Origin of the sequence: Xanthomonas sp. WHRI 10204, assembly GCF_040202875.1 — a bacterium.
In the GTDB taxonomy this organism is placed as follows: Bacteria; Pseudomonadota; Gammaproteobacteria; order Xanthomonadales; family Xanthomonadaceae; genus Xanthomonas.
Genome location: NZ_JBEGDW010000001.1, coordinates 203,386 through 316,101 on the forward strand (window position 1 = coordinate 203,386; position 112,716 = coordinate 316,101).

Sequence of the window (112,716 nt, forward strand, 5' to 3'; positions counted from 1 at the left end):
CGATCCATCGTCTGAAAGCGCCGTTCGCTGCCATCGCGCAATTGGGTGAAGCTGTCGCTCAGCGCCGACACCCGGCTGTCGGTGTAGCTGTTGGCCGAACTCAGCGTGCGGCTGTTGCCGGCGTTGAGCTGGGCCACGTTGGCGGCGTCGGTGTCGCTTTGTCCGGCAGCGACGTTGGTGATCTGGCGCGCGTTGCCGGCGCTGCCGACCGAGACGCTGTTGGCGCGATCGGCCACCGCGCCACGTCCCAGCGCGACTGCGTTATCGGCGTCGACGCGCGCGCCCTGGCCGAGCGCGGTACCCGAGGCTGCGGTGACGCTGGCGCTTTCGCCCACGGCGACCGCGTTGGTGGCGGCGGTGGCGATGGTCGTATTGGCGCCGACTGCGGTGCTGCCGTCGGCGTTGACCCTGGCATTGGCACCGAGCGCGGTGTCCTGCGGGCCGTAGGCCAGCGCGTCGGCGCCGACCGCCAGGCCGTTCTCGCCATTGGCGGTGGCGGACGAGCCGATCGCCACGGCGTTGGTGCCGCTGCCGACCACCGGCGCCAAGCTGCCGCCGCCGACCGCCACATTGCCCGCAGTGACATTCTGCAAGGCACCGATGCGGCCATCGAAACCGGTCAAAGCCGCATCGATGGCGCCCATCGCCTCGCCGATGTTGCCGTAGCTCGCGCCCTGCACCAGGTAGCTGCCGCTGATCAGATTGCCGGTAGGGTCGAAGACGCTGCCGGCGCCCAGGGCGGTGGCCACGCTGCGCAGCTGTGCCAGGTTGACCGCGTCGGTGGCCTCGCTGCCGGCGGCCACGCTGGTGATCTGCCGGGTCAACCCGGACGCGACATCGCCCACCGACACGCTATTGCTGCGGGTGGCATGCGAATACGCGCCCAATGCGACTGCGCTGCTGGCCGAGCGGTTCCAGGCATCGTCGACCCAGTCGCCGACCTTTGCGCCATAGCCGATGGCGGTTGCATCGACGCCGTTGACCTCAGTGTCGGCACCGATCGCGGTGCTGTTGGGGTTGAACCAGGAGGTTTCGGCATTGGCGCCGAGTGCCACGCTGTTGGCGGTGTAGGTCACTGCACGGTGGCCGATCGCCACCGACTCGGCATCCTGGGTCAACGCGAACCCGCCGATCGACACGGTGTTGGCCGCGAACGAGCCGGCACTGTGGCCGATCGCCACCGAATCGGTGTTGCCCGGCAGGTTGGGGAAGATGTTGGCGTTGTAGCCAATGGCGATGGCGTAGTCGGACTGGGTCTGCGCACCCGCGCCCAGGGCGATCGCGCCGGTGCCGGTGGCTGCCGTGATCCCGATGCTGTTGCCTGCGCTCTCCGCAGCGGTGCTGATGCCGCCGATCGCCATGCTGTCGGTGCCGCTGGCCAAGGAATTGAAACCGATGGACACGGTACTGTCGGCGACCGCGCGTGCGCCGTTGCCGAGCGCACTGCTGCCCAGCCCGATCGCCTGCGAGCGGGTACCGATGGCGGTGGCGCCCTGCTCCAGTGCGCGTGCGCGATGTCCCAGTGCAGTGGCCTCGAAGACGCTGGCTTCGGCACCGCTGCCCACGGCGGTGGTCATCGCATCCAGCGCCTTGGCGCCGCCGCCGAGCGCGGTGGAGACGAAGCCGGTGGCTTCGGTGGACTCGGCGTGCACGGCGAGAATATTGCCGCCGTCGTCGTAATCGAACACGTCGGTGGTGCCACCCACCGCAACCGCCGATTCGCCGGTGGCCGCTGCCGCGTAGCCGGCGGCAATGGCGAACTTTTCGGTGACCGTGGCACCGGCGCCCAGTGCGATGCCTCCCTCACCGAGCGCATTGCTTGCTTCGCCGATCGCCACTGCATACGGCTCAGCGGCGAACGCGCCCACATCGGTGGTGGCGTCGGCGCCGCCGACGATATGGAAATGCTTGCCGGTGTCGGCAGCATCGTCCTGGTCGGCATCGGCTTGCGCCGTGGTGTCCTGGTCGGCCGCGATGGCGGATGCATCGGTACCGGTCTGACCATCGGTGGCGGCAGCGGCGGCAGCGGCGGCAGCGCCGACCTGCGGGGTGGCGACCTGCGCCATCACCGCGCTACTGCTGAGCAGCAGCGCGGTCAGGACCGCAGCATGCAGCAGCACGCGCTGCGGACGTGTGCCGGCATGGGGGTGCGGCGCGGTGGTGGTCGCGTGCCGGGCGCAGGCCCGGTTCGAGAAGCGATCAATCTGGCTCATGGAGATTCCCTGGCGCGTGGATGGAGTGGTCGACCGCTGCACATCGGCTCCCAGACATCCCCACGTGTCTTGGAATTCCGTACATTTCATGTTGCGGGACAACGCAACATAGTCATGCGCTCCGCCACGTGTCACCAAGCCACGATTGCATCCACTCACCACGAATGTGAGGATGCAAAAACACTCAAAGACGTCCTGTCGTGATGCTGTCTGCCGCAAAATCCAGGTTCGTGTCGCGTTGGTTGGCCACGCGCTGGCGCGAGGAGCCGATCGACCGACGGCAGGTGGCCTTCCTGCAGCTGCTGCTGATCGCCATCGCGCTGTACAACCTGGGCGATGTCGGATTTTTTCTCTACGTCGCGGGATTGAGCCGCTTGCAGGCCAGGCCAGATCTGGCCTGCGCGTTGGCCGGGACTGTGCTCACCGCGTTCGGCGCGCTGGCGGGCGTGCCGATGATCCGGCGCGGCCGCAGTGCCGCAGGCGTCAAGGTCTTCATTGCCGCCGCGTTGCTCGGCACCTTCGTCACTTACGTGCGGGTCGACATCTTCGACCTGCTGACCAATCCGATGCCGGTGATTGCGTTGGTGCTCGCCGGCATGGTGCTCGGTCGGCGCAATCTATGGCGCGTGTTTGCGCTGCTGGCGACGGTGTGTGCAATGGCGCTGGCCGCACAATTGCTGTGGTTCCCGCCATCGCGTTCGACCTGGGGCAATGTCGGGCTGGGACTGCTGACGGTTGTGGTGTATCTGCTGATCACCTTGATGCTCGATCGCACCATCGCCGCGCTGCGCGACAGCCTGGTGGAATCGGAACGCCGCCGCCGCGAACTCGAAGCGGTGAACCGCAAGCTGGTGCGCGAAATGGCAGAGCGCGAGCGGGTGCAGGAGCAGCTGCTGCACACGCAGAAGATGGAAGCGCTGGGACGCCTGGCCTCCGGCGTTGCGCACGATTTCGATAATCTGATCAACGTCATCATCGGCTTTGCGCAGCGTCGCGATGCGCTGGAAGGCCGTGGCGAGGCGCCGTTGCTCAAGACGCTGGAAAACATCGAAGCCGCATCGCGACGCGCGCTGACTGTCAGTCGCAGGATTCTCAATTTCGGCCGTGCCGAACCCGGCATTGCGCGCCTGTTCGATGCGCGCCACGCGCTGCTGGAGATCGAACCCACACTTAGGCAACTGTTCGGCCACGAGATCCGCCTGCAAGGCATCGTGCCGGGGCCGCCGCTGTGGATCGCGATGGATCTGGACGAACTGGAACTGGCATTGCTCAACATCGCCGCCAATGCGCGCGATGCGATGGACGGGCAGGGGCTGTTCCGCATCGACGGCGAGCAGCAGGCCGGCATGGTGGTGCTGCAGTTTTCGGACACCGGCCCGGGGATTCCCGAGCAGCTGCTGGCGCGCATTCTTGAGCCGTTCTACACCACCAAACCGGCCGGCAAGGGCACCGGTCTGGGGCTGTCGGTGGTGAACGAAATCGTCATCGCCGCCGGCGGGCGTGTGGAGGTCGGCAACTCGGGCGATGGTGCCTGTATCCGCCTGTTGTTACCGGCTGCGGCGGCGCCGGAGCGAGCGAATCGTGCCGATCAGCTAGCCAACAGGTAACCCATTCCGCGCGAGGACAGCAGCGGAAACGCCGGCGCATCCGCTGCGGTGATGCGCGCGGCCTTGCGCCGCAGGCGATGGATCAGCATCTCCAACCGATGCAGATCGAAATCGCCGACGCACGCTTCCAATGCCGACACCAGCGCATCGCGCTCCACCGCCTGGTCGCGCTGTGCATCCAGGCAAGCCATCAGGCAGCGTTCGAGCGAGGTCAGGACGACAATCCGCGCATCCGGCGCGACCAGGCACCAGCCATCCGATTCCAGGCGCCACGCCGGTTTTTCCGCGCTGCTGGCACCGGCCGGGCGCAAGCGACGCGACAGATTGCGCAGCGTCAGCGCCAGGATCTCCGGGTCGGCGGGTTTGCGCAGGAACGCGTCGGCGCCACTGCTTAGCGCATGCACGTGGTCCGAGCGGCCGCGGTTGCCGGTGAGCACCACGATGCCCAGGCCAGTGAACAGCGAACGCAGATGCGCGACCACGCTCAGGCCGCTCTCGTCCGGAAGCCCAAGGTCCAGCACCACCATGTCGAAGGTCTGCTCCAGCATCAGCCGGTACAGCGCCCCGGCCGTGCCGGCGCCACTGACCGCGAATCCGAACTCCTGCAGGCCGGGAATCAGGATTTCTTCGCGCAGAACATCGTCGTCTTCAAGAACGGCGACGCGCAACATGGACGGCAGCTCGGAGGGCGGGACGCGAACAGACAATGCAACGGCTCCGGAAGATGGGTCGCTTCGATAGTGACAGGCTTGTGCGTGGGCACGGAAGCGGCTTCGCCGGTCACACGGGTGTGTGCGCCACAGGCGTCATCGGGTTGCAAAGATGCATGCGTTGTATGCGCAAGCATGATGCGCAGTTGCAGCGCCATGCGTGTTTCGCCTGCGCGCGACTCGCGTTGGTTGCGTCATCGTGCTGATCTGCGCTGCTGTCTGCGGCGTTAGGTGTGCGGCTTGCGGTTTGATGTGGCGCTGCAACACCTGGAGACGCCGGCGTGCTGCTGCCAGCCAACGCACAACATTGCCGGTCTCGCGCGATGGCTGCGGCCATGCGCATTCGGCGGTGCCCGTCCCTGTCGCGTAACTGGCGCGATCGCTGGATCGGCGCTACGGCACCTCACCGCGCGCCTGCGCACGTGCATTGGCAATCAGCGCCTTGAGCAGTGCGCGATCGGTATGGCGGGAGATGGGGATGGTGCCCAGGGCGATGGCCTCCAGGCGTAGCGATGCGGGCACGTCGTAGTGCGCACCACTGAGTTTGTTCTGGAAGGCGCGGCGGGGAATACCCAACCGCGCCGCCATGGCATGCAGCTCGTCCAGCGTATCGCCGAGCAGGTGCGCCCAGCGCTGGTTGCGCCACAGATGCACCGCATCGTCGATGTAGACAGCCATCGGCCGGGTCAGGCCTTCTTGGATTTCTTCGGCTTTTTAGCGGCGTTCTCGCCGTCGGCGTCGTCCGTTGCGGCATCGGAGCTGGCGTCTGCGTCTGCCGCGCTGTCGTCGTCGCTGGCAGCGTCGTCGCCAGCCGCCTCTTCTGCAACGGCGTCGGTGCCGGCATCGTCGGCTGCGTCTTCGGCCTCGCCGTCTTCATCGGCATCGGCGTTCTGGAATTCGGCCACCAGCGTGGTCAGATATTCCTCGGCGGTCTGGCCTTCTTCGGCGGCCAGGTCGTCGATCATCTGCTGCAGCTGGGTCGAATATTCCAGCGAGATGGTCTTGCCTTCGGCTTCCTGCAGGTTGGCCAGGTGCTTGAGCATGGCCAGCATCGGAACCGGGTTGTCGGCGCTGCCCATGGTCTGGCCGCCGATCGACAGCATCCACTCGCTGCCACCCTGCAGACCGATCGCTGCCACGACACGGCCGTCGGCGTCCTGCAGCACGGCGTGGTTGGTGACCTGGGGCGCCTGGCCCAGACGGACGATGGGGCGCTTGGGGAGCTGCTTCTTGCGCTTGTCGCGCTTGGCCTTGGAATTGCGGGACACGGTGTTCTCGACGCTGGGAATGGCCGGCCATTCTAGAACGTGCGCCGCACGATGCGATGAGTCGCGGGAATCGGCAGGGTCACGGGCCAGGCGGAGTCCACGCCCCAGGTGCGATTGCCTGGCAAATTCTGGAGCTCAAATCCCGAATCCCGCAGATCTGGTCAATCCCGAATCCCCAGCGCCAATCACTGCCCCTCCACCGCCACCCGCGGCGCGGCCACCGCCGCTTCGGCCGCCTTGGCGAGCGCAGCGGCCGAAGCCACCTGTGCGCTGGACGACATCCGCGGTGCGGCCGGGCGTGCAGCGGCCGTGCTGGCCGGCACCGGAGTCGCCTCCGCGGCGCCCTTTGCTGCAGCCGGCGGCGTCGTGGCCGACGCAGCCGGCGCAGCACCGGCTGCTGGCGCGCCCACCGTGGCCGTGCCGGTAGTAGCAGCGGCGCTGAGGTCCGGCACCTGGGTGTCGGCATCGTGCACCGACTTGCCCAGCGCCACGCCCTGTCCGGCGCCGGCCAGCGCCGCCTGTTCGGCGTCCTGGGTCATCACCACGATGCTGATGCGGCGGTTGATCGGGTTTTGCGGGTCGGTCTTGTCGAACAGCACCGATGACGACAACCCGACAACGCGGGTCACCTTGGCATCGGACATGCCACCAACCACCAGCGCACGCCGCGCGGCGTTGGCACGGTCGGCGCTGAGTTCCCAATTGGTGTAGCCGGCATCGCTGCTGTAGGCGGTGGTGTCGGTGTGGCCGGTGATGCTGATGTGGTTGGGCACCTGATTGATGAAGCTGGACAGCTCACGCAGGATGTCCACCGTGTACGGCTTGAGCTGGTCGCGGCCGATGTCGAACATCGGGCGGTTCTGCTTGTCCACGATCTGGATGCGCAGGCCATCGGGCGTGAGGTCCAGCAGCAACTGGTCCTTGAACGGCTCCAGCGCCTGGCTCTTGTCGATGGCTTCCTTGAGGTCCTGCATCAGCGCTTCCAGGCGCTTCTTGTCCTTGGCGCGGCTGTCCACGTCGGTATCGGCCGCGTTGTCGCGCTTGCGGCCCATCTCGTCCTTTTGCCCCTTGGCCATGTCGGCGGTACCGCCGAGCTTGATCATCGAGGTGCTGGCGCCACCGGGGCCGTTCATGCCGGGCGACGGCGCTGGCGATTTGCCGGACAACGGGCTGGGGTTGCGGAAATATTCGGAGATCGCCGCGCGCTGTTCCTTGGTGGTGGCGGCCATCAGCCACAACACCAGGAAGAAGGCCATCATCGCGGTCACGAAGTCGGCAAACGCCACTTTCCAGGCGCCGCCATGATGGCCGCCGCCCTGCACCTTCTTGACCCGTCGGATGACGACGGTGGATTTGCCCTCGGCCATGACCGCGGTCCTACTTGATCGTCTTCAGGTGCATTTCGAAATCGCCGAAACTCGGGCGCACGTTGGACGGCAGGGTCTTGCGCGCAAATTCCAGTGCAATTTTCGGGTTGTAGCCACGCAGGCAGGCCAGCAGCGCGGTCTTGACCGCTTCGTACATGCGCCCGTCCTGATCGGCGCGCGCTTCCATCGCCGCCGACAGCGGCGCCACGAAGCCATAGGCCAGCAGGATGCCCAGGAAGGTGCCGACCAGCGCGGCGCCGACGTGGTGGCCGATCTCTTCGATCGGGCCGCCGATCGACCCCATGGTGATCACGATGCCGAGCACCGCCGCCACGATGCCGAAGCCAGGCAGGCCGTCGGACACCTTGCTCAGCGCATGCGATGGCGCCATCGCTTCATGGTGGTGCTTTTCCAGCTCCAGTTCGAGCAGCGGTTCCAGTTCGTGCGGCTCGATGTTGCTGCCGATCATCAGGCGCAGGCAGTCGGTGATGAAATCCAGCAGGTGATGGTCGGCCACCACCTTGGGGTAGTTGCCGAAGATGGTGCTGTCCTGCGGTTTTTCGACATGGTCTTCCAACGCCATGAACCCATCGCGCCGCGCCTTGTTCAACAGCTCGTAGATCAGGCTCAGGGTGTCCTTGTAGTCGTCGGACTTGTAGCGCGGACCCTTGAACACGCCCAGCACGTCGGCGACGGTCTCCTTGACGATCTTGGCCGGCGTACTAACGAGGAACGCGCCCAACGCCGCGCCGCCGATGATCATCAGTTCGTACGGCTGCCACAACGCGCCCAGCTTTCCGTGCGACAGCACGTAGCCGCCGAGGACGCTGACGATGACAACAATGAAGCCAACGATGATGAGCATGGCGAAGCCGGAAGCAAGCTGGGAGTGCTAGTTGTTTCGGCTTGCGCGGCGGATTCTTGAAGTGCACGGCGTGAAGATGTGCGCTGTAACTGAACGCTCAGCCGATTGTCGTGGCGGCCTCATGCACGCATTTCAGCGCATCGCCGCCCCTCAGCGACAGCGGCGCGTCGCCGGCATATTCGCGGAATCGATTGCCCTGGGCGTCGGCAAACCGCATGCCGGAGGCGGCCTGGGTACCGGGCAGGGCCAGCATGCGGCCGGCGAAGATCAGCCGCACCGCCCGGTGGCCGGATCGAAACGGCCGGCGATCGCCCGCTCGCCGCAGCGCCAGCCCACTGCGTCTGCGAGGTGGGCGGCATCAGAGGCCGGCGTGGTGCTAGCTGCGGTCGGCACCAGCCGGGATGCGGCATTGCCTCAGCCACGCTCCCGGACCGGTCGCTTCCATCAGGCCGGCTGTGCCTCGGCGCCGTCACGATGCAGCGGGTTGGGCAGCGCCTGGCCGTTTTCGGTAAAGCCCAGCGACACCGAGTTGAGGCAATGCCGCTCGCCGGTCGGCGGCGGGCCGTCGGGGAACACATGCCCCAGGTGGCTATCGCAGCGTGCGCAGACGATTTCGGTGCGGATCATGCCGTAGCTGATATCGCGGATTTCGCGCACATGGGCGACATCGTAGGGTGCGAAGAAGCTCGGCCAGCCGGTGCCGGATTCGAACTTGGCGCTGGAGCGGAACAGCGGCAACCCGCACAGCCGGCAGGTGTAGACCCCGTCGAGCTTGTTGTCCAGGAAGACCCCGCAGAACGGCGCCTCGGTGCCATGGTGCAGCAGCACGCGCTGTTCCTCGTCGCTGAGCCCGGCGATCAGGGCATCGCGCTGGGCGGGGGAGGGAGGGGTCAGGTCGAACTGGCTCATAGGGCTCTCGCATGCGCGCGCTGGCGACGTACCGGCGTCTGCACAGGTGATATGGGCACGGCGGGCCCGGTTCAACCGTGTTGGCTGGCGACGGCCGGCGACGGCCGGCGACCAGCGACCAGCGACCAGCGACCTGCGACCAGCGACCGGTGAACGGTGAACGGTGAACGGGGAGCCGGGAGCGGGGAGCGGGGAGCGGGGGCGCAACGCTGGCCGACCCGTTCACCGGTCGCTGCTGCCCGCAGGCGCTCCCAGGCGAGGGCACACGCTCGCCGAGTTTTCGCGCAGACGTGCGGGGATCGGCGTGGTTGCATCGGTCGTTCTGCCGAACTGTCGTGGCGGCAATGCGCACCTGCGGAGCGCTTGCGGGGCAGGGGAGCATTGCCGAAGAGGGATGGAACAGTGAGCACCGGGGGTCTGCCAACGGTGGTTCCCATGCCTGATCGGGATCCGCTGCCGCAGACACCTCTGTTTCGCGCCCGGATAGGTCCGTTTCCCGGCACCTGGATGGTTCGTCGAGCACCGACGTTCATGTGCCGGCCGGGCACATCCATTGCCACGCAACGGTGGCGCCCCCATTCCGTAAGTGTCCCTACTCACTGCGGCGGCTGACATGGCGATCCATCCTTCCACGCGCGCCCTGATCACCTGCGCCCTGCTCGGGATTGCCGGTGCTGCCCTGGCGCAGTCCGCCACCAGCACGCGCTCGTCGAACACGCTGCAGCCCATCGCGACGCCGGCCCACGCGCAGCCCAAAGTGGCGCCGCCGCGCGCGCTGCAGCCATCCAATGCGTTGAGCCCGGTGCCGTCACAGCTGAGCCAGCGCCCGGCCGCTCCCAGCATCCCCACGCGTGGCCCGGCCGCAACGCCGGTTGCGCCAGCGGGCAGTCAGGTACCGACCGCCACGCCGATGGTCTACGACCGCAACGGGCGTCTGCTGCAAGGCATGCAGCCGGCCGGCCCCAACCGGGTGCTGGATACCAAGACCGGGCGCTACTACGACGCCGTCCCGGCCGGCGACGGCATGCGCGTGGTGCGCTGACGGCAGCAGTAGTGCCTGCCGACTGTCAGCCAGTGGCAACGCCGGCATGCAGTGGCAACGTGGTCAGCGCCGCAGGGTGACTGTGCTTATCCCATCAGCGGCCATCCAGCAGGCAGATGCTCAGCCGACACACTCCCCGCACATCTGCCGCCAGCCGCCAGCCGCCAGCCGCTAGCCGCCAAACACCAAACACCAAACACCAAACACGAAGCGCCAAACACAAAGCGCCAAACACAAAGCGCCAAACACAAAGCGCCAAACACAAAGCGCCAAGCCGAGCCGGCCACCGCCGCAGCGGCATTGCCACCGGCCCTCGCGAGCCGCACTTTCGAATCCCCAATCCCCAATCTCACCCCTCAATCGGCAACGCCAGCGTCTCCTTGACCTCTTCCATCACGATGTAGCTCTTGGATTCACGCACATGCGGCAAGGTGAGCAGGGTGCTGCCTAGCAACTTGCGATAGGACGCCATTTCGCTGATACGGGCCTTGAGCAGGTAATCGAAATCGCCGGACACCAGATGGCACTCCAGCACGTTGGGCAGCTTCAACGCGGCGCGGCGAAACTCTTCGAAGATGTCGCCGGATTTGTAAGCCAGGCTGATCTCCACAAACACCAGCAGGCTGGCCTTGAGGTAGTGCGGGTCCAACCGCGCGTAGTAGCCGGTGATGGCGCCGTCGCGCTCCAGCCGGCGCACGCGCTCGGTGCACGGCGTGGTCGACAGGCCGACCCGTTCGCCCAGTTCGGTAAATGAAATCCGCCCTTCCTGCTGCAGGATGCGCAGGATCTTGCGGTCGATCTTGTCCAGCTCGCGCGCGCGGGTGGCCATGGGGTTTGTCTCCACAAGCTTTGACAGGAAGTTTCACTGCAAAGGCGAGTCGATTCCAGAAATCGCACTGCCTGGATCGCAATATACTGCGTCTAACTGTCTCCCCCAGCGCATGCTTGTGGGGGAATACCCTTTTCAGGAGAGCGACATGCGGGTGCTCATTCTCGGTAGCGGCGTTATCGGCACCACCACCGCGTGGTATCTGGCCCAGGCGGGCTGCGAGGTCACCGTGGTCGACCGCCAGCCGGCGTCTGCGCTGGAAACCAGCTATGCCAACGCCGGCCAGCTCTCGTTTGGCTACACCTCCCCGTGGGCCGCGCCGGGTGTGCCGGGCAAGGCGATGAAGTGGCTGTTCGAGCAGCATGCGCCGCTGTCGATCCGCCCCACCCGCGACCTGCGCCAGCTGACGTGGCTGAGCCAGATGCTGCGCAACTGCACCGCCGAGCGCTACGCGGTGAACAAGGCGCGGATGGTGCGCATGTCCGACTACAGCCGCGACTGCTTGAACGCGCTGCGGGCCAGCACCGGCATCGAATTCGAAGGCCGCCAGCTCGGCACCACCCAGTTATTCCGTACCCAGCAGCAACTGGACGCCGCCGCACAGGACATCGAGATCCTGGCCCAATACGGAGTGCCCTATGAGCTGCTGAGCCCGGCGCAGATCGCGCAGTTCGAGCCCGGCCTGGCCGGCGGTGGCGCACAGATGGCCGGCGCGCTGCGCCTGCCCGAAGACCAGACCGGCGACTGCCGCCTGTTTACCCAGCGCCTGGCCGAGCTGGCTGCGCAGGCGGGGGTGCAGTTCCGTTATGGGCAGCAGATCGAGCGCCTGGAACACAGCGGCGGCCGCGTCACCGGCGTGCAGATCGATGGCCGTCTCGACACCGCCGACCGCTACGTGCTGGCGCTGGGCAGCTATTCGGCCGACCTGCTGCTCTCGCTCGGCCTGCATCTGCCGGTCTACCCGCTCAAGGGCTATTCGCTGACGATCCCGATCGTCGATGCCGCGCGCGCGCCGACCTCCACGGTGCTGGACGAAAGCTACAAGATCGCGCTCACCCGCTTCGACGACCGTATCCGCGTCGGCGGCATGGCCGAGGTGGCCGGCTTCGACCTGTCGCTGAACCCGCGCCGTCGCGCCACCCTGGAAATGGTGGTCAACGACCTGTATCCCGGCGGCGGCGATCTGGCCCGGGCCGAGTTCTGGACCGGCCTGCGCCCGGCCACCCCGGACGGCACGCCGGTGGTGGGCGCCACCCCGTACGCCAACCTGTTCCTCAATACCGGCCATGGCACGCTGGGTTGGACCATGGCCTGTGGCTCCGGCCGTTACCTGGCCGACCTGATGCAGGGCCGCACGCCCGAGATCGATACCGAGGGCCTGGACGTATTCCGTTACCTGTCCACGCGCAGCCAGCGCCCGCAGCGGGAGGCCGCGTAGTGCGTCCTGCGCAAGCGTCGATCGATCTGGATGCAGTGCGTCACAACTACCGCCTGGCCAAGCAGCTGGGCGGCGGCAAGGCGCTGGCGGTAGTCAAGGCCGATGCCTACGGGCACGGCGCGGTGCGCTGCGCGCAGGCGCTGGAGCCGGAGGCCGACGGCTTTGCGGTGGCATGCATCGAAGAAGCGTTGGAACTGCGCCAGGCCGGCATCCGCGCACCGATCCTGCTGCTGGAAGGTTTTTTCGAGCAGGACGAGCTGCGCCTGATCGCCGAGCATGATCTGTGGACGGTGGTAGCCACGCCGCAACAGGTACGCGCGCTGGCCGAGTTCCAAAGCCCGCGCCCGTTGCGTATCTGGCTGAAGCTGGACAGCGGCATGCACCGGCTGGGGCTGTCGCCGGAGGATTTTCGCGCCGCCTGGCTGCGTCTGCGCGGGCTGCCGCAGATCGCCTCGCTGGTGTTGATGACGCATCTGGCGCGCGCCGACGAGCTGGAATGCAGCCGTACCGACGAACAGGCGGTGGCGTTCGCGCTCACCGCTGGCGGCATGCGTGCGGAAACCAGCATTCGCAATTCGCCTGGTCTGCTGGGCTGGCCGGCACTGCGCAACGATTGGTCGCGCCCGGGCCTGATGCTGTACGGCGCAAACCCGTTCCCGCAGGACACCGAGATCACCGCGCAACTGCGCCCGGTGATGACGCTGCGCTCGCGCATTATCTCGGTACGTGACCTGCCGGCCGGCGAGCCGGTGGGCTATGGCGCGCGCTTCGTAGCCGAGCGGCCGACGCGCGTGGGCGTGGTGGCGATGGGCTATGCCGACGGGTACCCGCAGTTCGCGCCCAACGGCACCCCGGTGCTGGTGGATGGCCAGGTGTGCCCGCTGATCGGGCGCGTGTCGATGGACATGCTCACCGTGGACCTCACCGATCACCCGCAGGCCGACATCGGTGCCAGTGTCCAGCTCTGGGGCGATGCGCCACGCGTCAGCCCGCTGGCGACGCAGTGCAACGTCAGCGCGTATCAGTTGCTATGCGGACTCAAACGCGTGCCCCGGGTGTATGTGGGCGAGGCTGCAGCAGTGTGAACGACACGAGTGCTTTGCCCCTCATCCCAACCCCTGTCCCGAGAGGAGAGGAGAAGAGAGGAGGGGGGCTTCAAGCAGCAGCTCGCCCGCTTGCCCTTCTCCCGCCGGGCGGGAGAAGGTGGCGCGCAGCGCCGGATGAGGGGATAGGCGAAGCCTCGTGCAGGCTGGGCGCTACGAGTGCTTCGCTCTCCCGCGGGGAGAGGGGCCTGAGCGGCAGCTCGACTGCTTGTCCTTCTCCCGCCGGGCGGGAGAAGGTGGCGCGCAGCGCCGGATTAGGGGACGGCCGGAGCCTCGTGCAGGCTGGGCGCTACGAGTACTTCGCTCGTCCCTCACCCCAACTCCTCTCCCGCGGGGAGAGGTGCTGAGCAGCAGCTCGACTGCTTGTCCTTCTCCCGCCGGGCGGGAGAAGGTGGCGCGCAGCGCCGGATGAGGGGACGGGCGAAGCCTCGTGCAGGCTGGGCGCTACGAGTGCTTCGCTCACTCCAACCCCTCTACCGAAGTGAGAGGGGTTCGAAGCGTCAGCTCACAACCCAGCCGTACTGCGATCGCCGCGGAACTGCTTGCGTACCCAGTCGTCGATCATCGCTTTCTCGAAGCGCAGCGGGTCGCTATCGGTCAGGCGTGGGCCGCTCATCAAAAACGCCGAGTCCACCAGCTTGCGTTCGCCTTGGTCGATCACCTGGCCGTCGGGACCGGTCAGCGTGTAGGTAAAGCTCAGGCGCGGCGGATAGATGTCCTTGACCACGCGCACGTCCTGCATGCGCGGCCCGTGCCAGGGCTCGTACTGGCCGGCGCGGCGGATGTCGGTGATGGTCACGCTCAGGTGCTGGCCATCAGGGAGCTTGCGGGCGGCACTCTGCTGGAAATGGGTCGCCAGCTGGGTCACCCAATCGCCGCGCTGCGCTTCCCAGCGGTTGCCGCTGAAGCGCACTTCGGAGAAGTCGGCCGGGTCGGTCCAGCGCACGTCCACCTTGCCATCGCTGCTCAGCGCACGTGGCGCCTGCGGATCGGTGACGTTGCGTACGCGGGCCTGCACACCGGTCGCCGCGAGCAGTCCTGCCAGCAACAGGCCGGCGCCGGAAACACTGGAAAGTTTCATGGAAAGCCTCCAAGCGGAAGGTACGTTGCGTACCAGGTGTCAATGCAGTGTGGGGCTGCACCAGGCCGCCCGCAACGCACGCTGCGCGCGGGGGCGTCTTGCGTTGCCGCCCGGTTAATCCGCACCGCAGCGACCATGACGGCGAGTTCACTGCGCCTGCGCCCGCGCTTCACGGCACAGGCCGGAAGATCGTTCGCATGGACACCCACTCTTTTCGCACAAAGTCAGTTTCTTCGGCGCCGGCGCATATGCCGGCGGACGTGCGCCTGCAGTTCATCGACTGGGCAAAACAGCACGGCCACAATCCCGCCACCGGGGCCGCCGCCTTCGTCGCCTTGCAAAGCGAGGTGGACCTGGACCTGGCCACGCGCGCCCTGCACATGGAACCCGGTACCGACCCACGCGATGCGTTGCGCGAGCACCTGGCCGGGCTTGCACGTCAGGTCGATGTGGCAGTGCAGTTTCCGCCGGTGTACGCCTACACCGCCGCGACGGGTCTGGCCTATCGCTACTCGCTGATGCTGGTGATCGCCGAGGACTGTGTCGAGTGGACCGCGCGGATCTGGCAGGACCTGGATTACCAGGGAATGCTCACCGGCCGTGGACAAGGGCCGCGTGCCAATTACACCCAGCTGGCGCGCATGGCGCTGGAAAACGAGCTTGATCAGGAGCGCCCGCGTTATGTCCAGGCATGAATTGGAACTGGAACTGCCGCTCGGGGCGCAGGTGGCAACCGGCGACGACGGCTTCAGCCAGCGCTGCCGTGGCGAGTGCGCAGAACTGGGGTTGTCGCGGGTGAGGCTGCTACTGCTGGATGCCGACTACGCACGCTCCACCGCCTGGCGCGAAGAAGCGCAGCGCTGGATGGACGAGCAGTTGCGCCGTGAGGGCGAGTGGGTATTTCGCGGGGTGATCGCCGGCATCGTGGTGCTGGCGACCTGCATCGCCCTGGCCGCAGCCACGCTGTGGTGAGCCCGCGACACAGGGGCGGAATGGCGCCCTGCAATGGCGGCGTGAACCAGCCCGGCCCCCTGTGCACCCGCTGACGACATCGGCCGTGGTTTCATCTGCCCGTCATCCGCTCCGGCAGCATCCGTGGTTTCCGATTTGAGCACCTCATCTTCCAGCCCCGATCTGGCTGCCGCCTTGCCGGCCGTCATCGCCGAGCCGTTTCTCGATCCGGCGATGTATCACGAGATCTTCCACAACATCGATGCCGGTTTCTGCGTCATCGACATGGTGTTCGAGGGCGAGCAGGCGGTCGATTATGTGATCCGCACGACCAATGGCGCGTTCGAGCGCTATACCGGTCTGTCCAATGCGCTCAATGTGTCCATTCGCGACATGCTCCCCGAGCATGAGCAGGAATGGTTCGACCGTTACGGCCAGGTCGCCCGCACCGGCAACCGCATTCACTTCGAAATGCAGGCCAAAGCGCTGCGGCGCTGGTACTCGGTGGACGCGTTCCGGGTTGGTCAGCCGGAGCAGGCGCGGGTCGCGGTGCTGTTCATGGACATTACCGAGCGCAAACGCGTGGAGCGCGAGCTGGCCGAAAGCGAGGCGCGTTTTTCCGCGCTGGCGGACGGCCTGCCGATGCCGGTCTGGGTGTTGGACGCCCAGGGCGTGGTGCGCTTCGTCAATAGTGCGTACGGCGAATTCTTCGGCCTGGATATTTCCAGCGGCACCGTGTCGGCATGGAGCGAATTGCTGCACCCGGACGATCTACCTGTCTTCCAGTTCGAGCTCTCCGCCGCGCTGGAAGAGCAACGCGGCTTGCGTGCGCTGGTGCGTGCGCGCCGCCACGACGGGCAGTGGCGCTGGATCGAAATGACCGCCACACCGCGCTATTCGGCCGATGGGCGTTTCATCGGCCTGGCCGGCAGCAGCCCGGACGTGACCGAGCAGCGCGAAATCGAACTGGCCCGCGAGCAACTGCTGGAATCGGAGCGCAGTGCGCGTAACGAAGCCGAAAGCATGGCGCGGCTGAAGGACGAGTTCCTTGCCACGCTGTCGCATGAGTTGCGCACGCCGCTGACCACCATCCTGGGCTGGAGCGAGTTGTTGTTGCAGCGGGTCGAAGAAGGACATCCCAATTACAAGGGCCTGTCGGTGATTGCCAGCAGCGCACGTGCGCAGAAGCGGCTGATCTCGGACATGCTCGACCTCAGCAGCATGTTGCTGGGCAAGGTGCAGCTGGAAGTCGAATCGCTGGACCTGGCCGAGCAGGTGCGCGAGGCGCTGAGCACGCAGGAACTGGCCGCCGACGGCAAAGATCAGGTCATGGAACTGCATGTGCCGCCGACACCGTGTCTGGTGCTTGGCGATGCCACCCGCTTGCAGCAGGTGTTGTGGAATCTGCTCTCCAACGCCATCAAATTCACCCCGGCGCACGGCCGCATCGATGTCACCATCGAACGCGACGACGGGCACCTGCTGGTCTCTGTGCGTGATTCCGGCGACGGCATCGCGGCCGAGTTCCTGCCGCACCTGTTCGGCCGCTTCCGTCAGGCCGATGGCACCACCACGCGCCAGCACGGCGGCCTGGGGCTGGGTCTGGCGATCGTGCAGCAGCTGGTGGAAATGCACGGTGGGCAGGTCGGCGCCACCAGTGGCGGGCGTGGCAAGGGCGCCACCTTTACGGTGCGTCTGCCCGAGCATATTCCCGATCAGGCCAAGCGCCCGCGCCGCGAGTTGCGTCGGCGCCTGATGTCCGAACAGATCGTCGAAGCGCGTGCGCTCAACGGCCTGCGCTTGCTGGCGGTGGAAGATCAACCGGACATGCTCGATTACCTGCGTCGCCTGCTTGAAGAGCAGGGCGCCGAAGTGGTTACCGCCGGCAGCGCCACCGATGCATTGGCATTGATCGATCACCGCGGCCACGCACGCTTCGACGTGATGCTGACCGACATCGGCATGCCCGGCATGGACGGTTACGGATTGATCCGCACCGTGCGCGATAACCTGGGTCTGGATGCCCATGCACTGCCGGCGGTCGCGGTGACCGCACTGGCCCGCGACGACGATCGCAAGCGCGCGCTGGACTCCGGGTTTCAGGAACACTTGGCCAAGCCGTATAGCGTGGCGCAGTTGGTCACTGCGGTCCGTGCGGCGCGCGAAGCGGTGGAGTGATACCGGCGCGGCGGCAACGTCGCGCAGCTGAAGGTGTCGCCACAGGCACGGGGCGCTCGGTTTAGGCGTGGACTGCGTGAGATCGCCGCCCATGCATGCGCGGTGCACACATCAGGCAAACACAGGTGCAGCGTTGTTTGCTGCATTGTTCACGCACGATGGCCTAGCGTGATGCGCTCCGCTCTGGGAGACATCGCGATGTCCAAATACGCCCCGCACGTGTATTGCGAACACGTGCAAATCGCCACGCTCGAACATTGGGTCTCATTGCTCAACGGACAGGAGCGTGTGCGGATCGAGCTCGACGACGGCAGCATGCTCAGCGGCACCGTCGCAGTGCGCCCGACCATCCAGACCTATCTCGATGACAACGGCAACGAAGGCGTCAACGGGCAGTTGCGGCTGGATCAGCTGGATGCCTCGCAGGAGCCGCACTGGATCTGGATGGATCGCATCGTGGCCGTGCACCCGCTGCCACTGGGCGACGATCCACAGGTCATGCCGTGACGCGGGCGTGTTGACGATGTATTTACTTCTTCCTGGGCGGTTGCCGGCATGATGGCCGACTGTCGCAACTGTTCAGGATTGGCTCGCAATGCATGCACCCCTGCTCCCGCTCATTCGCTGGCCGCTGTCGTTGCTGGCGGTTGCCGTTCTCGCCGGATGCGGCGACACCGCCACGCTGGCCATCGAACAGGGGACCGGGCCTGACCCGCAATTGCCCGAGCCGGTCAAACGCCTGATTCCCACGGTGAAGGTAGCCCCGGTCAAGCGCTGGGCCGCCAACGCCAAACCCATGGCGGCCGACGATCTGCAGGTCAATGCCTTTGCGCGTGATCTCGATCACCCGCGTTGGGTGTACGTGCTGCCCAATGGCGATGTGCTGGTGGCCGAAACCGCCGAACCGCCCAAGCCTGAGGATGCCGAAAGTGGCGGCGGTCTGCGCAAGAAAGTGCAGGGCGCGGTGATGAAGAAAGCCGGCGCCGTGGTGCCCAGCGCCAACCGCATCACCTTGCTGCGCGATGTTGACGGCGACGGCGTGGCGGAGGTGCGCACGCAGTTCATCAGTGGGCTGTTCTCGCCGTTCGGCATGGCGCTGGTCGGTGACCGCTTCTACGTGGCCAATGCCGATGCGCTGGTGAGCTTTCCGTACAAGCCGGGCGACACGCACATCAGCGCCAAGCCCACGTTCGTGGCCAATCTGCCTGGCGGGCTCAACCACCATTGGACCAAGTCGCTGCTGGCCAACGCCGATGGCAGCAAGCTCTACGTGGGCGTCGGGTCCAACAGCAATGTGGCCGAAAACGGCATGGAGGCCGAGCTCAACCGCGCGGCGATCCTGGAGATCGATCCGGCCACCGGCAGCAGCCGCGTGTTCGCCAGCGGGCTGCGCAATCCGGTGGGCACCGCGTGGGAACCGCAGAGCAAATCGCTGTGGGTGGTGGTCAACGAACGCGACGAAATCGGCAGCGATCTGGTCCCGGACTACCTGACCTCGGTGCGCGATGGCGGCTTTTACGGCTGGCCATACAGCTACTACGGTCAGCACGTGGATGAGCGGGTGGAACCGCAAAATGCCGAATTGGTGGCCAAGGCGATCAAACCGGACTACGCGCTGGGCCCGCATACCGCTTCGCTTGGCCTGACCTTCGCCAGCGGCAGTTTGCTGCCGGAGCGTTTTCGCCAGGGCGCCTTTATCGGGCAGCACGGCTCGTGGAATCGCGACCCGCCCAGTGGTTACAAGGTGCTGTTCGTGCCGTTTGTCGATGGCAAGCCCAGCGGGACGCCGATCACCGTGTTGGATGGATTTCTGGACGCCGAAGGCAATGCGCAGGGACGCCCGGTTGGCGTTGCACCCGACAACAGCGGTGCCTTGCTGGTGGCCGATGACGTGGGCAACGTGATCTGGCGTGTGACGCCGAAAGCGCGGTAAGCGAGGGCGTTCGCAGGCTTTATTCCTTCTCCCGCCGGGAGAAGGTGCCCCGCAGGGGCGGATGAGGGTACGCGCGCAGCCTCATGGACATGCCGCATAGCATGGCTTCGCCCCGTACCCTCACCCCAACCCCTCTCCCAAGGGGAGAGGGGCTTTGTTCCTTCTCCCGGCGGGAGAAGGTGCCCGAAGGGCGGATGAGGGTACGCGCGAAGCCTCGTGGGCATGCTGCATAGCGTGGCTTCGCCCCCGTACCCTCACCCCAACCCCTCTCCCGAGGGGAGAGGGGCTTTGTACCTTCTCCCGTCGGGAGAAGGTGCCCGAAGGGCGGATGAGGGTACGCGCGAAGCCTCGTAGACGTGTGCGTATTGGGCTTCGCCTCACACTCTCATCTCAACTCCTCTCTCGAGGGGTGAGGACCTTTGATTTGTCGCCGCTTTCCTGTTGGTGAGCAGGATTCTCCGAGGTGACGGTTCTCTCCGGGCAGCCGTGCTTGGCGACCAGGAGCCATTGGTGGTCGCAACAATGGCGGCCTTAAAAAACCGGGCATTTGCCCGGTTCTTGGTGGACATGCGGTGCGGGCACCATGGCCATGCAGCGTAGATGCCGTGGCATTCAACGTGGGCACCACATCGTCAATGGAAGCAGGACAGCCAACGCATCCGTGCCTGCCTAGCCAATCTCTTATGCGCGTATCGACGAGCAGCCACTAGCCAGATTTCAACAAGATGCTGCTAGCCGAACCGTTAACCGATACCACACACACGTGCCGCACGCAGTTCAATTCATCTACACAAAGAACCATGCTCAGCGTGGCGCCTCTGGCGATGCACTGAAGCGGCGTGCGTAGCCGCGCTCTTCGGTGATGCGGATGACGTCGGCGTCGGCCATTTCTGGCGCGCCGTAGACCGCGTAGGCCACGCTGCCGTCGTCGCGCTCACCGACCTGATGCAGGCGGTAACGGGGGCGACCGGCGCCGGTGTTTTCGGGGTAATGCATCGGTGGCGGCGTGTCGTCCAGGTCCATTTCGCTGTTGTCGACGACTCCACCTACGAACAGGGCTCGCATCGCGTATCTCCGGTGTGGGCTTGGCTTCCAGCCTAGGCCGGCAGATGTTGCGTGCGCATCAACGGTCCGTATAAACAGCGCAAGGCAATCCGTTCGCAGGTCACGCAATGGACGACCCGCGTCAGCGCATGGCAAGCACGGATCGCGTGGCGAGCACGGGCGGCAGGCAGGGCTCCCTTACAATGTTGGCCTGTTCCCGACCTGATGATCCGATGGCTGGCCCGCACGATGCCCCGCTTCAAGCCCTGTTCCTGCCCTTCGCCCAAGGCGCGCTGCCGTGGCCGACAGGCCCTGTGCTGTTTCTGCGTGCACGCGACGGCTTCCCGCTGCGCGAGCACGCGTCCGCCGACGCGCTGACCTGCGAGCAGAGTTTCCGCCCGTTTGCGCAGGCGCTGGAGGGCAGTGGCTGGAGCGTGCGCGAAGAGAGCGAGATCGAGGCCGACAGCACCCGCTACGCGCTGGTACTGGTGCTGCCACCGCGGCAGCGCGAAGAAGCGCGCGCGTTGTTTGCGCGCGCGCTGGCGCTGACCGCGCCCGGTGGCCGGGTCGTGGCGTGTCAGTCCAACAACGAGGGCGCGCGCTCGGGCGAGGCCGATCTGCGCCAGCTCGCCGGTCTGGCCGGCAGCCTGACCAAGCACCATTGCCGCACCTACTGGACCGCGCCGCTGCCCGCCGACACCGATGCCGCGCTGCAGGCGCGCTGGGCGGCGCTGGATGCGCCGCGCAAGATTCTGGATGGACGCTTCGTGAGCCGACCGGGTGTGTTTGCTTGGGATCGCATCGATCCTGCGTCGGCGTTGCTGGTCGAGCACCTGCCCGCCACCCTGGCCGGGCACGGTGCCGATCTGGGTGCGGGGTTCGGGTATCTCTCGGCCGAAGTACTGGCGCGCTGCGCCAAGGTCACTGCGCTGGATCTGTACGAAGCCGAAGCGCGTGCGCTCGCGCTGGCGCGACGCAATCTGCAGGACATCGCGCATCCTGCGCAGCTGCAGTACCTCTGGCAGGACGTCACCGCCGGGCTGGCGGCGCAGTACGACTTCATCGTCAGCAACCCGCCATTCCACACGCCCTCGCGCGCCGATCGCCCGGACATTGGCCAGCGTTTCATCGCCGTGGCCGCGCAGGCATTGCGCCCGGGCGGGCAGCTGCTGCTGGTGGCCAACCGGCATCTGCCTTACGAGCAGGTGCTCAACGAAAGCTTCGGCCAGGTACGCGTCGCCGCCGAGCGCGGCGGCTTCAAGTTGATCGCTGCCGTGCGCGGCAAGGCGGCACGCGCATGAAGCTGGTCAAACACATCGCCAATCTCGGCTATGGCAGCCGCAAGCAGGTGACTCAGCTGTTTCGCCAGGGCGCCGTGACCGATATGCAGGGCGAGGTGCTGTATGCCGACGACCAGGTGGAGCACGACGCCATCCGTATCGACGGCGAGCCGTTGGACCCGCCGCCGGGTTTCAGCCTGTTGCTGCACAAGCCCAGCGGTTACACCTGCTCGACCAAGGACACCGGCCGGTTGATCTACGAGCTGCTGCCACCGCGTTTTCGCTCGCGTGCGCCAGTATTGGCGCCGGTGGGGCGGCTGGATCGCGAGACCAGCGGCATGCTGCTGATGACCGACGATGGCGCGTTGCTGCATCGGATCATTTCGCCCAAATCCGCACTGGACAAGGTCTACGAGGTCAGCCTGGCCGAAGACCTGCGCGGCGACGAAGCGGCGCTGTTCGCCAGCGGCGAGCTGCTGCTGGAAGGCGAAACCAAGCCATTGCTTCCCGCCGAGCTTGAGGTACTTGGCGCGCGCCAGGCACGGCTGACCTTGCACGAGGGCCGCTATCACCAGGTGCGCCGCATGTTCGCCGCCGCCGGCAATCACGTGGCGGCATTGCATCGCAGCCGCATCGGCGGCTTGTCGCTGGACGCGCTGCCATCGGGCCAATGGCGTGCCTTGGAGGCAAGCGATCTGGAGGTGCTGTTCGGGCGCGGAGCGACTGCATGACGGCGGCCACGCCGCTGCCGTTTCGCCCGCAGGCGGTGATCTTCGATATGGATGGTTTGATGCTCGATAGCGAGCGCGCCATCACTGCCTGTCTGGCGCAGGCGGCCGATGCGCAAGGGCTGACAATCGAACCGACGTTCTGGTTGCAGATGGTCGGTACCGGCGATGTCGCCTGCCGCCGTCTGCTTGGCGAACGCGTCGGCGACGCCGCTGCCGAACGCATGCTGGCGCGTGCTCAGCTGCTCTATGACGCCGTCGCGGAACTCGGCATCCCGCACCGGCCCGGCATCATTGCGCTGCTGGAGTATCTGGCTGCGCTCGGCATGCCACGTGCGGTGGCGACCTCCACCCAACGCCCGCTTGCCTTGCGCAAGCTGAAAGCGGCCGATCTGCTGTGGCGCTTCGATGCGGTGTGCACCGCCAGCGATGTGCAGCATCCCAAGCCGGCGCCGGATATCTACCTGCTGGCAGCGCAGTCGCTGGGCGTGGAGCCTGCACACTGCCTGGTGCTGGAAGACTCGCCGACCGGCGTGCGCGCTGCACTGGCGGCAGGCATGACCCCGATTCAGATCCCGGACCTGCTCGAACCCGATGCGGACGTGCGCGCGTTGGGCCATCGCATCATGCCCTCGCTGGGCGATGCGCAGCGCCTGCTGGAAGCGCAACTGTCGGGCTGATCAGCGGGTGGGTGTGAGCCTCCGAAAAAGCCTTCGTAAAAGCGTCTGGAACGCAGCGCCCAAATGACAGGCGCAGCAACACGTGTTGGCGATCAGTCCACCACGCGCGGGCGCTGCGTGCTCAACCATCCAAGCCTCTCTCCCGTCGGGGCGAGAAGGCACGGTTCGCGTGCCACTGGTGCGCGTACTTTGGAGCGCCCGCGTCGCAAACGCGGGCTGGGGCGCAGAGCGGGGGGGGAGAGTGTGAGTTCGAGCAAACCGACCCACGCCACACCACACCACACCACACCATGCATGGACAACGCTCAAAGCGCAGCAGCAGCAGCAGCAGCAGCAGCGGATGCACGACGCGCGTGCTGATCTCCAAGCTTTCGCCTCACCGATCCCAACGTCGATGTCGTGCATGACGAACACCAAAGACCGGCAAGCACGCGCGTCCCCGCGTCGCAGCAGCGCGCTGCAAAGCGCATCACCCAAGCCGTATCCGCAGCACGCCGTTACACGTACTGCATCTTGCGCGACATGCCGCCATCGACGATGAAGTCCTGCCCGGTGACAAACCCGGATAGTTGCGGCGACAGCAGGTACACCGCCAGCTGCGCGATGTCTTCCGGCGTGCCCACACGTCCGGCCGGATGCTGCGCATGGTCGCGTCGCGAGAGCTTGGGCGCACGACGACGCTGCGGTGCACGCCAGGCATCGGTGCTGATCCACCCCGGACTGATGCTGTTGACGCGCACCTGCGGGCCTTCGCTCAGTGCCAATGCGTGGGTAAACGCGACCAGGCCACCTTTGGCCGCTGCATAGGCTTCGCTATGCGGCTCCGACTGCCAGGCGCGGGTGGAGGCGATGTTGACGATCGCACCACCGCCATCTGCCTGCGTCAGTGCAGGCAAGGCATGTTTGCTGCATAAAAACGCGCCATGCAGGCTTGCCAGGCGCCGATTCCAGTCATCCCATTCCAGCTGCGGCAACGGCGCAACGTGCGGGTCAGGTACGCCGGCGTTATTGACCAGACCATCGAGTCTGCCGAAGCGCTTGTACGCCGTGGCGATCAGACGCGCGGCCTGCGTCTCGCGTGCGGCATCGCAACGCACGAATGCACTGCGTTGCGGCAGCGCCCAGTCCTGCAGACAGGCCTTTCCGGCAGCGGCGTCCAGATCGCCGATCACCACGCTGCCGCCGGCACCGAGCACGGCCTGCGCAATGCCGCGTCCAATGCCTTGCGCGCCACCGGTGATCACCACCACGCGGTCCTGCAGTGGTGAGGGGTTCCATGCGGAAACAGCGGGAATCAGGGCCATGGCGTGCGCGCATAACGAAAGGGTGCGGCACTGTAGCGCGCGGCATGTCAGTGCTGCAGCAACACCGGCGACGCGTACGGCAGCGACGCGACCGTGTTTTTCACGGGCATTTCAACGGATTGCCGCCGCCGCACGCTGCCGGCGTTCGGCCCCTGCTGCACGCATTGGCGCGCGGCAGGGCGCAGGCTCAGTGTTGGGCGCCGTTCAACACGCGTTCCCAGCCCGCTCGGCCCAGCCGTTCCAGCGTCTGGATATTGCGCTCGACAATCACGTCCGGATCCGGGTACGCCGCCACCGCACGCTCCACGCTGTCCTCGCGCAGCAGGTGCAAGGTCGGGAAGGGCGAGCGGTTGGTGAAGTTGGCCACATCGTCCAGCGCGGCGCCTGCAAATTGATAGTCGGGGTGGAAGCTGGCCACCTGCAGGATGCCTTGCAGGTCCAGCGCTTCCACCGCCGCGTCGGCATTGTCGAGGAAGTCGTTGTACTCCAGGAAGTCGGTGAGCACGTCCGGATGCACGATCAGGGTGGTGTCGATCTGCTCAGCCGGCGTGTCGCGCAGCAGAACCAGTTCTTCGGCCAGTTGTTCCAGCAGCGCCTCGGGCGTGCTGGCGTCGCTGAGCACCAGCCGCACCTGTTCCTTGACGTACACCGCCTTGGCGAACGGACACAGGTTCAGTCCGATCACCGCGCGTTCGATCCACGTGCGGGTAGCGGTCAACGGATCGGGCGTGGCAGGCGTGGTGGTCATCGTGGCGGCGGCGTGATGGCGCGCCAGTGTATGCGATCGCTGCCGAAGCGGCCGCGCAGGCCGAGTCATCGGCGATGACGCAACAGACGCAACCGATGCTGCCCGGCGCCATGCGGCCGCGCACGCGCAATCAGCGTGCGTCGCTATCGTCGCTGCGCGGCGCCTCGCCAACGTGCGCACCGACATGCGCGCGCAAGAACTCCACCGACACCTGGGCGACGTACTCGGCCAGTGGCGTCTTGTGCGGCGACCCGATGGCATGCGCGCCGCTGTCGAAGGCGATCGCCTGCTTGAGCGGGGCAGCCGTGCCCAGCGCATCGAACATGGCCAGCATCGCCGGCACCGAGGCAATCTGATCTTCGTCGCCATTGGGCGCGCGGTAATAGCCCAGCAGCACCGGGCAGCGCACCTGTGGCCACGGCGGCGCGGCGGCGAGTGCGTCGAACAGGCCGCGCAAGCTACGAAAGCCGTCCGGGTGGATGGTGTCCGACCAATACGCTAGTTCTTCAGCGCTGCGCGGGTACGGGTCTGCGATCGGTGCATCGGCGTCGCAGAGCCGATCGAGCAAGCCCGCATTGACCGGCTGGATGCCGGGCGACCATGCCACCACCGCCGACACCTGCTCGGGATGCTGCGCCGCAAGCCAGAGCGCCAAGCTGCCGCCCATTGATGAGCCGACAATTGCCACACGCTCGCCCATCCGCCGCGCCTGCGCCAGAGCCTCCAGCGCAGAGCGTTGCAGCGCCGCCGTCGTCAGCCCCTGCATCGCATCGGGTGCACTGCCTCCATGGCGGGGCCAGCGGTGCACGTAGCCGTTGGCACCTAGCGCATCGGCCATCTGCTCGGGCAGCGCGCCGGCCTCGCCCGGGCTTGCAGAAAACCCATGCAGGAACAGCAGCGCCACTGCGGTACGTGTCTGGGCAGCGCTGCGCCAATGCCAGCGCGCCGCATTGCCGGGCTTCAACTCAGTGCTGTCGTTGGTGTGCATGGTGGGCCAGCAGTGCGAGCAGTTCGTGGGCGTTGATCGGCTTGGATAGATAACCTGCCACGCCGGCGGCTGCCGCTTCGCGTATCGAATCGGCGCGCGTATCGGCGGTCAATACGATGATTGGCGGCAGCGCGGCAATCGCATCGCGGGCCTGGCCCAATGCATCCCAGCCGGAGGTGCCGGGCATGTGCAGATCCAGAAACACCAGATCCGGCGCGGCCTGGGCGATGCGCTGCACCGCATCGGTGCCATCGACATGGAAGCTCACCCGATGCCCGGCGCGCGTCAGCAGATTGCCGATCACCAGGCGATTGGTGTCCATGTCCTCGAAGACCAGGCAATGCAACGGTGGCACGGTCTGCGCATGGTGCGCCAGCGCATCGCGCAGGCCGAGCGTGCGGCTGCTGTCGGCCGCGGCCACGGGTAGCTCGAAGATCCAGCGGAAAATGCTGCCACCGGCGGGGTTGTCGCTCACCGTCAGGCTGCCGTGCATCGCATCGGACACCGACAAGGCGATATACAACCCCAGTCCGACGCCGCCCTCGGCACGGCTGAATCCGGTGCTGAGCTGGGTGAACGGGGTAAAGATGTAGGCCTTCTTGTCGTCGGGCACACCGATGCCTGTGTCGGTGATCGTCGCGGCGATCGACCAGCGCTGCTGTAGCTGGGTGGCTTCGATCAGCAACTCGACCGCGCCACCGGCCGGGGTGAACTTGATCGCATTGATGACCAGGTTGCTGATGACCTGCTCGATGCGGCCCTCGTCGCCCAGCACATGGGGCGTCTCCGGTGCCTCCATGCGCACGCTCAGCGACACGCCCTTGGTGGATGCGGCGGTCGCGCAGACCGCTTTGACGGTGGTCAGCACGTCCAGCATGCTCAGTGGCTTGCTCTGCAGCTGCAGCCGCCCACCGTCGATGCTGGCTACGTCCAGCACTTCATTGACGCGGTGGCGCAGCGCGGTCGCATTGACCGTCACCGCCTGCATCAGGTCGCGCTGTTCGGCTGGCATGCCGTCGGTATCGATCAGCTGCGCGCAATTGATGACCGCATTCAACGGCGTGCGCAGCTCATGGTTCATGGTGCTGATGAAGCGGCTTTGCGCATCGCGCGAGGCCAGCGCCTGCAGCGCCACTTCCTGCATCGCAAGCACGATGCGCGCCACCAGCAGCGGCAACACCATGCTGAGCGCCACCGCATACACAAAGTACGCCGGCCGCGACAGCCAGTAGCCGCTGGGTGCGGTCAACAGCATCAGCACGAAGGTGCTGAGCAGCACCGGCAAGGTGGCGCGTTGCCCATAGCGCGCCACCGCAGCGATGGTGATGAACGGCAGAAACGCGTTCAACGACATCAACAGGATGAAGGCCAGCGTGGTCTGGATGCCGATGAACAACAGGCTCATCGCAAAGCCCATCGCATCCAGCCACTCACCCGGCGGGATGATCCGGCGCCGCACCAGCACCATCCATGCCACCGAGACGACCCACACGGTCACTGCGGTGGGGAAGACGTTGTGCGCATCCTTGACCAGCACCGGCTGTGGGCCGTACAGCCAGCCCAGGCACCACAGGGTCACCATGGTCTGCACGATCACGCGGCCGACGCAGGCGCGGTATTCCAGAAACGACTCGAACAACCGCACGAGTCTGTCGTTGCGCAACTGTCTGGCCGCCAGAATCAGGCCGGTCGCTGCGTGGTTGGGAGTGCTACGCATGAGGGTCCGCGTCGTCGATGGGAAGGGTGCGCCGGTAGCGCTTGACCAGTAGACCTGCGGCGGTGGCCACGGCCGTGAAGCGGTGCGCAAGCGTGTCGCTCAGCGCGTCGCGCTCCACCTCGCCGCGCAGCTGGTCGCAGGCCTTGAGCAACTGCTGCGAGCCGGTCAACGAGATGGTGTTCTTCAACGAATGGATCTGTTCCAGCGCCTGCGCCTGGCTGGTGTCGGCAGCGCCGAGCGTGCAGCGCGCAATGGCGTGTTCGATCTCCACCGCAAAGGCGTCGGCAAAGGCCGCTGCAGCCACCGGATCGAGGCCGGCGATGGTGTGCAGCGTCGAGCCGCTTTCGATCTGCGGTTGCGCGTGGATCTTGGTCGACTGCACACCGCCTGCGGCAGACGCGTCCGCCTGCCGGGCGTGCAGGCGATGCAACAAGCGGGTGAGCAGCGAGCGCATCGGGGCCGCTAGCCCTGCAGCCCGTTGCGGCGATGGTGATCCACGCAGGGATGCCGCAGGCCTCGGTTGCCCCACTGCGCAGCACCTGCAGATGTCTGCAGGTGCGCGTCGGTCACCGCACTCTCAGGCATCGCTCAACCACACTCAGTCGCGAAAGTTGTCGAACTGCAGCGGCTGCTCGAAATCGGCTTTTCTCAGCAGCGCCATCGCGTCCTGCAAATCGTCGCGCTTCTTGCCGGTGACGCGCAGCTTGTCGCCGTTGATCTGCGCTTCGACCTTGAGCTTGGCTTCCTTGAGCTTGGCCACCAGCTGCTTGGCCTGCTTCTGCTCGAGGCCCTGCTTGACCGTGACCTTCTGCCGCGCGCCGGCCAGATTGGTTTCCACATCGCCAAAGTCCAGGCAGCGCACATCGATGCTGCGCGCCAACAGCCGCGCCCGCAGGATGTCGGTCATCTGCTTGAGCTGGAAGTCGCTGGGGGCGGACTGGTTGATGACCTTGCCGTCTTCCAGTTCGAACTTGGCTTCCACGCCCTTGAAGTCGAAACGCGTGTCCAGTTCACGGTTGGCCTGGTCTATCGCATTGGTCAGTTCGTGCTTGTCGACTTCGGACACCACGTCGAAGGAAGGCATGCAAAGCTCCTGTTGGCTGAAAACAGCCGCCATTCTAGGCCATCGTGCCGCGATGGCCGTCATCGACGCATGGCGGTCGGCGCGCTGCGACGGCGATAATGCGCCCATGCCCAGCACCAGTTCTCCGCTCCCCGCCATCGCCTGGATGGTCGCCGCCGTGGCCTGCTTCTCGCTGATGGATGCGGCGATGAAGCTGCTGGCTGCGCAGTACCCGCCGTTGCAGGTGACGCTGTTGCGTGGCGCCGCGTCGCTGCCGTTCGTGCTGGTGTGGGTGTTCGCCACAGCCGGGCCGCGTGCCATCTTGCCGGTGCGCTGGGGCCTGCATCTGCTGCGCGGGGCCTTGGGCATGGTGATGATCGGCTGCTTCGTCTACGGCCTGAAGCGCATGCCGCTGTCCACCGCCTACACCATCTACTTTGTGGCGCCGTTGCTGGTGGCCGCCTTGTCGGTGCCGCTGCTGGGCGAGCACGTGGGGCCGCGGCGCTGGACGGCGATCGGCATTGGCCTGGTCGGGGTCATCGTGGTGCTGCGCCCGGGCGTGGGCGGCTTGGTCTCGCTGCCTGGCCTGATGGTGCTGCTGGCGGCCACGGCCTACGCCATCGCCGCGGTCACGGTGAGCCTGCTGACCCGCACCGATACGCCGCAGTCCATGGTGGTGTGGTTTTTGCTGTTCATGGCGATCGGCGCCGGGGTGCTGTCCATCCCCGACTGGGTGCCATTACAGGCCAGCCACGGCTGGCTGATCGCCGGCATGGGCCTGGCCGGCGCGCTGGGGCAGATTGCGCTGACCCAGGCGTTCCTGCGCGGCGAGGCCTCGATGATCGCGCCGCTGGAGTACACCGGCCTGGTCTGGGTGATCGGCTGGGACTGGCTGCTGTGGCAGACCTTGCCCGACGGCTGGACCTGGACCGGCGCCGGCATCATCGTCGCCAGCGGCCTGTATTTGTTGCGGCGGGAGCGGATACGGCAGACCGATCGGCCGTTGCCGCTTGAACGGCCGTGAGTGGGGATTGGGGATTGGGGATTCGCAAGGGCAAGAGCGCTGCGCTGTTACGCCTCCCTAATCCCAAACCATAGAACCGAATGGAATGACGGCCGTAAACATTGACTGGTAGGCTTCACGACCCCCCAATCGGCCACCCGCGGTGATCCAGTTTCAGGGCCTGCACAAGTCTTACTCCGTCGACGGTCGCCAGATCGTGGCGTTGCACCCGCTCGATCTGCGGATCGGCCCCGGCGAGGTGTTCGGCATCATCGGCCATTCCGGTGCCGGCAAATCCACGCTGATCCGGCTGATCAACCGGCTGGAAGAGCCTAGCGGTGGGCGATTGCTGATCGGCGAGGAAGACGTCACCGCGCTGGATAGCCAGGGCCTGCGTGGCTTGCGCCGGCGCATCGGCATGATCTTCCAGCACTTCAACCTGCTGTCCTCGCGCACCGTGGCCGGCAATGTCGCCTTTCCGCTGGAACTGGCCGGCACTGCGCGCGCCGAGATCGATGCGCGGGTGGCCGAGCTGCTGGCGCGGGTCGGCCTGCAGGAGCACGCCAACAAGTATCCGGCGCAGCTGTCCGGCGGCCAGAAGCAGCGCGTGGGCATTGCGCGTGCGCTGGCCACCCGCCCGCAGATCCTGCTGTGCGACGAGGCCACCAGCGCGCTGGACCCGCAGACCACCGCCTCGGTGCTGCAACTGCTGGCGCAGATCAACCGCGAGCTGGGCCTGACCATCGTGCTGATCACCCACGAGATGGACGTGATCCGCCGCGTCTGCGACCGCGTGGCAGTGCTGGACGCCGGTAAATTGGTGGAAACCGGCCCGGTCACCGAGGTCTTCCTGCATCCCAAACATGCCACCACGCGGCGCTTCGTGTCCGAAGCCGAGCACGTGGACGAGGCCGAGCTGCACCGCGATTTCGCCGCCGTCGGCGGGCGCGTGGTGCGGCTGACCTTCCTGGGTAACGGCACCTATGAGCCGGTGCTGGGCCGCATCGCCCGCGAGACCGGGGTGGACTACAACATCCTGTCCGGGCGCGTGGACCGCATCAAGGACACGCCGTATGGCCAGCTCATCGTCGCCCTGACCGGTGGCGACCAGAATGCAGCGCGCGCCGGCTTCGTCGCCGCCGGCGTGCACGTAGAGGACCTGCGCGTATGAACCTGCTGCCGATCGCCGCCGCTGGTGGCTTCTTCCGCAATCTCGATGCCGCCAAATGGGGCGACATCGGGCAGGCGACCCTGGACACCTTGCTGATGCTGGCCGGCGCGCTGCCGCTGACCTTGCTGATCGGCCTGCCGCTGGGGGTTGCGCTGTTCCTGTGCGGCGCCCCGCAGCTGCGCCGTCGCCCGGTGCTCTACGGCGCGCTGGCGCTGGTGATCAACCTGCTGCGCTCGGTGCCCTTCATCATCCTGATGATTGCGATGATTCCGCTCACTCTGACGCTGATGGGCACCTCGCTCGGCGTGCGCGGCGCGATTCTGCCGCTGGTGGTGGGCGCCGCGCCGTTCTATGCGCGCCTGGTGGAAACCGCATTACGCGAGGTGGACCGCGGCATTATCGAAGCCAGCCAGGCGATGGGCGCCACCACCCGCCAGCTGGTGCTGTGGGTGCTGTTGCCAGAAGCGCGCCCTGGCTTGATCGCCGGCGCCACCGTCACCACCATCGCGCTGATCGGATTCACCGCCATGGGCGGGGCGATCGGCTCCGGCGGCCTCGGTGATGTGGCCTACCGCGAGGGCTATATGCGCTCGCATGCGGACGTCGCGTTGATCACCGTCATCGCCTTGCTGGTGCTGGTGCAGCTGCTACAGATGCTGGGCGACCGTTTAGTAGCGCGCTACAGCCGCCGCTGAGCCAGTCGCGTCGCCGCACGCGGCCGGTAGATGCGACGCTGCATGCCGCTGCGGCGTCTATCGCTGCTGCGGGCTGCAGGCGGATGCGCTGGCACCGCCCCGGTGTGTGTCTTGCAGGCACAGCCCCTGCGGGCCGCCGCATCGCCGCTGCACCTGCGGTCTGCTAGGTTTAACGCCTGCGGCCTGTCCGCATTCCTCCTCCCACGGACCCTTTCATGAGCACATTTGCGTTTCGTTCCCTTCTTGCTGCGGCCACGCTGGCATTGGCGTCCTGCGGCGGCAATGGCGGCAGCGGTGGCGACACCCTCACCGTGGCCGCCACCGCCGTGCCGCACGCCGAAATCCTGGAAGTGGTCGAACCGCTGCTGGCCAAGCAGGGCGTGAAGCTGGACGTGCGCGTGTTCAACGATTACGTACAGCCCAACGACCAGGTCGTGCAGAAGCAGATCGACGTCAATTATTTCCAGACCGAGCCCTATCTGGACGCCTACAACCGCGACCGCAAGAGCCAGCTGGTGACCGTGGTCGGCGTGCATATCGAGCCGTTCGGTGCGTATTCGCGCCGCTTCAAGGCGCTGGCCGATCTGCCGAGCGGCGCCGACGTGGTGATCCCCAACGACCCGAGCAACAACAGCCGCGCGCTGATCCTGCTCGACAAGGCCGGGGTGATCAAACTCAAGGACCCGAGCAACGCGCTGTCCACCCAGCGCGACATCGTCGACAACCCCAAGCAGCTGAAATTCCGCGAGCTCGATTCGGCGATGCTGCCGCGTGTGCTGGATCAGGTCGATCTGGCCCTGATCAACACCAACTACGCGCTCGATGCCGGGCTCAACCCCACCCGCGACGCGCTGGCGATCGAAAGCAAGGAGTCGCCGTACGTGAACTTCCTGGTGGCGCGCGCAGACAACAAGGACGACCCGCGCGTGCAGAAGCTGGCCAAAGCATTGACCAGCCCGGAAGTGAAGGCCTTTATCGAGCAGAAGTACAAAGGCGCGGTCCTGCCCGCGTTCTGAGCGCGATAACGACACGGCCGCGTGCACCAGTTGGTGCGCGTGGCCGATGGTCTGGGCGGGCATGCAGCATGCGCAGAGCCCCAAGTCTGAGCTGCACGCTCTGATCGCCCCGTCCATCCGTGCCCGACGGCTTGCAACAACGCCGTCTTCGCGGTTTGAAAGAGCGCAACGACAAAGCGCGAGCCTCCAAACGGAGCTCGGCACTGTGGCGACGGTTGTCGCCCATCCTTGAGCCATTTGTGCGTGCGCGCTGCCGATGCGGGGTGGGGACTGCGCATTCCCTGCAACCGCACCCACTCCGCAGCTATGCCCTCGGCACTGCATGCGATGCTGCCGAGATGCGGCGTCTGACGCTTGCGAATCCATGCAGTGCGATGCGGGCGCAGACGGCCCACCCAGCCGCTCATCACGCCACGCGCTGCCAAGTAAAGGCGTGCAAGCGTACGCGGCCGATTGTGCGTGCAGCGCCGAACACGCGCGCCTGACGCAGGCGTAGTAGCGTGGTCGGCCATCTTCTTCGGCCATTGACGCGATGCCCCTGCTTCTTGCCATCCCGCTGGCCGTGATCATCGCCCTGGCGGTGTTCGCGGTGCTGTTTCCGTTATCGCTGCTGCAACGTTTCCGTGTCGGTACTGCGCGGCGCCAGGCGCGTGGCTGGTTGTTGATGATCAATCTGGCCTCAGCGGCGCTGTCCAGCGTGTTGTTCGTCATTTTTACCGCGATCGCCGCGGCATTCTGGCCGGGTGCGATCCGTCATGCCGCCTTCGGTTGGGCCTGCGGGCTGGCGCTGGGTGTGCTGGCCTTACGCCTGACCCGCTTCGAGCGTACCGCCCAAGGGTTGTTCTATCGACCCAATCTCTGGCTGGTGCTGGCATTGACGGCGCTGGTGGTGGTGCGGGTGATCGCCGGCATGGTGCAGGGCTGGCGCAGTGCCTGGCAGGGCGTGGCATGGCCGGTCGATGGCTGGCTCAGCCACGCCAGCCTGTTGGGCGCCGCCGGCGTGCTGCTCGGCTACGCACTGGCTTACGCCACCTTGTTGTGGTGGCGTTGGCGCGCCGCGCGGTTGCGTGGCAGCGTCTACTGGCGTTGAAGCGCGACGCGCACGCCAGCCAGCAATGCCGAATGCGTCGATGCAGGCTGGCGTACGTGGATGTTGGACATAAAAAAACGGGCCTTGCGGCCCGTTTTTTCGACTCAAACGTTGTGTGTCGCGACGTGCTTAGAAGCGCGCGCCGACACCGAAGCCAACGGTCCACGGATCCAGTTCCAGCTCGCTGCCGGTACCCTGGCCGCCGACACGCAGTTCCGGACGCGAACGCATGTAGCGGGCGTCGGCACGTGCGAACCAGGTGGAGTTGATGTTCATGTCAACACCGACGGTGCCGATCACGCCCTTGGCGGTATCCAGGCCCACGTGCTGACCGGTGGTCGACGCCGCATCGATCTTCTCGTTGCTGAAGTTCGACTCGTAGTAGCCCACGCCCACGAACGGACGGAACACGTTGTCGGCCTGGCCGAAGTGGTACTGGCCGCTGATGGCGATCGGCTGCTGCTCGACGGTGCCCACCTTGCCCACGCCATCGGCGTTGACGCGGTGATTGAACTTGTCGGCAGCGCCCCACACTTCAACAGCCCAGTTGTCGTTGATGTAGTAGCTGGCGCTCAGCGTCGGTGCCGGGCCGCCATCGACGTCCAGGCCCGGAGCCGGATCGTTCTTCGGCTTGATCAAGGCGACACCGCCGACCACTGCCCAATGCTTGCCGGACGCGCTATCAGCGCTGGTGGAAGTCGAGGAGGTATCACCGGTATAGGTGGTGTCCTGCGCGAACGCGGACGGTGCAATCGCAAGTGCGGATACAGCAGCCAGGCTCAGGATGGAAATGGCACGCATTGGGGGTCTCCTCGCATAATTTTTGTTAGGCCCGTGGAGTGGGCCGCGCCAAAGCTATTCCTGAAAATCTGAATCCACGCCCACCTGCGACTCGCTAAAATTTCGTTTGTTCAGGAACTTTCCCAAGAAGGCCGTGGTTGCGACATGCAAGCTGAAAAAGACATTCACGCAGATGCGATTGCCGTGACGAAAAACGCCGTGCGTGACGGCTTGCCAGCGCACATTCCTAACGATTGCCGTGTCTTGGTGCTCGGCTCGATGCCAGGTATCGCCTCGTTGGAGGCGGGCCGCTATTACGCGCATCCACGCAATCGGTTCTGGCCAGTGATGCATGCCCTCTTGGGTATTGATGCTGCCGCGACGTATGCCGCACGCATGCAGGCATTGAACGCACAGGGTGTCGGGTTATGGGATGTGATCGGCCAATGCGCGCGTCGCGGCAGCCTGGATGCTGCGATCGTCGCAGACAGTGTCGTGGTCAATCCGCTGCCTGCGTTGCTGGCAGGTTTGCCGCAGCTGCGCATGGTGGCCTGCAATGGCGCCGCGGCGGCGCAGGCCTGGCATCGCCATGTACAGCCGGTGTTGTCGCAGGACGCGCGCAGCGTACCGCTGCTGGCCTTGCCGTCCACCAGTCCGGCCAACGCGGCCTGGTCGTTGCCGCGTTTGTGCGCCGCATGGCAACCGGTGCGCGATGTGCTGGACTGATGCGGCGCTGGCCCACGTCAATGAATCGCCGACGATGGCGCGTGTCTGCGCAATGCGCGCCCGTCAGCGCGTGCGCATGCAACCAGCACGTTGCCAGCTGCCGCCATAAGTCATGCCAGCGTTCGGCACAGGCAGCCCGCAGCGCGTGGCCGCACAGTGCAGGCAGCACAGGAAGGAGCACCGCGATGACGATCAGACATGCAATCACGATGGCGGCAACGCTCGCACTGGGCATGCTCACTGCCGCAGATGTGGCGCTTGCCGACGAGATGCAGTGCGATGTCAGCAGCGATTACGACCTCACGCTCAATCCGCGCAGCCTCATCCTGATTCGTAGCGCCGGGACGCCGCAGCGCCTGGTGATGCGCCAGGGCGCGTTGTTCGTCGATGATCGCTGGGTGACGCTGAGTGCAGACGACCGTACCCGCCTGATCCAGTTCGAGCGGCAGACCCGTGAGGTGGTGCCGCTGGCGCAGGAGGTCGGGCGCGAGGCCGCCGACATCGCGGTCACCGCGCTCGGCGAAGTGGCGGCCGGGTTCAGCCGCAGTCCCGAGGCGACCCGCGCGCAACTGGCCAGCGTGCGCGAAAAGATCGATCTGCGCTTGAAGCAGAGCTTCAGCAAAAGCCAGCTCACGCCCGTGAATATCGACGACGACATCGGCGCGCTGGTCGCCGAGGTGTTGCCGCAGTTGATCGGCGATGTGATCGCCGGTGCGGTGCAGTCCGGGCTCACCGGCAACGATATGCAGCTGCGTTCGCTCGATGGGCTGGAAGCGCGCATCGAGCGTCTGGTCGAGCCGCAGGCGCGTGCATTGCGCCCGCGTGCGCAGCGCTTGTGCGACCGCGTCGAAGCGCTGGATGGGCTGGACAATGCGCTGGCGTATCGTTTGCCCTCGGGCGAGCCACTGCACCTGTTGCAGGTGGATCGACGCGCCTCGAAATAAGCATGCACCTGCGTGCGCGGACGCTGCATCCTGCGGGCTGTGCGATTTTTTCGATGCCAATGGTTGGCGCTGCGGCCCGTGGCCGGCCACAATAGGGGTTTCCCCATCTGTTGCCGGAGTTCCCCGTATGGCCGAAATCAAGGAAGCACTTGTCCCCGATATCGGTGACTACAGCGACGTCCCGGTAATCGAGGTGCTGGTGTCGGTCGGCGATACGGTCGCGAAGGACCAGAGCCTGGTCACGCTGGAATCGGACAAGGCCACGATGGAAGTGCCCTCGTCGGTGTCCGGCGTGGTCAAGGAGATCAAGGTCAAAGTCGGCGATTCGTTGTCGCAGGGCGCCCTGGTGGCGCTGATCGAAGTGGCCGATGCCGGCGCCGACACTGCGGCCAAGCCGGCCGCTGCCGCGCCTGCTGCTCCGGCCAAGGCTGCGCCCGCCGCTGCACCGGCACCTGCTGCCAAGGCCGCGCCGGCTGCACCTGCCGCCGAAGGCGGTCTGGTCGAAGCGCGCGTGCCCGATATCGGCGACTACACCGATATCCCGGTGATCGAAGTGCTGGTTGCCGTCGGCGATACCGTCGCCAAGGACCAGAGCCTGGTTACGCTGGAATCGGACAAGGCCACGATGGAAGTGCCGTCCTCGGCCGCCGGCGTGGTCAAGGAGCTCAAGGTCAAGGTCGGCGACACGCTGTCGCAGGGCAATGTGGTGGCGATCATCGCTGCCAGCGATGGCGGCGCCGGTGCGGCGCAATCTCCGGCCAAACCCACCACCGACACCGCCGAAACTGCCGGCAAGGTCGAGCCGGTCGCGGTGTCGGCTGAGCCGGACAAGCTGGCCCAGCGCGAGATCGCGCAGGTGCAGGGCGCACGTTCCAGCGACGCCTCGCAAGGCAGCCAGCCATCGGCCGGCAACCCGAGCAGCCCGCCGGTGACCTTCGACGCCGACAGCGTGCTGCCGTCCAAGGTGGCCTATGCCAGCCCGGTGGTGCGCGTGTTCGCACGCCAGCTGGGCGTGGATCTGAACCAGCTCAAGGGCAGCGAAAAGGGCGGCCGCATCACCCGTGAAGACGTGCAGCGCTTCGTGAAGGCCGCGCTCACCGGTGGCGCGCCTGCCGCAGCCGGTGCCGCACCGGCCGGTGGTGGCAATGGCCTGAACCTGCTGGCCTGGCCGAAGGTGGACTTCAGCAAGTTCGGCGAGACCGAAACCCAGCCGCTGTCGCGCATCAAGAAGATTTCCGGTGCCAACCTGGCGCGCAACTGGGCCATGATTCCACACGTCACCCAGTTCGAATCGGCCGACATCACCGACCTGGAAGCACTGCGCGTGGCGTTGAACAAGGAAAACGAGAAGGCCGGTATCAAGCTGACCATGCTCGCCTTCCTGGTCAAGGCCAGCGCCGCGGCGCTGAAGAAGTTCCCCGAGTTCAACGCCTCGCTCGACGCAGCCGGCGAAAACCTCACGCTGAAGAAGTACATCAACATCGGGTTTGCCGCCGATACGCCGAATGGGTTGGTGGTGCCGGTGATCCGCGACGTCGACAAGAAGGGCGTGCTGCAGATCGCCCAGGAAAGCGGCGAGCTGGCCAAGAAAGCGCGCGACGGCAAGCTGGGCCCGGCCGACATGAGCGGTGGCTGCTTCTCGATCAGCTCGCTCGGCGGCATCGGCGGCACCGCGTTTACGCCGATCATCAATGCGCCGGAAGTGGCGATCCTGGGCGTGTCCAAGTCGGCGATGCAGCCGGTCTGGAACGGCAAGGAGTTCGTGCCGACGTTGATGCTGCCGTTGTCGCTGAGCTACGACCACCGCGTCATCGACGGCGCGCTGGCGGCGCGCTTCACCACCTATCTCAGCCAGGTGCTGGCCGACATGCGTCGCGTCCTGCTGTGAGGACTGCACTGCTGACGATCGCCGTGCTCGGCATGTTGCCGTGGACCTGCGCGGTGGCACGCGAGTGTGACAGCACGCTGGGGCGCGGCTGGCCGCCGGCCGTGGGCAACTACGGCACCGCGGTGAGCACGCTGCTCGACGGCGGCAACAAGCCGGCATTGTCGTTGCTGACCCTGCCCACACGTGGCGTGGAAAGCGGCGTGTCGCTGGTGCCGGGCAAGGACGGCGCCGACTGGACCCTGCGCCACAGCCGCGCCGACGAGCGCGTCTACAGCTGGGTCAGCCAGAGCGATCGCGGCAGTGTGCAGTTCCGCACCGAGCAGACGCCTGAAACGGTCGAGATCCCGATTCCGGCGGCGTTGGCCAAACGGCTGGTCAGCAACTGGACCGCGGCCTTGACCCAACTGGCACCGAGCGGCCGCACCGCGCCGGTGACCGAGGGCGAGGTGCTGTCGTTCCAGGTCGAGGGCGTGCGCTACAGCGGCACGCGCCCGAGTTGCGGCGCTGGCGAACTGCTGCTGCAACAGGCCGCGCTGCTGATCGAAGCCAGCGACGGCAAGGAAAAGAAGCGCGACAAGCGCTGGACCCAAATCGAATCGTCGCTGGATGAACTCCAGCAGACGCTTGCCGGCACAGCCGGTTAAGCCACAGGAGAAGCAAATGGCGGTCATTGAAATCAAGGTTCCTGACATCGGCGATTACAGCGATGTCCCCGTCATCGAAGTGCTGGTCGCCGTGGGCGACAGCGTGGCCAAGGACCAGGGCCTGGTCACGCTGGAATCGGACAAGGCCACGCTGGAAGTGCCGTCTTCGGCTGCCGGTGTGGTCAAAGAGCTCAAGGTCAAGATTGGCGACAACTTGTCCGAAGGCGCCGTAGTGCTGCTGCTGGAAACCGAAGGCGAGGCCGCCGCGCCTGCGCCCGCCAAGGCCGAGACCAAGGCCGCCGCGCCTGCAGCTCCCGCGGCCGCCGCACCCGGCAGCAAGCCGCCGGTGACGCCGTCGCACCGCGCCCCGGCCGAGCCGGCAGCGCCCAAGCCGGCGCTGGCCAGCGGCAGGACCGCGGACATCGACTGCAAGATGGTGGTGCTCGGCGCCGGCCCCGGCGGCTACACCGCTGCGTTCCGCGCTGCCGACCTGGGCCTGGACACGGTGCTGATCGAGCGCTACGCCAGCCTCGGCGGCGTCTGCCTCAACGTCGGCTGCATCCCGTCCAAGGCGCTGCTGCATGCCGCCGCGGTGATCGACGAAGTGGCCCATGCCGGCGATTTCGGCGTGGACTTCGGCCAGCCCAAGATCACCCTGGACAAGCTGCGCGAGTACAAAGAAAAAGTGGTCGGCAAGCTCACCGGCGGTCTGGCCAGCATGGCCAAGCAGCGCAAGGTGCGCACCGTCACCGGTGTGGCCAGTTTCGTCTCGCCCAACGAGTTGGAGATCGTCGGCGACGACGGCAAGACGCAGCTGCTGCGCTTCGAGCATTGCGTCATCGCCGCCGGGTCGCAGGCGGTGAAGCTGCCCAACTTCCCGTGGGACGACAAGCGCGTGATGGACTCCACCGACGCGCTGGAACTGCACGACATTCCCAAGACCCTGCTGGTGGTTGGCGGCGGCATCATCGGCCTGGAAATGGCCACGGTGTACAGCGCGTTGGGCAGCAAGGTCACCGTGGTCGAGTTCATGGATCAGCTGATGCCGGGCGCCGACAAGGACCTGGTCAAGCCGCTGGCCGATCGCCTGAAGAAGCAGGGCGTCGAGGTCCATCTCAAGACCAAGGCCACCGACGTGAAGGCCGACAAGAGCGGCATCACCGTGTCCTTCGAAGCGGCCGTGGAGGGTGAGCAGCCCGGCCTGCAGGCGACTGCATTCGATCGCGTGCTGGTGGCCGTGGGCCGCTCGCCCAACGGCAAGAATATCGGCGCGGAGAAGGCGGGCGTCACCGTCACCGAGCGCGGCTTCATTCCGGTGGACCGGCAGATGCGCACCAACGTGCCGCACATCTTCGCCATCGGCGACATCGTCGGTAACCCGATGCTGGCGCACAAGGCCACCCACGAAGGCAAGCTGGCCGCTGAAGTGGCGGCCGGCGAGAAGAAGGAATGGGTGGCGCGGGTGATTCCGTCGGTGGCGTACACCAACCCGGAAATCGCTTGGGTCGGCGTCACCGAGAACGAAGCCAAGGCCAAGGGCCTGAAGGTCGGCGTGGCCAAGTTCCCGTGGGCCGCCAGCGGCCGCGCGATCGGCATCGGCCGTACCGAAGGCTTCACCAAGCTGATCTTCGACGAAGACACCCACCGCATCATCGGTGGCGCCATCGTCGGCGTGCATGCCGGTGACCTGCTGGCCGAGATCGGCCTGGCGATCGAGATGGGCGCCGAAGCCGAAGATATCGGCCACACCATCCACGCGCATCCGACCCTGAGCGAATCGGTCGGCATGGCGGCCGAGGTGTACGACGGCACCATCACCGACCTGTACATCCCGAAGAAAAAGTAACGGCTCGCCTCGGCTGCTGTCAGCAACGCCCCGCCTTGTGCGGGGCGTTGTCGTGATGGGGATTGGTGCGCGTGATCGCTTTTGCTGTGGTCGTGGTCGTGGTCGTGGTCGTTGCCGTTGCCGTTGCCGTTGCCGTTGCGGTGCCGTGCCATGCGTGTGGTAGGGGTCAAGTGCATGCGGCGCTACTGCGCACGCGCGGATTTTTCCGCGGTTTCCAGCGTGGTACGCAGCCGCATGTGGCGAACAGGCTTGGCGGCTGCACTCGATCGCATGCGTCGACAATGCTGACCCCTGCAAGCGGATTTAGCAGGTCATCCGGCAGCCTCCAGTCTGGGCGCGTGGCGATCGTGCATCGCGCGCGCGCCAGGCAGGGCTGACGCCGCAGCACATGGCATTTCCACAGTGCGATCTCCATGGCGCTTGCACAGCCCGCAGCGCGCTTGCACCATCGGGTCGCGGACACGCCGTTCGCAGCTCAGGGACGACCCCGATGTCGAAGATGCGTTTGCCGGCGCTGCTCGCCGCTGCTGGCTGCCTGTGTGCCTCGCTGTGTGCGTACGCACAGACCACCGTGATCACCGCCGCGCGCCTGCTGGACGTGCAGACCGGCCGCTATGTGGACAAACCGCAGATCGAAGTGGCCGCCGGCCGCATCACCCGCGTCGGTCGGCAGGGCGATCCGCTGCCGGCCGATGCGCAGCGCATCGATCTGGGCGAGCGCACGCTGTTGCCTGGGCTGATCGACATGCATGTGCATCTCACCGTGGATCCCACCCTGGGCGGCTACAAGGGCCTGGAGTACACCGACAACTTCTGGACCGTGGTCGGTGTGGCCAATGCCGCAAAAACGCTGCGCGCAGGCTTCACCACGGTGCGCAATGTCGGTTCGCTCAACTACGACGATGTCGCACTCAAGCAGGCGATCGAGCGCGGCACCGTGCCCGGCCCGCGCATCGTGCCGGCGACCTACGGCATCGGCGCGACCGGTGGCCACTGCGATGCCACCGAATTCCCGCCCTCGGTCAAGGTCAGCGGCCCCGGTGTCGCCGATGGTCCGGACGCGATCCGCGCCGCGGTGCGGACGCTGCGCAAACACGGCGCAGAAGTGATCAAGTTTTGCGGTACCGGCGGGGTGCTGTCCAAGACCGACAGCGTCGGCGGGCAGCAATACAGCCTGGAGGAAATGCGCGCGCTGGTGGACGAAGCGCACCGGCTGGGCCTGAAGGTCGCCGTGCACGCGCATGGCACCGCCGGCATCAACGATGCGATCCGCGCCGGTGCCGACACCATCGAGCACGCCAGCCTGGCCGATGCGGAGTCCTTCAAGCTGGCCAAGGCGCACGGCACCTGGTTTTCGATGGACATCTACAACGACGACTACATTCTGGCCGAGGGTGAAAAGAACGGCCTGTTCGCCGAATCGCTGGAAAAGGAGCGCCAGATCGGGCGCAAGCAGCGTGAGACCTTCCGCGCCGCGCACGCAGCCGGAGTGAAGCTGGTGTTCGGCAGCGATGGCGGCGTGTATCCCAACGGCGACAACGCCCGCCAGTTCGCCAAGATGGTGGAGTGGGGCATGACGCCGTTGGAAGCTATCCGCGCCGCCACCGTGGATGCAGCCGAGGCCCTGGGGCGCAGCAGTGACGTCGGCGCCATCGCCCCGGGCCGCTACGCCGATCTGATTGCGGTCAGCGGCGATCCGCTGCAGGACGTCACCGTGCTGCGGCAGGTAGAGGGCGTGATCAAGGGCGGCGAACGCGTCGCCGAGTGAGCACCCTGGCGCTTGCCGGTGCGTAGCTGCAGCGTGCCGCTGGTTGACGATGCCCGCGTCGTTGGTGCGCTGATCGACAACCGACTCATCGAGTAGCGTGGCAACGCGATCAGAACTGGAAAGAGCACGCAAAACCGCGCATCCGCAGGCAAGGGCGGCATGGGCGTTACAAGCCGGCCGATGACATGGCTGCGCAACCGCGCCCCAGAGCGGTTAGCAGGACGTAGCCAGCAGTCGTCAGGTGGGTATGGCGGCACAAGCCGGCCGATGGCGTGACTGCGCAACCGCGCCCCAGAGCGGTTAGCAGGACGTAGCCAGCAGTCGTCAGGTGGGTATGGACGACGCGGACGAACCGGAGTGAACGCGTGGTCCATGCCGCAGCGCGCACCGGCCGCCCCCGCCTGGCGGTGAGCGCAGTCGTGTTGTTGGCCGCTCTTACTCGGAACCGGATGTGGACGACATCCCTGCGAGCGGCCACGTCTACGCACGCTGCCAACAGCGTGGGCGCCCGCTCAGCCGCTGCAAGACCCCGTCGCCCCGTCTTGCACGAGGCATCGTGGCTTGGGCATGCTGCAGGTGGAAGCTGTCCGGATGTCCGGCCATGCAGTCCATCACAGGGAGTGTCGATCGATGCGCAAGGCCGTGCTCGGAATAGGGATGAGCTGCATGCTCGCGACGGTGACCGCCGCAGCTGCGTCCACGCAGGACGATCCGGAGATGGCGGCGGCGCTGGCCAAATGCCCAGGTGCGGCGGCGTTCGTGCGCGCGCAGGAGCAGGCCAAGGCGGATGTCGCGACGGCCACCCCTGCCGAGGCGACGGCGGCTCCCAGCGACCCCGCATTGCGCGCGCGGTTGCTGGAGATGGAGCGCCTGGATCAACAGGTCCGCAACGGTGACTGGTCGCAGGAAGCGATGGGCAAGATGGTGGCGATGGACGCCGAGCATCTGCCGCAGATGCGTCGCATCGTCGCCGAACACGATGGTTTGCCCAGCGTGGCGCAGGTCGGACGCGACGGCGTGGCCGCCGCCTGGCTGCTGGTGCAGCATGCCGACGCCGATCCGGCCTTGCAGGAGCGCGTGCTGGGCACGCTGACCCGGCATGGCGCACGCGGTGGCGAGGTGTCGGCGCACCAACTGGTGTTGCTGACTGATCGCGTGCTCATCGCGAACGGCAAGCCGCAGCGTTACGGCAGCCAACTGATCCCAGAGCAGGGACGTTGGGTATCCAAGCCGATCGCCGATCCAGCGCAGGTGGACGTACTGCGCGCCGGCATGGACGAGATGCCGCTGGCCGACTACGTGTGCGTGGCCACGCAGCTGTTCCCGGTGCCGTCGACGCCGCCCGGCAGCTGAAACGCAAACGGCCCGCACAGGGCGGGCCGTTCGCTTGCAACAGTGGCGCAGATCAGAACGCGAACGTCACGCCTGCCACCGGGCCCTTGAACTCCTGCTTCAGGCCGATCAGGCCATCGCTGCCGCGCTGGTCGACATCGAGCTTGAACCAGTCGTAGCCGGCGAAGATGCCGAAGTTCTTAGTGAAGCGGTATTCGGCAATCGCGTTGGCTCGGCTCAGGTCGCCCTCGTAGTCGTCGAAGTTGCCCCAGCTGGTGTTGAGGTACTGGCCCTGCACGTTGAACAGCCAATGCTCGCTCGGACGCGCGGTGAAGCGGACGCCAACCACCGGCGCAACGCCATCGGCCTTCTCGTCCAGCACATCGCCGGAGAACACGCTGCCCAGATCGGCATACGCATTGGCTTCGACCTTGGCGTATTCGGCACCGATCTGCAGGCCCAGGCTGAATTCCGGCGAATCGATCACCGAGTAGTCGTACACCAGGGTCGCGACCTGATACTTCAGCTCACCCTTGATGAAGCTACCGGTCGGCACGGTCACGCCACCGGCGCTCAGATCCTGGGTCAGGGTCTCGCGGCGATCCTTGTCGTACTTGAAGTAATCGAAGATCAGGCGCTGACGGGTGCTGATGCGGAACACGCCATCGACGCGCGGCTCCCATTCCTTGCCGCCCAGCTTGAAATCTTCGTTGACCGACACATTGTTGCCTGCCACCAGCGTGTTGCCACGGATGGTGTTGTCGTTGTCCACGTTCATCGCACCGAGGCGAATCTGGAAGCGGTCATCGCTATCTTCGGCGTGCGCGGGGGCGACGTAGGCGACGGCCAGAACGCACGGGATCGCCAGTGCGAGAAGGTGTTTCATGGGGAGCTCCGTAATCTTGGAATGGTCAGGCCGATGGGCCAGTGGCGCGCACTATCGATAAGGCGGCGTCTTTCGAAAGTGAAGAACTCGTCGCACACATGTGAAGGCCGATATAGCAATCGGACAAAACGGTCCGCAAGTCCAACAGGCATGGGCATCGCGCGCAGGGCGCGGCAAATCCAGGGTTGAAGACGACCCGCGCAAAGTGTGTCGCAGTGCATACCATCGGGTACGGTCATGGCCGCCAACTGCGCAACGGATGACGTTTCACACGCTGCTGTGCCCCGAACCCAGTCACTGCACAGATCGAAATATCGTGCAGTGCGGCGGATTGGACCGCGGATGGGAAAGTGTCAGGGTGCGACAAAATGCGTAAAAAGCGGGAGCCCCGGTCTCCCAGGGCTCCCATACGCGACCTGCGGCGGTACCTTTCGACGAGGATGTGCAGGCCTCGCAGGTTCTGACCGTCGGTTTGTGGCAAAGTTCCCACCCGCCGCCACGACGCATGCTTGGTGCATTGCAGCAGCGAATGACTTCTGCCGGTTGTCTCGCAATTTGTCCCATTGCTATACTTTCGCGGCTCGACGAGGCGCAACTGCGCTTCCCCCCTCATTCACACGTAAGGTAACCGTAGTGCTGAACTCCGTTGACGCGGGTCGGCGGTTGATGCTGCGCGCTGCGGTATATCCGCTTGCTGCTGTAGCTATAACCAGTCTGGGGTTGCTGTTGGTCGGTCCCCGTTACTCTGCCGGTCTGGCATTGACCGGGTTTGCGACGGTACTGGGCGGTTGGGTTGCGGCACGCACCGCGCTCGGTGGCGGCATCCAGGCAGCCGGCATCGCGATGGTGCGGTTGGTGCTGGCGATGGTGCTGAAGTGGGTGTTGGTATTTGCGGCGTTGTCGCTGGGCTTTGCCCTGTGGCGGTTGCCTCCTCTGGCTCTGTTGGCAGGTATCGCCATCGGGTTGATTTTTCAGGTTCTGGCTCTGGCCAGGCGTTGATTCGAACTTAAAGGGCTCCAGACACATGGCGGGCGAGGCAGCAACACCTACCTCCTATATCCAGCATCACTTGCAGAACCTGATCTATCCGGTTCGCGAGGGTGGCGGCACGTTTTGGACCATCCACGTCGATACCCTGGTCATGGCCGTGTTGATGGGCCTGGTCATGGTGCTGGCGTTCTGGACGGCGACCCGCAATGCCACGGCCGGCGTGCCGGGCAAGTGGCAGGCATTCGTGGAAATCTGCCTGGAGTTCGTCGACCGGCAGGCCAAGGACACCTATCACGGCAGCAGCAAGCTGGTGACGCCGATCGCGATCACCATCTTCTTCTGGATCCTGTTGATGAATCTCCTCAAGATGGTCCCGGCCGATTTCATCGCCATTCCGCTCGGTTGGGCAGGCATCCACGCCTGGAAGCCGGTGCCCACCGCCGACGTCAATGCCACCTTGGGCATGTCGATCAGCGTGTTCTTCCTGATGATCGTCTTCTCGCTGCGCTCCAAGGGCGTCGGCGGCATGACCAAGGAATTCCTGACGGCGCCGTTCGGCAAATGGATGATGCCGTTCAACCTGCTTTTGAACATCGTCGAGTGGCTGAGCAAGCCGATTTCGTTGGCGATGCGACTGTTCGGCAACATGTTCGGCGGCGAGATCGTCTTCCTGCTGATCTGGGTGCTGGGCGGTGCGGGCATCGCCGGCATGGTCGCTGGCGGCGTATTCGGCCTTGGCTGGATGCTGTTCCACCTGTTGGTGATTCCGCTGCAGGCCTTCATTTTCATGATGCTGTCGATCGTGTATCTGAGCCTTGCGGAAGACAGTCACTGAGTTTCGCTACACCCTTCATACGCTTCATCTCGATTCATCCATCACCCTTAGAAACTTTCGTTCGGAGATCACCATGTACCTCGCCGTCCTGACCAACCTCGCTCAAGTCCAGAGCTCCACCGTCCTCGCCGTCGGCATCATGATCGGCCTGGCCGCGCTGGGTGCCGGCCTCGGTCTGGCCATCATGGCTGGCAAGTTCCTGGAATCGGCCGCGCGCCAGCCGGAACTGATTCCGGTGCTGCAGGTGCGTATGTTCATCACCGCCGGCCTGATCGACGCCGCGTTTATCATCAGCGTCGCCGTCGGCCTGCTGTTCGCCTTCGCCAACCCGCTGGCCCAGGTGTTCATCGAGCGTCTGTCGCAGGCTGCCGGCTGATCCAGCGGTAGCAGGATGTGGATGCAGCCAGTGCGGCTGCGCCCGCGGATGAAGGTCGGAAAGCGTCGCCACTGCGGCGGCGCTTTCACCCCTAAACAGCGATTGAGCGACCCATGGATATCACCCTTACCATCTTTGCCCAGGCGCTGGCCTTCGCCGGTCTGATCTGGATCGTCGCGACCAAAATCTGGCCGCCGCTGCTGCAGGCGATCGAAGAGCGTCAGCAAAAGATCGCTGAAGGTCTGGCTGCCGCCGATCGTAGTCAGAAGGATCTGGCGCAGGCCCAGGAAAAGGTCAACGAAGCACTGAAAGACGCACGCACCAAGGCCAACGAGATCATCGATCAGGCCCATGCGCGCGCCAATCAGATCATCGAAGCGGCCAAGCTCGAGGCAATTGCCGAAGCCAACCGTCAGAAGGATCTGGCCCAGACCGAAATCGACGCATCTGCCACCCGTGCCCGCGAAGAACTGCGCAAGCAGATCTCGGTGCTGGCGGTCAGCGGCGCCGAGAAGCTGCTCAAGCGCGAAATCGACGCCAACGCCCACAAGGCGCTGCTCGACGAGCTGGCGGCGGAGATTTAACCGATGAGTCAGGCCCTCACACTTGCCCGTCCCTACGGCCGTGCCGCGTTTGCAATCGCGCGTGAGGGCGGCACGTTCGCGCCCTGGTCCGATGCGCTGGCGTTTTCGGCGCAGGTGGCCGGCGACCCACGCGTGGCTGCGCTGCTGCTCAACCCGGCCCTGCGCCAGGAACAGGCAGTGACGTTGCTGGCGCCGCCGCAGGCTGGCGAACACTATCTGCGTTTCCTCGGCCTGCTGGCCGATGCGCATCGGCTGTCGCTGTTGCCGGAAGTGGCGGGGCTGTACGAACAGCTGCGTGCCGAGGCCGAGCATGTCGTCAAGGCGACCGTGACCTCGGCCACCGAGATGACGCCGGCCGAGCTGGACACGATCGCCGCTGCACTGAAGAAGCGTTTTGGCCGCGAGGTGGACATCACCACCGCGGTAGATGCATCGCTGATCGGCGGCGCGGTGATCGACACCGGCGACGTGGTCATCGACGGCTCGCTGAAGGGCAAGCTCGCGCGTCTGCAAAGCTCGCTCGCCCACTGAATTCACATAAACGCATGGCCCTCGCGGCCGGCACCTAGGACTGAACGATGGCAACCACGCTCAACCCCTCCGAAATCAGCGACCTGATCAAGACCCGCATCGAGACGGTCAAGCTGTCCGCGGAGTCGCGCAACGAAGGCTCCGTGACCAGCGTGTCCGACGGCATCGTGCGCATCTTCGGCCTGGCCGACGTGATGCAGGGCGAAATGATCGAACTGCCCAACAACACCTTCGCCCTGGCGTTGAACCTGGAGCGCGATTCGGTCGGCGCCGTGGTGTTGGGCGATTACGAAAACCTGCGCGAAGGCGACGTGGCCAAGACCACCGGTCGCATCCTGGAAGTGCCGGTGGGTCCGGAACTGCTGGGTCGCGTGGTCAACGCACTGGGCGAGCCGATCGACGGCAAGGGCCCGTTGGGCGCCACCCAGACCGCACCGGTCGAGCGCGTTGCGCCGGGCGTGATCTGGCGTAAGTCGGTCGACCAGCCGGTGCAGACCGGTTACAAGTCGGTCGATGCGATGATTCCGATCGGCCGCGGTCAGCGCGAGCTGGTCATCGGCGACCGTCAGACCGGCAAGACCGCGCTGGCGATCGATGCGGTGATCAACCAGAAGGGCACCGGCATCAAGTGCGTGTACGTGGCGATCGGCCAGAAGGCCTCGACCGTTGCCAACATCGTGCGCAAGCTCGAAGAAAACGGCGCGCTGGCGCACACCGTGGTGGTGGCTGCGACCGCGTCCGAATCGGCCGCGATGCAGTACATCAGCCCTTATGCCGGCTGCACCATGGGCGAGTACTTCATGGACCGCGGCGAAGACGCGCTGATCGTGTACGACGATCTGTCCAAGCAGGCGGTGGCCTACCGCCAGATCTCGCTGCTGCTCAAGCGTCCGCCGGGCCGTGAAGCCTACCCGGGCGACGTGTTCTATCTGCACTCCCGCCTGCTGGAGCGCGCAGCGCGCGTGTCCGAGGAATACGTGGAGAAGTTCACCAACGGTGCGGTGACCGGCAAGACCGGCTCGCTGACCGCGCTGCCGATCATCGAAACGCAGGCCGGCGACGTGTCCGCGTTCGTACCGACCAACGTGATCTCGATCACCGACGGCCAGATCTTCCTGGAAACCGACCTGTTCAACGCCGGTATCCGTCCGGCCGTGAACGCCGGTATCTCGGTGTCGCGCGTCGGTGGTGCGGCCCAGACCAAGATCATCAAGAAGCTGTCTGGCGGCATTCGTATCTCGCTGGCGCAGTACCGTGAGCTGGCGGCGTTCGCGCAGTTCGCCTCGGACCTGGACGAAGCCACCCGCAAGCAGCTCGAGCGCGGTCAGCGCGTCACCGAGCTGATGAAGCAGAAGCAGTACGCACCGATGTCCATCGCCAACCAGGCGTTGTCGATCTACGCCGTCAACGAGGGTTACCTCGATGAAGTGCCGGTCAACAAGCTGCTGGCGTTCGAAGAAGGCCTGCATGCGCACTTCGCCAACACCCAGGGCGAGTTGATCTCCAAGATCAACAGCACCGGCGGTTGGGACAACGACATCGAAGCCGCGTTCAAGAAGGGCATCGCAGAGTTCAAGACCACCGGCACCTGGTAAGGCGCCGGGATTCGGGATTGGGCATTCGGGATTTGTAGGATCGGTGGTTCGGGGCGTTGGCCCATGTCGAATCACCGCTGCCGAATCCCAGATTTAGGAATTAGAGAGTCGTGAAGTGGGACGCGGGAGGCTCTGGCCATTCCCGATTCCCGATTCCCGATTCTCACGAGCGGAGCGAGCAATGGCAGGCGGACGCGAAATCAAAACCAAGATCAAGAGCGTGCAGAACACCCGCAAGGTGACGCGCGCGCTCGAAATGGTCTCGGCCTCCAAGATCCGCAAGGCGCAGGAGCGCATGAAGACCTCGCGTCCGTATGCGCAGGCGATGAAGCAGGTGATCGGGCATCTGGCGCAGGCCAGCACCGATTTCCAGCATCCGTTTCTGGTCGAGCGTGAGCAGGTCAAGCGGGTCGGTTACATCGTGATCTCTTCCGACCGCGGCCTGGCCGGCGGTCTGAACAACAACCTGTTCCGCAAGATGTTGGGCGAAGTGCGCCCGTGGCAGGACAAGGGCGCCGAGATCGACGTGGTGACCATCGGTCAGAAGGCGTCGGCGTTCTTCCGTCGCATCAAGGTCAACATGGTTGGCAGCGTGACCCATCTGGGCGATAGCCCGCAGGTCGAGCAGCTGATCGGTGTGATCAAGGTGATGATCGATGCCTTCATCGACGGCAAGGTCGACCGCGTGTATCTGGTCTACAACCGCTTCGTGAACACCATGACGCAGAAGGCCAGCTTCGATCAGCTGCTGCCGCTGCCGGCCGCAGAGCACAAGGTGGCGCATCACGATTGGGACTACCTGTACGAACCCGATGCGGCGACCGTGCTGGAGCACGTGATGACGCGCTACATCGAGTCGCTGGTGTACCAGGCCGTGCTGGAGAACGTCGCGTCAGAACATGCCGCGCGCATGGTGGCGATGAAGGCCGCCAGCGACAACGCCAACAAGATGATCGGCACCTTGCAACTGATCTACAACAAGGCACGTCAGGCGGCGATCACCCAGGAAATTTCGGAAATCGTCAGCGGCGCGGCCGCTGTCTAGCCGGGAATGGAGAATCGTGAAACGGGAATAGGCAAGGCTTCGGTGCTCTTGATCTTCCCATTCCTCATTCTCGATTTCCCATTCCCGACACAAGAATCGAACAGACATTAGTGGAGTTATCCAAATGAGTCAGGGCAAGATCGTTCAGATCATCGGCGCGGTCGTCGACGTCGAGTTCCAGCGCAACGAAGTACCCAAGGTCTATCACGCGCTGAAGGTCGAAGGCACCGCCATCACCCTGGAAGTGCAGCAGCAGCTCGGCGACGGCGTCGTGCGCACCATTGCGCTCGGCTCCACCGACGGCCTGAAGCGCAACCTGCTGGCGACCAACACCGAGCGCGCCATTTCGGTGCCGGTCGGCGCCGGTACGCTGGGCCGCATCATGGACGTGCTGGGTCGTCCGATCGACGAAGCCGGCGACGTGCAGGCAGCGGACCATTGGGAAATCCACCGCGCCGCACCCTCGTACGAAGACCAGTCGTCCAGCACCGAGTTGCTGGAAACCGGCATCAAGGTCATCGACCTGATGTGCCCGTTTGCCAAGGGCGGCAAGGTCGGCCTGTTCGGCGGCGCCGGCGTCGGCAAGACCGTCAACATGATGGAACTGATCAACAACATCGCCAAGGCGCACTCGGGTCTGTCCGTGTTTGCCGGCGTGGGCGAGCGTACCCGCGAGGGCAACGACTTCTACCACGAGATGAAAGATTCCAACGTTCTGGACAAGGTCGCGATGGTGTACGGCCAGATGAACGAGCCGCCCGGTAACCGTCTGCGCGTGGCGCTGACCGGCCTGACCATGGCTGAGTACTTCCGCGACGAGAAGGACGAGAACGGCAAGGGCAAGGACGTGCTGCTGTTCGTCGACAACATCTACCGCTACACGCTGGCCGGTACCGAAGTGTCGGCGCTGCTCGGCCGTATGCCGTCGGCGGTGGGTTACCAGCCGACCCTGGCCGAAGAAATGGGTGTGTTGCAGGAGCGCATCACCTCGACCAAGAGCGGTTCGATCACCTCGATCCAGGCCGTGTACGTGCCTGCGGACGACCTGACCGACCCGTCGCCGGCGACCACCTTCGCCCACTTGGATTCCACCGTTACGCTGAGCCGTAACATCGCTTCGCTGGGCATCTACCCGGCCGTGGATCCGTTGGATTCCACCAGCCGTCAGATGGATCCGCTGGTGATCGGCAACGAGCATTACGACACCGCCCAGCGCGTCCAGCAGACCTTGCAGAAGTACAAGGAACTGAAGGACATCATCGCGATCCTGGGCATGGACGAGCTGAGCGAAGAAGACAAGCAGTCGGTGTCGCGCGCACGCAAGATCGAGCGTTTCTTCAGCCAGCCGTTCCACGTGGCCGAAGTGTTCACCGGCTCGCCGGGCAAGTACGTGTCGCTGAAGGACACCATCCGCGGCTTCAAGGCGATCTGCGATGGCGAATACGACCACCTGCCGGAGCAGGCGTTCTACATGGTCGGCAATATCGAAGAAGCCGTCGAGAAAGCCAACAAGATGAGCTCCAAGGCCTGATTGATCCCAGCCGCTAGGCGGCTGGAATCGGGAATCGGGAATCGGGAATCGTAAAGGCGGGTGATAGGTGAGTTGGAAGTCACGGGAATCTGGAAATGCGCGCAGTCAGCCGCTCTTCCGATTCCCGATTCCCGATTCCCGATTCCCCGCCTCACTACAGTGAGGCACCATGAGCACTATTCGTTGCGACATCGTCAGCGCCGAGAAGGAAATCTTCCACGGTGAGGCGACGCTGGTCGTGGCCACCGGCGAACTGGGCGAGCTGGGCATTGCGCCCAAGCACGCGCCGCTGATCACCCGCCTGAAGCCGGGCAAGGTGGTGGTCACCACCGCCAGCGGCGAACAGCTGGATTTCGCCATCTCCGGCGGCATCCTGGAAGTGCAGCCGCAGGTGGTGACCGTGCTGGTCGACACCGCGATACGGGCGCAGGACATCGACGAGGCTGCGGTCCGCAAGGTCAAGGAAGAAGCCGAGCGTTTGCTGGCCAACCGTGGCGACACGGTGGACGTGGCCCAGGCGCAGCGTCAGCTGGCCGAGGCGACGGTGCAGCTGCAGGCGCTGGAGCGGTTGCGCCGCACCCTCAAGCACTGATCGATTGCCTGCCCCATTGTCTATTGGCAAGCGACATGCTTCAGCTGTAATGCCGCAGGCAGATGTGGATTGGAAACGCCGACCTTTCGTGTCGGCGTTTTCGTTTTGGGAGATGCGCCTGCGTGGCACAAGGCCGCGTGTTGTGGACAGCGCGCACACTGCGTGGCTCGTCGCTATGCAGCGCTTCGCTGCGCCATGGCATGGTCACCCCCGACATTGAGGACACCCCATGACCCGCTCGATCGATGGCTTACGCGGTTATGCACTGACGTGCACGCTTGCGGTTGCACTGATGGGTTGCGCGCTTCCGGTACGCAGCCAGCCGCCGCTGGATCCGCTGCTGGATCGTATCGTGCAACGCAACGCAATGCGATCGGCGATGCGGTGGCGCTGAGCAAGTGGGATAGCGGCAAGCCGGTGCTGGACCAGGCGCGCGAAGCGGCGGTGCTGCAGAGCGTGCGCGATCAGGCGCCGGCACACGGGCTGGATGCCGACGACGCGGCGCGCTTCTTTGCGGCGCAGATCGAGGCCAATAAATCGGTGCAATACGCGCTGTTGAATCGTTGGCATGAACGTGGACGGGCACCGGACACTGCTCGCCCGGATCTGGCCGCGCTGCGCGCGCGCCTGGACCAGTTGCAGGGCGAGTTGCTCGATGCGCTGGCCGATGTCGCAGCGGCGCGCTCGGCGGCGCAATGCTCGGCCAGCACGGCACATGCGGCGGCACATTACGCTGGGCAATGGCAGCTGGATGCCTTGCACCGCGCGGCACTGGTGCGTGGCCTGGGCGACTTCTGTCAGCAGGCACCCGCCAAGAGCTAGCGCGGTATGGTCGGCACACGGCGGCTTGGCGCAAGGCGACTGCCGTAATGATGTTTCAGCAAGGTCGACGCAGTTCCATGCGAACCAATCCGCCGCAGAGTGCCGCGCGGCTTCCACCTCGATCGCAATCCGCCTGTAAAACGCAATCGAGGTGATGAAGCCGGCAGCGGGGCAATGTGCATCGCTTGCTGGCTGCTGTTTTCCTGCAACAGATGGGGTGTGCTGTCGCCGTGGTGCGCAAAGGCGGCGCGTTGGCAGATGCCGCTCTTAAGCTTCGTCAGCGTGTGGACGGCGCACGCTTGGTGGACGCCTGCAGTGCGCGCCTTGTTGAGTGACTTAAGCGGGAAACAGTCGGCTGCCTTGGTTCAACGACGCGCGCTCCAGCCTTGGTCGCCCGCGTGCGTTCAGCGATACACCACATGCCGGCCGAGAAAGAACGACACGATCGCCAGCCCGCCTTCGACCAGTGGCTTGGCCAGCCAGGCTTGGCGCAGGCCGACCAGATCCACCGTCGCCGACAGCAGCCAGGTGCTGATCAACGTCAACGCCAGCCACATCACCGCAAAGCGGCGGAAACGCTGCCAGCCCAGCCGCGCGCCGCCTTGCTGGGCGAAGGTGTAGCGGCCGTTGAGCCAGAACCCCAGCACCGCGCCGCTGATGCGCCCGAGCAGATTGGCCGGCACCGTCGGCATGCCGGCGGCGGTGGCGGCGATGAAGATGCCGCAATCCACAGCCAATTGCAGGCCGCCAATCAGGGTGAACTGGCTGCCTTGGCGAAACAGGCTCATGCGTGCCGGGGACGAAGAAAGGGCGCCCATCCTAGCGGCCGTAGTGCTAAAAAAGTTGTCATCGCGTGTTTAAGAGCAGCTAACAAAACGACTGTGCTCGCCGTCAGGCGGGCGCGGCCGGTGCTCGGTGCGGCATGTACCACTTGTACCCTCCGGTTCCTCCGCGCCGCCTGCACCCACCTGACGACTGCTCGCTACGTCTTGTTAGCCGCTCTAAGACATCGATCGAGCACGCGGTTTTGCATGGCTGCGACTAGAATTTAGCGCATCTCCCGCCTTTGGAATTTTTGATGACCCTGCCCCTGCACGTCGTGATCCTGGCTGCGGGCGAGGGCAAGCGCATGCGCTCGTCCCTGCCCAAGGTGCTGCAGCCGTTGGCGGGCCAGCCGATGTTGGCGCATGTCATCGCCACCGCACGGCAGCTGCAGCCGGCCGCGATCCATATCGTCTACGGGCACGGCGGCGATCAGGTGCGTGCCGCATTTGCCGGGCAGGCCGATCTGCAGTGGGCCGAGCAACAGCAGCAGCTGGGCACCGGCCACGCGGTACAGCAGGCGATGGATGCGATTCCGGATGCGGCCACCGTGCTGGTGCTGTACGGCGATGTGCCGCTGATCCAGAGCGAGAGCCTGCTGCAGTTGCTGCATGCGCCCGGCCGGATGGCGGTGCTGGTGGCCGAGCTTGCCAACCCCACCGGCTATGGACGCATCCTGCGCGATGCCGAAGGCAAGGTGGCGGCGATCGTCGAGCAGAAGGACGCAAACGACGAGCAGCGACGCATCCGCACCATCAATACCGGCATCCTCACCGCCGAATCCACTGCACTGCGGCGTTGGCTGGGTGGCTTGTCCAACAACAATGCGCAGGGCGAGTTCTATCTCACCGATGTGTTTGCCAGCGCCGCCGCCGATTTCACCCCGGCCGACATGGTGCATGTGGGCGACCCGCAGGATGTGGAAGGCGCCAACGACCCATGGCAACTCGCTCAGCTTGAACGCGCCTGGCAGCTGCGTGCGGCGCGTGCGCTATGCCTGCAGGGCGTGCGCATGGCCGACCCGGCGCGCGTGGAGCAGCGCGGCACGGTGCAGGTGGGGCGCGATGTACAACTGGACATCGATGTGATTCTGGAAGGCGATGTGACGCTGGGCGATGACGTGGTGATCGGCCCGTTCGTACGGCTGCGCGATGTGACGCTGGGCGCCGGCACCCAGGTACGTGCGCACTGCGATCTGGAGGGCGTGGTGACCGAGGGTGCGGTGATGATCGGCCCGTTCGCGCGGTTGCGTCCGGGCACGCTGTTGGCCGATGGTGTGCATATCGGTAACTTCGTCGAGACCAAGAAGGTCACGATGGGGGTGGGCAGCAAGGCCAACCACCTCACTTACCTGGGCGATGCAACGATCGGCAGCAAGGTCAATATCGGCGCCGGCACCATCACTTGCAACTACGATGGCGTGAACAAGTCGCAGACCACCATCGGTGATAACGCGTTCGTCGGCTCCAACAGCGCGTTGGTGGCGCCGATCGAGATCGGAGCCAATGCCACCATCGGTGCGGGCTCGGTGATCACCCGCGACGCGCCGGCCGGCCAGCTCAGCGTTGCGCGCCCGCGTCAGACCGTGATCGAAGGCTGGGAGCGGCCGACCAAGAAGTAGCATGGAGCGCTATCGCGGTGCGGACGCATGAGACAGCAGTTGTGCTCTGCTGCAATGGTGGACTGCGTTGCGGGCCATGACGGAAGGTGCACGATGCAGCTACGACCAGACACGCTGTTGATCCTGCTACATGGCGCAGCTGATCGAACGACGGCACAGCCGCGTGGCGGGCGAGGTCGTTCTTCGGAAGTGGCATGGACCAATCGCACATTGCCGTTCGCCGGCCGCATCCATCTGACGATTGCGCGCTACGTGTTGTTGGCTGCTCTTGGCGTGCTGATGCTGCAGCCGGGCATTGCAGCGGCGTCGAGCTATCGGCTGTATCTGGCGCCCGATGGCAACGATGCGGCGGCAGGCACCGAGCCTTCGACCGCATTGCGCAGTCTCGGTGCTGCGCAGCAACGCTTGGTCGAGCGACGGCCAGCAGCGGCGGTGGAGGTGGTGATCGCCTCGGGCACCTATCTTCAACAGTCGGTGCAATGGACCTTTGCTAACGGCGCGCCCATCCGGTTTATCGCCGCTCCCGGCGCTGCCACGCCGCCGCTCTTCGACGGACGCGGCGGCGCGACCTGGTTCGCCTTGAAAGGCGGTCGAAATGCACCGACGCGGCTGACCTTCGATGGGTTGAAGGTCAGCAATTACTGGATGGCGCTGGATCTGGGAAGCAGCAAGGCCAACGAAGACGGTAATAGCGGCAACACGATCCGCAACATGCAGTTCGCACGGATCGGTGGGCGCTATGGCCGCAGTGCCGAGGCCGCATATTCGTTTGCAGCGATCCGGCTGCAACAGTCGCGCGACAACCGCATCGAACACAATCGCTTTGAGTCGATCGAAAACGATACCGGCACCTCGGGCTTTATCCACGCGCTGTATCTGGCGCGGCACTCATCCGGCAACCGGATCGAGGGCAATACGTTTGTGGACGTCAACGGCGATGCAATACGCACGCGCGATGCGTCCGACCAGACCTATGTCGGCGGTAATCACTTTCTCAGGGCTGGCAAATACGCCGCGTTTTCCGACTGGTTCAAAGCCGATGGCGAGTGTCCCTCGCAGGGCGGCGAGTTTGTCGGCAATACCGTGGGCATCGGTTACTACCGTGCCATCGATGCGACACGTACCACCGGTGCAGACGATGCATGTGGCGCGCTTAAACGGCCGCGCATTGCAGAGCGTGGCACGCTGAAATCCGGTTGATGGCGCTGCACTCATAAAGCGATTACGCGCGTGTGTTTCAGTCACTGTCTGCGCGGCGGGAGCGGTCCTGCCGGCCCGGCAATCGATCAGGTAGCGGTGTCAGCTCACGCGTTCGAGCGGGCAACACGGTGTCGCGAGTGGATGCCTACGCAGCCGATGCCGAGGGCAGCAACAAGGTTACACACAGGCCGCCATGCTCGCGGTTGTGCAGCGAAATACGCCCGCCATGCGCTTCGGCAATCTCGCGGGTGAGCGCAAGCCCCAGCCCGGTTCCATTGCGTTTGGTCGAATAGAACGGCATCAGGGCATTGTGCAAGACCGCTTCGTTCATGCCATTGCCGCGGTCTAGCACTTCGATCCGCAGCCACTGCGATACACGTGTCACGCGCACCGCAACGTCGCTATTGGGCGGCTGCGCTTCGCTGCAGGCCTCATGTGCGTTCTTGAGCAGATTGAGCATGGCCTGTTCGATCTGCGCTGCATCGATACGGCTGCTGACATCGCTAAGGTCGCCTTGCACCTGGAACGGAATCTGTTGTCGCAGGCGTTCCAGAAATGGCGCCCAGGCGATGGTCTGCAACTGCGGCTGTGGCAGTTTGGCAAAGCGCGCATAGCCGCGAATAAAGCCTTCCAGATGACGCGCGCGTTCTTCGATGGTTTCGAAAACCGTGCCAAGGCGGTCGGTGCGCTCGCGCCGCAACAGCTCGGCGCCGGAATGCGCCAGCGAGGCGATCGGTGCGAGCGAGTTGTTCAATTCGTGGCTGATCACGCGGATGACCTTCTTCCAGGTCTGCACTTCCTGCCGACGCAATTCGGTGGTCAGGGTGCGGATCAGCAGTAACTCGTGGCCGCGGCCATTGAGGTGGAAGCTGCGCCGCGAGAGGTGGTAGATCTGCTCGTCGTCCTCGTCATCGCCGTCCTCGCGCACGGCGAACAGGCAGTCGCCGCCGCGTGCCAATGCGTCGCGTAGCTCGCCAGGCATGCGTTCGAGCACGTCGTCCAGATGCTGGCCTTCGAGTTTGCGTCCGCCGTAGAGCAGTTTGCGTGCCGCATTGTTGGAAAATCCGATGCGGCGCAGCCCATCGCCGCCGGCCACCACCAGCAGCATCGCGACAGGGGTGTTCTGCAGCATGGTGTCGAGCATCAATTCGCGCTGCACCAGATCGCGCCGTTGCGCGCGCAGCACGTCGCCGAGTTCGGCATGTGCCTGCACCAACTGCGCCAGTTCGTCGGTGCCGCGCCAATGCACGCCGAAGTTGTATTCGCCATCGCGGTAGCTGCTGGTGGTACCGGCCAGTGCGCGGAACAGCGAGCGCATCGGTGCGGTAGCGCGGTTGAGGCTGAACCACATTGCGGCCAGCAAAACGACGACCGAAATCGCAGCCACCTGCCAGCCGCGATCCAGCCAGTACGCCATGAACCACGGCAGCGCGGCCGCCAGTGCCAGCACCGGCAACAGCCGTAAAAACAGGGCGAACGTGAAGGAGCGATGCCGCATGCGGAGATTCATTCCGGTTTGATGCCGTAACGGTCCATGCGCCGGTACAGCGCCTGCCGGCTCAATCCCAATTCTGCGGCAGCCTGCGCGATCACGCCTTGCGCGCGTGCCAACGCCTGTTCGATGCGCGCGCGATCGGGCTCGCCGGCGACTGCCGCTACCGGCCGCGCCGCGGCGGCGCGTGGCAGGTTCAGATCGCTGGCTTCGATGCGCGCACCTTGCGCGAGCAGCGACGCACGTTGCAGCACGTTGCGCAGCTCGCGCACATTGCCCGGCCACGCGTGCCGTTGCAGCGCATCGCGCGCCTGTGCAGACAACGGCTTGCCGCCCGCCAGGAAATACTCGGCCAATGGCGCGATGTCGCCCGGACGTTCGGCCAGTGCGGGCAGCGCGATTTCCACGGTGTTGAGGCGGTAGTACAGATCCTCGCGGAAGCTGCCATCGCGGATCATCGACGGCAGGTCGGCATTGGTGGCGCTGATCACGCGCACTTTTGCATGCCGCTCGCGATTGGAACCCAGCCGCTCATAGCGCCCGGTTTCCAGTACGCGCAGCAGTTTCATCTGGCCCGCCAGCGGCAGGTTGCCGATTTCGTCCAGGAACAGCGTGCCGCCATCGGCCGCCTCGAACTTGCCTTCGCGCGCCTTGTTGGCACCGGTGTAGGCGCCGGCGTCGGCACCGAACAATTCCGCCTCGATCAAGTCGCCCGGCAGAGCGCCGCAATTGAGCGCGATGAAGGGGCCATGTTTGGTTGCCGAGTTGGCTTGGATGATCTCGGCAATCTTTTCCTTGCCGCTGCCGTTGGGGCCGGTGATCAGCACCGGCAGCTCCGAGCGTGCGACCTGACAGGCGAGCGCGATGGCCCGTTCGCTGGCGGGGTCGGCGAAGACCGCGCCGCGCAGATCGTAGCGCTGGGTCAGTTGCTCACGGCCGCGGTGCTCGCGTTCGCGGCGGTGCGCCAGTTCGCGGCGCGCCTCGGAGAGTTCGAGCAGATTGTTGACCGTGGTCAGCAGCTTGGTGTCGTCCCACGGTTTGGCGATGTAGTCGGCGGCGCCGGCCTTGACCAGGCCGACGGCGCTGCCCAGATGGGTCCAGGCGGTGAGCAGGATCACCGGCAGATCCGGATGACGCTGGCGGATCTGGGTAAACAGCGCCTCGCCTTCTTCACCGGAGGTGGTGTCGGCGGTGAAGTTCATGTCCTGGATCACCAGGTCGAACGCCTGCTCGTCCAGCAGGGCCAATCCGGCCTGCGGCGATGACGCATGCCGCGTTTCGATGTCGTGCAAGGAAAACAGCACCTCCAGCGCGGTGGCCACGGCGGTGTTGTCGTCGATGATCAGGATATGCGGCATTGCGCGCTCGAAAGGCGAAAGGTGTTGGGGAAGTACTTGCCACAGCATACGGCGCCAGCCGGTGTCGCCGCACACCGCGTGCCGCAAGCCGATGGCGATGGCAACGGACGTTGCGACGGGGCAGTGCGCCGGCATAGTTGGCGCTGGACGTGCGACAGGCTGGCGCGCGTGCCCCCGGCTGCAAGCGACGGCTACCGCAGCGCTTGTGGTGGTGTCGGTGGCGCGGGCGGCAATGGTGGCAGCAGCGATGCATACATCTGCGCGGTCCAGGTCAGGCTCAAGGGCACCTGCCCGCGTGCCACCTGGACCTGCACTGGACGGCCGGCGGCAGCGCGTAATGCGTGCAGCAGTTCTTCCACGGTGGCGATGCCGCGGCCATCGGCTGCGCGCAGGGTATCGCCCTTGCGCAGCTGCAGTACCAGCGTATCGCTGGCCTGCGTGACCAGCAGGCCGGCGGCTGTGGCGGTCAGCGCCAGCGTCTGTGCGTTGTGTTGCCAGTGCAGTTGATGATCGTCGATACGCAGTGCGGTGCGCTCAGTCACTTCGCTACGCGTCTGCGTTGTGGGGCGCACGGAGGTGCCACTGCCGGCATGCAGCGTGCCGCTCATCGTAGCGATGGCGAGTACAGCGGCGACGATACGGGGATGGACGATCGGACGCATAGGGAGAGAGTCCTTGGGAGGGAAGTATCGCGGTTTGTCGGCATGCGCAGCTGACCAGCGGCCGGCATCGCCGGGCGCCAGGGTGTGGTGATGGGTTTGAGGCAGCGTCCCATGGTGTGCTCAGGCGCTGCGCGTAGCGACTGCCGGCGGCACTAGCGCCGCGCGACGTGCGGGCCAGAACACGGCAATCTGGCCCAGCATCCACAGCGTGAGCGCGCCGATCGGCAGGTAGATCAACGGCAGGCGCGGCAATTCGTAGCGGGCCATCAACCACAGGTTGATCGAGTAAGCCATCAACATGCCGAGCACGATCCCGACCGAGGCCAACAGAAAATTCTCGATCTGGAAGTAGCGCAGGATCTGCCCACGCGTGGCACCGAGTGCACGGCGAATGCCGATCTGCTTGGTGCGCTGCTGCACCCAGAAACTGGCAAGACCGACGATGCCCAGTGCGGTGACGATCAGCAGGGCGATGCTCATGGTGACGAGCAGCCAGGACATGGAACGATCCTGGCGATAGAAGTCGCGACGCATCTCTTCCAGCGTCTTCTTCTCCTCGATGATGCGACTGTTGCTGTTCTTCTCCAGGATCGCGACCGCTTGACGCAGTACCTCCTGGCGTCGATCCGGATCGGTTCTCAGCAGGTAACGATGCCCATCGTTGTAGGAAATTTTGACTGGGGATAGCATCGAGTCGTCATAGGAAGCCTCTCCACCATAGTCGTTGACACGCGCGAAGTGCTCCACGATGCCGACGATCTTGCTTGGCGTGTCTTCGGTATAGATCGACTTACCCAATGCCGATTGCCCGGGAAACAATTTTTCCGCTGCGCTCTTGGTAATGATGACGCTGGGAATGGTGGCTTTCTCGTCATTGTTCCAGCTGAATTCTCCTTCGGTGAAACGCCGCCCCTGCACCAGCCGCAGGCCGAGCGTATCGAGCGTCTGGGAATCGCCATGGTAGGTATTGAGGTCAACGGTCGGGACCCGTTGATCCGCGGTCAGCTTGATACCGGTGACCCACATGCTATCGCCGAACGGGACCTGGCTGACCGAGGAGGCGAACTTCACCCCTGGAATAGCGCGCAGCGCAGCCAGGTCGGTTTCGGTCAATGCATTGGCGTTTTGATCTTCCCCGATGCCAGCGATGCTGATGCTGACGATTTCGTTTTCGGCCAGGCCGCTGGGGCGCTGTATGCGCTCTATTCGGTTGCCGATGAGGAACAGTGCGTTGGAAATGATGGCGCAGCTCAGTGCTATCTCAAGCACGATCAATGCGGCAGCCGTCTTGTGCCGTTGCAGCGTGGATAGGATGGGGCGGATTTCCATGAGCGTGTCCTTTCTGGTTGCTGGCTGCGGCCGACGCGACGAAGGTCGTATCGGCCGACAAGGCATCACTGAGACTTGAGTTGAATGGCAGGAGCGACCTGGCAGGCACGCCATGCCGGTAGCATTCCAGCCAGGATGCTGGCGAGCAGGGCCATCGCAAAGGTGCTCAGCAACATGGCTGGATCCAGATGCGCGAGATCGGCATAGCTGCTGGGCTGTTGTCGTACGCCCCAGAGCCCCAGGCTGGCCAGGCCGAGACCCAGCAGGCCGCCGGTCAACCCGATCGTCCCGGCTTCCACCAGCGCTTGCGCAAAGATGCTGCGTTTGGTCGCGCCAAGCGCTCTGCGCACACCGATCTCCCCGCTGCGCCGCAAAAATTTGGCCAGCATCAAACCAATGGTGTTGACCAGGCAGACCAGCAGAAACCCGAATGCCAGCCAGGTCTGCAGGCGGACATCGCTGGGCACCACTTTCTTGAAGTCCAGCCATTCCATCAGGCTACGCAGCTCTACATTGTTGGGTCGCTCGAAGCGACCGGCACGCCGTTGCAGATCGGAATAATTTTCCAGGTACTGGCGATAGGCGACGGCTTTCTGTGGACTGTCCAGCTGTACCCAATACTGGACCCAGGCACAGGGCTCATTAATCCCTTTTTCTTCCGTGCTGGACCCCGAGCTGTTACCCCAGCAGGAACGCGAGCCGGTCGTTGCGAACTTTTGCTCGACTGCTGTGCTGAATGGAATGAAGATCTGTTCGATTTTGGAGTACCTGCCGGTGTTGATGTCGTAGAACTTTGGGGTAGGACGCCAGTCCTTGAGGACACCGACGACGCGCAACGCGTTGCGATTCACGCGCACGGTTCGGCCCACGCTGTTTTCGCCGTGGAAGAGCTGCTTGTTCAGCGCTTCCGACAGCACTGCGACGCGTGCGCGGCTGCCGTCATCGCTGGTCGACCAGGCGCCGCCATACAGAAAGGGCACGTCGAACATCGGGAAAAAGTCGGTCGAGGTATAGCGCGCATCGATCGAAAATGGGCGTAGTGATGCATCGTCGGGTTCCAAAGCCACCTTTCCGCCGCTCATCATCGCCTGATGATCTGCGCGCTTCTCGCGGAGCAAGGCTTCTGCGTCGAACCGTGTGAACTGCTCGAGTGCTTCTTTACTCCGGTGATCGCGCGAGCGCGCATCCAATTGCGGGATGAAAATCGTCTGGCTCTTGCCGGGCAGCGGATCGCCGGACAGGATGTAGAACACGGTCAACGTGGTCATGCTGGCGCCGATGCCCAGCGCGATCGCCAGCACCATCAGCGCGGTGAGCACCTTGTTGCGACGGAAGCTGCGCAGCGCGAGATTGAAGTAATAGCCGAACATGGGGGCGGTCCTTATTCGGCCAGGCTTGCAGTGGCGGTGGGCGCGCGCATCAGGCTGGGATTGCGTTCCAGGTCAGTGGCCTGGCCGTCGACGATGTGCACGTTGCGCTGCGCGCGTGCGGCCAGTTCCGGGTCGTGGGTGACCATCACGATGGTGGTGCCCTGGCTGTTGATTTCTTCCAATAGCTCCATCACCCCGCGTGCCATCTGCGAGTCGAGGTTGCCGGTGGGTTCGTCGGCCAGCAGCAGGCGCGGGCTGCCGGCCAGCGCGCGTGCGATGGCGGCGCGCTGCTGCTGGCCGCCCGACAGTTCGGTGGGGTAATGCTTCAGGCGCGAACCCAGCCCGACCTTGGTCAAGGCGTCTTCGATGCGCTGCTTACGCTCGGACGCGGGCATGCCGCGATAGCGCAGCGGCACGTCGACGTTGTCGAACAGGTTGAGGTCGGGGATCAGATTGAAGCCCTGGAAGATGAAACCGATCTTCTGATTGCGCAGCCGCGAACGCGCGTCGTCGGAGAGATGGCTGACGTCTTCGCCATCCAGCAGATACTGCCCGCTGGTAAAGGTTTCCAGCAGTCCCGCCAGGTTGAGGAAGGTGGTCTTGCCCGAGCCGGACGGCCCGGTCACCGCGACGAATTCGCCTTCGCGCACATGCAGGTCCAGCGAGCGCAGCGCGTGCGTTTCCACCTGTTCGGTGCGGAAGACCTTGGAGACCGCTTGCATCTTGAGCATTGCCGATTCCTTTGCGAAAGAGAGTGCGACGAAGAGGATTGAATGAATCAGTGAACGGTGACGCGCGGCGCGTCGCCAAAATTGTCTGCACCGGACACCACCACGCGGTCGCCGACCTGCAGCCCGGACAACACCTGCACCTCGCCCAGGCTGCTGACACCCGTGCGCACGGGGCGGCGCACTGCGGTGTTGCCATCCATCACATAGGCGTAGCTGCCGCCGGATTGTTCGACAAACGGGCCGCGTTCGACCTTGAGCACATTGCGACGCGTGTCCATCACCACGCGCGCGCTCATGCGCTGACTCTGGCGCAGGCCCGGCGGCTGCTTGTCGGTAAAGCGGATGCGTGCGGTGACTTCGCCGTTGACCACTTCCGGCGACACCGCCGAAATGGCACCGGGGAAGGGTTCGCCGCTGCCGCTGGTGAGCTGGGCCGGCATGCCGATCGCCAGATCGCGCGCGAAGCTTTCCGGCACCTTGATCTCCACTTCAAACTTGGATAAATCCACCACGCCCAGAATCGGCGCGTTCGCCGCCACCTGGGTGTGTTGCACCGCCTGCACCTGGCCGACCTGGCCATCGAACGGCGACAGCAGCGTAAGTGCATCGACCTGGCGCTGCACCTCGGCCACCACTGCGCGTTGGCGGTCGGCCAGCAAACGTTTGTTGCGCGAATCCAGATCCGCACCCTGGCTCTTCAACGACGCATCCCGCTCGGCGTGCTGCAGGTCGATGTCGGTTTTCTTCAAGGTGTCCTGCGCCTTGGCCAGCTCCACCTGCGGCACCGCGCCGCCGTCGTAGCCGCGCTGATAGCGCTCCAGGTCGCGCGCGGCGGCCTGCTTGTCGATCTTGGCCTGGTCGGTGAGCTTGCTGGCGTTGGCACGGGCGAGCGTGGCGTCCAGCCCTGCGCGGCTGGACTCGGCTTCCAGTCCGGCCAGGGTGGCTTGTTCCTGCGCCAGCTTGCTGCGCAGTTCCGGGCTGTCGATGCGCGCCAGCTCCTGGCCCTGCTTGACCACATCGCCGGCCACCACGCTCAGCGTCACTGTGCCGGCCGAGATGGCGTACAGCACCGGGCTGTTGGCGGCGATCACCCGGCCGTCGGCGGCGATGTCGCGCACCAGATCGCCCTGGCTCACCGTGGCGATCCGCACCCGGCTGGCATCGAACGAACTGCTGCCCGCGCTCCACGCGCTGATCGCCCAACCGATACCGGCCAGCACCGCCACGGTGGCGACGCTGGGCCACAGCCAACGGCGCCATGGCGCGTGGTGGGCGGGGGTACGGAGAACCTGGTCCTGGGCAGAAGTGTCGCGAATCATGGTCGGCGTGCTCGGTGGCGTCACGCTGACAACGCAGGGCGCGTGCCAACTGCCAAGTGGCTGAAATAAAAGACATTCATCCCGGACGGGCGCGTGTCCGCAGTGTCCGCGGACACTTGCGCGGACACGCTGTCCGGGCACGGTCATGCAGTGGACAACAGCGGACACGCTAAAATGCCGGCCTTCTTCCTAAAGAGCTGTCCCTATGTGCGGCATTGTTGGAGCGATCGCCGGGCGCGATGTGGTCCCGGTCCTGATCGAAGGACTCAAGCGCCTGGAATACCGGGGCTACGATTCTTCCGGTATTGCGGTGCTCGATGGTGCGCAGGTGCGGCGGGTGCGGCGGACCGGGCGGGTGGTCGAGATGGCGCAGGCGGCGCAGGCCGAACAGTTCGGCGCAACGCTGGGCATCGGCCATACGCGCTGGGCCACCCACGGCGGCGTCACCGAAGCCAATGCGCACCCGCACATCAGTGCCGGCGTGGCGCTGGTGCATAACGGCATCATCGAAAACCACGAAGAGCAGCGCGAAAAGCTGCGTGCGCTCGGCTACAGCTTCGAGTCGCAGACCGACACCGAAGTCATCGCGCATCTGATCCATCACCATCTGGCCGACGCGGGCGATTTGCTCAGCGCGCTGCAGCGCACGGTCAAGGAACTCACCGGCGCCTACGCGCTGGCGGTGATGAGCCAGGCCGAGCCGGAGCGGTTTGTCTGCGCGCGCATGGGCTGCCCGTTGTTGATCGGCGTGGGCGAGGGCGAAAACTTCGTCGCCTCCGATGTCTCGGCCATCGTGCAGGCCACCCGTCAGGTGATCTTCCTGGAAGAAGGCGATACCGCCGACCTGCGTCGCGAGGGCGTGCGCATCTTCGATGCTAACGACGCGCCGGTCGAGCGCCCGCTGCATCTGTCCGATGTGTCGCTGGCATCGCTGGAGCTGGGGCCGTTCCGCCATTTCATGCAGAAGGAAATCCACGAGCAGCCGCGTGCGCTGGCCGACACCATCGAAGCGGCGATCGATGCGAAGGGCTTCCCGGCGTCGTTGTTCGGTGCCAACGCAGATGCGGTGTTGCGCGAGATCGAAGGCGTGCAGATCCTGGCCTGCGGCACCAGCTATTACGCCGGCATGACCGCGCGCTACTGGATCGAAGCCATCGCCGGGCTGCCGTGCAGCGTGGAGATCGCCAGCGAATACCGTTACCGCGCTGCGTACGCCAATCCCAAGCATCTGATCGTCACCATTTCGCAGTCGGGCGAAACGCTGGATACGATGGAAGCGCTGAAATACGCAAAATCGCTGGGCCATCTGCATACCCTGTCGATCTGCAACGTGCCCGAGAGCGCGATCCCGCGCGCCAGCGAACTGGTCTGCTACACACGCGCCGGTGCCGAAATCGGGGTGGCCTCGACCAAGGCCTTCACCACCCAGCTGGCGGTGCTGTTCCAGCTCACCATGGTGCTGGGCAAGCTGCAGGGTCGCATCAGCGAGGCTGAAGAAGCCGATTATTTGGAGCAGCTGCGCTTCCTGCCCGGCAGCGTGCAACACGCCTTGAATCTGGAACCGCAGATCATGGCCTGGGCCGAGCGCTTCTCACCGAAGGAAAATGCGCTGTTTCTCGGCCGCGGCCTGCATTACCCGATCGCGCTGGAAGGCGCGCTCAAGCTTAAAGAAATCTCGTATATCCACGCCGAAGCGTATCCGGCCGGCGAGTTGAAGCACGGCCCGCTGGCGCTGGTGGATGCAGCCATGCCGGTGGTGGTGATCGCACCGAACGACCGGCTGCTGGAAAAGGTCAAATCCAATATGCAGGAAGTGCGCGCACGCGGCGGCGAGCTGTTCGTGTTCGCCGACCAGGACAGCCACTTCAGCGAGTCCGAAGGCGTGCACGTGATCCGCACCCCGCGCCACGCCGGCGTGCTGTCGCCGGTGATCCACACCATCCCGGTGCAGCTGCTGGCGTATCACACCGCACTGGCACGCGGCACCGACGTGGACAAGCCGCGTAACCTGGCCAAGTCGGTGACGGTGGAGTAACGCCAGCGCTGCTTGCGTGCAGCGCCGGCGTCCATCCGGGAGTGCGCGCTAGCGGTTGAGTGCTGCGCAGGTGCTGGCGTCAGTGCTTGTGCAAAGCATGTTGCCGTTGCCAGGCCGGGGCTCATTGATCAAGCGCTGCGGTTCGCCTCCGCCCGCAGTGCGATTGGCGCGGATCAGCGAGTCTTTGACGTTTTCATTCTGAATTCGAAACGCCGGGACGATGTTGTTCTCCAGCAGCGAATTGCTCACCCGATCCCACAGCCCAACGCTGCCGCTCGCACCGGTGGCAAACCGGTTGTTGCGGATGATGGCGGTACTGAGAACGGAGCCGGTGTACGTGCGGTTCTGCAGATCTTCGCCTTGGCTGATCATCCGATTGCCGCCATGTACGGTAAACGTTGCGGTCGAGTCTTGCGACGACAATGGATTCGTCGTCGCCTCGGCGGTGACCTCATTGTTGAGCATTTGCGAATGCCAACCGGGTAGCAGCGCCTGGGCATCGGTGTAAAAACCGTTCGGCTGCACCAGGCTCCCGCCGAAGCGATTAAAACGGTTGTACGCATGGATCACATCAGCGGATGGATAAAAGTTGGTGACAGGGCCGGACCCGTTGTAATCGTTGTTGACGAACAGCATCCTGCCATTGGTCGTCACGATGCTCACATCCGATTGCTGATCAGGGGGGATCTGCCAGGCGCTGTCTAGGGTGACGGTGTTGCCGAGAGTCAGCGGGTTGCCTGTCAGGTAGCGCTGCTGTCCAGTGCCTTTTCCAGCAACGATCATCGCTGAGTTGCCGTCGGCATTGCAGCGGTACGGCAAATCGATGGCTTGCCTTGCCAATGTCAGTTGTTTCGCCGAGACCGCAGCAGCCTTCCCGAAGTAGTTTCCGGTGCCTTCGTCCATCGTGAGCTGCCACGGTGGGGGCTCGGCGTCGACTGGGTATTGATTGGCGTTGTTGGCGTAATACACATCCCGGCTTGGCGCGCTGAATTGCAGTTCCGACGGTGTACCGTAATAGGGCGCCCCTGCGGAAATGTTCCTGTTGTGGGTGATGAGCGCGTTCTGCGCGTCGTGGTTAAACGCCAGCGCCGTCTCGTGCCAACGCAAGGTATTGCCCTGCACTGTCACGCCATAAACATTGCTGTCCATGAAAATCGGTTTGCTACTGGTGATGTCGTTACCGGAGATCTGCAAGTTGGACGTATCCATGGCCTTGATGCCGGTCGTGTGCGGATCGGTTCTTGTCCGATCTGACGACTTGCCGAGTGTGATGATTGAGTCGCGTACGAACGGAATCGAATGCAGGTCCTCGACGGACATGTGTTCGAACAGGATTGCACTGCCTTCGCGCAGATTCGGCGCATTGATGGAGAGATCGCGTATGCCATACACGCCAGCGGCATAATTGATCGGGCGGCCACATTTAGGTTGTTTGGCCTGGTTGTAGGCAGTGGAGCCACCCTTGAAGATCACCGCCGGCGCATCCTTTCTGCCGACCACCTGCGGAAAGTTCAGCACGGTTGCCTGCTTGCCCGCACCTGCGATGACTGTGTGGTTGGGGATATTGTCGAAGCCTCGGCCGGACAAGGTGTAGCTGCCCGCAGGAATGGACACCACGCCACCCTTTGCATTGGCCGCGCAGGCGAATGCGGCCGCAAAGCTGGCGTCGTCCGAAGCGCCGTTGCCGATGGGCGGCGCAACATTGCATCGGGTTTGCGGCCAATTGGTTGCATACCCGATGTTGATACTGGTGATGGTAGTGCGCGGCGCCGTGCGATCCGGTCCGCTGCCGAAGTTTTGATAACGACTCCACGCGCTTGGGCCACCAGAGCCATTGTGTAGATACAGCTCATAATCGCCTTGCGGCACGTCGGCGGGAATGGCAAAACTCTGCACATACATGCCTTCCTTCGGATTGGAGAGATCTGCGCTCAGGATTCGCTGCACGCTTCCGTTTCTGACCAATGCGATCCGTACCGGTTGGCTCGATGCCGACATTCTGCCCAGTGCCGTGCCGAAGACGTTGAGTCTGCCGCCTGGAGACGCACCACCGCCGACGTTGCCTTGCACGAACCAGATATCCGGCGCATTCACCAGCGTTGTCGCACCGGTCCCGATGCCGGTGACGATCCGATACGCGTAGACGCCGCGCGCACGATCGGGCAGCTGAAACTTGAGTGATTGCTCGGTGGCCTGGCTCGGCACCACGTTGATCCAACCACTGTTGGTGCTGTCGGCGACATCCAATGGGCTGCCTACTGCGCCATCGTCGAGCCGGGTAAGGCGCACTGTGGCGGTTGGGTTGAGATTGCCGCCGCTCACGACAACCGTCTCGTTGCGATCGACCGGCTGCGATGCCCAGAACGTCATTGCGGTACCTGGCGGCACCTCGTCAGGCCGTGGATAAGCAAACGATGCAGGAGAAGCCGCGCCTCCCGTGCGCGCTTGGTTAGCGCCCAGATCAGGCCGTTGGGATGCGCTGCCATCAGTGCTGGCAAGGCAAAGCGTCACTGCGATAAAGGCCGTAAGTTTGGAGGTTTTTACACCCATGTCGGATCACTCCTGATGCGGAAGCGAAGGGCTTCCGGAACGTGCGACCACCACGCGATGCGTTGCGCAAGGATCGTGCAAGACGGTTCAACGGTTATTGCTGGATGACGACAGCGGTGCATCGCACACGCGCATGCGCCTGCTAAAACCGCAGAACCATGATGCTCAGTGGCGTGGGGCTCGCCGAGCAGCGGCCATCCTAGAGATGCGCAGCTGTTTGAATGCGAACAGATGTCACACAGTCGTGCTCGCTTGGTTTCAATGTCTCGCTGCGGGAGCCAAGTCACTCTTTGAGACATGTGAAGGCGATGTGGGGTGGTCGCCCGCTGCCGCATCGCGCTGCGGAATCGTTCGCTTCCCTCCGCCCTCGCGACGGAATCATTCTGCGATGCGATGCGATGCGATCGGCAAGCCAGCGATTGCGAGTGGAGCGTGCATCGCCGTGGTTGCGCCGTGGTCGCGAGGCGAAGACGTCTCTGCTGTTGCGAGTAGCGCGGGTCGATTCGCGCAATGACCATACTTGCCTGACGGCCGGCAGCAGCTTGATCAGCGATTTCTGGCGCTCGACCACAGCCTCTGCCAACGCTTTGGCCCAGGTTATGCATAAGCTCCTTGCGAGGGTCCACACCACGCAGGAGGACGTATGCACGAGTCTTTCAAACAGGGGGCGCCGGCCGAATTGTGGCAGGCGTTGGTGCGCGAGGCGGGGCAGCGGATCGCACGTCCGCTGGACGAGTCGCGCGAGCATTATCTGGTCTTCGTATTGCTGCGCTTTCAGCGCGATGCGCATCTGTTGTCGCGCACGCAGGCATTGGCGTGGTTGCACGCGCAGGAGCAGGTCGGCAGCGTGCGTGCCGATTTGTTGCGGGATGTGGGCGACGGCTGTCTGTTGATTGCCGGGCTGTTTCCCGGCCTGGCACAACGCCGCCGGGTCAGCGTGGACTACTTCATCGATCTCGGCCGCGGCGCCTATTCCGACGTCGCCGACACCCGCTGCAGCGATGCAAGCCTGTTCGCGCAACTGGCCGATAGTTATCGCGAGTTGGTCCGCATCCTTGCTGCGTTACGCACGCCACCCAATTGGCAACCTGGGGCGGGCGGGATCTTGCATGCCTGAGCAGTGAGTCTGGGCAGGGGTGGTCCCGACACACGCGTCGGGCCCGCCCCGACTGCGATTGCCCGCGTCCGCGCGCACACTATTCCGGCAGGCAGATCCGCCGGGTGAGTGCCATTACCTAACGATCAGTGCCCTGCAGTGTTGATCGTCGTAGCGTCGATACGCTGCGGCGCATCGTGCGCGCAGCATGGGGGACATGCTGCGCGTCGCAATCATCCAGAGGGACGTGGATTCATGAAGACGTGTATCGCGGCGGTGCTGTTGGCACTGCCTGGGCTTGCTGTTGCACAAGACCTGCCGCCGGGCTATGCCGGTGAGGGTGGAATGACGCTGCAGGAAATCGACCCTGCCATCTATGCGTATCACTACGACCACGGCTTCGTGGGCGAAGATGCGATGGGCTGGGATCCTGCACTGCAGTTCGCCTGGTCGCGCATCGCCGCTGCCGAGGTTTGCGCGCAGCAACCGCCATCGGATGCGGTGATCGCCAAGCTGGTGGAGCAGTACGGCAAGGATGCCGTGGTGCACCAGACCAACGGCATCGGTTTCCATGCAGCGCAGATGCGTGCTTCCAGTACGTTCTGTACTCCGACGCGTCATGCAGAAGCTGTCGCGGTAGTGCCCGCGTTTGCGGGCGGGGACTTTTCTACCGCAACCGCGTATGTCGCTGCTGCCGAGGCGGGGACGCTAGTGGTGGTGGCAGCAGACGGGCAATCCTCGTCACAGGCGCAGGCCGACGTAGCCGCGGTCGTTGCACCGTCGGCAGATTGGGCGTTGCTGCTGCCGTTACATGCCACCATGCGTGTCGGCTCGAACGGTCTGCCCAATGGCGATGAAATGCTGCGCGTGGTGCGCCGCGGGCATACCGGAGCGTTAGTGGGGTTGCAGATCGCGACCAGCTTGTTTGCACGCGGCGTTACTGTATCTGCCTTCAGCAAGGGTCAGCTGAAAGGCGAGAAGATGGAAGGTGTGGGCAATCCCGGTTATCAACTGCAGCGCGATGCGGTCAACGCGCATTTGAAGACCTACTTTACCGGGCATCCGGCAGCGCTGCCGGTGGATCGGTTCCCATTGCAGGTGCTGATGTCCGACTGGCTGCTGGTTTATCAGAGCCTGGCCGACACCAAATCGCCCTACGAATTACGCTACGCAGTGACGATCGGTGGGGAACGCACGGGCCTTCTCAAGCGCAAGGCGAGCCCAGTCAGTCTGGACTGTACGCCCACACCGCGCACCGCCTCGTTGGAAGAGTGGGAAGCCAACGATTACGCATTGGTCAAAGAGGCCGCACAAGCCTATAGCGACGAATGCGCAGCGAAATTCGCCGAGCAGTTGCCGCAGTGGTTCCCAGACAGAGCGACTGTGACTGCCTCCAACTGATCAGCACCAGACTTGAAGGCAACTGACCGACACGGCTGTCTGCACAACGGAATGCGTGAAGGTTGAAAAAATGCCCGGGTAACCCCGGGCATTTTTGTGCATTACGCCAGCGGTGTATTGGAAATGATCTCCACCCAATAGCCGTCCGGGTCCTTGATGAAAGCCAGGTGCTTCATGCGGCCCTCTTCCAGGCGTTTTTGGTACGGCACGTTGAGGCTGTCGAAGCGCGCGCAGGCGGCGTGGATGTCCGGTACCGAGACGCAAATGTGACCGAAGCCGCGTGGGTCGCTGTTTCCGTCGTGATAAACCGGGCCGTCCTGGGTTTCGGTGCCGTGGTTGTGGGTGAGTTCCAGCACGCCGGGGATGCCGGCCATCCATAGACGGCGAGCTGCGTCTTCGTCGGGAATCGCTGTGCCTTCTGGCAGCAGTGCGAGAAAGTACAGGCTGAACTCTGCTTCGGCGAAGTGGCGCGCATCCAGCAGGCGGAAGCCGAGTACACGCGTGTAAAAGTCCAGTGAGCGTTGCGCATCCTTGATGCGCAGCATGGTGTGGTTGAACACGAAACCGCTGGTTTCAGCGGGCGCGGTGCTGGCGCCGGGAACGTGTTGCAGATCGGTCAGAGGCATGTTGGGTTCCTTGTTGAAATCGGGGGCGCAGGTCAGTGCTGCAGTGGGGGCCGATGTTAGCGAGGCAATGATTGTCGGCGTGTCTGCATTGCGCGCGTCGGTGATCTGGCCGCCACGCGCTGTAGTCGATCATTACTTTATGTCTACTTTTGCCTGCGTACAGGCCGTGCGCATGGGCCGGAGCGTCCAGGTCCATGCGCACGGCTGTGACCATCTCAAAACCAGATGCGCACGCCGGCGATGAAGCGGCTGTCGCGTGCCGGTTCGTCATCCATCGTGGCGCGCTGGGCCCGGTTGCCGAAGCTGCGCTGATGGACCCAGCCGATGTAGGGCGCAAACCGGCGCGTGATTTCATAGCGGAGGCGCACACCCGCTTCGAGCTGCTCCAGTCCGCTGTCGATGCCGCGCTGCGTATCCTCGCTCAGTGCGATGTTTGCTTCCACACGCGGCTGCAGGATCAGGCGGTTGGTGAGCAGCACGTCGTATTCGCCTTCCAGGCGCAGGGCCGCGCGACCTTGGCTGCCCACGAAGAGAGTAGCCTCGGTTTCGAACTTGTACGGCGCCAGGCCTTGCACGCCGAATGCTGCCCAACTGCGATGGTCGGTGCCGATGTCCTGACGCACGCCCACCAGGACATCCCACCAGGGCGAGATAGCATGGCCGTAGAACGCTTCGACCGACGCATCTTGCGTGCGCCCCTGTTGTCGCTCGCCTTCGCTGCGTAGCCAGAGCCGGTTGATGTCTCCACCGATCCACGCGCGCGCCTCCCATTCCTGGCCGCTGCCGCGATTGCTGTCGAAGGCCTCCATTCGATCGAGCAACACGTACCGGTTGACTCCCGTGCCATGCATCGCGTGGCTGTGCAGGGGTACGAAGGCCGCTGCGATGTCTTCGGCAGTCGGCGCTGGAATCGGCTCGCGTGGCAGTGCGGTGCTGTGGATGGATGCATGCGTTTGCATCGGCACGTTTGTAGGTGCGTCGTGATGCATCTGCGCATGGTCCATAGGTGTGTGATCCATCGGCGTCTGCTGCGCGGGGGATTCATTCATGGAAGCGTGATTCATCGCCGCGTGATCCATGGAGCCATGCTCCATGCCCGCGTGCGACATGTGGCTGTGATCGGCAGGCGGTTTTGATGCGGATTCCTGCGTGTCGGCATGCTGCAGCGCCGGTACATCTGTGTGTGCTGCATGCTGTGCAGCGTCGTGGTTAGCAGCCTCTGCAGGCGATGGCGCCTGACCGACGTGCTGCATGTGCGCGTGGGCCATCTCCATGGCAGGCAGCGTGTGCTGTGCAGTTGCCGACTCCGCATCCGACGCTGTCACCGTGTGCGAATCGGCATCGTCAGCTTCGGCCGTCATCTGCATTGCATGCACATGCGGGTCGTGCGCGGTGTCGTTGCTCGGCGCATCCACATGCTCCTGTGCGGCCAACGATGCACTGAACAACCACGTGCTCACGAACAGTGGGCGTAGACGTAACGCGCTCATGCGTCCACCCGCACTTCGCGCATCATGCCCGCTTCCATGTGGTAGAGCAGATGGCAGTGGTAGGCCCAGCGGCCGAGCGCATCCGCGCGCACGCGGTAGGTGCGGCGTGTGCCGGGCGGCATGTCGATGGTGTGCTTGCGCACCTGGAAATTGCCGTTGGCATCTTCCAGGTCGCTCCACATGCCGTGCAGGTGAATCGGGTGCTGCATCATGGTGTCGTTGACCAGCACGATGCGCAGCCGCTCGCCGTAGCGCAGCCGCAGTGGGTCGGCCGAGGCGAAGGCGATACCGTCGAAGGACCAAGCGAATTTTTCCATGTGGCCGGTCAGATGCAGCTCGATCTCGCGACCAGGCGCGCGGCCATCCGGGTCGTCGAACAGGCTGTGCAGATCGCCGTAACACAGCACGCGGCGGCCGTTATCGCGCAGGCCTATGCCGGGGTCGTCCAGTCGCGGTGCAGTGGCATTGCTGCGCATGTCGATCAACGGATTGCCAGTTTCGCTGGCGGGGTGGTGCGGTGCTTTGTTCGATGCGCTGTCCGGGGTGTGCGCATGCTGGGCCGGCATCGGCATCGCATGTCCGGCATGCATGTCGCCCTGACTGGCATCGTCAGCATGCATGGAGTGATCGGCATGCCTCATGCCATCGCCATGCCCCATGTCCTGCATGGTCAGGATCGCGCGTGGGTCCAGTGCGGGAATCGGTGCCTGCAGGCCATGCCGCACTGCCAGCGTGCCGCAGGCAAATCCGGTGCGGCCCATGTCCTGCGCAAACAACGTAAACGCGTCCTGGCCGGTCGGCTCGATGAGCACATCGAAGGTTTCGGCCGCGGCAATCCGCAGCTCGTCCACGCTGACCGGATGCACGTATTGGCCGTCGGCGGCGACCACGGTCATGCGCAGGCCGGGGATGCGGATGTCGAAGTAGGTCATCGAGGAGCCATTGATGAAACGCAGCAGCACCTTTTCGCCGGGGGTGAACAAGCCTGTCCAGTTGCCGGCCGGCGCCACGCCGTTGAGCAGATAGGTGTAGGTGTTGGCGTTGACGTCCGACAGGTCGGTGGGTGTCATGCGCATGCGCCCCCACATGCCGCGGTCGGCCAGTGTCGCGCGCAAGCCGTCTTCGCGCGCATCGCGCACAAAATCGCCCACCGTGCGTTGCGCGTAATTGTCGTGGCTGGGCATCTGTTTCAAACGGCGGAACAGCGCCGCCGGGTCCAGGTCGGTCCAGTCCGACAACAGCACCACATGTTCGCGATCGTGGCGGTACGGCGGCGGTGTCAGCGGGTCGATGACGATGGCGCCATACAGACCAGCCTGCTCCTGGAACATCGAGTGGCTGTGGTACCAGTAGGTGCCGGATTGGCGCAGCGCGAAGCGGTAGTGATATTCCTGGCCCGGCGCGATGCCATCGAAGCTCATGCCCGGCACGCCGTCCATGTTGGCGGGCAGCAGCAGGCCATGCCAATGCACCGAGGTGGGCTGGTCGGTCAGCGCATTACGCACACGCACGCTCACCGTGTCGCCCTCGCGCCAGCGCAGCGTTGGCGCAGGCAGACTCTGATTGACGGTGATGGCAGGGCGCGTGCGCCCGGTGAAATTGACCGGCAGCCGGCCGATCTGCAGCGACTGGCTGCTGCCGCGCAGGACCGGCGTGGAGACCGCGACGGCCGCACGCGCATCGGTGCGCCACAGCCCGGCGCCTGCGGCAAGCCCGCCCAGGGCCAGGCCCTGCACAAAACGGCGCCGGCTGATGGCGGGCGTGGATGTTGGATCGAACACAGGGGAATCGGAAGACATGTCACCTCCGGCGCGTCTGCAACAGCAGGCAGACGCAGCGCATCGCTGGGAAATCCCGCGCGCGAGTACGCGGGGCGAAGCATGCGTGGAATGGCCGATGGACGCGGTGCGCGATCGTCAGATCAGGCGGACGACGCACGTATCGTCGAAGCGTTCGCGCAGCCCCTGCCGATGCTGAGCAGCGGCGACGCAGCGCTGATGAAGCGCGTCGTGTCGTATCGGCCGTTAGCCGATGGGAGGTCGAACCGGTTGTTCGTGTGCCGGGCTGGCACGGCCTTCGTCCAGGGCGGCAGCCACCGCGGAATGGCCGAGCAGCCCTGCCGGGACCGTAGGCAGGGTCAGCAAGGCCAGGCTGCCGTGTTGCAGGCAGTCACAGGTGCCCAGCTTGCAGCAGTCGCTTGCGTGCGCGTGTTGGGTCTTGTCGGGCAACGGCGCCGTATCGGGCGCTGGCATGGCGTCATGGCAAGGCATTGCTGCTGCCATACGCGCCTGCATCGCGTGCGTTGCCACCTGCGGCCTGGCCATGTCCGGCATCGCCATGCCTACCGACGCCCACGCGCCGGTGGCCGTATTGGCGACTAGGCACAGGCATAACAGCAGGCGGAACAGGCAACGCAGCACGGGCGGTCGGGGCTGGCAAAGGACGCTGCGAGCATACCACCGGCCCGCAACTGTCCGCCCGATGACTGCCCGCCCCGGGTGCGCGCCTGGCGGCGGTAGAATCGGCGTCTCTTTCGCATCACGTCCGTGCCCATGTCGCAGCGCCAGTGGGTGGCCGCCGCCATCCAGAAGATCGAGGCCGATTTCAATCGTTCGGCCGACACCCATTTGATTCCGATGGACCTGCCGGGCTATCCGGGCATCGACCTGTACTTCAAGGACGAGTCCAGCCACCCCACCGGCAGCCTCAAGCACCGCTTGGCGCGCTCGCTGTTTTTGTATGCGCTGACCAATGGCTGGCTGCGTGCAGGGCGCCCGGTGATCGAGGCCTCCAGCGGGTCGACTGCAATTTCCGAAGCCTATTTCGCGCGCTTGCTGGGGGTGCCCTTCATCGCGGTGATGCCGGCCTCGACCTCGCCGGAGAAGATCGCCGCGATCGAATTCCAGGGCGGCCGCTGCCATCTGGTGGAGCGTGCCTGCGATCTGGACAGCGCCTCGCACCAGCTCGCGCGCGAGACCGGTGGGCACTTCATGGACCAGTTCACCTACGCCGAGCGCGCTACCGACTGGCGCGCCAACAACAACATCGCCGAATCGATCTTCAAACAGCTGGCCGAAGAACCGCATCCCATCCCCGACTGGATCGTCTGCAGTCCCGGCACCGGCGGCACCAGCGCCACCTTGGGGCGCTATGTGCGCTATCGCCGTCATCACACCCGCATCCTGTGCGTGGACCCGGAAGTGTCGGTGTTCTTCGACGGCTATTGCCGCGCGGTGGACGGGCAGTGCCCCAAGGAGCTGGCGATCACCGGCGGCTCGCGCATCGAAGGCATCGGCCGGCCGCGGGTGGAATCGAGCTTCATCGCCAGCTGCGTGGATGAAATGATCAAGGTGCCCGATGCCTTGAGCCTGGCCGCGATGCGCCACGTCAGCGCCACCTTGGGCCGTCGCGTGGGCGGTTCCACCGGTACCAACTTCATCGGCGTGCTGCACGCCGCGCAGCGGATGCGCGAGGAAGGCCGTCAGGGCTCCATCGTCAGCATCCTGTGCGATGCCGGCGAGCGTTACGCGCACAGTTACTACAACCCGGCCTGGTATGTGGAACGCGCGATCGATGTCACCGACAGCGATGCGGCCATTGCCGGCGCGGTCAACGGCGGCGCATTGCCGCAGCTGCCTTGTGCTGCGCTGGAATGATCGCCATATCGGGAGCCTGCTGACGCGCGCCGCGTGTCGGCAGGTGTCACCAGACATCTTCGTCATCCCTGATCCAGTCCACCGCCGGAGCGCCTCATGACCAACCCGCTGCTCGACCTGTCCGGACTGCCGTCCTTCGATGCCATTCTTCCTGCGCACGTGAGCCCGGCGATCGACCAACTGCTGGCCGAGGCGGAAGCGGCGGTGAAGGCGGCCGAGCAGGTCAGCCCGGTGAGCTGGAACAGCTTCGTGGTGCCGCTGGACGATGCCACCGAGCGGTTGTGGCGCGCGTGGGGCCAGGTCGGCCACCTGCAGGCGGTGATGAACACGCCCGAGCTACGCGAGGCCTACAACAGCAATCTGCCCAAGGTGAGCCGCTTCGGCAGCGCGCTGGGCCAGAACCTGGCGTTGTACGCGCAGTACAAGGCGCTGGCGCAATCGCCGGAAGCGGCCGATTACGACGCCGCACGCCACAAGGTGCTGGACAACGCGCTACGCGATTTCCGTCTCGGCGGCGCCGAGCTGGACGACGAGGCCAAGGCGCGCTTTGCGCAGATCCAGGAAGAGCTGTCCGCGTTGGCGGCCAAGTTTTCGCAGAACGTGCTCGACGCCACCGACGCATGGTCGTACGTGACCGAAGACGACACCCAGTTGTCCGGCCTGCCGGCCGAAGTGATCGCCGCCGCCCGCGCTGCCGCCGAGAAAGATGGCGTGCCGGGCTGGAAGTTCACCTTGCAGATGCCGTGCTATCTGCCGGTGCAAAGCGATGCCGACAGTCGCGACCTGCGCGCGCTGCTGTATCGCGCCAACGCCGAGCGCGCGTCCGAATTCGGCGATGCCGCGCTGGACAACAGCGCCAATATCGATCGCATTCTCGCTCTGCGCGCGGAGCTGGCGCAGCTGCTCGGGTTTGCCGGGTATGCCGACTATTCGGTGGCCACCAAGATGGCGCAAAGCCCGGATGAAGTGATGGGGTTCCTGCGCGACCTGGCGGTGCGCGCCAAGCCGTATGCGCAACGCGATCGCGCCGAACTCGAAGCCTTTGCGCGCGACGAACTTGGCCTGGACGACCTGCAGGCCTGGGACCTGGCCTACGTCAGCGAAAAGCTCAAGCAAGCGCGCTACAGTTTCTCCGAGCAGGAAGTGAAGCAGTATTTCACCGAGCCGAAAGTGCTGGCCGGCTTGTTCGACGTGATCCACAGTTTGTACGGCCTGCGCGTCAAGCCTGACAGTGCGCCGGTCTGGCATCCGGATGTGCGTTTTTACCGGCTCGAAGATGCGCAAGGCGCGTTGGTCGGCCAGTTCTATCTGGATCTGTACGCGCGCGAAGGCAAGCGCGGTGGCGCGTGGATGGACGATTGCCGCAACCGCCGCGAGACCGCCAATGGCGTGCAGACGCCGCTGGTGTATCTGGTGTGCAACTTCGGCCGTGGCAGCGGCGATGCACCGGCCACCTTCCGTCATGGCGAAGTCACCACGCTATTCCATGAAATGGGCCATGGCCTGCATCAGCTGCTCACGCGGATCGGCGAGCTGGGTGTGGCCGGGATCAACGGCGTGGAATGGGATGCGGTGGAATTGCCCAGCCAGTTCATGGAGAACTTCTGTTGGGAATGGGAGCGCGTACAGGCGATGACAGCGCACGTGCAGACTGGCGAGCCGCTGCCGCGCAATCTGTTCGACCGGCTGCTGGCCGCGCGCAATTTCCAGAGCGGCATGTTCACCGTGCGGCAGCTGGAATTCGCGTTGTTCGACATGCAATTGCACAGCAGTTTCGACCCGGCTCAGGACAGCGTGCTGCAGCTGATCGAGCGCGTGCGCGATGAGGTCGCCGTCAATCGCCCGCCGGCGTGGAATCGCTTCCCGCATCAGTTCAGCCACATCTTTGCCGGCGGCTACGCGGCTGGTTACTACAGCTACAAATGGGCCGAAGTGCTCAGCGCCGACGCCTACGCCGCGTTCGAAGAAGCACCCGAGCAGGTGGCCGAGACCGGTGCGCGCTTCCGCTTTGAGGTGCTGTCGCGTGGCGGAAGCCGTAGCGCTGCCGACAACTTCCGCGCCTTCCGTGGTCGCGCGCCCAGCATCGATGCGCTGCTGCGGCATAACGGCATGGCGGGCTGAGCGGGCCAGTCGTGCGCCTGCCATCGCTGGCAGGCGCTGCGTTCGCAAGGCAAGCGTTCGCAATGCAGTGAGGTGGGTTGTCGTATAAGCGCAGCAGCGCGGTCACCCAGGTGGCCGATGCGCGACTGGATCAGCACATCAAGGAACGTGCAATGCAGCAACGTCTGTCATGGAGTTTGGTGGTGTTGATTGCCGCGGCGGTACCGGCCGCGGCGCAGCACGCCGGTCACGCCAGCAGTCTGGCTGGCCTGCGCGCAGGCCCGGGCGAGGAATACCGGCGCGTGGGCGAGGCCAGCGCCGGCAACGCGCTCACAGTCTATGGGTGCCTGAAGAACGGCAGATGGTGCGATGTGCGTGCGCCGGATGCGCGCGGCTGGATGCCTGCGCAAGCGATCGCGCTGGAGCGCGGCGATCTGAGCCGCGTGGTGCCGAAACTCGAGTTTTCGCTGGACGCGTATTGGGACGCGCATTACCGCGGCCGCGAATGGACCGTGGAGAGTGAGCGCGCGCTGTGGCGCGACCATTCACCCGGCAACTCGCCGGCGCTGGAAGTGCGTGCGCCCGGTGAGGGCCTGCCGCAAACCGGCGCCCCCTCCATCGCAAGACGCGCCAAGCAGGAGACACGCGTAAACACCGAACGGACCAACCGCGAGCGAGCCGAGATTGATGCGGCCAGGAGCTTGCAGTTCAAGCGCGATCAGGCCCGCACGGCGTGCCGCAGCAGGCAGCGCGCACAAGAGCGGAGCGCTGCCAGGGACGCGAATGGCCAGCCCGCCAGCAGCGGGACCTCGATGGAAGATTGCGACCGCTTGCGGGACGAATAAGACACCGCACCTGCGTCTTGGCACAGGGCGGTAACGCGTGATTGCACGTCGCTGCTTTCACATAGGCATGTCGTCAACATGCGCGCTGGCAACGCTGTTCTGGTGCATCGCGGTTGCTTGAAGTTGCACCGCCCGTCTTTCCACTGATGGACGAGGGGCAAGCCCTTGCACGGCGCGGACACGGATCGACTCTCCGTACCCGCGTGGCTGCACAACGCGATTACACGCGTTCGCATGCAGCCATCACGCCCGCCCGAACACCAGTGTGCCGTTGGTCCCGCCAAAGCCGAAGCTGTTGGACATCACCGTGTTCAAGGTCGCTTCCTGTGTCTGCCGCAGGATCGGGAAGCCTTCGGCGCGCGGGTCGAGTTCGTCGATATGCGCCGAGCCGGCCATGAAACCATCGCGCAGCATCAGCAGGCTGTAGATCGCCTCATGCACGCTGGCTGCGCCCAACGAATGACCGGACAGCGCCTTGGTCGACGACAGCGGCGGCACGTTGTCGCCGAACACCGCGCGCACTGCGCCCAGTTCGGTGACATCGCCCAGCGGTGTCGAGGTGCCGTGCGTGTTGAGGTAATCGATCGGGCGATCCAGCCCCTGCATGGCCATGTGCATGCAGCGCACCGCGCCTTCGCCGCTGGGCGCCACCATGTCCGCACCATCGGAGGTCACGCCATAGCCGAGCAGCTCGGCATGGATGCGTGCGCCGCGTGCGATGGCGTGGTCATAGTCTTCCAGCACCAACATGCCGCCGCCGCTACCGATGACGAAGCCATCGCGCTGCGCATCGTACGGGCGCGAGGCCACTGCCGGGCGATCGTTGAAGCCGGTGGACAACGCGCCCATCGCATCGAACATCACGCTCATGGTCCAGTGCAGTTCTTCGCCGCCGCCGGCGAACATCACATCCTGCGCGCCATGCCGGATCAAATCCGCCGCCGCGCCGATGCAGTGCGCCGAGGTCGCGCAGGCGGCCGACAGCGAATAGCTCAGGCCACGAATCTTGAACGCGGTCGCCAGCGAGGCCGACACCGCCGAGCACATCGTACGCGGCACCATGTACGGGCCCACCTTGCGCACGCCGCGGTTACGCAGCAGGTCGGCGGTTTCCACCTGCCATTGGCTGGACCCACCACCGGAACCGGCGATCACCCCGGTGCGCACATCGCTAACCTGTTCGGCACTCAGGCCCGCATCGGCAATCGCATCGCGCATGGCCAGATAGGCGTACGCAGAGGCGTCGCCCATGAAGCGTTTGAGCTTGCGGTCGATCAGTGCTTCCAGATCCAGCGTGACCGCACCGCCCACCTGGCTGCGCAGACCGGCCTCGGCATGGTCGGGCAGGGCGGTGATGCCGGAGCGGCTTTCGCGCAATGCGGTGGAGACGGTGTCCAGGTCATTGCCCAGACACGAATTGATGCCCATTCCGGTGACGACGACACGACGCATCAGAAGTTCTCCGTCGAAGTGAACATGCCCACGCGCAAATCCTTGGCGGTGTAGATTTCGCGCCCGTCCACCAGCATGCGCGCATCTGTCTGCGCCATCACCAGCTTGCGGTTGATCACGCGGCTCACATCGATCTCGTAGCTCACCAGCTTGGCGCTGGGCAGCACCTGCCCGGTGAACTTGACCTCCCCGCAACCCAGCGCGCGGCCGCGGCCTGCAGCGCCGATCCAGGTCAGGAAGAAGCCGGTCAGCTGCCACATCGCATCCAGCCCCAGGCAACCGGGCATCACCGGGTCGCCGATGAAATGGCAACCGAAAAACCACAGGTCGGGGCGCACATCCAGCTCGGCGCGAATCACGCCCTTGCCGTGTGCGCCGCCGGTGTCGCTGATCTCGGTGATGCGGTCGAACATCAGCATCGGGTCGTTCGGCAGCCGGCCGCTGTCGGGTCCGAACAATTCCCCGCGCGCGCTGGCCAGCAATTGGTCGCGCGAATACGCACTTTGACGAGTCATGACAAACGTTTCCTGCAAGGAGCGAATGGCGAAGCCGGCAAGGGTGCATGAGCCGGCGCGGTTCAATCAAACGTTTTATCCGTACGCATGCGTGCTGTTTTCAGACGATTGCGCGCTGCGGCACGCAATGGGGTACGTGGCCACCTCGACCCGGCACACGCAATTCATCCGTCGGCAACAGCGACATCGGGACGCCGCCATGACGGTCCAGCGCGATGGCGAAGGCGACAACCGGCGACGGTCGCGCCCGTTTCGTGCCGCTTTGCCGTGAGTACTGGATCAAGGCGTGAGACGCGGCTGCTCTATCATGGACACAGCCCTGTTAAGAGACACCAGCTTGATGCGCAAGATCGTGCACGTGGACATGGATGCGTTCTACGCGTCCGTGGAGCAACGTGACGATCCCAGCCTGCGCGGCAAGCCGGTGGTGGTGGCCTGGCGCGGTGCGCGCTCGGTGGTCTGCGCGGCCTCCTACGAGGCACGCACCTTCGGCATCCGCTCGGCGATGCCGGCGCTGCGCGCCGAGCGGCTCTGTCCGGATGCGGTGTTCGTGCCGCCGGATTTTGCGCGTTACAAGGCCGTGTCGCGGCAGGTGCGCGAGATTTTTTATCGGCATACTGATCTGGTCGAGCCGTTGTCGCTGGACGAAGCGTATCTGGATGTCACGCACGCCAAGACCGGCATGCAGCTGGCCACCGAAATCGCGCAACTGATCCGCACCCAGATCCGCGACGAAACCCGGCTCACCGCATCGGCCGGCATCGCGCCGAACAAGTTCCTGGCCAAGATCGCTTCGGATTGGCGCAAGCCCGATGGTCAGTTCGTCATCGCACCCAGTCGCGTGGATGCGTTCCTGCTGCCGCTCAAGGTCAATCGCATTCCGGGCGTGGGCAAGGTGATGGACGGCAAGCTGGCGGCGTTGGGCATTGTCACTGTGGCCGATCTGCGATTGCACCCGCTGGAAGAATTGCAGGCGCATTTCGGCAGCTTCGGACACAGCCTGTATCGCCGTGCGCGCGGCATCGACGACCGCCCGGTGGAGCCGGATCAGGAAGTGCAGTCGGTGTCCTCGGAAGACACTTTCAGCGAGGACCTCGCGCTCGATGCACTGGACCCGCACATCCTGCGCCTGGCCGAAAAAACCTGGCTCGCCACGCGGCGCACCGAGCGGATCGGGCGCACGGTGGTGCTGAAACTGAAGACCTCAAGCTTTCGCATCCTGACCCGCTCTTACACGCCAGATCAGCCACCCAACTCGCTCGAGGCATTGGCGGACATTGCGCTGGCGCTGACCCGGCGTGTGGAGCTGCCCGACGACACACGCTATCGCCTGGTCGGAGTGGGGTTGAGCGGTTTCAGCGATGCCGAGGAAGGCGCGGTGCAGGGAGAGTTATTCGGCGAGATGTCGCCGGCGCAGTGAGTGCAACGTCGTGCCTGCGATGCCGTGTGGTAGAGCAGCTACCAAAACGGCTGTGCTCAGCGCCAGGCGGGCGCAGCCGGCGCTCGGTGCGGCACTACCACACGAACACCCCGGGTCTGAGCGCGCCGTCCACAGCCACCTGACAACTGCTCGCGACGTTGTGTTAGCCGATCTCAGCCTGCTGCATGCAGCGATGACTGCAGCACGCATCTTCATCGCGCACGCTGACACGGTCTGAATCCAGCCGCTCGTACACTGCAGTCCGCTCCCCAACGAGGCGTTGTGCATGTTTCCGTATCCGCTGGTGATCTTCGACCTGGACGGCACGCTGGTGGACAGCGCACCCAATATCGCCGAAGCGCTCAACGCCACCTTGCACGAACTCGGGTTGCAGCAGTTCAGCGAGGCGACGATCCGCGGCTGGATCGGTGAAGGCGTGCACGTGCTGCTTGCCACTGCCTTGCGCGAAGCCGGCGGCACGCACGATGCCGATACCGCGATGCCGGTGATGATGCGTCACTACGAAGCCAGCCTGCTGCATAACCCGCAGCTGTATCCCGGTGTCGGCGAGGCGTTGGCCGGCCTGCGCGAGGCCGGTGCCACGCTGGCGTTATGCACCAACAAGCCGTCGCGGTTCATCGCGCCGCTGCTGGAGCATCTGGGCATCGCTGCGCAGTTCAGCAGCGTGCTCGGTGGCGATTCGCTGCCGCAGCGCAAGCCCGATGCCGCGCCGCTGCTGCACCTGGCCAGGCAATTCCAGCACGCACCGCAGCAGTGCCTGATGGTTGGCGATTCGGCCACCGATGCAGCGGCCGCAAACGCAGCGGCAATGCCATTGGCGATGGTGCGCTACGGCTATCTGCGCGGCTTCGATGTGCAGAGCTCCGGCGCGGTGGCGATCATGGATGACATGCGCGAGCTGCTCGCATTGACCTAGAGCGACCGACAAAACGACCGCGCGGCTGCCAGGCGGACGTGATCGGTGATCGGTGCAGCGCGTCCTGTTTCCGTCGTGCGGTTCTAAGCCTAGCGTCCGCATCCAACCGACGATCGCTTCGTAGCTGCTGCTAGCTGCGTCTGGTGTATGGCGCGACGCGACAATGCGGTCGACAGCGGAGTGGGCGCGCTAGCTGGAGTTCGCAGCGGAATTTTTGTGTGGCGTGCCGCTGACGTTGCGACCAAGTGCTGCGCGTAACGCTCGCAGCCATCGTGTCAGGCACTGCCGCACTGCACCGATACCAGACGCTGCAACGGCGCTCCACCCACTGCGTTCGTTCAATCCTCGCGCGTCTGGCTCGGATCCGCAGCGTCATCGTGTCCTTCGAGCATGTCGCCGTGCGTATCGTCGTTGTCCGCCCGCGCGTAGTGCACGGTTTCCACCGGCCCGGCGACCGCGCGGCCGCGCACCGGCAACAGCGCACTGGCCGTTTCGTATTCCGCCAGCAAGGCATGCCGACGCGCTTCCGGCACGTCCTGCCAGTGGCAATCGGTCAAGGCGCCTTCCAGCGAATACAGCAGATTGAGGCTGGGCTTGAAACCGGCGCGGCGGACTTTGACGAAGGCGCCCACCGCGCCCACCGCCTGCAGATCCTCCTGCGTACGCAGACCGACCTGGCGCAGCCACGCCGCACTTTTCGGGCCGATGTTGCGCAGCCGTTCGGTTGTCACGTCAACGCACCGACGAAAATCTGCGCGATGGCTTCCAGGCCCTGCTGATCGTCGGCGTCGAAGCGATCCAGCTCCGGGCTGTCCAGATCCAGTACGCCGATCAACGTATCGCCCTTGACCAATGGAATCACCAGCTCCGAGCGCGATGCCGAATCGCAGGCGATATGCCCGGGAAACGCGTCCACGTCGGCAATGCGCTGGCTCTGTCGGGTGCTGGCGGCCGCACCGCACACGCCCTTGTCCAGCGGAATACGCACGCAGGCCGGCAAGCCCTGGAACGGCCCCACCACCAGCTCGCGGCCATCGTAGAAATAGAAGCCGGCCCAGTTGAGCGACGGCAGCGAATTGAAGATCAGTGCGGCCAGATTGGCGGCGTTGGCGATCCGATCCGGCTCGCCGTGCACCAGGGCTTTGGCCTGGGCGGTGAGCTGGGCATATTGTTCCGGCTTGCTGCCGGTCAGCGACGAGGTGGCGAACATGGCCGAAGTTTAGCAGCGGCCATCCGCAGCGGCATTGCGACTCAGCCGCGCGTTCGGATCCGCACGTTATGCTGCGCGCCCTCTCGGCAATGGCGGCCCGGCCGCAGGATCGAACGCATGCAGCACCCTGCGTTGTACGTCACCGGCACCGACACCGGCATCGGCAAGACCATGGGCAGCACGGCATTGCTGCATGCGTTGCGCGCGCGCGTGCACACCGCGGTGGGGATGAAGCCGGTCGCCAGTGGCTGCGAACAGACGCCGGATGGCTGGCGCAATGAAGACGCGCTGGCACTGCAGGCGGCCAGCGACCCGCAACCGGACTACGCCACCCTCAACCCCTACGCCTTTCCCGCACCGCTGGCACCGGAGCTGGCCGCCGCCGATGTCGGCGTGACCCTGTCGCTGGACCCAATCGCGCAGGCGTTTGCGCAATTGCGTCGCCAGGCCGAGGTGGTGGTGGTCGAAGGTGTGGGCGGTTGGGCCGCGCCGCTCAGCGCCGATCTGGACCAGGCCGATCTGGTCCGCGCGCTGCAACTGCCGGTGGTGCTGGTGGTCGGCGTGCGGCTGGGCTGCATCAACCACGCGCGCCTGACCGCTGCCGCCATCGCCGCCGACGGGCTGGAATGCATCGGCTGGATCGCCAACGCAATCGACCCGCAGATGGAGCGCGTCGAAGAGAACATCCAGATGCTGCACCAGCGGCTGGCGATGCCGTGCTGGGGGCGGATTCGTTGGCGCCCGGGCGCCGATGCCGCCAGCCAGGCGCAGGAGCTGCGGCTACCGATCTAGCCGCGCCGGCCGCAAGCACGCCAGTACCACTCGCCGCGCGCAAGCCGCGGCGACAGATGGCCGGCAAACGCATAATAAAAAAGCCCGACAGAGGGAGGGATCTGTCGGGCCGGATTGCATGGGGGGAGGGACCCATGCAAAGACGCTGAATTTTTGGTGGCGGTTAGCTTCGCCGTGTCTTGCCTGCTGCGCCGGCCTGCTCGCTGCCGGTGTCGAACTGCTGCTTGGCAAACTGCCCAAGCTCGCTGGACATCTTCAAACCCATCCCGACCACTTCCTGGTTGGCCGAGGCCAAACGTTCCAGGTTGTCGCGGGCCAGTTGCAGACCTTTCGGCCAGAGCGTCTGGTAGGCACCCAGGTCGCGTGCCTGCGCAAACTCACCGAAGAAACTGGTGGTGGCGGTGACGTTCTGCTCCAGCGTGTCCAATGCCAATTGATTGGCACGTGCTGCAGCGGAGGCGAACTGACTGGTAAAGCTGTTTTCGAACTGCGCCGACATTGCGAACCCCTTCGGGAAAGCCGTGACCGTTTGTTGCGTTGCAGCATACGCGGATATTGTTGCGATGCAACACGTTTCCTGAAGTTTCCCCAAACTTTGTTGGAAGTCTTTGCAATTCAATCGGTTGGAAAGACGTCAAAAACGACGAAGCCGCCCAGAAGGCGGCTTCGGGTCGAACAGTGCGCATGCGGTCAACCGCGGTAGCGGCAGCCGGACGTGCAGGTTTCATGCACCACGATCTCGCTCAACTGCGGCAAGGCCGGCTTGAGCTGCTGCCAGATCCAGATCGCCAGCCGTTCGCTGGTCGGGTTCTCCAGCCCCTCGATGTCATTGAGGTAGTGGTGGTCCAGGCGGTCGTAGATCGGCTGGAAGGCCGCCTTGATATCGCCGAAATCCATGATCCAGCCGGTGTCGGCGCCCGGTTCGCCGCTGACGTGCAGCTCGATCCGGAACGAATGGCCATGCAGCCGGGCGCACTTGTGGCCGGGCGGCACATTGGGAAGCCGATGCGCGGCTTCGAGCGTAAAGACTTTGAAGATATCCATGACGGTGATCGGCAAGCAGTAACGAAAGGGAAGGGCAGGTGCCGGCGTGGTGCCGGATCACGCAAGGGTCCGGACCGACCGGGCCCGATACAAAGCAGGCCTGGATACAACGCGAGCCTGATACAACAAGGGCCGCATGGCGGCCCTTGTGCTCAGCAGACGCCGTCTATCAGGCGCCGCGGTTGGCCGGACGGCCAGCGCCGCCACGGCTGTCGCGCCGGCCGGCACCTGCGCCCGCATTGGCCTGACGCGGCCCGGCGCTGCGCTGGCCACCCGGCTTCTTCGGGCCGGCATGTGCATGCGCCTGACGCGGTGCATCGCCATGCGGACGACGCGCGTGGCTCTTGCGCGGTGCGCGATCGCCGCCCGGCTGTTCAGCACGGCCCGGGGCGCTATTGCCCCAACGGATCGGGGTCTGCGGCTCGTAGCCCGGCACGTCGCGGATTTCCACGTCGCGGCCCAGCATGCGCACGATCTGACGCAGCAGCTTGGCTTCGTCCTGCGCCACCAGCGAAATCGCCTCGCCGGTGGAGCCGTTACGGCCGGTGCGGCCGATACGGTGCACGTAGTCCTCGGCCACCATCGGCAGGTCGTAGTTGATGACCTTCGGCAGCTGGTCGATATCGATACCGCGCGCGGCGATATCGGTGGCCACCAGCACGGTCACGCGGCCGGCCTTGAAGTCGCTCAGTGCACGCATGCGCTGGCCCTGGCTCTTGTTGCCATGGATCGCCGCGGTCTTGATGCCGGACTTTTCCAGGAACAGCGCCAGCTTGTCGCTGCCATGCTTGGTGCGCGCGAAGACCAGGGTCTGCTCGCGGCTGTCCTGCGCCAACAGGTGCAGCAGCAGATCGCGCTTGCGCGCGCCATCGACCGGGTGCACGCGGTGGGTGATGCTCTCGGCCACGGTGTTGCTCGGGGTGACCTGGATCTGCATCGGGTTGCGCATGAACTCCAGCGCCAGCTGCTTGATGTTCTCTTCGAACGTGGCCGAAAACAGCAGGGTCTGACGGTCCTGGCGCGGCAGCTTGGTCAGGATGCGCTTGATCGACGGCAAAAAGCCCATGTCGAGCATGCGGTCGGCTTCGTCCAGGATCAGCACTTCGATGCCGGACAGGTCCACGCTGCGACGCTCGATATGGTCGATCAGACGACCCGGGCAGGCGATCAGCAGGTCCACGCCACGACGCAGGGTGTCGAGCTGGTTGCCCATGCCCACGCCGCCGTAGATCACCGCGCTGGGAATGCGCAGGTACTTGCTATAGCCGCGCAGGCTGTCATGCACCTGGGTGGCCAGCTCGCGGGTCGGGGTCAGGATCAGCGCGCGCGGCTTGCGCGGGCCATTGACCGGCTGCGGGGTGGTGCCCAGGTGCTGCAGCAGCGGCAGGCCGAACGCGGCAGTCTTGCCGGTACCGGTCTGCGCGCCTGCCAGCAGGTCGTGACCAGCCAGCACCAGCGGGATCGCCTGCTGCTGGATCGCTGTGGGGGTTTCATAGCCCTGCTCGGCCAAGGCGCGCAGCAGGAAGGGCGCAAGGCCCAGGGATTCAAAAGACATCAGGAAGCTCCAAGTAAAGCGTCGCCACCAGGCCAGGCCCGGAGCGCAAACGCATTGCAGATGCAAAAAGTGAGGCTCGGAGCGTTCCCGTGAACCGCGCTGCGAGATGGTGGAACAACCCGATCAAGAAGCGATGGGTTTGTCGGCACCACGAAAGGCGTCGGGTGGGGCGGGCGAGCGGATCGATCGATCCTGGCCTCGCCGGCGGTCCCAAAGGGAAACGGACGGCCGCATGCAGACCGGGCAAGTGTACGCGCGTTTGGCGCGCTGCACAAAAGACCGCGTCTGCGGTTGGGCTACGGGTCAGTTGTTTCAGGTGCAACCACTGTTGCAACAGGTCGTACAATCGGCCGATCAGCCACAGCAACAGGATCGTCATGAAGCTAGGTTCCCTGAAGGAAGGCGGCCGCGATGGCAGCCTGATCGTGGTCTCACGCGACCTGAGCAAGGCCGTGCATGCCACCGGCATCGCGCCGACGCTACAGCGCGCGCTGGAAGACTGGAGCAACGTCGCGCCACGGCTGAACGCCTTGTCTGCCTCGCTCGATGACGGCAGCGCCGATGGCGTCTTCGATCTGGATCTGCAGGCGCTGGCCGCGCCGCTCCCGCGCGCTTACGAATTCGTCGATGGCAGCGCCTACCTGCCGCATGTGGAGCGGGTGCGCCGCGCGCGCAATGCCGAGGTACCGGAGAGCTTCTACACCGATCCGCTGATGTACCAGGCCACCAGTGCCGGCTTCTACGGCCCGCGCGATGCCATCAAGGTGATCAGCGAAGACCACGGCATCGATCTGGAGGCCGAAATCGTGGTCATCACCGACGACGTGCCGATGGGGGCCTCGTCCGAACAGGCGGCCGCGCATATCCAGCTGATCGGCCTGGTCAACGATGTCTCGCTGCGCAATCTGATCCCGGCCGAGCTCGCCAAGGGCTTTGGTTTTGTGCAGTCCAAGCCGCGCTCGGCGTTGTCGCCGGTCTTCGTCACCCCCGACGAGCTGGGCGATGCGTGGCGCGACAGTAAAGTCCATCTGCCGCTGGTGACCCACGTCAACGGTGCCTGGTTCGGTGCGCCGGAAGCGGGCAACGACATGCAGTTCGATTTCGCCCAGCTGATCGCCCATGCCGCCAAGACCCGTCCGTTGTCGGCCGGCACGATTGTCGGCTCCGGCACCATCGCCAATCAGGACACCACGCTGGGCGCGTCGTGTTTTGCCGAACAGCGCGTGGTCGAGACCTTGCGCGATGGCAAGCCGAGCACGCCGTTCATGGCGTTCGGCGATGTGGTGCGGATCGAGATGTTCGATGCCAGCGGCGCCAGCATCTTCGGCGCGATCGAGCAGCGCGTCGAACGGCAGCCATTGCCATGACGCGCAGCGTCCTGCCGGCGGGCGCGGTCACTGGCGGCCGCGCATGAGCGCGGCGCTGGAGCTGTTTTCGTACTGGCGTTCGAGCGCGGCGTATCGCGTGCGCATCGGGCTGCACCTGAAGTCGCTGGCCTATGTCACGCACCCGGTGCATCTGGTGCGCGACGGCGGCGAGCAGCATGCCGCCGCCTACGCGCAACTCAACCCGCAGGAGCTGGTGCCGACGCTGCGCCACGGCGCGGTGGTGATTCCGCAGTCGCTGGCGATTCTGGAATATCTGGAAGAGGCCTTTGCGGACAGTGCGCCGCTGTTGCCAGCCGCCCCAGCCGACCGCGCCCGCGTGCGCGCGCTGGCGCAGGTCATCGCCTGCGATGTGCACCCGCTCAACAATCTGCGCGTCACCCACTACCTGGAGCGCAGCGTTGCGCTGGATGCGGCGCAACGCCAGCAGTGGACACGGCACTGGATGCAGTGCGGTTTCAGCGCGCTGGAAGCGCAACTTGCGCAAGACCCGCGCACCGGCACGTTCTGCCATGGCGAGACGCCGGGCCTGGCCGATTGCGTGCTGATCCCGCAGCTCTACAACGCGCGTCGGTTCGAGGTCGATCTGACACCGTATCCCACCTTGCAACGGATCGAACGACAGTGCCTGGCACTCCCGCAATTCGACGCTGCCCGGCCAGAGGCCCAGCCCGACGCGGCGGTGTGAGTGCAGCGAGATGTTCGGGCGGCATCAGTCCTTCGGCCACCGTCCCTCACAGGCAGGGGGCGTGCGGCGCGTTGAAGCGGTGCCTAGTGTTGAAGCGGTGCTTAGTAAGGCGAGGGCTTGAACGACAGGCGTGATCAGCGCCAAACCCCGGCGACGGGCCGCGGCAGAAGCAGAGCAGTCACAGCGCGCCGCAACGCGCGCGTCAAGGCTCATGTCCTTCTCCCGCCAGCGGGAGAAGGTGGCGCGCAGCGCCGGATGAGGGCGCTGCCGCATTCCCAATCAAATAAACCCGTGACTGATCTTCGGCGCCGACGCTGCCTCGTAATCCGCATACGGGTCGTGCTCGCCGGAGCCGCCTTCGGACAGGCGGAACTTCAGCGCCAAGCCATCGCGCGAATCGGCTGCACGCAGCGCTTCTTCCTGCTCGATCTCGCCGGTCTTGACCATGCGGAACAGGCATTGATCGAAGGTTTGCATGCCTTCTTCCAACGACTCTTCCATCGCCGCCTTGACCTCGTGCACCTGGCCGCGACGCAGCAGGTCGCGGATCATCGGGGTATTGAGCAACACCTCGGTGGCGGGGCGGCGGCGGCCGTCCACGCCCTTGACCAGACGCTGCGAGACCACCGCGCGCAGATTCAGCGCCAGGTTCATCAGCACGTTCTTGTGCGCGCTTTCCGGGAAGAAATTGAGGATGCGCTCGATGGTCTGGTCGGCGTTGTTGGAGTGCAACGTCGCCAGGCACAAGTGTCCGGTTTCGGCGAACGCGATGGCTGCCTCCATGGTCTCGGCATCCAGGATTTCGCCGATCAGGATCACGTCCGGCGCTTCGCGCATCGCATTCTTCAGCGCGCTCTGGAAGGCGTGCGTGTCCAGGCCCACCTCGCGCTGGTTCACGATCGACATCTTATGTTTGTGCAGATATTCGATCGGGTCCTCGATGGTGAGGATGTGCCCGGTGGTGGTGCTGTTACGGTGGTCGATCATCGACGCCAGCGAGGTCGACTTGCCGGAGCCGGTCGAGCCGACCACCAGCACCAGCCCGCGCGGGGTCATGATGACGTCCTTCAGCACCTGCGGCAGATTGAGCTCTTCGATGCTCGGGATCCGGCTGCGAATGGCGCGGATCACCATGCCCACCTCGCCACGCTGCTTGAACACGTTCACGCGGAAGCGGCCGGCATCGGGCAGGGCGATGGCCATGTTGAGCTCGAGCTCGCGCTCGAACTGCGGCACCTGGCCTTCGTCCATCAATGAGTAAGCGATTTTCTTGACCATCCCCGGCGGCAACCCCGTGTTGCCGAGCGGGTAGAGCTTGCCTTCGATCTTGATGTACACCGGCGCGCCGGTGGTCAAGAACATGTCCGAGGCATTCTTTTCGGTCATCAGCTTCAGGAAGTAGCCGATATCCATGCGCAATGGTTCCCCAACAAACAGCAGCGTCTCGTTGCAAGTCCGCCGCAGGCTTCCGACAATGGCCGTGCTCGAGACTTCCTCGCTACGGCTCCCCTAATGACGGCTAGCTTCGCATACTTGCGGCGATCCCTGTATGGCATCGCCTGTTTCATGGTTCTTTCCTCTCCGGCCACCGCCCAGGTGGCACCGGAGCTCACTGCCGCCGAACAGGCCGTACAACGCGCCACCCAGGCCGATGCCGACCAATACGCCCCGGATCTGGTCAATCTGGCCCGCCAGGAATTGATGCAGGCCCAGCAGGCGCAACTGGACAAGCGCCAGCGCAAGGAGGTGCCTCAGATCGCCCTGCGCGCCGCCGCCGATGCCGATCTGGCCAAGGCGCGCAGCGAAGAGGCCGTGGTCAGCGCCCAGCTGGAGCAACGTCGCAAGGAAGTGGCGCAGCTGCAGAACACCCTCAACACCGGGGAGAACGGCCGATGAAACTGCGTCCCTTGCTTTACATCGGTGCGCTGAGCCTGGCCACGCTGTCTCCGCTGGCCATGGCCGCCAAGGACGACCCGCAGGCCGACGCGCTCAATCGGCGCCTGGCAGCGTTGCAAAACGACCCGCAGACCAGCGATCTGGCCCGCTACGAGCGGCTGCAGGCCCAGCAAAGCGTGGCGGCACTGGCCGAGGCCAAGCGCCGCGACCGCGATGCGCTGGTGTTTTTGGCCGACCGCCGGGTCGAGATTGCCGAGCTCACCGCCCGCACCGCGCTGGCCCGGCGCGAGCTGGACCGCCTGGAAGGCACCCGCAACGATCTGCTGATCGAAGCCAGCCGCCGTGACGCCTCGCGTGCCCGGCAGGAGGCTGAGCGCTTGCGTGTGCAGGCGCAGATCCAGGCCGAGGAGGCCGAGCGCATGCGTCAGGCCGCCGAACAGGAAACCCTGGCCCGCCAGGATGCCGAGCTGGCGCTGACCAGCGTGGCCGGCAAGCAGACCGCCAAGCTCAATGCCGCCCAGCAGAAGGCCATCCAGCTCGCCCATGAAGAAGCCGAGTTGGTGGCCGGCGCCAAGCTGCCGTCGTCCAAGGTGGACAGCCGCGGCGAAGTGTTCTCGCTGGGCAGCGGCGCGTTCGGTGGCAAGGCGGCCTTGTCCGGCGATGCGGCCGGGCAGGCCAAGGCGTTGGCCGAATATCTGAACATCGGCAAGAAGGGGCGGGTCAGCATCGTCGGTTTCGACAGCGATGCGGGCACAGCCAAGAAGCATGCCGAGGCACTTCGCGACGCGTTGGTCGCTGGCGGTGTCGCGGCATCGCGGCTGCAGGTCAGTGGTGGCAAGGGTGCCGCCAGCAAAACGCGTGCGGCCGAGGTCGTTGTAGCGCCGTAGTGCAAGTGGTTGGAAGTTAAGGTCTTTTAACCCGGGCATGACGCCCGGTTGAACCGCGGTCACTGATTGCGCCAAGGAACGGCAAAAGCAGCCGTTCCGGCCTTGAACCCCCTCCGCGACCGGCGTAGGGTCGTACCTCCGGGCAGCAACTCCGCCGCCCGGAAAGTACGGAGGGCCGGGCCAGTGACGCAAGGGCACGCAGCGACGCAAGCGGTTGGAACAGATGGTGGTTTCGTCAGTGCGTCTGCCGTTGTGACCTTTGCCAACGTGACTCGTGGGTCTTCCATTCCCAAGCAGCGCCCTGTGCCGTCCGCGGCCGGGGCGTTCTTGTTTTAAGTGAAGGAGGTAACGCCATGTTCGAAGGGCAACCGCAGACCGAAATCGACGCATTGATCAAGTCCGATCCCGAGTTCAAGCAGCTGTACCAACGCCACAAGCTCTTGAACAAGAAATGCATGGATGCCGAACTTGGGGTACTCCCCATCGACGACGTGACCTTGGGTCAGATGAAACGCGAAAAATTGCAGGCCAAAGAAAAACTCACCCGGATGTACGACCAGCTCACGCACTGATCCTTCCCCACCGTTAGAACAAGTTCACCGTCGCGGGCGGTGGCAGCCTCCTCGTCGGCTGTCACCGTCCGCGTCTTTCGTTTTGGCAGAGGCCTGTTGTGCGACGTACTGCTCTTTGTGAGCGGTTGAGCACGCTCGTTCATGGGCGGGCACGATCGTTTCCCGCCTGAATGAGCATTCCCCGGCCGTTCGTCGGATAATGATCGGCCTAGCCCGCGCGGCGCAGCGACGATATCCCGATGGCGATTCATTCCTCCGTACTCGAACTGATTGGCAACACGCCGATCGTCAAGGCCCAGCGCCTGGACACCGGCGTCTGCGAGCTGTTCCTCAAGCTGGAGGCGAACAATCCCGGCGGGTCGATCAAGGATCGCATCGGCCTGTCGATGATCGAAGCGGCCGAGCAGCGCGGCGACCTCACCCCCGGCGCCACGCTGGTGGAAGGCACGGCCGGCAATACCGGCCTGGGTCTGGCGCTGGTGGCGCAGCAGAAGGGCTACCAGCTGATCCTGGTGGTGCCGGACAAGATGAGTCGCGAGAAGATCTTCAATCTCAAGGCCATGGGCGCCAACGTGGTGCTGACCCGTTCGGACGTGGCCAAGGGCCACCCGGAGTACTACCAGGACCTGGCTGCCAAGATCGCCGCCGAAACCCCCGGCGCGTACTTCATCAATCAGTTCGGCAACCCGGACAACCCGGCTGCGCATGAATTCGGCACCGGCCCGGAAATCCTGGCGCAGATGGACGGCCAGCTTGACGCGATCGTGTTCGGCTGCGGCAGCTCCGGCACCATGACCGGCCTGTCGCGCGCCTTCGCCACCGCCTCGCCGCACACCGAACTGGTGCTGGCCGACCCGGTGGGCTCGATCCTGACCCAGTACATCGAAGAAGGCACGGTCAGCGAGAAGTCCGGCAGCTGGCTGGTCGAAGGCATCGGCGAAGATTTTCTGCCGGATATCTCGGATTTTTCGCGGGTCAAGAAGGCCTATTCGATCAGCGATGCCGAAAGCTTCCACACCGCACGCGAGCTGCTGGCCAAAGAAGGCATCCTCGGCGGCTCGTCCACCGGCACCTTGCTGGCCGCAGCGCTGAAGTATTGCCGCGAGCAGACCACGCCCAAGCGTGTGCTGGTGTTCGTGTGCGATACCGGCAACAAGTATCTGTCGAAGATGTACAACGACTACTGGATGCTCGACAACGGTTTCCTGGAGCGCCCGCAACATGGCGACCTGCGCGACCTGATCCTGCGCCCGTACAACAAGCGCGACACCGTCGTCGTGGGTCCGAAGGATCTGCTGACCACCGCCTACCAGCGCATGAAGCTCTACGACGTGTCGCAGCTGCCGGTGATCGATGATGGCCAACTGGTCGGCATCGTCGACGAAAGCGATGTGCTGCTGCATGTGTATGGCGATGAAGCGCGCTTTCGCGATCCGATCTCCACTGCCATGGTCAGCAAACTCGATCGCCTGGATGTCGCTTCCCCGATCGAAGCGCTGCTGCCGGTGTTCGACCGCGGCCAGGTCGCCATCGTCATGGACGGCACGCAATTCCTGGGCCTGATCACCCGCATCGACCTGCTCAACTACCTGCGTCGCCGCGTGCAGTGATCGCGCAAGGCCGCGCGTGTCGGTGAGACGCGCGGCATTGGCCGTTCAGACCTGCTTGATACAATCGCCCACTTTTTCCGGGAACCTCCATGTCCAACCGCACTACCAAGAGCCACGATGGCGAGCGCACATTGGCGCTTGCAACGCTGGCGATCCATGGAGGGCAGTCGCCAGATCCCAGCACCGGCGCAGTGATGCCGCCGATCTATGCGACGTCCACCTACGCGCAGTCCAGCCCCGGCGAGCATCAGGGTTTCGAGTACTCGCGCACCCATAACCCGACGCGGTTTGCGTACGAGCGCTGCGTTGCCGCGCTGGAAGGCGGCACGCGCGCGTTCGCGTTTGCCTCGGGCATGGCCGCCACCTCCACCGTGATGGAATTGCTGGATGCCGGCAGCCACGTGGTGGCGATGGACGACCTGTATGGCGGCACCTTCCGCCTGTTCGAGCGCGTGCGCCGCCGCACCGCCGGCCTGGATTTCAGCTTCGTCGACCTGACCGACCCGGCCGCCTTCGAAGCCGCGATCCGCCCCGATACCAAGATGGTGTGGATCGAAACCCCGACCAACCCGATGCTCAAGCTGGTCGACATCGCAGCGATTGCTGCCATCGCCCGCAAGCATGGTCTATTGATCGTGGTCGACAACACCTTCGCCTCGCCGATGCTGCAACGCCCGCTTGAGTTGGGCGCCGACATCGTCGTGCATTCGGCCACCAAGTACCTCAACGGTCACTCAGACATGGTCGGCGGCATCGCGGTGGTTGGCGACAACGCAGAACTTGCCGAACAACTGGCCTTCCTGCAGAACTCCATCGGCGGCGTACAAGGCCCGTTCGACAGCTTCCTCGCCCTACGCGGATTGAAGACCCTGCCGCTGCGCATGCGTGCGCACTGCGACAACGCACTGGCGCTGGCGCAGTGGCTGGAAACCCATCCCGCCATTGAAAAGGTGATCTACCCCGGCCTGGCCTCGCACCCGCAGCACGCACTGGCCAAGCGCCAGATGTCCGGCTTTGGCGGCATCGTCTCCATCGTGCTCAAAGGCGGCTTCGACGCAGCCAAGCGCTTCTGCGAAAAGACCGAACTGTTCACCCTGGCCGAATCGCTGGGCGGCGTGGAAAGCCTGGTCAATCACCCTGCCGTCATGACGCACGCCTCCATCCCAGTAGCCCGCCGCGAACAACTCGGTATCAGCGATGCGCTGGTGCGGCTGAGCGTGGGGGTTGAGGATGTGGGGGATTTGCGTGGGGATTTAGAGCGGGCGCTGGCAAACCGGAGTTGACGACGTGATAGACGGCAAAGGCCCAATTCGGGATCTGATTCTGAATTTCTCGCTAGTGAGTAGGCTGACACGACGTGATGTCCGTGGACGATATCAGGGCTCAACCTTCGGCGTCTTATGGTCACTGGCAACGCCTTTGATGCTTTTGCTTGCGTATTGGTTCGTACTGGGTTTTGTGCTGCAGGCGAAATTCGGTATGGCGCCACAGAAAATGTATCCGATTATTCTATTTTCCGGGTTGATTATTCATTTATTTTTCGCTGAAGTGATTGGGCGCTCCTCCGGCCTTATATTTGAGCACAGAACGTATGTGAAGAAGGTAGTGTTCCCGTTAACGGTCTTGCCTTGGATGACGCTGGGAACCGCAACTTTCCACTTGTTAGTAAATGTTACAATATTGCTTATTGGGCAAATTCTCATAGCGGGCAGCTTGCCTCCTACATGGCCATTGTTATTTTTAGTAATCTTGCCGTTATTTCCTATTATGCTTGGCCTTGCATGGTTTCTCTCAGCGCTATCAGTATTCTTGCGTGATATTCAACAAATAGTGCCCTTGGCGTTAACGTTGATGATGTTTCTTAGCCCCATCTTTGTGCCTATTGAGATGGTTCCAGCCAAGTACGTGGCATTTATTTATTTAAATCCTATTAGCATCATCGTTGTTTCTGTACGTGATGTTATAATAACAGGGCGTCAGCCTGACTTTTGGATGCTTGCTCTTTATACTGCTGTGAGCATACTCGTAATGCTCTTGGGCTATGCATTCTTCTGTAAGACCCGGAGGGGGTTCGCCGATGTGCTCTGATGGGGTCATCTCGGTTCGAGAAGCTAGTAAAAGCTTTCTGATGTACGATAAGCCGTCGCATCGCCTCTGGCAGATGCTCTTTGGGAGTAAGCGTCGTTTCTACAAAGAGCATGTCGCCCTCACAGGCATAAATTTTGATGTCCAAGCTGGCCAAACACTCGGTCTGGTTGGCAGGAACGGTGCTGGTAAGTCGACCTTGCTGAGTATGCTCTGTCAGACGCTTAGTCCGACTTCTGGCACCTTACATGTGAAGGGTAAGGTCGCAGCACTTCTTGAACTAGGAGCAGGTTTCAATCCTGAACTCACAGGGCGGGAGAACATAGATCTGTGCGCACAGATCTATGGATTGACAGAAGACCAGATAGGAGAGCGGCGAGACGCTATCATCGCGTTCGCTGATATTGGCGAGTACATAGACCGCCCCGTGAAGACCTATTCAAGTGGAATGTTCACTCGTTTGGGTTTTTCAGTCGTAGCCCACGTTGATGCAGATATCCTTATTGTTGATGAAGCACTTGCAGTGGGTGACGCTTATTTTGTGCAAAAGTGCATGAGGTTTCTGCACGGATTTCGCGAGGGAGGCGGGACGTTGATATTTGTGAGCCATGATATGGGCTCAGTGACGGCTTTATGCGATCGCGTAATCTGGTTACGCAATGGGGGGGTCTACATGGATGGCAGCCCGAAGCAAGTTGCTGCCGCCTATCTGGCGGATCTGTATAATGCAGAATCGCCACATAGCAGTCCTGATGTTGAAGTCAACGAGAATGTAGCGGAAAGGGTTTCCAACCTCGACGTACATGACGCTCGCTTGCCTTGGATTAATCAGACAAATCTGCGTAATGACATTGAAGTGCATCCCTTCGCTACGTCCCACGACTTTGGGGTTCGAGGAGCGCGGTTTCGCCAAGGGGTACTTCAAGACATTGAAGGGCGTGCACTGTCCTGGGTTGTTGGAGGCGAGCTGGTTAAGCTGACGCTGGAGGTTGTGCTTGAGGTAGCGATCAATCGCCTCTTAATCGGGTTTGTGGTTAAGGACTCAAAGGGGCAGCCACTCTTTGGCGACAATACCCATCTGACCTATTTGAATCGCGCGGTCGCAGGTGGGCCGGGGGAGAGTTTTGTGGCTGAGTTCGTATTCCGGATGCCAATTCTTCCTGCTGGGGACTATGCGGTGAGCGTAGCCGTCAGTGACGGAGCTCAACAGGAGCACGTGATGCATCAGTGGATACACGACGCCATGATCCTGCATAGTCGCGCTTCAAGCGTTTCAGCCGGGCTTGTCGGCATTCCCATGCAGAGCATTCGGCTGTCGCGATTTACGGAAAAGGGCCGATGACTCGCGCCAATAACTTCGATGCGCTTCGCATACTTGCAGCATCTGCGGTCATCTTCGGCCATGCTCATCCTTTGTCTGCCTCGCCTGACGTGCTTCTCCTCGGCGAGTCGGTGCAGAGCGTGGCAGTCAAGATCTTCTTTGTTATTAGCGGTTATCTTGTTGCAAAGAGCTGGCTGTACGATCCTAATTTTTTACGTTTCATAGCACGTCGCGCACTGAGGGTTTTTCCAGGGCTTATGCTCTTGTTGGCTCTCACTACTTTTGTTTTGGGCCCTTTGTTTACGGCTCTGCCAGCAAGCGATTATTTTAGATCTATAGATACTTGGATGTACCTTGGAAAAAATTTCCTGCTCTATCCGGTATACGCGTTACCAGGCGTCTTTGCTGCAAATCCATATCCAGTCGCGGTCAACGGTTCTCTGTGGAGCTTGCCAGTAGAGTTTGCGATGTATCTTTTTTTGCCATTAATTGCAGTAATTACAAGGTTAATTAGGTCAAGAATTGCATTCGTCACATTAATGCTGGTTTTGGCTGTGTTATTATTTTTAAGTCTAATTTTTTTCCCTGCAGAGAGTCAATTGGTTGTATGGGGAAGCGGATCAAGATCTTTCGCAAATGTGGCGCCATTTTTTCTCATAGGCTCAACGTTTGCCATGTCCAGGTCTCAGCGTTGGATCAGATTGGACTGGGCAATTTTTTTTATTTTTGTAGTCGGCCTGTTACAGCCGAGTGGATATTGGGTCATGCAGTTTTTCCTGATGCTCATATTGCCTTATGCGACGCTAGCGTTTTGCCTCTGCAAAACTCCGGGCCTTTCCGGTGCGGGTAGGTATGGCGACCCCTCGTATGGAATATATCTTTACGGATTCCCAATTCAACAAGCTCTTTTCTCGATATTTGGGCCTCAAATGGGCGTGTGGGCGAATGCGCTTTTATCATTTCCGATTGTGCTGTTGCTTGCGTTTATTTCCTGGCACTTTGTTGAGAAATACGCTTTAAAGATCAAGCCCCGTGGGCCAAATTCATTATTAACCAAGTAGGACGCTCATGCATACAGACTGCATTCTGGTCACCGGCGGCGCTGGATTTATCGGTAGCGCAATTTCTCACCATCTTAGAGAGAAAGACGCCCGCCCGGTGGTCGCGATCGATAATCTTCATCCCCAGGTGCATCCCGGTCAGACGCGCCCTGCGGATCTACATCCAGATGTCGAGTTGCTAGTGGCGGATGTGTGTGAAACAGCGACTTGGGATAGCTTTATGGCGATATGGCGCCCATCATTAGTCATTCACCTCGCAGCCGAGACGGGCACTGGTCAATCGCTACACGAAGCGTCACGGCATACACATGTAAATGTGACCGGAACCGCTCGGATGCTCGACGCGTTTGCTGCAGCTGGACACGTGCCGACACGCATTGTCCTCACCAGCAGCCGAGCGGTATACGGCGAAGGCGTCTGGCAAAGATCAAATGGACAGCTGCAGCATCCTGGCCAACGACCCAAAGAGATGTTGGATCGCGGACAATGGGATTTCGAGGATGCGGTCGCGCTTCCTTTTCGTGCTGATTCTACGCCGCCCAATCCCACCAGCGTCTATGGCGCAACCAAACTAGCACAAGAGCATATCGTAAAGGCTTGGGCGCTGAGCTTTGGCACAGAGGCGGCAATCTTGCGTTTGCAAAATGTATACGGCGCCGGGCAATCACTCGACAATCCGTATACAGGAATCGTCTCCTTGTTCTCGCGTCTTGCCAAAGCAGGAAAAAGTATCCCGCTGTATGAGGACGGTCTCATGCGTCGAGACTTTATTTACATCAGCGATGTTGCGGACGCAGTGATAGCGGCCGCACGCGAAGAGATAGCTGCTCAGCGTATTCATGACATTGGCTACGGGCAGCCCACGACGATCGCTGACATTGCTAACGTAATAGCGCGCCACTATGGCGCGCCTGCTCCTCATGTCTGTGGGAAGTACCGGAATGGAGATGTTCGTCATGCCGGTTGTGAGGTTGGTCCGAGTTTCGCACTCAACTGGAAACCCGAAGTCAGCATGGAGCAGGGCGTACGGCAGCTCTGTGACTGGATCGATGCCCGCATGGCTGGAGGAAATTAATATGGGTAAGCAAGACCTCCCTAAACTGGGGCGCCTGAGAGTTCACTCCGTCCTATATGGCAATGAGCCGAATCGGGTTGCGCAAGCGATCTCGCACCTTGAGCGTGCGGCTCGTCTTGCTTTAGCCACTGGCGTTTTTGACCAAGTCGTGCTCGCTTATGGCGACTGTTCACCCCAAGAAAGCTTGCGGGAAACAGTACTAATTAATAAATTTGACGGATCAGCACTCGCGGATGTGGAGTATCACTTTTTCGATGCGAATCTCGGCTCTGCTCACGGGCATAACCGGCTTCTTGAAATCGGCGGTTCCGAATTTGTCTTGATCATGAACCCTGACATCATGATGGCTCCCAATGCGATAGTGGAGCTCGCGCGGCCATTTTTGGATGCAAAAGTGGGAATGGCAGAAGCAAAGCAACTACCCATCGAGCATCCCAAGCAATACGACGCCGCATCCGGCGACACGGGCTGGGCCGCTACTGCATGCACTCTCATACCTCGACGAATCGTTAGCATGCTAGAGGGATTTGATCACAGCACCTTTTTTCTCTACTGCGATGACGTCGATTTTTCCTGGCGTGTCAGACTTTCTGGTCACCGAGTCGTTTACTGTCCGGCGGCCTCTGCTTTTCACGATAAACGCCTCGGCGAACGTGGAGCATGGGCGGTAGGCTGGGCAGAAAAATACTACTCTGCGGAGGCAGCTATGCTTCTTGCTTACAAATTCAGTAGAGAAGACCTTGCAGAGCAAATTGCAACTCACTTTGAAACAAGTGGGGATGAGGTCTGGCTGAAAGCTGTGCGCGAGTACCGGCGCCGGCAGTCTGCCGCAGAACTTCCTGCCCAACTTGATTCAAGTCATAAGGTTGCGGTATTTACCAACGGCGCCTACGCGTCCCACCGGTTTGTAATGTGATGGATATTTACGATAACGGATTTTCAGACGATAACGTCTACGGCCATATCGCCAAGCTGCTGGCACGGTTCGATCCTGAGCCCGGCGACCTTTTTCTGGATTTTGGTTGTGGCTTCGGTCGCTTGGCAGAAGTGGTTAGCTCACGTCACGGTTTGACCTACGTGGGCTTTGATATTAATGAGCCAGGGTTGGAGTCGCTTCGGGCTCGAGGCTTCGACTCTCATTTCCTGAATCTGTTGGAGGGGGAGCAAGCCGAGGCCTTGATAAGGTCAGTAGTTCCGCAAGGGAAGCGCATAGCAGCGATCTGCATAATCGATACGCTGGAACATCTTGCGGATCCGCTGTCTGCCGTCGAGTTGCTTGGAAAAATTGCCAGAGAAAAAAATACTCCTCTACTTGTTTCGGTGCCCAATGTAGCCCACGCTGACATAGCTGCAAAATTGGTCGCTGGTCATTTTGACTATACCGAGGCAGGCCTGCTAGATCATACGCACATGCAGTACTTCACCAACGCGCGCTTTGGAGCGTTATTAGAGTGCTCTGGGTGGCATGAGGTTCATCGGAAAGATGTGTTGATGGTTCGTAGCGATCAGCATTTCCCGGCGCAGCTTCCCACCCTATCTACGCACGCACCGTTGTCCATGTTGCTTGCCGGTTTGAGGCGGCAGGCAGATGATTATGGTAACGTCAACCAGTTCGTGCGAGCTTTTCTTCCGGGGCCGGAACCTACTAGACCTCGGGTGTTGCCATACGCCACTGGCAAAGATGAGTTAAACCGTCCCTTTCTGAGTGTCGTCATCCGTACGGTAGGCAAGCGCATATCGACTTTGCGTGAGTCCTTGCTGTGTCTGTCTGCTCAAACTTCTCAGGATTTCGAGATCGTTATCGCAGGACACAAACTCGATATTGATCGCCAGATCGCTGTGGAAGCCGTAATCGAAGAATTGCAGGATACGCTGCGTAAACGTACGCGATTAATTCGCGTTGAAGAGGGTGGGCGTTCCGCTCCCTTGAATCAGGGGTTTTTGGCTGCGCGCGGCCGTTACGTGGCCGCATTTGACGATGACGATTTGGTGTTTGGCGATTGGGTAGAGACGTTCGCGACCCTGGAAAAGGGTCATGCGGGTCAGCTCTTGCGTGCCACTGCGATCGCACAAGATTGGGATAGGGTCCGCCGTTCGGATGGCACAGCGGCCTCGCGCGCGATTAGTGGCATGCGAGCATTGTATCCGCCTAGATTCGAGTTGCTGGCACATATAGTCGAAAATCGCACTCCTCTGCATTCCATCGCATTCCCGCGCGTGCTTTTCTCTGATATGGGCTATAGGTTTGATGAGCGGTTGAGTACTGCAGAGGACTGGGACCTGATCATCCGAGTAGCTCCGCTCTGTGGTGTAGCGTGCGCGAGTAATATCACGGCGATGTACCGGCTATGGAAGGATGGTGATAGCTCTGCAAATCATCATGATGCGTTCGAATGGAAAAGTAATTATTTATCAACTTTGCGCAAACTTGATGACGCTCCGCTACTCCTGCCCCCAGGATCAGCTACGCGTCTTAGACGCATGTTTCTCGATCTGGAGCGGCTGCAGGGTTTTGTAAGCTTCGATCCAGACAGTACAGTGCTTGCGGATCCGCCGCTCGACGATAGGGATCGGTTAGAGGCACTTCGCGAGCGCTACCATCAACTGACACATTCCAGGTCATGGCGGATCACTGCGCCATTGCGAGCCGCGATGCGTCGTATCCGCAGGTTGCATCGTTACTCGGAGCCCAAAGTGTGGATGATGAGCGAGCGTGATCTCGAATATCAGATTAATCAGATACTGTCGTCGTCTTCTTGGCGCTGGACGCAATTGCTTCGCATGGCCGGCCGGCGCTAAAAATCAGGGGATCACGTGGCTGTTTTTCGCTCAATTGCCGGACTGATGTCCAATGAAAAGATTCAGGCTTCCATAGCGATTTTAGTTGTGGTTATATTGAATATAATGACATTCAAAGGTCATTACTTAGGGGGTTACGCATTTCCCTGGGATTTTTTGGGCGGCTATCATGCACAGTCCTTCGGTTGGTTCGATCAAGGGAGTATTTTCCACCCGCCGGCTTGGCTGCCGTGGAGCGATCTGGGCTTCCCTTCTTCAATGGCCTTGCAGTCTGGCGCGTGGTATTTGCCGCTCGCTATCCTAGATGCACTTGGTATTCCTTATACCGTCAGGGTCGCTGTTTCAGTTCAGTGTGTTCATGTTGCGATCGCAGCGCTCGGAATCTATGCGTTGTGCCGTAAGATTGGCTTGGGTTTCGGAGTTTCTCTTCTCGGTGCTTTGGCTTATCACGCAAGTGCAACGTTTTATTCAAATCAGCAGCATGTAGATATAGTCCGGGCAGCCGCGCTTGTGCCTTGGTTACTTTATTTTCTACATCCCACCACGCTCTCCCGGTACTGGGGCGTGCCGATAGGGGCAATAGTTCTTTCGCAACTCCTAATCGCCGGTTATCCAGGAAACTTAGTCGCCGCAGCTTATGCGTGTGCGGTGTGGTGTTTATTTTGTTTGCCGCTGTTGCCGCTTGGGTCTCGTTGGCGCTATGTACTGAGTGTCGCTTGCTTGGTGACGATTGGCTTAACCATTTCCATGGTGAAGTGGTATCCAGTACTGATCAATTTGGGGGCGGTCGGCTTTGAGCGTTGGGAGCCTCATCCAATAGAGATTCCTTTCCTGGAAACTTTGCTGTTCGCTTACGATCGTGCTTTCTTGCCTAGTGACATTACGATGCGTAGTCTTTGGCTACCTCTTAGCCTCCTGCTAGGCATAACGTTTTTAAGAGTCCGCGAGTGGTCGGCGAGAACCGGTGTTGCACTCGTGTTGTTGGCGCTATTCATGGGAATGCTGGCGCCAACTTGGGATGTATTACTACGAATTCTTCCGGGAATGACCGCCAGTCGCTGGCTGATCTCCGACTGGCGACCGATACTCCAGATAGGCCTGATTTTGATGGCATGTGCGGGATGGCAGGCTTGGTTTAACACGACATGGAGCCGGCTGGCACTACATATAAGGGTGTCAGCCGCGTTCAGCGTTTTGATGTTTGCTGCAGTGATGGCCCAGCGCATGGGGTACACCAAGTGGGAAGCTCTGCCATTGCTTGCGGTTGCAGCGGTCATATTGTTAGCCGCATCCTGGCTTGCCAATAAAGATGAGGGTTTTCCACGATTTCCTCGTATAAGGATTGCATCGAGTTTCGGACTGCTAGCTGCTGTGTTGATATGTGCGGCTTTGCAGGGACTGCACTACAACTCAACACAAGCAGCGTCTTGGCGTATGCCATGGAGCGAATCCCGTGAAATTGAAGTGTATGGAAAAACAGTTGAGGATTGGAAGCAGGTTCAGCCAGCTTCTCCGATGCGGCGACCAGCCAGAATGCTGATTGGTGACTTTGATACCCCGCAGGCTGCCATCGATCATAGGACGAGTGAGCTTTATAACCAGTGCTGGTATGGTCGAAGCTATTGCGTTTTTGGTTATAATAATATTCGTATGTCAATGCCTCATAAGCGTTTTGTCGAGGCCCTTCAAGGGCCCTCGGGCGGCGCGTTGCTCGCGTTCGTGTCGGAGCCTCAACAGCTATGGATCGACAACGGAGGCAATGATGTTCCTCCTCATCGCCAAGGAGTAGCGTTAGTTGGAAGTGATTTAACTGGTATAAACGTGGAGTTTTCAGGATATAAGTCCGATCGGCTTGATTATTTTATCAAGACGCCACGCGCAGCCAGCTTTACTGAAAATGAAATATGGTGGAAGGGTTGGGAATATAGATACTGTTCGAGTTCTGGTTGCTCTGAGTGGAAAGACACTACCGAGGGTAAGGCGTCTCTCAGGCGTTGGACTGTGCCTGCCGGCGAGTGGCATGTTGTCTTGAGGTTCAAAGACCGCAGTATCAAACAAGGCATGGGCCTTGCGGCGGCTGGATTCATAGTCGCGGCGCTTTGGCCAGTAATTGCTTGGCTACGGCGCCGGCGAAACAAGAAAGTTCGGGCGGATAGGCAAAATTTAGAAGTGTAAATTTTCTGGTGATTAACTAATTGTTTTTAAAAGTTAGCTTTAACTATGGGCAGGGTAATGAGGCCTCGACAGGTCGTTCGGTTGACCTGTCGAGGGATGCATTTTATATGTATGCGCGGTCTGTCCGTCAGTGTGGGGCTTCTTACTGATCAGGACTGCGGACTCGGACATCAATCCCATGCTGCTGCTAGAAAATCCTGTTCTCTGCGCAGTATTTTTTTTCTTCTTAAATTCAGGAGTAACGTTGCTGCAGTTGGATGCCTGCTTTTTAAATTTTGAAGTCAGGGCCGTCGGTAACGCTTCGGGATGTGGTGACATGTGCGGACAATCTACATACAGGCTTTGCCTGCAATTATCTGATGTCAAGTTTTGTGAAATCGTCCACGTTTGATCGTGCTTCCTTACCGCCCTTTCGCTTGATTCTCATCGAGAGACGCAGCGCTTTGCGCATATTTTGGCAACTCGTTAGATATAAATTTTTTTTATCTTGTTGTTCCTGGTAGTGCTGTGCTTAGCGAGGGCGGCGCATTGTGCTTAATCTACTTCGCCGAATTACGCCATCCGAAGACCGCGCGTGACAATACAAATGTCAGAGGGATAGTAACCGTGATAGCCGCTAGGGGCGCAAAAGCAGGTTTAAAACCAAAGTGCTCTACCCACGCCGTCACTAAGAAAAGGCTTGTCAGGTATTGCGCCAGATAGACGAATGGAAACATTAATAGTGATCGCCAACCACGGTGTGTCCTAAAGACAAACAGACGGTTGATTAGAAATGCAATAATGATGCCAGAGATATAAGAAAGAGTGTAGGCGGCTTTGTAGGTGGTTATCTGAAGCAATGCAAGATATGTAGCATAAGTAACAGCTGTATTAAGGCCGCCCGAGATAAGGAAGCGAACGAGGCTGGATTTTGCGATTAATTTTCTCGTCCACTGCAGCGCGCGCATGCTCATCGATGCCGTGCACGCACCAGTTCAGTGAATACGCTGTATTCCCGGATGTAATCGGCAGAATCATAAAAATGGGAGGCAAATACAAGCAGTACGGCATCTTCGGAGTATTTGTACTGTATGCCCCACGTCATGGGTGGTAGGTAAAGACCTAAGTTGGGCTTGTCGAGCAAAAACTGTTCGCGATGGTCGCCGTCATCCGCCACTACTTGCACGGAGCCTTTGACTGCGATCAAAAATTGGTGACAAGCCAAGTGCGCGTGTTCGCCACGTGTTTCCTCGGTAGGCACGTTATAGACAAGGAAGTAGCGCTTTGGCGTAAATGGAATTTCCCTTTCGAACTCACCGACTGAGAGACTGCCACGCATGTCGGCGATCGCGTTAAAGGTGTGAAGTTGTACTCCCCGCACAGACGATGACTGGACGCCGGGCATTGCTCCTTGCGCGTGCAGCTTCTCATTGGCGATGGTGCCGGTGTTGGCATAGCCCACAATCTTGGCCGGGTTGCCGACTGCAATGGCATTGGGAGGGACTGAGCGCGTAACAACAGCACCCGCGCCGACCATCGCGTTGCGTCCAATGCGCACGCCGGGAAGGATGGTGGCGTTGGCTCCTATCGATGCGCCCATCTCGACCACCGTCCGCAAAAACGCTTCGGGATACACCTTGCTTCGTGGGCGGAGATCGTTGGTGAACGTGGCGTTGGGACCCACGAACACGTTGTCTTCGAGGGTGAGTCCATCCCACAACTGGACGCCGCACTTCACCGTAACGTTGTCGCCAACGACGACGTCATTCTCGATGAATACTCCGTCGCAGATATTGCAACCGGATCCTATGCTGGCCCCGGGTAGCACGTGGGCGAACGCCCAGATGCGGGTGCCATCACCGACAGTCGTCGACTCGCAAAGTCCTCTTTCGTGCACATAGAAATTCATTTTTGTTTTCCGGGGAAATCGAGTTGCAGGGAAACAATGTTGAGAGGCCGCTGCTTGGTGTTCTCGTACGCCCGCCAAGCGTAATTGCCTACAATGCCGATGCCCAACGTATTGAGCGCACCGAAAAAGAGTATCGCAAGCATGGACATGGAGTAGCCCGGCACTTCATAGCTGCCTGCAAAGCGCGCAATAAGCACTGCTAATCCAAGAAGCGCCGCGACACCTAATCCGAGCATCCCAGCGCCCATGAGGATGCGTACTGGCAGGTCCGAGAAGGCGAATATGCTGTCCATGAGGTACGTTATTTTTTTCTTCAGTGTCCAAGCGCTACTGCCATGCTCGCGTTCCAGGCGGGCATAACCGATGAACTCACGGCGTCCGCCGAGCCAAAATAACAGACCAAGTAGGCTGCTGTTCGCTTCTCCTAGCGCAACGAGGCGGTCGCGAAACGCTGCCGTCAACGCGAACACGTCGACGCCGCCGCTGGGCACATCCGGCTGGACAAGGCGTCGATAGATGCCCCAGAAAATATTGGAGGCGAGTTTGCTCGGGCCTGGGTCGACGCGACTGACACGTTTTCCAAAAACGACATCGAGTGGCTTAGTTGACAGCGCTGTAAAGAACTCGCGCATAAGCGATGGCGGCTCCTGCAGATCAGCGGCCATGACTCCAATATACTCGCCCTTGGCCTCAGCGAGGCCGCAGCGGATGGCCGCGAAAGCGCCGAAGTTGCGTGATAGCAGGAGTAGCTGAGACTGGAATGCAACGGAATGAAGGCCCTCTTCCAGCCGGGTGAAGCTGGCATCCGGACTGCCGTCGATGACAAACACGACTTCAAATGGCCCATCCAAGCTGACAGCCAGGGCATCCAGCGCTACAAGCAGCGACGGTATTGATCCCTCGTTCTTGTAAACGGGTATCACCACTGAATAAAGCGGCTTCACCACGAGTTGCAGGCCTCGATCACTTGAGACACTTCGGCGTCGGTGAGTTCTGGGAAGCAGGGCAAGGTGACCACGCACGCGCACGAATGGTCCGTGGCCTTCAGTAAAAGGTCATCGAATTGGCCGGCAAACAACGGCTGACGATAATCGGGCGTCGGATAGTGCACTTCGCTATTAACGCCAGCATCGGCAAGATGTTTTTGAAGCCCAGCGCGATCGCTGGTATGCACCACATAAAGGTGGGCAACGAAGTCATTGCCACTGGTCGGCGGCACCAAAATATTGAAATGTTTGATTTCGGTAGAGTAGCGATTAGCAATGTCTCGGCGGCGAGCATTCCAGTTATCGAGTAGCGGCAACATGACGCGCAAAAAGGCAGCCTGAATTTCGTCTAAGCGGCTGTTACGGCCGCCCCGCAGTTCGTTGCGATACTTCGCTGTCCAACCGTACTGGCGCAACTTGCGGAGCGTATCTGCGATGGCTGGGTCGTTGGTGGTGACGGCTCCGCCATCACCTAATGCACCCAAGTTCTTAGTTGGGTAAAAGCTGAAGCTGGCCGCCTTGCCAAACGTGCCAGCCTTGCGACCCTGCGCGTCCATAGCTCCGTGCGCCTGTGCGCAGTCTTCAAAGATGGCAAAGCCATGCTTGTCCGCCAGCGCAGTGAAGGCATCCATTTGCGCTAGCCTGCCGTATAGGTGAGTGACGATAACAACGTCGATCTTTCCCGTCGCGAGTTCGGCCTCGAGCGCCTCAGGTGCCATGGTGCATGTGATCGGGTCGATATCGATGAAGACTGGCTCGGCACCACACGCAAGTACGGCGGTGGTGCCGTACATGGCCGCGTTGGCAACCACTGCCACGCGTTTGCCATCGCTGACTCCCAGGCTACGCAGACCCAGCTCAAGCGCCTCGGTACCGTTCGCAACGCTCACGCAGTCGCCAGCGCCACACCAATCCGCGAATTCCTTTTCGAACGCTTTCACATTCGGCCCAAGCACGTAGTAGCCGCTGCCAATTGCTTTGACCGCGGCCTCTTCAAGTTGCCGTGCAATTGGGCCGATGTGACGGTCGAGAGCATTGACTGGAACGAGCGTGGTCATGGATATCCTGAAAGAAATGTAAGACTAAGGCGACGATTGAGTCTCCCGAAACAAGGCTTCAACTTAGGGCAGATTCGAGTTCGGGGAGAATCTGGAATAGGTCACCCACCAGCCCAATATCCGCAATCTCGAAGATCGGCGACTCCGGATCCTTGTTGATCGCCACGATGGTGCCAGCGTCCTTGATGCCGGTCAGATGCTGGATGGCGCCGCTGATGCCGATTGCCACGTACAGTTCCGGCGCGATGATCTTGCCGGTCTGGCCGACCTGCAGCTCGTTAGGGACGTAGCCGGCATCGACCGCCGCGCGCGAGGCACCGACGGCGGCGCCGAGTTTGTCGGCCAGGCTGTAGATGTGCTTGAAGTTCTCTGCCGAGCCCACGCCGCGGCCACCGGAGACCACGCGCTTGGCGCTCTGCAGGTCGGGGCGGTCGGAATTGCCTGCTGCCAGGTCGATGAACCGAGTGTGGGTCGGCAGTGCGACCTCGATGCTGACGGACTCGACTGCTGCGCTGCCGCCGCTAGCCGCTTCCGGCCACGAGGCGCTACGCACGGTCGCCACGACGATCTGGTCGGCCGGAGCCTTCACCGTAATGATGGCGTTGCCTGCATAGATCGGGCGCTTGAAGGTGTGCGCATCTTCGACGGTCATCAGGTCGGAGATCTGGTTCACGCCCAGCAGCGCCGCCACCACCGGCATCAGGTCCTTGCCGAAGGTAGTGGAGGGGCCGAAGACATGGGTGTAACCCTGACCGGCCAGCTGCGCGATCTGGGGTCCAAGCACCTGAGCAAGCGCGTGTTCGTTGGCGGCGTTGGCCACGGTCAGTACGCGGGCGACACCCGCCAGCTGTGCGGCCTGGGCTGCA

General features: G+C 63.5%; 105 protein-coding genes, 4 other RNA genes and 1 pseudogene (2 of these 110 cut by a window edge). 63 read left to right on the forward strand and 47 right to left on the reverse strand.

The window, feature by feature from the left end:
- On the reverse strand, positions 1-2,213 hold the 5' portion of the coding sequence (locus ABQZ00_RS00940; RefSeq protein ID WP_323537835.1) for a YadA family autotransporter adhesin. The gene continues 235 nt to the left of window position 1, outside the view; 2,213 of the gene's 2,448 nt are visible here — the first part of the coding sequence; its start codon is at positions 2,211-2,213; its stop codon lies off the left edge, out of view.
- Positions 2,214-2,443: 230 nt separating this feature from the next.
- Between ABQZ00_RS00940 and ABQZ00_RS00945 the strand changes: the two genes are divergently transcribed.
- Positions 2,444-3,820 (forward strand): sensor histidine kinase, encoded by a 1,377-nt coding sequence (locus ABQZ00_RS00945; protein ID WP_323537834.1) that lies wholly within the window; start codon positions 2,444-2,446, stop codon positions 3,818-3,820.
- On the opposite strand, the gene ABQZ00_RS00950 is transcribed toward ABQZ00_RS00945, so the two are convergent.
- From ABQZ00_RS00950 to msrB, 7 genes are all read right to left on the reverse strand, one after another.
- Complete coding sequence (locus ABQZ00_RS00950) at positions 3,802-4,488, reverse strand: response regulator transcription factor (protein ID WP_323537928.1); 687 nt, start codon at positions 4,486-4,488, stop codon at positions 3,802-3,804. The genes ABQZ00_RS00945 and ABQZ00_RS00950 overlap by 19 nt on opposite strands.
- A gap of 435 nt (positions 4,489-4,923) precedes the next feature.
- Positions 4,924-5,208 carry a DUF4031 domain-containing protein gene (locus ABQZ00_RS00955; protein WP_323537833.1) on the reverse strand — a complete coding sequence of 95 codons (285 nt, stop codon included), beginning with the start codon at positions 5,206-5,208 and terminating at the stop codon, positions 4,924-4,926.
- 8 nt (positions 5,209-5,216) lie between these two features.
- Positions 5,217-5,798, reverse strand: a complete 582-nt coding sequence (locus ABQZ00_RS00960) for a hypothetical protein (RefSeq protein ID WP_115554667.1) — start codon at positions 5,796-5,798, stop codon at positions 5,217-5,219.
- 185 nt (positions 5,799-5,983) lie between these two features.
- On the reverse strand, positions 5,984-7,165 hold the full coding sequence (motB, locus tag ABQZ00_RS00965) for a flagellar motor protein MotB (protein WP_323537832.1): 1,182 nt from the start codon (positions 7,163-7,165) through the stop codon (positions 5,984-5,986).
- Positions 7,166-7,175: 10 nt separating this feature from the next.
- Positions 7,176-8,030, reverse strand: coding sequence for a flagellar motor stator protein MotA (gene motA, locus ABQZ00_RS00970; RefSeq protein WP_055847909.1), 855 nt, complete (start codon positions 8,028-8,030; stop codon positions 7,176-7,178).
- A 97-nt stretch (positions 8,031-8,127) separates the two neighbouring features.
- Positions 8,128-8,307 (reverse strand): hypothetical protein, encoded by a 180-nt coding sequence (locus ABQZ00_RS00975; RefSeq protein ID WP_323537831.1) that lies wholly within the window; start codon positions 8,305-8,307, stop codon positions 8,128-8,130.
- A gap of 167 nt (positions 8,308-8,474) precedes the next feature.
- Complete coding sequence (gene msrB, locus ABQZ00_RS00980) at positions 8,475-8,939, reverse strand: peptide-methionine (R)-S-oxide reductase MsrB (RefSeq protein ID WP_055847914.1); 465 nt, start codon at positions 8,937-8,939, stop codon at positions 8,475-8,477.
- Between the two features lie 613 nt (positions 8,940-9,552).
- Between msrB and ABQZ00_RS00985 the strand changes: the two genes are divergently transcribed.
- Positions 9,553-9,981: a hypothetical protein gene (locus ABQZ00_RS00985; RefSeq protein WP_323537830.1), complete on the forward strand. Its 429-nt coding sequence runs from the start codon at positions 9,553-9,555 to the stop codon at positions 9,979-9,981.
- Between the two features lie 349 nt (positions 9,982-10,330).
- On the opposite strand, the gene ABQZ00_RS00990 is transcribed toward ABQZ00_RS00985, so the two are convergent.
- Entirely contained in the window at positions 10,331-10,810 is a 480-nt protein-coding gene (locus tag ABQZ00_RS00990; protein ID WP_005992148.1) for an Lrp/AsnC ligand binding domain-containing protein, read from the reverse strand.
- Positions 10,811-10,958: 148 nt separating this feature from the next.
- Here ABQZ00_RS00990 and ABQZ00_RS00995 point away from each other — a divergent pair, with 148 nt between their 5' ends.
- On the forward strand, positions 10,959-12,248 hold the full coding sequence (locus ABQZ00_RS00995) for a D-amino acid dehydrogenase (RefSeq protein ID WP_323537829.1): 1,290 nt from the start codon (positions 10,959-10,961) through the stop codon (positions 12,246-12,248).
- On the forward strand, positions 12,248-13,333 hold the full coding sequence (gene alr / locus ABQZ00_RS01000; protein ID WP_323537828.1) for an alanine racemase: 1,086 nt from the start codon (positions 12,248-12,250) through the stop codon (positions 13,331-13,333). The genes ABQZ00_RS00995 and alr overlap by 1 nt, the downstream gene beginning before the upstream one ends.
- A 523-nt stretch (positions 13,334-13,856) precedes the next feature.
- Here alr and ABQZ00_RS01005 read toward each other — a convergent pair.
- Positions 13,857-14,432 carry a DUF3016 domain-containing protein gene (locus tag ABQZ00_RS01005; RefSeq protein ID WP_323537827.1) on the reverse strand — a complete coding sequence of 192 codons (576 nt, stop codon included), beginning with the start codon at positions 14,430-14,432 and terminating at the stop codon, positions 13,857-13,859.
- 248 nt (positions 14,433-14,680) lie between these two features.
- Here ABQZ00_RS01005 and ABQZ00_RS01010 point away from each other — a divergent pair, with 248 nt between their 5' ends.
- From ABQZ00_RS01010 to ABQZ00_RS01030, 5 genes are all read left to right on the forward strand, one after another.
- Positions 14,681-15,127 (forward strand): hypothetical protein, encoded by a 447-nt coding sequence (locus ABQZ00_RS01010; protein ID WP_323537826.1) that lies wholly within the window; start codon positions 14,681-14,683, stop codon positions 15,125-15,127.
- Complete coding sequence (locus ABQZ00_RS01015; RefSeq protein WP_055847930.1) at positions 15,114-15,404, forward strand: hypothetical protein; 291 nt, start codon at positions 15,114-15,116, stop codon at positions 15,402-15,404. The genes ABQZ00_RS01010 and ABQZ00_RS01015 overlap by 14 nt, the downstream gene beginning before the upstream one ends.
- Before the next feature lie 123 nt (positions 15,405-15,527).
- Positions 15,528-17,561, forward strand: a complete 2,034-nt coding sequence (locus ABQZ00_RS01020) for a PAS domain-containing hybrid sensor histidine kinase/response regulator (protein WP_115562952.1) — start codon at positions 15,528-15,530, stop codon at positions 17,559-17,561.
- A gap of 198 nt (positions 17,562-17,759) precedes the next feature.
- Positions 17,760-18,068 carry a DUF3247 family protein gene (locus ABQZ00_RS01025; RefSeq protein WP_323537825.1) on the forward strand — a complete coding sequence of 103 codons (309 nt, stop codon included), beginning with the start codon at positions 17,760-17,762 and terminating at the stop codon, positions 18,066-18,068.
- Between the two features lie 88 nt (positions 18,069-18,156).
- Entirely contained in the window at positions 18,157-19,494 is a 1,338-nt protein-coding gene (locus tag ABQZ00_RS01030) for a PQQ-dependent sugar dehydrogenase (protein WP_323537824.1), read from the forward strand.
- An 804-nt stretch (positions 19,495-20,298) separates the two neighbouring features.
- Here ABQZ00_RS01030 and ABQZ00_RS01035 read toward each other — a convergent pair.
- Positions 20,299-20,559 (reverse strand): hypothetical protein, encoded by a 261-nt coding sequence (locus ABQZ00_RS01035; RefSeq protein ID WP_115513966.1) that lies wholly within the window; start codon positions 20,557-20,559, stop codon positions 20,299-20,301.
- Between the two features lie 212 nt (positions 20,560-20,771).
- Between ABQZ00_RS01035 and ABQZ00_RS01040 the strand changes: the two genes are divergently transcribed.
- From ABQZ00_RS01040 to ABQZ00_RS01050, 3 genes are read left to right on the forward strand one after another with little or no spacing between them, the layout of a single operon-like run.
- The gene (locus ABQZ00_RS01040; RefSeq protein WP_055847941.1) at positions 20,772-21,839 is read left to right on the forward strand and encodes a class I SAM-dependent methyltransferase; all 1,068 of its coding nucleotides are present in this window, start codon (positions 20,772-20,774) and stop codon (positions 21,837-21,839) included.
- Positions 21,836-22,549, forward strand: a complete 714-nt coding sequence (locus tag ABQZ00_RS01045) for a pseudouridine synthase (RefSeq protein ID WP_323537823.1) — start codon at positions 21,836-21,838, stop codon at positions 22,547-22,549. Before ABQZ00_RS01040 ends, ABQZ00_RS01045 begins: the two co-directional genes overlap by 4 nt.
- Positions 22,546-23,226, forward strand: coding sequence for an HAD family hydrolase (locus ABQZ00_RS01050; protein ID WP_323537822.1), 681 nt, complete (start codon positions 22,546-22,548; stop codon positions 23,224-23,226). Before ABQZ00_RS01045 ends, ABQZ00_RS01050 begins: the two co-directional genes overlap by 4 nt.
- 497 nt (positions 23,227-23,723) lie before the next feature.
- Here ABQZ00_RS01050 and ABQZ00_RS01055 read toward each other — a convergent pair whose 3' ends face one another.
- The 6 genes from ABQZ00_RS01055 to ABQZ00_RS01080 form a co-directional block, all read right to left on the reverse strand.
- Positions 23,724-24,530, reverse strand: a complete 807-nt coding sequence (locus ABQZ00_RS01055; RefSeq protein WP_323537821.1) for an SDR family oxidoreductase — start codon at positions 24,528-24,530, stop codon at positions 23,724-23,726.
- Between the two features lie 187 nt (positions 24,531-24,717).
- Positions 24,718-25,278, reverse strand: a complete 561-nt coding sequence (locus ABQZ00_RS01060; RefSeq protein ID WP_115513961.1) for a DUF1415 domain-containing protein — start codon at positions 25,276-25,278, stop codon at positions 24,718-24,720.
- Between the two features lie 130 nt (positions 25,279-25,408).
- On the reverse strand, positions 25,409-26,266 hold the full coding sequence (locus tag ABQZ00_RS01065) for an alpha/beta hydrolase (RefSeq protein ID WP_323537820.1): 858 nt from the start codon (positions 26,264-26,266) through the stop codon (positions 25,409-25,411).
- Entirely contained in the window at positions 26,244-27,983 is a 1,740-nt protein-coding gene (locus tag ABQZ00_RS01070; protein WP_323516713.1) for an ATP-binding response regulator, read from the reverse strand. The genes ABQZ00_RS01065 and ABQZ00_RS01070 overlap by 23 nt, the downstream gene beginning before the upstream one ends.
- Entirely contained in the window at positions 27,976-28,437 is a 462-nt protein-coding gene (locus ABQZ00_RS01075) for a hypothetical protein (RefSeq protein WP_323537819.1), read from the reverse strand. Before ABQZ00_RS01075 ends, ABQZ00_RS01070 begins: the two co-directional genes overlap by 8 nt.
- 144 nt (positions 28,438-28,581) lie before the next feature.
- Positions 28,582-29,067, reverse strand: a complete 486-nt coding sequence (locus ABQZ00_RS01080; RefSeq protein WP_055847960.1) for a YajQ family cyclic di-GMP-binding protein — start codon at positions 29,065-29,067, stop codon at positions 28,582-28,584.
- 106 nt (positions 29,068-29,173) lie between these two features.
- Here ABQZ00_RS01080 and ABQZ00_RS01085 point away from each other — a divergent pair, with 106 nt between their 5' ends.
- The 5 genes from ABQZ00_RS01085 (at position 29,174) to ABQZ00_RS01105 (ending at position 34,021) form a co-directional block, all read left to right on the forward strand.
- On the forward strand, positions 29,174-30,070 hold the full coding sequence (locus ABQZ00_RS01085) for a DMT family transporter (RefSeq protein ID WP_323537818.1): 897 nt from the start codon (positions 29,174-29,176) through the stop codon (positions 30,068-30,070).
- Positions 30,071-30,212: 142 nt separating this feature from the next.
- A complete protein-coding gene (locus ABQZ00_RS01090; RefSeq protein ID WP_055847963.1) occupies positions 30,213-31,220 on the forward strand; it encodes a methionine ABC transporter ATP-binding protein in 1,008 nt (335 codons plus the stop codon).
- A 2-nt stretch (positions 31,221-31,222) separates the two neighbouring features.
- Positions 31,223-31,915 (forward strand): methionine ABC transporter permease, encoded by a 693-nt coding sequence (locus ABQZ00_RS01095; RefSeq protein WP_228323645.1) that lies wholly within the window; start codon positions 31,223-31,225, stop codon positions 31,913-31,915.
- 215 nt (positions 31,916-32,130) lie between these two features.
- Positions 32,131-32,931 carry a MetQ/NlpA family ABC transporter substrate-binding protein gene (locus tag ABQZ00_RS01100; RefSeq protein ID WP_055847969.1) on the forward strand — a complete coding sequence of 267 codons (801 nt, stop codon included), beginning with the start codon at positions 32,131-32,133 and terminating at the stop codon, positions 32,929-32,931.
- A gap of 532 nt (positions 32,932-33,463) precedes the next feature.
- Positions 33,464-34,021 (forward strand): CcdC protein domain-containing protein, encoded by a 558-nt coding sequence (locus ABQZ00_RS01105; protein ID WP_323516710.1) that lies wholly within the window; start codon positions 33,464-33,466, stop codon positions 34,019-34,021.
- A gap of 129 nt (positions 34,022-34,150) precedes the next feature.
- Here the strand turns inward: ABQZ00_RS01105 and ABQZ00_RS01110 are convergent, their stop codons facing one another.
- Positions 34,151-34,822, reverse strand: coding sequence for an OmpW/AlkL family protein (locus ABQZ00_RS01110; RefSeq protein WP_115513954.1), 672 nt, complete (start codon positions 34,820-34,822; stop codon positions 34,151-34,153).
- 144 nt (positions 34,823-34,966) lie between these two features.
- Here ABQZ00_RS01110 and ABQZ00_RS01115 point away from each other — a divergent pair, with 144 nt between their 5' ends.
- The 6 genes from ABQZ00_RS01115 (at position 34,967) to ABQZ00_RS01140 (ending at position 42,617) form a co-directional block, all read left to right on the forward strand.
- Positions 34,967-35,527, forward strand: coding sequence for a DNA-deoxyinosine glycosylase (locus ABQZ00_RS01115; RefSeq protein WP_323537817.1), 561 nt, complete (start codon positions 34,967-34,969; stop codon positions 35,525-35,527).
- Between the two features lie 185 nt (positions 35,528-35,712).
- A complete protein-coding gene (locus ABQZ00_RS01120) occupies positions 35,713-36,471 on the forward strand; it encodes a DUF2884 family protein (protein ID WP_323537816.1) in 759 nt (252 codons plus the stop codon).
- 127 nt (positions 36,472-36,598) lie between these two features.
- On the forward strand, positions 36,599-38,359 hold the full coding sequence (locus tag ABQZ00_RS01125; protein WP_115554648.1) for a dihydrolipoyllysine-residue acetyltransferase: 1,761 nt from the start codon (positions 36,599-36,601) through the stop codon (positions 38,357-38,359).
- Positions 38,356-39,003, forward strand: a complete 648-nt coding sequence (locus ABQZ00_RS01130; protein WP_323537815.1) for a hypothetical protein — start codon at positions 38,356-38,358, stop codon at positions 39,001-39,003. Before ABQZ00_RS01125 ends, ABQZ00_RS01130 begins: the two co-directional genes overlap by 4 nt.
- Positions 39,004-39,019: 16 nt before the next feature.
- On the forward strand, positions 39,020-40,849 hold the full coding sequence (lpdA, locus tag ABQZ00_RS01135; protein ID WP_323537814.1) for a dihydrolipoyl dehydrogenase: 1,830 nt from the start codon (positions 39,020-39,022) through the stop codon (positions 40,847-40,849).
- 490 nt (positions 40,850-41,339) lie between these two features.
- Positions 41,340-42,617 (forward strand): Xaa-Pro dipeptidase, encoded by a 1,278-nt coding sequence (locus ABQZ00_RS01140; RefSeq protein ID WP_323537813.1) that lies wholly within the window; start codon positions 41,340-41,342, stop codon positions 42,615-42,617.
- Positions 42,618-42,915: 298 nt separating this feature from the next.
- On the opposite strand, the gene ABQZ00_RS01145 is transcribed toward ABQZ00_RS01140, so the two are convergent.
- Positions 42,916-42,991, reverse strand: a non-coding RNA gene (locus ABQZ00_RS01145) — sX9 sRNA.
- A 292-nt stretch (positions 42,992-43,283) separates the two neighbouring features.
- Here ABQZ00_RS01145 and ABQZ00_RS01150 point away from each other — a divergent pair.
- Entirely contained in the window at positions 43,284-43,970 is a 687-nt protein-coding gene (locus tag ABQZ00_RS01150; RefSeq protein WP_323537812.1) for a DUF6624 domain-containing protein, read from the forward strand.
- A gap of 52 nt (positions 43,971-44,022) precedes the next feature.
- Here ABQZ00_RS01150 and ABQZ00_RS01155 read toward each other — a convergent pair whose 3' ends face one another.
- Complete coding sequence (locus tag ABQZ00_RS01155) at positions 44,023-44,835, reverse strand: hypothetical protein (protein WP_055847993.1); 813 nt, start codon at positions 44,833-44,835, stop codon at positions 44,023-44,025.
- 633 nt (positions 44,836-45,468) lie between these two features.
- On the opposite strand from ABQZ00_RS01155, the gene ABQZ00_RS01160 reads away from it, so the two are divergent.
- The 10 genes and pseudogenes from ABQZ00_RS01160 to ABQZ00_RS01205 all read left to right on the forward strand — a co-directional run bounded on the left by ABQZ00_RS01160 (position 45,469) and on the right by ABQZ00_RS01205 (position 53,736).
- Positions 45,469-45,834 carry a hypothetical protein gene (locus tag ABQZ00_RS01160; RefSeq protein WP_074059361.1) on the forward strand — a complete coding sequence of 122 codons (366 nt, stop codon included), beginning with the start codon at positions 45,469-45,471 and terminating at the stop codon, positions 45,832-45,834.
- A 25-nt stretch (positions 45,835-45,859) separates the two neighbouring features.
- On the forward strand, positions 45,860-46,660 hold the full coding sequence (atpB, locus tag ABQZ00_RS01165) for a F0F1 ATP synthase subunit A (protein ID WP_055847994.1): 801 nt from the start codon (positions 45,860-45,862) through the stop codon (positions 46,658-46,660).
- 73 nt (positions 46,661-46,733) lie between these two features.
- Positions 46,734-47,036, forward strand: a complete 303-nt coding sequence (atpE, locus tag ABQZ00_RS01170) for a F0F1 ATP synthase subunit C (protein WP_002814105.1) — start codon at positions 46,734-46,736, stop codon at positions 47,034-47,036.
- A 113-nt stretch (positions 47,037-47,149) separates the two neighbouring features.
- Positions 47,150-47,620 (forward strand): F0F1 ATP synthase subunit B, encoded by a 471-nt coding sequence (locus ABQZ00_RS01175; RefSeq protein ID WP_055847997.1) that lies wholly within the window; start codon positions 47,150-47,152, stop codon positions 47,618-47,620.
- A 3-nt stretch (positions 47,621-47,623) separates the two neighbouring features.
- Complete coding sequence (locus tag ABQZ00_RS01180) at positions 47,624-48,151, forward strand: F0F1 ATP synthase subunit delta (protein WP_055847999.1); 528 nt, start codon at positions 47,624-47,626, stop codon at positions 48,149-48,151.
- 47 nt (positions 48,152-48,198) lie between these two features.
- Positions 48,199-49,746: a F0F1 ATP synthase subunit alpha gene (gene atpA, locus ABQZ00_RS01185; RefSeq protein WP_055848002.1), complete on the forward strand. Its 1,548-nt coding sequence runs from the start codon at positions 48,199-48,201 to the stop codon at positions 49,744-49,746.
- A gap of 181 nt (positions 49,747-49,927) precedes the next feature.
- Positions 49,928-50,791, forward strand: coding sequence for a F0F1 ATP synthase subunit gamma (gene atpG, locus ABQZ00_RS01190; protein WP_055848004.1), 864 nt, complete (start codon positions 49,928-49,930; stop codon positions 50,789-50,791).
- Between the two features lie 124 nt (positions 50,792-50,915).
- Positions 50,916-52,322: a F0F1 ATP synthase subunit beta gene (atpD, locus tag ABQZ00_RS01195; RefSeq protein WP_055848007.1), complete on the forward strand. Its 1,407-nt coding sequence runs from the start codon at positions 50,916-50,918 to the stop codon at positions 52,320-52,322.
- 169 nt (positions 52,323-52,491) lie between these two features.
- Positions 52,492-52,914 carry a F0F1 ATP synthase subunit epsilon gene (locus ABQZ00_RS01200; protein ID WP_055848010.1) on the forward strand — a complete coding sequence of 141 codons (423 nt, stop codon included), beginning with the start codon at positions 52,492-52,494 and terminating at the stop codon, positions 52,912-52,914.
- 229 nt (positions 52,915-53,143) lie between these two features.
- Positions 53,144-53,736: pseudogene (locus ABQZ00_RS01205) on the forward strand (chorismate mutase).
- Positions 53,737-54,140: 404 nt separating this feature from the next.
- Here the strand turns inward: ABQZ00_RS01205 and ABQZ00_RS01210 are convergent.
- The gene (locus ABQZ00_RS01210; protein WP_046963367.1) at positions 54,141-54,524 is read right to left on the reverse strand and encodes a GtrA family protein; all 384 of its coding nucleotides are present in this window, start codon (positions 54,522-54,524) and stop codon (positions 54,141-54,143) included.
- A gap of 134 nt (positions 54,525-54,658) precedes the next feature.
- On the opposite strand from ABQZ00_RS01210, the gene ABQZ00_RS01215 reads away from it, so the two are divergent.
- The 4 genes from ABQZ00_RS01215 to ABQZ00_RS01230 all read left to right on the forward strand — a co-directional run bounded on the left by ABQZ00_RS01215 (position 54,659) and on the right by ABQZ00_RS01230 (position 57,379).
- Positions 54,659-54,734: non-coding RNA, sX9 sRNA (locus ABQZ00_RS01215), on the forward strand.
- 80 nt (positions 54,735-54,814) lie between these two features.
- Entirely contained in the window at positions 54,815-56,179 is a 1,365-nt protein-coding gene (gene glmU / locus ABQZ00_RS01220; protein ID WP_323537811.1) for a bifunctional UDP-N-acetylglucosamine diphosphorylase/glucosamine-1-phosphate N-acetyltransferase GlmU, read from the forward strand.
- A gap of 194 nt (positions 56,180-56,373) precedes the next feature.
- Positions 56,374-56,443, forward strand: a non-coding RNA gene (locus ABQZ00_RS01225) — sX9 sRNA.
- 15 nt (positions 56,444-56,458) lie between these two features.
- Positions 56,459-57,379 carry a right-handed parallel beta-helix repeat-containing protein gene (locus ABQZ00_RS01230; RefSeq protein ID WP_323537927.1) on the forward strand — a complete coding sequence of 307 codons (921 nt, stop codon included), beginning with the start codon at positions 56,459-56,461 and terminating at the stop codon, positions 57,377-57,379.
- Between the two features lie 145 nt (positions 57,380-57,524).
- Here the strand turns inward: ABQZ00_RS01230 and ABQZ00_RS01235 are convergent, their stop codons facing one another.
- The 7 genes from ABQZ00_RS01235 to ABQZ00_RS01265 all read right to left on the reverse strand — a co-directional run bounded on the left by ABQZ00_RS01235 (position 57,525) and on the right by ABQZ00_RS01265 (position 65,640).
- A complete protein-coding gene (locus tag ABQZ00_RS01235; RefSeq protein WP_323537810.1) occupies positions 57,525-58,877 on the reverse strand; it encodes a sensor histidine kinase in 1,353 nt (450 codons plus the stop codon).
- 8 nt (positions 58,878-58,885) lie between these two features.
- Positions 58,886-60,229: a sigma-54-dependent transcriptional regulator gene (locus ABQZ00_RS01240; protein ID WP_323537809.1), complete on the reverse strand. Its 1,344-nt coding sequence runs from the start codon at positions 60,227-60,229 to the stop codon at positions 58,886-58,888.
- Positions 60,230-60,420: 191 nt separating this feature from the next.
- A complete protein-coding gene (locus tag ABQZ00_RS01245) occupies positions 60,421-60,891 on the reverse strand; it encodes a hypothetical protein (protein ID WP_323537808.1) in 471 nt (156 codons plus the stop codon).
- Between the two features lie 120 nt (positions 60,892-61,011).
- Complete coding sequence (locus ABQZ00_RS01250; RefSeq protein WP_115562936.1) at positions 61,012-62,220, reverse strand: ABC transporter permease; 1,209 nt, start codon at positions 62,218-62,220, stop codon at positions 61,012-61,014.
- 65 nt (positions 62,221-62,285) lie between these two features.
- A complete protein-coding gene (locus tag ABQZ00_RS01255) occupies positions 62,286-63,590 on the reverse strand; it encodes an ABC transporter permease (RefSeq protein WP_323537807.1) in 1,305 nt (434 codons plus the stop codon).
- Positions 63,591-63,601: 11 nt separating this feature from the next.
- Positions 63,602-64,321, reverse strand: coding sequence for an ABC transporter ATP-binding protein (locus ABQZ00_RS01260; RefSeq protein WP_115513940.1), 720 nt, complete (start codon positions 64,319-64,321; stop codon positions 63,602-63,604).
- 47 nt (positions 64,322-64,368) lie between these two features.
- Complete coding sequence (locus ABQZ00_RS01265; RefSeq protein ID WP_115513939.1) at positions 64,369-65,640, reverse strand: efflux RND transporter periplasmic adaptor subunit; 1,272 nt, start codon at positions 65,638-65,640, stop codon at positions 64,369-64,371.
- Between the two features lie 205 nt (positions 65,641-65,845).
- Between ABQZ00_RS01265 and glmS the strand changes: the two genes are divergently transcribed.
- Positions 65,846-67,675 (forward strand): glutamine--fructose-6-phosphate transaminase (isomerizing), encoded by a 1,830-nt coding sequence (gene glmS / locus ABQZ00_RS01270; protein WP_323537806.1) that lies wholly within the window; start codon positions 65,846-65,848, stop codon positions 67,673-67,675.
- Between the two features lie 48 nt (positions 67,676-67,723).
- On the opposite strand, the gene ABQZ00_RS01275 is transcribed toward glmS, so the two are convergent.
- Positions 67,724-70,225 carry a hypothetical protein gene (locus ABQZ00_RS01275; RefSeq protein WP_323537805.1) on the reverse strand — a complete coding sequence of 834 codons (2,502 nt, stop codon included), beginning with the start codon at positions 70,223-70,225 and terminating at the stop codon, positions 67,724-67,726.
- Positions 70,226-70,868: 643 nt separating this feature from the next.
- On the opposite strand from ABQZ00_RS01275, the gene ABQZ00_RS01280 reads away from it, so the two are divergent.
- Together ABQZ00_RS01280 and ABQZ00_RS01285 are read left to right on the forward strand one after the other, a co-directional pair.
- A complete protein-coding gene (locus ABQZ00_RS01280; RefSeq protein WP_104615080.1) occupies positions 70,869-71,342 on the forward strand; it encodes a hypothetical protein in 474 nt (157 codons plus the stop codon).
- A 234-nt stretch (positions 71,343-71,576) separates the two neighbouring features.
- A complete protein-coding gene (locus ABQZ00_RS01285; RefSeq protein ID WP_323537804.1) occupies positions 71,577-72,722 on the forward strand; it encodes a hypothetical protein in 1,146 nt (381 codons plus the stop codon).
- Positions 72,723-72,823: 101 nt separating this feature from the next.
- Here the strand turns inward: ABQZ00_RS01285 and gloA are convergent, their stop codons facing one another.
- From gloA to ABQZ00_RS01305, 4 genes are all read right to left on the reverse strand, one after another.
- Positions 72,824-73,348 (reverse strand): lactoylglutathione lyase, encoded by a 525-nt coding sequence (gloA, locus tag ABQZ00_RS01290; protein ID WP_323537803.1) that lies wholly within the window; start codon positions 73,346-73,348, stop codon positions 72,824-72,826.
- A 215-nt stretch (positions 73,349-73,563) separates the two neighbouring features.
- Positions 73,564-74,709, reverse strand: coding sequence for a copper resistance protein B (locus tag ABQZ00_RS01295; protein WP_503064261.1), 1,146 nt, complete (start codon positions 74,707-74,709; stop codon positions 73,564-73,566).
- A gap of 125 nt (positions 74,710-74,834) precedes the next feature.
- Positions 74,835-76,637 (reverse strand): copper resistance system multicopper oxidase, encoded by a 1,803-nt coding sequence (locus tag ABQZ00_RS01300; protein WP_323537802.1) that lies wholly within the window; start codon positions 76,635-76,637, stop codon positions 74,835-74,837.
- A gap of 225 nt (positions 76,638-76,862) precedes the next feature.
- A complete protein-coding gene (locus ABQZ00_RS01305) occupies positions 76,863-77,258 on the reverse strand; it encodes a CopL family metal-binding regulatory protein (protein WP_323537801.1) in 396 nt (131 codons plus the stop codon).
- A 132-nt stretch (positions 77,259-77,390) separates the two neighbouring features.
- Here ABQZ00_RS01305 and ABQZ00_RS01310 point away from each other — a divergent pair, with 132 nt between their 5' ends.
- The 3 genes from ABQZ00_RS01310 (at position 77,391) to ABQZ00_RS01320 (ending at position 81,439) form a co-directional block, all read left to right on the forward strand.
- On the forward strand, positions 77,391-78,494 hold the full coding sequence (locus tag ABQZ00_RS01310) for a PLP-dependent cysteine synthase family protein (protein WP_115528948.1): 1,104 nt from the start codon (positions 77,391-77,393) through the stop codon (positions 78,492-78,494).
- Between the two features lie 96 nt (positions 78,495-78,590).
- Positions 78,591-80,615: a M3 family metallopeptidase gene (locus ABQZ00_RS01315; protein WP_323537800.1), complete on the forward strand. Its 2,025-nt coding sequence runs from the start codon at positions 78,591-78,593 to the stop codon at positions 80,613-80,615.
- Between the two features lie 152 nt (positions 80,616-80,767).
- A complete protein-coding gene (locus tag ABQZ00_RS01320; protein WP_323537925.1) occupies positions 80,768-81,439 on the forward strand; it encodes an SH3 domain-containing protein in 672 nt (223 codons plus the stop codon).
- 243 nt (positions 81,440-81,682) lie between these two features.
- On the opposite strand, the gene fabB is transcribed toward ABQZ00_RS01320, so the two are convergent.
- Together fabB and fabA are read right to left on the reverse strand one after the other, a co-directional pair.
- A complete protein-coding gene (gene fabB / locus ABQZ00_RS01325) occupies positions 81,683-82,891 on the reverse strand; it encodes a beta-ketoacyl-ACP synthase I (RefSeq protein WP_115554631.1) in 1,209 nt (402 codons plus the stop codon).
- Positions 82,891-83,406: a 3-hydroxyacyl-[acyl-carrier-protein] dehydratase FabA gene (gene fabA, locus ABQZ00_RS01330; protein WP_039421849.1), complete on the reverse strand. Its 516-nt coding sequence runs from the start codon at positions 83,404-83,406 to the stop codon at positions 82,891-82,893. Before fabA ends, fabB begins: the two co-directional genes overlap by 1 nt.
- Between fabA and ABQZ00_RS01335 the strand changes: the two genes are divergently transcribed.
- The 4 genes from ABQZ00_RS01335 to gph all read left to right on the forward strand — a co-directional run bounded on the left by ABQZ00_RS01335 (position 83,405) and on the right by gph (position 85,763).
- A complete protein-coding gene (locus ABQZ00_RS01335; RefSeq protein ID WP_349777717.1) occupies positions 83,405-83,677 on the forward strand; it encodes a hypothetical protein in 273 nt (90 codons plus the stop codon). The two genes, fabA and ABQZ00_RS01335, sit on opposite strands and share 2 nt — an antisense overlap.
- A 69-nt stretch (positions 83,678-83,746) precedes the next feature.
- On the forward strand, positions 83,747-84,826 hold the full coding sequence (gene dinB, locus ABQZ00_RS01340; protein ID WP_323537924.1) for a DNA polymerase IV: 1,080 nt from the start codon (positions 83,747-83,749) through the stop codon (positions 84,824-84,826).
- A gap of 96 nt (positions 84,827-84,922) precedes the next feature.
- Positions 84,923-84,995: non-coding RNA, sX9 sRNA (locus ABQZ00_RS01345), on the forward strand.
- A gap of 117 nt (positions 84,996-85,112) precedes the next feature.
- Entirely contained in the window at positions 85,113-85,763 is a 651-nt protein-coding gene (gene gph, locus ABQZ00_RS01350; protein WP_311238796.1) for a phosphoglycolate phosphatase, read from the forward strand.
- A 338-nt stretch (positions 85,764-86,101) separates the two neighbouring features.
- On the opposite strand, the gene ABQZ00_RS01355 is transcribed toward gph, so the two are convergent.
- Positions 86,102-86,494 (reverse strand): TfoX/Sxy family protein, encoded by a 393-nt coding sequence (locus ABQZ00_RS01355; RefSeq protein ID WP_323514788.1) that lies wholly within the window; start codon positions 86,492-86,494, stop codon positions 86,102-86,104.
- Positions 86,491-86,973 (reverse strand): free L-methionine (R)-S-oxide reductase MsrC, encoded by a 483-nt coding sequence (msrC, locus tag ABQZ00_RS01360; RefSeq protein WP_055848072.1) that lies wholly within the window; start codon positions 86,971-86,973, stop codon positions 86,491-86,493. The genes ABQZ00_RS01355 and msrC overlap by 4 nt, the downstream gene beginning before the upstream one ends.
- A gap of 117 nt (positions 86,974-87,090) precedes the next feature.
- Here msrC and bioD point away from each other — a divergent pair, with 117 nt between their 5' ends.
- Entirely contained in the window at positions 87,091-87,765 is a 675-nt protein-coding gene (gene bioD, locus ABQZ00_RS01365; RefSeq protein WP_323537799.1) for a dethiobiotin synthase, read from the forward strand.
- Positions 87,766-87,928: 163 nt separating this feature from the next.
- Here bioD and ABQZ00_RS01370 read toward each other — a convergent pair whose 3' ends face one another.
- From ABQZ00_RS01370 to ABQZ00_RS01385, 4 genes are all read right to left on the reverse strand, one after another.
- Entirely contained in the window at positions 87,929-88,264 is a 336-nt protein-coding gene (locus tag ABQZ00_RS01370; RefSeq protein ID WP_055848077.1) for a phasin family protein, read from the reverse strand.
- Between the two features lie 191 nt (positions 88,265-88,455).
- Positions 88,456-88,809, reverse strand: coding sequence for a 6-carboxytetrahydropterin synthase QueD (gene queD, locus ABQZ00_RS01375; RefSeq protein WP_323537798.1), 354 nt, complete (start codon positions 88,807-88,809; stop codon positions 88,456-88,458).
- A gap of 169 nt (positions 88,810-88,978) precedes the next feature.
- A complete protein-coding gene (locus tag ABQZ00_RS01380) occupies positions 88,979-90,364 on the reverse strand; it encodes a DEAD/DEAH box helicase (RefSeq protein ID WP_055848080.1) in 1,386 nt (461 codons plus the stop codon).
- The gene (locus ABQZ00_RS01385; protein WP_153066893.1) at positions 90,354-90,743 is read right to left on the reverse strand and encodes a hypothetical protein; all 390 of its coding nucleotides are present in this window, start codon (positions 90,741-90,743) and stop codon (positions 90,354-90,356) included. The genes ABQZ00_RS01380 and ABQZ00_RS01385 overlap by 11 nt, the downstream gene beginning before the upstream one ends.
- Between ABQZ00_RS01385 and ABQZ00_RS01390 the strand changes: the two genes are divergently transcribed.
- Both ABQZ00_RS01390 and maiA read left to right on the forward strand, forming a co-directional pair.
- Positions 90,742-91,731 carry a fumarylacetoacetate hydrolase family protein gene (locus ABQZ00_RS01390; protein ID WP_323537797.1) on the forward strand — a complete coding sequence of 330 codons (990 nt, stop codon included), beginning with the start codon at positions 90,742-90,744 and terminating at the stop codon, positions 91,729-91,731. The two genes, ABQZ00_RS01385 and ABQZ00_RS01390, sit on opposite strands and share 2 nt — an antisense overlap.
- A gap of 43 nt (positions 91,732-91,774) precedes the next feature.
- On the forward strand, positions 91,775-92,437 hold the full coding sequence (gene maiA, locus ABQZ00_RS01395; protein ID WP_323537796.1) for a maleylacetoacetate isomerase: 663 nt from the start codon (positions 91,775-91,777) through the stop codon (positions 92,435-92,437).
- Between the two features lie 279 nt (positions 92,438-92,716).
- On the opposite strand, the gene ABQZ00_RS01400 is transcribed toward maiA, so the two are convergent.
- Positions 92,717-93,850: a PilT/PilU family type 4a pilus ATPase gene (locus ABQZ00_RS01400; RefSeq protein ID WP_029221250.1), complete on the reverse strand. Its 1,134-nt coding sequence runs from the start codon at positions 93,848-93,850 to the stop codon at positions 92,717-92,719.
- Positions 93,851-93,949: 99 nt separating this feature from the next.
- On the opposite strand from ABQZ00_RS01400, the gene ABQZ00_RS01405 reads away from it, so the two are divergent.
- The 12 genes from ABQZ00_RS01405 (at position 93,950) to ABQZ00_RS01460 (ending at position 107,918) form a co-directional block, all read left to right on the forward strand.
- On the forward strand, positions 93,950-94,333 hold the full coding sequence (locus ABQZ00_RS01405) for a DUF4398 domain-containing protein (RefSeq protein ID WP_323537795.1): 384 nt from the start codon (positions 93,950-93,952) through the stop codon (positions 94,331-94,333).
- Positions 94,330-95,220, forward strand: coding sequence for a coiled-coil domain-containing protein (locus ABQZ00_RS01410; protein ID WP_323537794.1), 891 nt, complete (start codon positions 94,330-94,332; stop codon positions 95,218-95,220). The genes ABQZ00_RS01405 and ABQZ00_RS01410 overlap by 4 nt, the downstream gene beginning before the upstream one ends.
- A 353-nt stretch (positions 95,221-95,573) precedes the next feature.
- Positions 95,574-95,792 (forward strand): HP1242/YdcH family protein, encoded by a 219-nt coding sequence (locus ABQZ00_RS01415; protein ID WP_005991804.1) that lies wholly within the window; start codon positions 95,574-95,576, stop codon positions 95,790-95,792.
- A 239-nt stretch (positions 95,793-96,031) separates the two neighbouring features.
- On the forward strand, positions 96,032-97,402 hold the full coding sequence (locus tag ABQZ00_RS01420) for a pyridoxal-phosphate dependent enzyme (RefSeq protein WP_115528940.1): 1,371 nt from the start codon (positions 96,032-96,034) through the stop codon (positions 97,400-97,402).
- A gap of 89 nt (positions 97,403-97,491) precedes the next feature.
- Positions 97,492-98,685 carry a cystathionine gamma-synthase gene (locus ABQZ00_RS01425; protein ID WP_323537793.1) on the forward strand — a complete coding sequence of 398 codons (1,194 nt, stop codon included), beginning with the start codon at positions 97,492-97,494 and terminating at the stop codon, positions 98,683-98,685.
- 4 nt (positions 98,686-98,689) lie between these two features.
- Entirely contained in the window at positions 98,690-99,490 is an 801-nt protein-coding gene (locus ABQZ00_RS01430) for an ABC transporter permease (RefSeq protein ID WP_323537792.1), read from the forward strand.
- Positions 99,491-99,530: 40 nt separating this feature from the next.
- Complete coding sequence (locus tag ABQZ00_RS01435) at positions 99,531-100,829, forward strand: ABC transporter ATP-binding protein (RefSeq protein ID WP_323537791.1); 1,299 nt, start codon at positions 99,531-99,533, stop codon at positions 100,827-100,829.
- The gene (locus ABQZ00_RS01440; protein ID WP_323537790.1) at positions 100,826-101,869 is read left to right on the forward strand and encodes an acyltransferase family protein; all 1,044 of its coding nucleotides are present in this window, start codon (positions 100,826-100,828) and stop codon (positions 101,867-101,869) included. The genes ABQZ00_RS01435 and ABQZ00_RS01440 overlap by 4 nt, the downstream gene beginning before the upstream one ends.
- Positions 101,870-101,876: 7 nt before the next feature.
- Positions 101,877-102,944 carry an NAD-dependent epimerase/dehydratase family protein gene (locus ABQZ00_RS01445; RefSeq protein ID WP_323537789.1) on the forward strand — a complete coding sequence of 356 codons (1,068 nt, stop codon included), beginning with the start codon at positions 101,877-101,879 and terminating at the stop codon, positions 102,942-102,944.
- 1 nt (position 102,945) lies between these two features.
- Positions 102,946-103,860 (forward strand): glycosyltransferase family 2 protein, encoded by a 915-nt coding sequence (locus ABQZ00_RS01450; protein ID WP_115559173.1) that lies wholly within the window; start codon positions 102,946-102,948, stop codon positions 103,858-103,860.
- On the forward strand, positions 103,860-105,743 hold the full coding sequence (locus ABQZ00_RS01455) for a methyltransferase domain-containing protein (protein WP_323537788.1): 1,884 nt from the start codon (positions 103,860-103,862) through the stop codon (positions 105,741-105,743). The genes ABQZ00_RS01450 and ABQZ00_RS01455 overlap by 1 nt, the downstream gene beginning before the upstream one ends.
- 15 nt (positions 105,744-105,758) lie before the next feature.
- Positions 105,759-107,918: a putative glycosyltransferase family protein gene (locus tag ABQZ00_RS01460; RefSeq protein WP_323537787.1), complete on the forward strand. Its 2,160-nt coding sequence runs from the start codon at positions 105,759-105,761 to the stop codon at positions 107,916-107,918.
- A 539-nt stretch (positions 107,919-108,457) separates the two neighbouring features.
- Here the strand turns inward: ABQZ00_RS01460 and ABQZ00_RS01465 are convergent.
- The 5 genes in view from ABQZ00_RS01465 to ABQZ00_RS01485 are tightly spaced (at most 58 nt apart) and all read right to left on the reverse strand, a layout consistent with a single transcriptional unit that may run on beyond the window.
- A complete protein-coding gene (locus ABQZ00_RS01465; protein ID WP_323537786.1) occupies positions 108,458-108,865 on the reverse strand; it encodes a GtrA family protein in 408 nt (135 codons plus the stop codon).
- Between the two features lie 2 nt (positions 108,866-108,867).
- Positions 108,868-109,806 (reverse strand): WxcM-like domain-containing protein, encoded by a 939-nt coding sequence (locus ABQZ00_RS01470; RefSeq protein WP_323537785.1) that lies wholly within the window; start codon positions 109,804-109,806, stop codon positions 108,868-108,870.
- Positions 109,803-110,750, reverse strand: a complete 948-nt coding sequence (locus ABQZ00_RS01475; protein ID WP_323537784.1) for a glycosyltransferase family 2 protein — start codon at positions 110,748-110,750, stop codon at positions 109,803-109,805. The genes ABQZ00_RS01470 and ABQZ00_RS01475 overlap by 4 nt, the downstream gene beginning before the upstream one ends.
- The gene (locus ABQZ00_RS01480; RefSeq protein ID WP_323537783.1) at positions 110,747-111,850 is read right to left on the reverse strand and encodes a DegT/DnrJ/EryC1/StrS family aminotransferase; all 1,104 of its coding nucleotides are present in this window, start codon (positions 111,848-111,850) and stop codon (positions 110,747-110,749) included. Before ABQZ00_RS01480 ends, ABQZ00_RS01475 begins: the two co-directional genes overlap by 4 nt.
- Before the next feature lie 58 nt (positions 111,851-111,908).
- On the reverse strand, positions 111,909-112,716 hold the 3' portion of the coding sequence (locus ABQZ00_RS01485) for an electron transfer flavoprotein subunit alpha/FixB family protein (protein ID WP_323537782.1). It continues 137 nt past the right edge of the window; 808 of the gene's 945 nt are visible here — the last part of the coding sequence; its start codon lies off the right edge, out of view — the gene reads right to left on this strand; it ends in the stop codon at positions 111,909-111,911.

What these genes read in the sequence shown, in the direction of transcription:
- ABQZ00_RS01015 (WP_055847930.1), top strand. Translation starts at nt 15,114, where the DNA reads ATGTCCAGGCATGAATTGGAACTGGAACTGCCGCTCGGGGCGCAGGTG.
- ABQZ00_RS01320 (WP_323537925.1), top strand. Translation starts at nt 80,768, where the DNA reads ATGCAGCAACGTCTGTCATGGAGTTTGGTGGTGTTGATTGCCGCGGCG.
- ABQZ00_RS01070 (WP_323516713.1), bottom strand. Translation starts at nt 27,983, where the DNA reads ATGCGTAGCACTCCCAACCACGCAGCGACCGGCCTGATTCTGGCGGCC.
- ABQZ00_RS01465 (WP_323537786.1), bottom strand. Translation starts at nt 108,865, where the DNA reads ATGCGCGCGCTGCAGTGGACGAGAAAATTAATCGCAAAATCCAGCCTC.
- ABQZ00_RS01115 (WP_323537817.1), top strand. Translation starts at nt 34,967, where the DNA reads ATGCAAGCTGAAAAAGACATTCACGCAGATGCGATTGCCGTGACGAAA.
- ABQZ00_RS01380 (WP_055848080.1), bottom strand. Translation starts at nt 90,364, where the DNA reads ATGTCTTTTGAATCCCTGGGCCTTGCGCCCTTCCTGCTGCGCGCCTTG.
- ABQZ00_RS01085 (WP_323537818.1), top strand. Translation starts at nt 29,174, where the DNA reads ATGCCCAGCACCAGTTCTCCGCTCCCCGCCATCGCCTGGATGGTCGCC.
- atpD (WP_055848007.1), top strand. Translation starts at nt 50,916, where the DNA reads ATGAGTCAGGGCAAGATCGTTCAGATCATCGGCGCGGTCGTCGACGTC.
- lpdA (WP_323537814.1), top strand. Translation starts at nt 39,020, where the DNA reads ATGGCGGTCATTGAAATCAAGGTTCCTGACATCGGCGATTACAGCGAT.
- ABQZ00_RS01285 (WP_323537804.1), top strand. Translation starts at nt 71,577, where the DNA reads ATGAAGACGTGTATCGCGGCGGTGCTGTTGGCACTGCCTGGGCTTGCT.
- fabA (WP_039421849.1), bottom strand. Translation starts at nt 83,406, where the DNA reads ATGACTCGTCAAAGTGCGTATTCGCGCGACCAATTGCTGGCCAGCGCG.
- ABQZ00_RS01045 (WP_323537823.1), top strand. Translation starts at nt 21,836, where the DNA reads ATGAAGCTGGTCAAACACATCGCCAATCTCGGCTATGGCAGCCGCAAG.
- ABQZ00_RS00955 (WP_323537833.1), bottom strand. Translation starts at nt 5,208, where the DNA reads ATGGCTGTCTACATCGACGATGCGGTGCATCTGTGGCGCAACCAGCGC.
- ABQZ00_RS01315 (WP_323537800.1), top strand. Translation starts at nt 78,591, where the DNA reads ATGACCAACCCGCTGCTCGACCTGTCCGGACTGCCGTCCTTCGATGCC.
- ABQZ00_RS01255 (WP_323537807.1), bottom strand. Translation starts at nt 63,590, where the DNA reads ATGTTCGGCTATTACTTCAATCTCGCGCTGCGCAGCTTCCGTCGCAAC.
- ABQZ00_RS01110 (WP_115513954.1), bottom strand. Translation starts at nt 34,822, where the DNA reads ATGCGTGCCATTTCCATCCTGAGCCTGGCTGCTGTATCCGCACTTGCG.
- ABQZ00_RS01265 (WP_115513939.1), bottom strand. Translation starts at nt 65,640, where the DNA reads ATGATTCGCGACACTTCTGCCCAGGACCAGGTTCTCCGTACCCCCGCC.
- msrC (WP_055848072.1), bottom strand. Translation starts at nt 86,973, where the DNA reads ATGTTCGCCACCTCGTCGCTGACCGGCAGCAAGCCGGAACAATATGCC.
- gloA (WP_323537803.1), bottom strand. Translation starts at nt 73,348, where the DNA reads ATGCCTCTGACCGATCTGCAACACGTTCCCGGCGCCAGCACCGCGCCC.
- ABQZ00_RS01435 (WP_323537791.1), top strand. Translation starts at nt 99,531, where the DNA reads ATGTACGATAAGCCGTCGCATCGCCTCTGGCAGATGCTCTTTGGGAGT.
- ABQZ00_RS01425 (WP_323537793.1), top strand. Translation starts at nt 97,492, where the DNA reads ATGTCCAACCGCACTACCAAGAGCCACGATGGCGAGCGCACATTGGCG.
- ABQZ00_RS01280 (WP_104615080.1), top strand. Translation starts at nt 70,869, where the DNA reads ATGCACGAGTCTTTCAAACAGGGGGCGCCGGCCGAATTGTGGCAGGCG.
- ABQZ00_RS01180 (WP_055847999.1), top strand. Translation starts at nt 47,624, where the DNA reads ATGAGTCAGGCCCTCACACTTGCCCGTCCCTACGGCCGTGCCGCGTTT.
- ABQZ00_RS01155 (WP_055847993.1), bottom strand. Translation starts at nt 44,835, where the DNA reads ATGAAACACCTTCTCGCACTGGCGATCCCGTGCGTTCTGGCCGTCGCC.
- ABQZ00_RS01410 (WP_323537794.1), top strand. Translation starts at nt 94,330, where the DNA reads ATGAAACTGCGTCCCTTGCTTTACATCGGTGCGCTGAGCCTGGCCACG.
- ABQZ00_RS01230 (WP_323537927.1), top strand. Translation starts at nt 56,459, where the DNA reads ATGCTGCAGCCGGGCATTGCAGCGGCGTCGAGCTATCGGCTGTATCTG.
- ABQZ00_RS01275 (WP_323537805.1), bottom strand. Translation starts at nt 70,225, where the DNA reads ATGGGTGTAAAAACCTCCAAACTTACGGCCTTTATCGCAGTGACGCTT.
- ABQZ00_RS00990 (WP_005992148.1), bottom strand. Translation starts at nt 10,810, where the DNA reads ATGGCCACCCGCGCGCGCGAGCTGGACAAGATCGACCGCAAGATCCTG.
- ABQZ00_RS01065 (WP_323537820.1), bottom strand. Translation starts at nt 26,266, where the DNA reads ATGCACACCAACGACAGCACTGAGTTGAAGCCCGGCAATGCGGCGCGC.
- ABQZ00_RS01245 (WP_323537808.1), bottom strand. Translation starts at nt 60,891, where the DNA reads ATGCGTCCGATCGTCCATCCCCGTATCGTCGCCGCTGTACTCGCCATC.
- ABQZ00_RS01010 (WP_323537826.1), top strand. Translation starts at nt 14,681, where the DNA reads ATGCCGGCGGACGTGCGCCTGCAGTTCATCGACTGGGCAAAACAGCAC.
- ABQZ00_RS01385 (WP_153066893.1), bottom strand. Translation starts at nt 90,743, where the DNA reads ATGACGATCCTGTTGCTGTGGCTGATCGGCCGATTGTACGACCTGTTG.
- atpB (WP_055847994.1), top strand. Translation starts at nt 45,860, where the DNA reads ATGGCGGGCGAGGCAGCAACACCTACCTCCTATATCCAGCATCACTTG.
- motA (WP_055847909.1), bottom strand. Translation starts at nt 8,030, where the DNA reads ATGCTCATCATCGTTGGCTTCATTGTTGTCATCGTCAGCGTCCTCGGC.
- motB (WP_323537832.1), bottom strand. Translation starts at nt 7,165, where the DNA reads ATGGCCGAGGGCAAATCCACCGTCGTCATCCGACGGGTCAAGAAGGTG.
- bioD (WP_323537799.1), top strand. Translation starts at nt 87,091, where the DNA reads ATGCAGCACCCTGCGTTGTACGTCACCGGCACCGACACCGGCATCGGC.
- ABQZ00_RS01450 (WP_115559173.1), top strand. Translation starts at nt 102,946, where the DNA reads ATGGGTAAGCAAGACCTCCCTAAACTGGGGCGCCTGAGAGTTCACTCC.
- ABQZ00_RS01040 (WP_055847941.1), top strand. Translation starts at nt 20,772, where the DNA reads ATGGCTGGCCCGCACGATGCCCCGCTTCAAGCCCTGTTCCTGCCCTTC.
- ABQZ00_RS01140 (WP_323537813.1), top strand. Translation starts at nt 41,340, where the DNA reads ATGTCGAAGATGCGTTTGCCGGCGCTGCTCGCCGCTGCTGGCTGCCTG.
- atpE (WP_002814105.1), top strand. Translation starts at nt 46,734, where the DNA reads ATGTACCTCGCCGTCCTGACCAACCTCGCTCAAGTCCAGAGCTCCACC.
- ABQZ00_RS01060 (WP_115513961.1), bottom strand. Translation starts at nt 25,278, where the DNA reads ATGACCACCACGCCTGCCACGCCCGATCCGTTGACCGCTACCCGCACG.
- ABQZ00_RS01300 (WP_323537802.1), bottom strand. Translation starts at nt 76,637, where the DNA reads ATGTCTTCCGATTCCCCTGTGTTCGATCCAACATCCACGCCCGCCATC.
- ABQZ00_RS01440 (WP_323537790.1), top strand. Translation starts at nt 100,826, where the DNA reads ATGACTCGCGCCAATAACTTCGATGCGCTTCGCATACTTGCAGCATCT.
- ABQZ00_RS01125 (WP_115554648.1), top strand. Translation starts at nt 36,599, where the DNA reads ATGGCCGAAATCAAGGAAGCACTTGTCCCCGATATCGGTGACTACAGC.
- dinB (WP_323537924.1), top strand. Translation starts at nt 83,747, where the DNA reads ATGCGCAAGATCGTGCACGTGGACATGGATGCGTTCTACGCGTCCGTG.
- ABQZ00_RS01240 (WP_323537809.1), bottom strand. Translation starts at nt 60,229, where the DNA reads ATGCCGCATATCCTGATCATCGACGACAACACCGCCGTGGCCACCGCG.
- ABQZ00_RS01055 (WP_323537821.1), bottom strand. Translation starts at nt 24,530, where the DNA reads ATGGCCCTGATTCCCGCTGTTTCCGCATGGAACCCCTCACCACTGCAG.
- fabB (WP_115554631.1), bottom strand. Translation starts at nt 82,891, where the DNA reads ATGCGTCGTGTCGTCGTCACCGGAATGGGCATCAATTCGTGTCTGGGC.
- ABQZ00_RS01105 (WP_323516710.1), top strand. Translation starts at nt 33,464, where the DNA reads ATGCCCCTGCTTCTTGCCATCCCGCTGGCCGTGATCATCGCCCTGGCG.
- ABQZ00_RS01310 (WP_115528948.1), top strand. Translation starts at nt 77,391, where the DNA reads ATGTCGCAGCGCCAGTGGGTGGCCGCCGCCATCCAGAAGATCGAGGCC.
- ABQZ00_RS01080 (WP_055847960.1), bottom strand. Translation starts at nt 29,067, where the DNA reads ATGCCTTCCTTCGACGTGGTGTCCGAAGTCGACAAGCACGAACTGACC.
- ABQZ00_RS01480 (WP_323537783.1), bottom strand. Translation starts at nt 111,850, where the DNA reads ATGACCACGCTCGTTCCAGTCAATGCTCTCGACCGTCACATCGGCCCA.
- ABQZ00_RS00985 (WP_323537830.1), top strand. Translation starts at nt 9,553, where the DNA reads ATGGCGATCCATCCTTCCACGCGCGCCCTGATCACCTGCGCCCTGCTC.
- ABQZ00_RS01030 (WP_323537824.1), top strand. Translation starts at nt 18,157, where the DNA reads ATGCATGCACCCCTGCTCCCGCTCATTCGCTGGCCGCTGTCGTTGCTG.
- ABQZ00_RS01150 (WP_323537812.1), top strand. Translation starts at nt 43,284, where the DNA reads ATGCTCGCGACGGTGACCGCCGCAGCTGCGTCCACGCAGGACGATCCG.
- ABQZ00_RS01210 (WP_046963367.1), bottom strand. Translation starts at nt 54,524, where the DNA reads ATGAGCCTGTTTCGCCAAGGCAGCCAGTTCACCCTGATTGGCGGCCTG.
- gph (WP_311238796.1), top strand. Translation starts at nt 85,113, where the DNA reads ATGTTTCCGTATCCGCTGGTGATCTTCGACCTGGACGGCACGCTGGTG.
- ABQZ00_RS01415 (WP_005991804.1), top strand. Translation starts at nt 95,574, where the DNA reads ATGTTCGAAGGGCAACCGCAGACCGAAATCGACGCATTGATCAAGTCC.
- ABQZ00_RS01120 (WP_323537816.1), top strand. Translation starts at nt 35,713, where the DNA reads ATGACGATCAGACATGCAATCACGATGGCGGCAACGCTCGCACTGGGC.
- queD (WP_323537798.1), bottom strand. Translation starts at nt 88,809, where the DNA reads ATGGATATCTTCAAAGTCTTTACGCTCGAAGCCGCGCATCGGCTTCCC.
- atpG (WP_055848004.1), top strand. Translation starts at nt 49,928, where the DNA reads ATGGCAGGCGGACGCGAAATCAAAACCAAGATCAAGAGCGTGCAGAAC.
- ABQZ00_RS01005 (WP_323537827.1), bottom strand. Translation starts at nt 14,432, where the DNA reads ATGAAACTTTCCAGTGTTTCCGGCGCCGGCCTGTTGCTGGCAGGACTG.
- ABQZ00_RS01200 (WP_055848010.1), top strand. Translation starts at nt 52,492, where the DNA reads ATGAGCACTATTCGTTGCGACATCGTCAGCGCCGAGAAGGAAATCTTC.
- ABQZ00_RS00995 (WP_323537829.1), top strand. Translation starts at nt 10,959, where the DNA reads ATGCGGGTGCTCATTCTCGGTAGCGGCGTTATCGGCACCACCACCGCG.
- ABQZ00_RS01025 (WP_323537825.1), top strand. Translation starts at nt 17,760, where the DNA reads ATGTCCAAATACGCCCCGCACGTGTATTGCGAACACGTGCAAATCGCC.
- ABQZ00_RS01075 (WP_323537819.1), bottom strand. Translation starts at nt 28,437, where the DNA reads ATGCGCTCGCTGCTCACCCGCTTGTTGCATCGCCTGCACGCCCGGCAG.
- ABQZ00_RS01035 (WP_115513966.1), bottom strand. Translation starts at nt 20,559, where the DNA reads ATGCGAGCCCTGTTCGTAGGTGGAGTCGTCGACAACAGCGAAATGGAC.
- ABQZ00_RS01175 (WP_055847997.1), top strand. Translation starts at nt 47,150, where the DNA reads ATGGATATCACCCTTACCATCTTTGCCCAGGCGCTGGCCTTCGCCGGT.
- ABQZ00_RS01400 (WP_029221250.1), bottom strand. Translation starts at nt 93,850, where the DNA reads ATGGATATCGGCTACTTCCTGAAGCTGATGACCGAAAAGAATGCCTCG.
- ABQZ00_RS01405 (WP_323537795.1), top strand. Translation starts at nt 93,950, where the DNA reads ATGACGGCTAGCTTCGCATACTTGCGGCGATCCCTGTATGGCATCGCC.
- ABQZ00_RS01235 (WP_323537810.1), bottom strand. Translation starts at nt 58,877, where the DNA reads ATGCGGCATCGCTCCTTCACGTTCGCCCTGTTTTTACGGCTGTTGCCG.
- ABQZ00_RS01370 (WP_055848077.1), bottom strand. Translation starts at nt 88,264, where the DNA reads ATGTCGGCGCAGTTCGAAAACAGCTTTACCAGTCAGTTCGCCTCCGCT.
- glmS (WP_323537806.1), top strand. Translation starts at nt 65,846, where the DNA reads ATGTGCGGCATTGTTGGAGCGATCGCCGGGCGCGATGTGGTCCCGGTC.
- ABQZ00_RS01445 (WP_323537789.1), top strand. Translation starts at nt 101,877, where the DNA reads ATGCATACAGACTGCATTCTGGTCACCGGCGGCGCTGGATTTATCGGT.
- ABQZ00_RS01390 (WP_323537797.1), top strand. Translation starts at nt 90,742, where the DNA reads ATGAAGCTAGGTTCCCTGAAGGAAGGCGGCCGCGATGGCAGCCTGATC.
- maiA (WP_323537796.1), top strand. Translation starts at nt 91,775, where the DNA reads ATGAGCGCGGCGCTGGAGCTGTTTTCGTACTGGCGTTCGAGCGCGGCG.
- msrB (WP_055847914.1), bottom strand. Translation starts at nt 8,939, where the DNA reads ATGAGCCAGTTCGACCTGACCCCTCCCTCCCCCGCCCAGCGCGATGCC.
- atpA (WP_055848002.1), top strand. Translation starts at nt 48,199, where the DNA reads ATGGCAACCACGCTCAACCCCTCCGAAATCAGCGACCTGATCAAGACC.
- ABQZ00_RS01420 (WP_115528940.1), top strand. Translation starts at nt 96,032, where the DNA reads ATGGCGATTCATTCCTCCGTACTCGAACTGATTGGCAACACGCCGATC.
- ABQZ00_RS01295 (WP_503064261.1), bottom strand. Translation starts at nt 74,709, where the DNA reads ATGACGGCCGAAGCTGACGATGCCGATTCGCACACGGTGACAGCGTCG.
- glmU (WP_323537811.1), top strand. Translation starts at nt 54,815, where the DNA reads ATGACCCTGCCCCTGCACGTCGTGATCCTGGCTGCGGGCGAGGGCAAG.
- ABQZ00_RS01250 (WP_115562936.1), bottom strand. Translation starts at nt 62,220, where the DNA reads ATGGAAATCCGCCCCATCCTATCCACGCTGCAACGGCACAAGACGGCT.
- ABQZ00_RS01050 (WP_323537822.1), top strand. Translation starts at nt 22,546, where the DNA reads ATGACGGCGGCCACGCCGCTGCCGTTTCGCCCGCAGGCGGTGATCTTC.
- ABQZ00_RS01260 (WP_115513940.1), bottom strand. Translation starts at nt 64,321, where the DNA reads ATGCTCAAGATGCAAGCGGTCTCCAAGGTCTTCCGCACCGAACAGGTG.
- ABQZ00_RS01470 (WP_323537785.1), bottom strand. Translation starts at nt 109,806, where the DNA reads ATGAATTTCTATGTGCACGAAAGAGGACTTTGCGAGTCGACGACTGTC.
- ABQZ00_RS01335 (WP_349777717.1), top strand. Translation starts at nt 83,405, where the DNA reads ATGACAAACGTTTCCTGCAAGGAGCGAATGGCGAAGCCGGCAAGGGTG.
- ABQZ00_RS01100 (WP_055847969.1), top strand. Translation starts at nt 32,131, where the DNA reads ATGAGCACATTTGCGTTTCGTTCCCTTCTTGCTGCGGCCACGCTGGCA.
- ABQZ00_RS01455 (WP_323537788.1), top strand. Translation starts at nt 103,860, where the DNA reads ATGGATATTTACGATAACGGATTTTCAGACGATAACGTCTACGGCCAT.